This is a genomic window from Mumia spirodelae (assembly GCF_050632745.1).
Lineage (GTDB): Bacteria > Actinomycetota > Actinomycetes > Propionibacteriales > Nocardioidaceae > Mumia.
In genome coordinates this window covers 1,793,932-1,904,734 of record NZ_JBODSD010000001.1, presented here as the reverse complement: position 1 = coordinate 1,904,734, position 110,803 = coordinate 1,793,932, and the positions used below count along the sequence as shown (strand labels likewise).

Below are 110,803 nucleotides of genomic sequence, written 5' to 3'. Positions count from 1 at the left end.
CCGGACATGATCTTGACGAGGGTCGACTTGCCCGCGCCGTTGTCGCCGACGAGCGCGACGACTTCACCGGGTCGCACGTCGATCGCGACGTCGCTGAGGGCTTGCACGGCGCCGAAGCGCTTGTCGATGCCGCGCAGCGAGAGGATCGGCTGGTTGCCGTCGTTCATGGTGTCCTTCGCTGGTGGTGGGAAACGGGAACGGTCCGGGTGGTCACGCGACGAGCGCGACCACCCGGACCCGGGCTGGGTGGATCAGCTGAGGCCCGCAGCCGAGCACGCGTCGGCGTACTCGGGGGTGCAGATGTCCTCGACCGTGTAGAACCCGTCAGCCACCACGGTGTCCTTGACGTTGTCCTTCGTCACGACCACCGGGTCGAAGATGAACGACTTGACGCCCTGGAAGTCCGTCGTCTCGCCCACGTCGTCCCCGTTGACCAGCGCGACCGCGACCTCGGCGGCCTTCTCGGCCTCGGTCTTGATCGACTTGTAGATGGTCATGTACTGGTCGCCGGCGACGATCCGCTGGATGGCGGCGAGCTCGGCGTCCTGGCCGGTGACCGGCGGGAACTTCGTCAGGCCGTCGGCACGCAGGGCCGCGATGACGCCGCCCGCCTGGCCGTCGTTGGCGGCGTAGACGCCCGCGAGCGACGCAGCGTCGATGTTGTTGAGCTGCGACGACACGAACTTCTGCGCGTTGTCGGGGCTCCAGTCCGGGTTGTCGAACTCAGCGACGATGTTGAGCCCGCTGGCGTCGATCGCCGCGTGCGCGCCCTTCTTGAACTGGGCGGCGTTCGGGTCGGTCGGCGCGCCGTTCAGCATGAGGATGTCGCCGGTGCCGCCGGTCGCGTCGACCAGGGCCTGGCCCTGGAGCTCGCCGACGCGCTCGTTGTCGAAGGACATGTAGTAGTCCGCGCCCTCGATGAAGCGGTCGTAGGCGATGACCGGGACCTCGGAGGACTGGGCCGACTTCACGATGCCGACCGCGGCCTCGCTGTCGACCGGGTCGAGCACGAGGACCGCGGCGCCGTCGGTGATGGCCGACTCCGCCTGCTGCTGCTGCTTGGATGCGTCCTGGTCCGCGTTGAGGTACTTGACCTCGCAGTCGTCGCAGAGCTCCTGGACCTTCGCCTCGAAGAGCGGCTTGTCGAACGCTTCGTAACGGGTGGTCTTGGTCTCGGGGAGCAGCAGGGCGATCGTCTTGCTGTCGCTGCCGCCGCCACCCCCGTCACCGTCATCGTCTCCGCCGCAGGCGCCCAGTGCGGCCGCGAGCACCACGACCGACGCCGCCCCTACAGCGGTGCGCGCAAACTTGTTCACTATGTCCTCCCAGGATGGTGTGACGCGGACAACTCCACGTCCGTCGCGGACAGTCTTGGCAACCTCGACGAAATCGTCAAGTCATGAACGAAAGAGCGTTGCGGAATCGAAACAAACTTGTGAAATGTTCATCTCTTGACGATTCCGGAATTTTGACTAGGTTGAGGCCATGCCACCCACCGGATCGCCGTCAGCGCTGCGCTCGGCCAACCTCGAGCGCGTCGTCGGCGTCCTGCGCAGCGCGGCCGAGGTGTCCCAGGCAGAGATCGCGCGGCGCACCGACCTGGCCCCGGCGACGGTGTCCAACATCGTCCGCCAGCTCGTCTCGACGGGGCTCGTGGAGACCTCAGGCGGCGGGGGCCGGCGCGGCCTGACCGTCCGCATCGCTCGCGGCGCCGGTCTGGTCGCGGGGCTCGACTTCGGGCACTCCCACCTGGAGGTGGCCGTGGGAGACCTGGCGGGGCGTGCGCTGGTCGGCACGCGCAGGCCGCTCGACAACGACCACAGCCACACCGAGGGCCTCGCGCTGGCCGAGGCGCTGCTCGACGACCTCCTCGAGGAGCTCGGCGAGTCGCGGGAAGCGGTTCACGCCGCGGGGCTCGGGCTTCCCGCACCGATCACCCGCGACGGACGGATCACCGCCGGGTCGATCCTCCCGGGCTGGGTCGGGGTCGCCGCGGCCGACGTGGCGTCGAAGGCGCTCGGGATGCCCACGCTCGTCGACAACGACGCCAACCTGGGCGCGCTCGCGGAGCACCGGGACCACCCCGACGTGACCACGCTGGCCTACCTCAAGGTCTCTTCCGGGATCGGGTGCGGGCTGGTGCTCGATGGCCACCTCTACCGCGGCGGCCTCGGCACGGCTGGTGAGCTCGGCCACGTGACGCTCGACGAGACGGGGCCGCTGTGCCGGTGCGGGAGCCGGGGCTGCCTCGAGGCGTACGCCGGCGGCAGCGGGCTCGTCGAGCAGCTCCGTGGACGGATGCCGGACCTCGCGGTCCACGACCTCGTCGACATCGCGGTGTCCGGCGACGCGGGTGCCCGACGGCTTCTGGAGGACGCCGGCCGGGCGCTCGGACAGGGGTCGGCCATCCTTGCGAACCTGCTCAGTCCCGAGGCGATCGTCGTCGGCGGCGACCTCGCGTGCGACATCGTCGTCGATGGGATCCGCGACGGCCTCCGGCGTCACGCGGTCGACGGGCTCGGCGGCGAGATCGAGGTCCGGCTCTCGACGCTCGGCGACCAGGCGTCGGTGGTCGGGGCGCTGGTCACGGCTCTGGACGCGGTGGCGCTGCCGGGCTGACGGCCCGTTCAGACGGTCGTGGTGCCGAGCATGGCCGCGAGCTCGGTGGTCGTCGGCGTGCCCTGAAGGGTCTTGCCGTCCACGACCACGGTCGGGGTGCCCTCGATCGTCTCCATCGCCTCGTTCGTCAGCTCCGCGACGAGGTCGGCGTGCTCCTGGGCCTCGATGCACGCCTCGGCGCCGGCCGCGCCCGCGTCGTCGGCGAGCGCGACGAGGTCCTCGTCCGAGAGCCCGCTCGGGGTCTGGCCGTCGAGGAGACCGGTCACGAAGGCGTCGTACGCCGCCGGGCCGCCGGTCTCGGCCACGCACAGCGCCGCGTTGACGCTGCGGGCCGACGCGTGGCCCGTGGTGCCGTTGTCGAGGAAGGAGACCATCCGGTACTCGAGCGTGATCGCGCCGGCCGCCAGCCGTTCCTCGAGGAGGCGGCCCTGGTCTGCGGCGAAGGCCTTGCAGTGCGGGCACAGCGGCTCGACGTACACCGCGACCGCGACCGGGTCGTCCGGGAACGAGCCGCTGGGGTCGAGGTCGTTCGCGGTGACGACCACGCCACCGTCGGCGGTGAGCGCGAGCCCGGAGCCACCGCCGGGTCCGCCGGTCGCCACGTCGGCTGCGCTCACGCAGGCGACGAGCACGAGCGAGGCGAGGCAGGCGAGGAGTCCGCCGGCGATCCGGGAGCGCGTCATGGCGCCCATCCTCACAGACGCACCGCCGTACGGGAGCGGCGCCTCACAGCGGCTCCGCGTCAGCCGCCCGCGGGCTGCGCCGGTACGCCGACACGGTCGGGTCTCCGGACACCCAGAAGCGCCACGGCACGTCCGCCGCACGCGAGACGCCCACCCGCGGACCGGCGCTGACGGCGTCGTCCGGCAGCGGCTCGTGGCGCCGCAGGACGACCTGGGGTCCGGTGAGGGGCACACCGTTCTGCTCGATCGTGATGCCGAGCGCTTGCGTCAGGTTGGCGGGTCCCCGAGCGAGCCGCTCGTCGGGCACTCCCCCGCGGCGGTCCCGGGCGACCTCGATCCCCCGGACCACCTCGCCGGCGCGCACCAGGACGGCCGAGGCGTCGCCGTCGGAGCCGACGACGACGTTGGCGCAGTAGTGCATCCCGTACGAGAGGTAGACGTAGAGCACGTCGGGCGGGCCGAACATGATCGCGCTCCGCGGCGTCGGACCTCGGAACGCGTGCGACGCCGGGTCCCCGGTGCCGCCGTACGCCTCGACCTCGGTGATCCGTACCGTCACGTCGCCCCGGGTCAGCGTCGCCCCGAGCAGCCGACGTGCCTGCGTCTCGACCTCGCTCGTCACAGCGCCCAGTCTGCATGGTCCGCCTCCGCCCCCCGATTTGCGCGCTAATCCACCGGGTGGGGTGCGATTTGCGTGGACAACTGCGCAAATCGCGGACGGGAGGGGTCGGGGACGGGGGGCGGGGACGGGCGGGACGGACGCTCGCGGACGGGCGAAGCCGGGGACGGACGGCTGGTTCTCAGGCGAGGCGGGCGCGCAGCTCGGCCAGCTGCTCGGCCACGCGGGCCGGCGCCGTACCGCCCCGCGCGTCGCGCGAGCCGATCGAGCCCTCGACGCTGAGGACCTCGCGCACCGCCGGGGTGAGGTGGGGCGAGATCGCCGCGAGCTCGTCGTCGGTGAGGTCCCACAGCTCCTTGTCCTGCCCCTCCGCGACCCGCACGCAGGCGCCCGACAGCTCGTGCGCCACCCGGAACGGGACGCCCTCGCGCACCAGCCACTCGGCGATGTCGGTGGCGAGCGCGAAGCCCTGCGGAGCCAGCGACTCGAGCCGGTCGGTGTGGAACGTGAGCGTCGCGACCATGCCGGTGAACGCCGGCAGCAGGACCTCGAGCGTGTCGACCGAGTCGAAGACCGGCTCCTTGTCCTCCTGCAGGTCGCGGTTGTACGCGAGCGGGAGCGCCTTCAGGGTCGCCAGCAGACCGGTCAGGTTGCCGATCACGCGTCCGGCCTTGCCGCGGGCGAGCTCGGCGATGTCGGGGTTCTTCTTCTGCGGCATGATGCTCGACCCGGTCGAGTAGCCGTCGTCGAGCGTGACGAAGCCGAACTCCTTGGTGTTCCAGAGGATGATCTCCTCCGCGATCCGGGAGACGTCGACGCCGATCATCGCCGTGACGAACGCGAACTCGGCGACGTAGTCGCGCGACGCCGTCCCGTCGATCGAGTTCGGCGCGGACCCGGTGAACCCGAGGTCGGTCGCGACCTGCTCGGGATCCAGCCCGAGCGAGGACCCCGCGAGGGCGCCCGACCCGTACGGCGACTCGGCCGCGACCCGCGCGTCCCAGTCGGCGAGCCGGTCGAGGTCGCGCACCAGCGGCCACGCGTGGGCGAGCAGGTGGTGGCTCAGCAGCACCGGCTGCGCATGCTGGAGGTGCGTGCGGCCGGGCATCGCGACGCCCAGGTGCTTCTCTGCCTGGTCGGCCAGCGCCGCGATCAGGCCCCGCACCAGGCGGGCGATCTCCACGGCGTGGTCACGCAGGTAGATCCGGCCCAGCGTCGCGATCTGGTCGTTGCGCGAGCGCCCGGCACGCAGCCGGCCGCCCAGCTCCGGCCCGAGCCGCTCGACGAGCCCGCGCTCGAGCGCGGTGTGCACGTCCTCGTCCCCGGGGTCGGGGGTGAACGCACCGGAGGCCACGTCGGCCTCCAGCGCGTCGATGCCGGCGAGCAGCGCCGTCAGGGCGTCGTCGGTCAGCAGGCCCGCACGCCCGAGCACCCGCGCGTGGGCACGCGAGCCGGCCAGGTCGTACGGCGCCAGGCGCCAGTCGAAGTGCGTCGACCGCGACAGCGCCTCGAGCTCGGGCGACGGGCCGGTCGCGAACCGACCGCCCCAGAGCGCCGTCCGCTCCTCCGTACCGTCCCCGCCGTCGGTCCCGGGCTGCTCGCCGGTCACGGTCACTCCCCCACCAGCGCCTGGTCGCGCTTGTTGGCCAGCGTGCTCGACATGCCGAAGATCTCGATGAAGCCCTTCGCCATGCTCTGGTCGAACGTGTCGCCCTCGTCGTACGTCGCGAGGTTGAAGTCGTACAGGCTCGTCGCCGAGCGGCGCCCAGTGACGGTGGCCTTGCCGGCGTGCAGGGTCATCCGCACCTCACCGGTCACCGCCTCCTGCGACGACGTGACGAAGGCGTCGAGGGTCCGCTTCAGCGGCGAGAACCAGAGGCCGTCGTACGCGAGCTCGCCCCACCGCTGGTCGACCCCGCGCTTGAAGCGCGCGAGCTCCCGCTCGACGGTGACGTTCTCCAGCTCCATGTGTGCGGCGATCAGCGCGACCGCGCCCGGCGCCTCGTAGATCTCACGGCTCTTGATGCCCACGAGCCGGTCCTCGACCATGTCGATGCGGCCGATGCCCTGGGCGCCGGCGCGCTCGTTGAGCTGCTGGATCGCCTGCAGCATCGTGACGGGCTTGCCGTCGATCGCGACCGGGGCGCCGCCCTCGAACGCGATGACGACCTCGTCGGCGTCGCGCGGCTGGGCCGGGTCGGAGGTGTAGGAGTAGAGGTCCTCGATCGGGCCGTTCCAGATGTCCTCGAGGAAGCCCGTCTCGACGGCGCGGCCCCAGACGTTCTGGTCGATCGAGTACGGCGACTTCTTGGTGACGTCGATCGGCAGGTCGTGCTCCTCGGCGTACGCGATCGCCTTCTCCCGGGTCCACGCGTAGTCGCGGACCGGTGCGATGACCTTGAGCTCGGGGGCGAGCGCCTTCGCGCCGACCTCGAACCGCACCTGGTCGTTGCCCTTGCCCGTGCAGCCGTGCGAGATCGTCGTGGCGCCGTGGTACGTCGCCGCCTCCACGAGGTGCTTGACGATCAGCGGGCGCGAGAGCGCGGAGACCAGCGGGTAGCGGTCCTGGTAGAGCGCGTTCGCCCGCACCGCCGGGAGGCAGTAGTCCTCGGCGAACTCGTCCTTGGCGTCGACGACGATCGACTCGACGGCGCCGCACGCGAGGGCGCGCTCGCGCACCACGTCCATGTCCTCGCCGCCCTGGCCGACGTCGACCGCCACCGCGATCACCTCGGCGCCGGTCTCCTGGCCGAGCCAGCCGATGGCCACCGAGGTGTCGAGGCCGCCTGAGTACGCGAGTACGACCCGTTCGGTCATGATGTCTCCCTGTTCTTCTCCGAGCCCGGAGTCCTGTCCGAGACTGCAGTCCTGGTGTGCGTGTTGAGCGAGTCGGGGCTGGCCAGCGCGCGGAACTCCGCCGCGACCGCCGGTCCCCCGGTGGCTTCCTTGCAGATGACGAGCACCGTGTCGTCGCCCGCGATGGTGCCGAGGAGCGAGCCCAGTGCCGCGTGGTCGATCGCCGAGGCGAAGAACTGCGCCGCACCGGGCGGTGTTCGGAGGACGACCAGGTTGGCCGAGCCCTCCGCCGAGACGAGCAGCTCGTTGCACAGCCGGGCCAGTCTGGCGTGTGCCGAGACGGTCTCGACCGCCGGGCGGGGCGTACGGTCGCCGCCCTCGCCCGGGACGGCGTACACGAGACCGCCGCTGGGGTGCCGCACCCGCACCGCGTCGAGTTCGACGAGGTCGCGCGAGAGCGTCGACGGGTTGACCTGGAGACCGTCGTCGGCGAGCAGCTCGGCGAGGTCGGTCTGCGACCGCACGACGTGGGTGCGCAGCAGCTCGACGACCCGCTGCTGGCGTGCCGCCTTGGTCGCCGGGATCGCGGTCACGACGCACCGTCCGCGCGAGCCAGGAGCCACACGAGCAGCGCCTTCTGGGCGTGGAGCCGGTTCTCGGCCTCGTCCCAGACCACGCTCTGCGGGCCGTCCATCACGTCGGCGCCGATCTCCAGCCCGCGGTAGGCCGGGAGGCAGTGCAGCACGATCGCGTCGTCCGCGGCGTGCGCCAGGAGGTCGGCGGTGATGCCGTACTCGCCGAAGGTCGCGATCCGCTCCGCCTTCTCGTCCTCCTGCCCCATCGAGACCCAGGTGTCGGTCGCGAGGACGTCCGCACCCTTGGCAGCCTCGGCAGGGTCGGTGAGGACGGCGACCGAGCCACCGGTCGTCGCCGCGATGCGGGCAGCGTCGGCGACCACGTCGGCACGCGGGGCGTACGCCGCGGGAGCGCCGACGCGGACGTGCATGCCGGCCGTCGCCCCGGCCAGCAGGTAGGAGTGCGCCATGTTGTTGGCACCGTCGCCGACGTAGGTGAGCGTGAGCCCGGCCAGCGTCCCCTTGCGCTCGCGCACGGTCTGGAGGTCCGCGAGGAGCTGGCACGGGTGGAAGTCGTCGCTCAGCGCGTTGACGACCGGGACCCGGCTGACCGCGGCCATCTCCTCCAGCCCGGACTGGGCGAAGGTGCGCCACACGATCGCGGCGACCATCCGCTCGAGAACCCGCGTGGTGTCCGCGACGGTCTCGCCGCGTCCCATCTGGCTGCTGCCGGCGTCGATCACGAGCGGGTTGCCTCCGAGGGCGGCGACGCCGACGGCGAACGAGATCCGGGTCCGGGTCGAGGCCTTGTCGAAGATCACGGCGACCGTCTGCGGACCCTCGAGCGTACGCTCCGAGTACGGCGCCGCCTTGAGCACGTCGGCGAGGTCGAGGACCTCGGCCTGCTCGGCGGGCGACAGGTCGTCGTCGCGCAGGAAGTGCCTCATGCGGGGGCCTCCGTCTCCGAGGTGGTCGACGTCGTGGCTGGGACGTGCAGGTCGAGCACGTCACGGATCACCGCGACGGCCTCGTCGGCCTGGTCCGCGGTCAGGATCAGCGGCGGGACGAGGCGCAGCCGGTCCGGCGCGGCCGCGTTGATGACGACGCCCCGTGCCAGCACCGCGGCCTGGACCTGGGGCGCGACCGGCTTCCGGAGCCCGATCCCGACCAGCAGACCCGCACCGGAGGTGTCGGCGACCAGCGGATGGTCGGCCAGCCCCGCACGCAACCGCTCCCCTGTGGCGGTCGCGTGCGCGAGCAGGTCCTCGTCCTCGAGCGTGTCGAGAACGGCGTGGGCGGCTGCCGCAGCGACGGGGTTGCCGCCGAACGTCGTGCCGTGGTTGCCCGGCTGGAGCAGGTCGGCCGCGTCGCCGACGGCGATGCAGGCGCCGATCGGGATGCCGCCCCCGAGGCCCTTGGCCAGCGTCACGACGTCGGGCACGATGCCCTCCGCCGTGTGGGCGAACCAGGCGCCGGTGCGGCCGACACCGCTCTGCACCTCGTCGACCCACAGCAGCGTCCCGTGCTGCTGGGTGATCTCGCGGGCGGCGGCGAGGTAGCCCGCGCCCGGCTCCACCGCGCCGGCCTCGCCCTGGATCGGCTCGAGGACGACCGCGGCCACCGTCTCGTCGACCGCGGCACGCAGAGCCTCGACGTCGCCGTACGGGACGAACGTGACGTCGCCCGGCAGCGGCTCGAACGGCGCGCGGTAGGCCTCCTTGCTGGTGAGCGCCAGCGCGCCCATCGTCCGGCCGTGGAAGCTGCCGGTGGCAGAGACCAGGCGCGTACGACCGGTCCGCCGCGTCAGCTTGAACGCCGCCTCGTTCGCCTCGGTGCCGGAGTTGGTGAAGAACACCTTGCCGTCGACCCCGAGGAGACCGAGCAGCCGCTCCGCCAGCGTGACCTGCGGCTCGGTGGCGAAGAAGTTGGAGACGTGGCCGAGCGTGCCGAGCTGCTCGGAGACGGCCTTCACCACCGCAGGGTGCGCGTGCCCGAGGACGTTGACCGCGATGCCGGCGAGCAGGTCGAGGTAGCGGTTGCCGTCGGCGTCCCAGACGTACGCCCCCTCGCCGCGGACGAGGACGCGCTGCGGCGGTCCGAAGGTGTTCATCAGCGCGCCGGAGTAGCGCTCGAGCCACTCCTGCTGCGTCGTCGCGGCGCTCACGCCTGCCTCCTCAGTGCGGTCCTGATCTTGGTCTCGCCGGCGGGGAGCACCTGCGTCCCCACGCCTTCGTCGGTGAAGATCTCGAGCAGCACGGCGTGCGGCTCGCGGCCGTCCACCACGGTCGCGCGCGGCACCCCGCCGCGTACGGCCTTCACGCACGCGCCCATCTTGGGCACCATGCCCGAGGCGAGGCTGGGCATGAGCTCCTCGAGCGCGTCCACGCCGATCTCGCCGATGACGTCGTCGCTGTCGGGCCAGTCGCGGTAGAGACCCTCCACGTCGGTGAGGACCAGCAGCTTCTCCGCGCCGAGCGCGACCGCGAGGGCCGCCGCCGCGGTGTCGGCGTTCACGTTGTGAACCTGGCCCGACGCGTCGGGAGCGACCGACGAGACCACCGGCACGCGGCCGGCCTCGATGAGGTCGAGCACCGCCTCCGGTCGGACCTCGCTGACCTCGCCGACGAGCCCGAGGTCGACCTCCTCGCCGTCGACGACCGCGCGGGTCGGGACGGCGGTGAACAGGCCGGCGTCCTCGCCCGACAGCCCGACCGCGACCGGGCCGTGCGCGTTCAGCAGACCGACGAGCTCCCGGCCCACCTGGCCGACGAGCACCATCCGGACCACGTCCATCGCCTCGGGCGTGGTCACCCGCAGCCCGCCGCGGAACTCCGAGGTGATGTCGAGCCGGTCGAGCATGCTCGAGATCTGCGGACCGCCGCCGTGCACGACGACCGGCCGGAAGCCGGCGTACCGCAGGAACATCACGTCCTCGGCGAACGCCCGCTTGAGCTCGTCGTCGACCATCGCGTTGCCGCCGTACTTCACCACGATGACCTTGCCGTGGTACTTCATCAGCCAGGGCAGCGCGTCGGCCAGGATCGCGGCCTTCTCGGTCTTGCGCTTCCAGTGCGCGGGCACGCCCGCCGTCATGTCGAGGCCGGTCATGACGAGTACGCCGAGTTCTCGTGGACGTAGGCCTGCGTGAGGTCGTTGGTCCAGATGGTCCCCTGCGCCGGGCCGGCCTTCAGGTCGATGGTCACCGTGACGGACCGCGGCGCGAGGTCGACCTTCTCGCGCGGCTCGCCCGGCCCGCTGGTGCGGCAGACCCACACTCCGTTGATCGCGACGTCGAGGTCGGCCGGGTCGAAGGCCGCCGACGTGGTGCCGACCGAGGCGAGGATGCGCCCCCAGTTCGGGTCGCGGCCGAAGATCGCGGTCTTGAAGAGCGCACTGCGCGAGACGGCCCGCCCGACCTCGAGCGCGTCGGCCTCGGACGCCGCGTTGACCACGTCGATCGCGATGTCGTGGTCGGCGCCCTCGGCGTCGGAGAGCAGCTGGAGCGCCAGGTCGCGGCACAGCGTCGCGAGCTGGACCTGGAGCTCGTCGAGGTCGGGCTCGACGCCGGAGGCGCCGCTGGCCATCAGCAGCACGGTGTCGTTGGTGGACTGGCAGCCGTCGGAGTCGAGCCGGTCGAAGCTGCGGGCTGTCGCGTACCGCAGGGCCGCGTCGCACTCCTCCGGGGTCAGGACGGCGTCGGTGGTGACGACGACCAGCATCGTCGCGAGCGACGGGGCGAGCATGCCCGCACCCTTGGCCATCGCCCCGATCGTGTAGCCGGCGCCCTCGATCACCGCCTGCTTCGGACGGGTGTCGGTGGTCATGATCGCCCGGGCGGCGTCGGCCCCGGCCTCGGCGTCGAGCGAGGTGATGGCGGACCGGACCCCGGCGAGCAGCCCGTCACGGTCGTTGAGCAGGCCGATGAGCCCGGTCGACGCGACCTGCACCTCGATCGGGGCGATCCCGAGCAGCGCCGCCGCGGTCTCCGCGGTCGCGTGCGTGGTCGCGAAGCCGTCCGGCCCGGTGTAGCAGTTGGCGCCGCCGGAGTTGAGGACGACGGCGCGGGCGCTGCCGCCCTTGATCGCCTGCTCGCTCCAGAGCACCGGGTTGGCCTTGCAGCGGTTGGAGGTGAACACGGCGGCGGCGCTCGACCGCGGCCCGTCGTTCACGACGACGGCGACGTCGGGGTCGCCGCTGGACTTCAGCCCGGCGGCGACGCCGGCGGCCCGGAACCCCTGGGGTGCGGTCACGCTCACGGCGCCACCCCCACGACGGGGAGACCGAGCGTCTCGGGGAGCCCGAGCGCGAGGTTCATCGACTGGATCGCGGTGCCGGCGGTGCCCTTGGTCAGGTTGTCGATCGCGCCGACCGCGACGACCCGCCCGACCCGGGAGTCGACCGCGACCTGGACGTGGACGCAGTTCGAGCCGAGCACGGCCTTGGTCTGCGGCCACTGGCCCTCGGGAAGAAGGTGGACGAACGGCTCCTCGGCGTACGCCTTCTCGTACGCCGCCCGCACCGCGTCGGCGTCGACTCCGCCGGCGAGCGGGGCGCTGACGGTCGCGAGGATGCCGCGCGACATGGGCGCGAGGACCGGCGTGAAGGAGACGCGGGCGTCGGCAGCACCGGCGAGGCGGAGGTTCTGCTCGATCTCCGGCGTGTGCCGGTGGACTCCCCCGACGCCGTAGACCGACGCCTGCCCCATCACCTCCGACCCCAGGAGGTGGGGCTTGAGCGACTTGCCGGCGCCGGAGGTGCCGGTGGCGGCGACCACGACGACGTCGGGCTCGACCAGGCCCTCGGCGACGGCCGGGAGGATGCTCAGCGTCGACACGGTCGGGAAGCAGCCCGGTGCGGCGATCCGGCGGGCGCCGGCGAGGCGCGAGCGCTGACCGGGCAGCTCCGGGAGGCCGTACGGCCAGGTCCCGGCGTGCGCGCCGCCGTAGAAGGCGGTCCAGTCGGCGGCGTCGGCCAGTCGGAAGTCGGCCCCGCAGTCGACCACGAGGACCTCGCCGCCGAGCTCGGCCGCGACGGCGGCGGACGCCCCGTGCGGGAGTCCGAGGAACACCACGTCGTACCCGGCGAGCGTCTCGGGCGTGGTGTCGGCGAGGACGCGTCCGGCGAGCGGCGTCAGGTGGGGGTGGTGGGCGCCCAGGGTCGAGCCGGCGTTCGAGCCGGCCGTGAGGGCGCCGATCTCCACCTCGGGGTGCGCGAGGAGGAGCCGGAGGACCTCGCCACCGGCGTACCCGCTCGCACCTGCGACGGCGATCGTGAGGGAGGGCATGTGCACATTCTTGCAGAGCCTTGCAAGATCATGCAACGCGGGGTGGCCCGGACGAGATCCGCCCGCGGAGAACCTGATATCTCGGGGACGGCCGACCCTCCGGACCCCTACAGTCTCTCCCCATGAAGCGGATCGTGCTGACGACCCTCGCCGTCGTCGCCACCGCCGCCGGGCTGTTCTGGCCGGTGGTCCCCAGCCTCGTCAGCACCGATCCCGAGCCGGCGTCCGACCCGGTCTCGATCACCCGGTACGACGCTGCGTACGCGGTCGACGCCGACGGCACGCTCACCGCCGAGGAGACCGTGACGGCGGAGTTCCCCTACGGCCGGCACGGCATCTTCCGCTACTGGGACGTGGGCGACGCCGACGACGCGCACGTGCGCTACTTCCCCGAGGACGTCAGCGTCACGCTCGACGACGCCGCGGTCCCCTCGACGATGCTGTGGGAGGACGGGCGCCGCTACCGCGTGCTCAAGGTCGGCGACCCCGACGCGTACGTCGCCCCCGGCACCCACCGCTACCGGATCCGCTACCGGATCGACGGGGCGCTCGCCCCGCACGGCGACCGCTCCGCGTTCCGCTGGGACGTGGTCGCGCGCGGATGGGAGATGGCGATCGCCGCCAGCACGACCACCGTGGACCTTCCCGCCGCCGCGTCCGGCGTGACCTGCGCGGTGCTCGACGGCTCGCCGTGCACGGCCACGGGCGACGGCACCGGCCGCGTCACAGTCACCACCGGCGCTCTCCCGCCGCGGACCGGCGTCCACCTCGACGCCACGCTGGACCTGCCCGCACCAGCACGTACGACCCTCCCCTGGCCCGTCGCGCTGGACGCCACCTTCGGCGGGTCGGTCCCGCTGCTGGCCGGTGTCCTCGCACTGTCGGTGCTCGGTCTCCTCGCCGGTCTGCGCTGGAGCAGCCGCAGCCACGAGCCGGAGCCGGGCTTCCCCGTCCTGTACGAGCCGCCCGCCGCCCTCGGCCCGGTGCAGACGGTCTACGTCGCCGACGAGGACGTCCCGTCCCGGGCGACCGTCGCGACGCTCACCTACCTCGCAGAGCAGGGGCTCGTCCGGCTCGTCCGCGACGACGACCGGTCGTGGACGGTCGAGGGCGTCGCCTCACCGGAGCGCTGGGCGACGACCGACCCGGTGTCCCGTGCGCTCGGCGCGTCGCTCGGCGTGAGCACCCCGGGTGGCCGGTTCTCGGCCGACCGCTCGGTGGAGGCCGGCCGCACGCTCAGCCAGGCGGCGACCACCGTCGCGTCCACGACGCGCGCCTGGGCCCGCTCCGAGGGCGTGGTCCGCTCCGCGTTCGGCGAGAAGCTCGGCAAGAACCTCGTCGTCCTCGCCCTCGTCGCCGCGGGCCTCTGCTTCACGTGGCTCGCGGCGGACCTCCCGACGGTCGTCGGCCTGCCGTTCGCGGCGTTCGTCATCGGCGGCTGCGGGCTGCTGTCCACCGGGGCCGGCACCCGCCGTACGCCGGCCGGGCGCGACCTCTGGTCCCGCTCCGGCGGGTTCCGCCGCCTGCTGTCGACGCCGTCGAGCCAGGACCGCCTCGACTTCAGCGCCCGCTCGGAGCTCTACACGTCCTTCATCCCGTACGCGATCGCGTTCGGGTGCGCCGACGCCTGGGCCGACAAGTACCGTACGGCGACCGGCAACGAGCCCCCCACGCCGTCGTGGATGCCCGTCCCGGCACACAGCGGCGGGCACGCCTTCTCCTCCGGAGGCGATGCGTTCGCCGGGTTCGAGTCGTCGCTCACCTCATCCATCAGCGCCTACCAGGCCACACAGTCCTCGTCGTCCTCCTCCGGTGGCGGAGGAGGCGGAGGTGGTGGTGGCGGCGGATCCTGGTAGCCCGCGCCGCGCCGTCCCACCGTCCCGCTGACGCCTCGCGCAGCCCGTCGTACGCCCGTCCCGCCCCGCTCCCGCTCCCCTGAGAGGAACCCCATGCACTGGATCATCGTCGCCGTCGTCGTGGTGCTGATCGCCGTCCTCGCCGCCGTCGGCTTCAACAAGCTGCGCGCGGCCGACGTCCGCGCCGACGAGGCCCTCGGCGGCATCGACGTCCAGCTCACCCGCCGCGCCGACCTCGTCCCCAACCTCGTCAGCACCGTGAAGGGCTACGCCGAGCACGAGCGGTCGGTGTTCGACGAGGTCACCGCCGCCCGGACCGCAGCGGCGAGCGCTGCCCGCGACGGGTCGGTCGAGCAGAAGTCGGCGGCCGACGCCCGACTCGACAAGGCGCTCGTCGACGTGCTCGCGGTCGCCGAGGCGTACCCCGACCTCAAGGCGTCCACCAACTTCCAGCAGCTGCAGACCGAGCTCGCCGAGACCGAGGACCAGCTGGCGTTCGCCCGGCAGTACTACAACGACGCCGCAGCCCGCCTCAACACGCTGGTCCGCACGCTGCCCTGGCTGTTCTTCACGGGCGTCGCCGGCGTCGGCCAGCGCGCGTTCTACGCGGCACCGTCCAGCCAGACAGCACCACCGACGGTCCAGTTCTGAGGCGTTCCGCGGCCGTACGGGCGTACGGCCGCGGAACGCCCCCGCGTCAGGTGCGCTGGACGGCGCCGGTCACCTCGGCGGCACGCGCCACCGCGGCGTCGCGTACGGCGGCCGTCTCCGCCTCGGTCAGCGTCCGGTCGGGCGCGCGCATGCGGAGCGCGAAGGCCAGCGACTTGTGACCGGCCGGGACCTGCTCCCCGGTGTAGACGTCGAACAGGCGCACCGACTCGAGCAGCTCTCCCCCGCCGTCGACGAGCGCGTCGGCGACGGCCTGGCTGGGGACCGAGCTCGCGACGACGAGCGCCACGTCCTCCTTGGCGACCGGGTAGGTGGAGAACGCCGGGCGCGGACCGAGGTCCGGGGCCGCGGCGAGGACCGCGTCCAGGTCCACCTCCGCGGCGACCGTGCGGGCCGGGACGCCGTACGCGCGGCACACCCGCGGGTGCAGCTCGCCGGCGTGGCCGACGGTCGCGTCGCCGACGGACAGCACCGCCGTACGACCGGGGTGCCACGGGGCGGGCACTTCTCCCGGGCCCACGCGGAGCTCGACGTGCACCGCCGCCGCCACGCGGCGCACGGCCTCGATCGCGTCGCCCCACTGGACCCGGCGACCCTCGCCCCACCAGCCGGAACGCTCCCGGCGGCCGGTCGCGACCAGCACCAGGTGCAGCGGCTGCTCCGGCAGGGCCTCGTCGAAGGCGGCGTACTCGTCGGCGCTCGGGGCCTGGTCGACCCCGTAGATCGGGGCCTCGGGGGCCTCGTCCTTCGGCTGGAAGACCCGTCCCGTCTCGAAGATCGCGACGTCGTCGTGGCCGCGCCCGACGTTGAGCGCGAGCGCCTTCATGGCCCCGGTCATCAGCGTCGTCGTCAGTCCCGGCTCCTCCGCCGAGAGCGGGTTCTCGAGGAGGACCTGGTCACGGCGCGGATCGTCCTCGGGGATGCCGAGCTGGTCGAAGTCGGCCGGGCCCGCGAACGGGAACGTCTTGACCTCGACGTAGCCGGCGCCGGCCAGCACCAGCCCGACGCGCCGTCGCAGACGCTGCTGCGTCGTCAGGCCGCGCCCGGCGGGAGCGTGCGGGAGGACCGACGGGACCTTGTCGTAGCCGACGAAGCGCAGGACCTCCTCGACCATGTCGTAGGGGTCGGTGAGGTCGAGCCGCCACGTCGGCGGCACGACGTGCAGGGCGCCCGCGTCGTGCTCGACCGTGCAGCCGTTGGCCTCGAGCGCGCGCACCGCGGTCGCGGCGTCGATGTCGACGCCCGAGATGCGGGCCGGGAGGTCGTCGGCGAGCGAGATCTGCGGGGACGCCGGCGGAGCGCCGACAGCGGTGATCCCGGCGGAGATCACGCCGCCGCCGTGCTCGACGAGCAGCTCGGCCACGCGCTGCGCGGCGTACGGCGGGAGCGCGGGGTCGACCCCGCGCTCGAACCGGCGCGACGCCTCGCTCGACAGCTTCTGGAGCCGGGCGGTGCGGGCGACGGTCGGCGGGTCGAAGTGCGCCGCCTCGATGACGATGTCGGTGGTGTCCGGGCCGAGCTCGGTGGTCTGGCCGCCCATCACGCCGGCAAGCCCGATCGGACCCGACTCGTCGGTGATCAGCAGGTCGTCGACGGTGACGTCGCGGACGACGTCGTCGAGGGTGGTGACCTTCTCCCCCGGACGCCCGCGGCGCACCGTGATCGGGCCACGGAGCGCGTTGCGGTCGTAGCCGTGGATCGGCTGACCGAGCTCGAGCATCACGTAGTTGGTGACGTCGACGGCCAGCGAGATCGGACGCTGGCCCATCAGCTCGAGGCGCCGCGCCATCCACCGCGGGGTGGGACGCGTCGGGTCGAAGCCCGTCACCGTCCGGGCGACGAAGACCGGACAGGCGAGCGGGTCCTCGACGACGACCGGGTACGCCTCGGTCCCGTCGCTCGGGACCTCCAGCGCCGCCGGGTCGTGGAACGGAACCTCGTAGCCGATCGCCGCGTCACGGCCGACGCCGCGCATCGACAGCGCGTAGGCGCGGTCGGGATTGACCTCGAGGTCCAGCACGTCGTCGCGCAGCCCCAGCAGGACGATCGCGTCGTCGCCGACCTCGGCGGCGTCCGCGGGAAGCACGATGATCCCGTCGGGATCACCCGCCGTGCCCAGCTCCGCGCCGGAGCAGATCATGCCGTCCGACACGTGGCCGTAGGTCTTGCGGGAGCTGATCGGGAACGGGCCGGGCAGCACCGAGCCCGGCAGGGCCACGACGACCAGGTCGCCGGGTCCGAAGTTGTGCGCGCCGCAGACGATGCCGCGGGGCTCGTTGCCCTCGGCGTTGTGGGCGGGGCCGACGTCGACCGAGCACCAGTTGATCGTCTTCCCGTTCTTCTGCGGCTCCGGCTCGGCCGACAGCACGCGTCCGACGACGATCGGGCCGGAGAGCTCGGCACCGACGGCGTCGATCTCCTCGAGCTTGAGGTCGAGCATGGTCAGCCGGTCCGCGAGGTCGGCCGTGGTCAGGTCGGCGGGCAGGTCGACGATGTCGCGAAGCCACGACACGGGGACGCGCATCAGATCTCCACTCCGAACGGCTCGGTGAACCGGATGTCTCCGTCGAACAGGTCACGCAGGTCGGCGATGTCGTACCGGCCGGTGATGGTGCGGTCGAGACCGATCCCGAACGCGAAGCCCGAGTAGCGCTCGGGGTCCACGCCGTTGGCGATCAGGACGCGCGGGTTCACGACACCGCAGCCGCCCCACTCGACCCAGCCCTCGCCCTTGCACGTGCGGCAGTCGGCGACGGTCGCGGGATCGTTGTGGCACACGTAGCAGAGCAGGTCCATCTCGGCGCTCGGCTCGGTGAAGGGGAAGTACGACGGGCGGAACCGCGTCGTCATGCCCTCGCCGTAGATCGCCTGCGCGAAGTGGTCCAGCGTGCCCTTGAGGTGGGCCATCGAGAGGCCCTCGTCGATCGCCAGGCCCTCGACCTGGTGGAAGACCGGCGAGTGGGTGGCGTCGAGCTCGTCGGTGCGGAACACGCGACCGGGCACGACGACGTAGATCGGGGGCTTGCGGGTGAGCATCGTCCGCGCCTGGACGGGCGAGGTGTGGGTGCGCAGCACCATCGCGGCCTTCTCGGGGGTGACCCAGAAGGTGTCCTGCATGGTGCGCGCCGGGTGGTCCGGACCCAGGTTGAGCGCGTCGAAGTTGAGCCACTCGGCCTCGACCTCGGGGCCTTCGGCCACCTCCCAGCCCATCGCCACGAAGATGTCGGCGACGCGCTCCTGGATGGTGGTCAGCGGGTGCCGTGCCCCGACCGGCTCGCGGTCGGTCGGCAGCGTCACGTCGACGGTCTCGTCGGCGAGCATCCGCGCTTCGGCCTCGACCTCGAGCACGGCCGTACGCTCCGCGATCGCCTCGGAGACGGCCTTGCGGGCCTGGCCCACGCGCATCCCGGCGTCCTTGCGGGCCTGGGGCGGGAGCGCACCGATCTCGCGGTTGGCGAGCGCCAGCGGCGAGCGGTCTCCCGCGTGCTCCAGACGCACCTGCTTGAGCGCCTCCAGGGAGTCGGCGGCCGCGATCGCGGCCACGGCCGCGTCACGCATCGCCGCGACCTCCTCGGCGTGCAGCGGAGAGACCTCGACCGGGTCGTACTCGCTGTTGGGTCCGGACATGGTCACCTTTCTTCGGCCACGGGGCGCGGGCGGCGGCGCTGCGGCCACGGCGCCGATCACGTCCTCGGCTCCTGCGTCGTCCCGTCTGATCAAGTCTAGGGAGGTTGTCGAACGAGTTAGGCCCACGGGCCTCAGCGGAGGACGTCCGGGACGTTCTCCGGGAACCACACACCCACGCACGCGCCACCCTTGTCGCCGTCGCACACCTCGATCTCGCCACCGTGGGCGTCCACGACGCCCTTGACGATGTAGAGCCCGAGACCGGTGCCGCCGCGGTCGCCCGAGCGCCAGAACCGGGTGAACATCCGCGCCCGGATCTCCTCGGGGATGCCGGGCCCGAAGTCGAACACCTCGAACGCGACCCCGTTGCTGAAGCGGGTCGGGCGCCGCACCACGACGTCGCGGACGCCGAGCCCGTGACGCTGGGCGTTCTCGACGAGGTTGGTGACGACCTGCGCGAAGCGGTCGGGGTCGACCCACACCTTGGGCAGGTCCTCCTCGGCGGTGACCTCGACCTTGAGGCCGCTCCCGGCGGCGACGTTCTCGAGGATGCGCCGGGTCGCGTCGGCGAGGTCGAGCGGCTGCGGACGCAGCGTGAGCCGGCCGGAGTCGATCCGGGCCGCGTCGAGGAGATCCGTGATGAGGCGCGAGAGGCGGTCGGCGTCGGAGTCGACGGTCTCCAGCATCAGCTGGCGCTGGTCGTCGGAGAAGCGGTCCCAGTTGTTGAGCAGCGTCGCGGTGAACCCCTTCACCCCGGTCAGCGGCGAGCGCAGCTCGTGCGCCACGGTCGCGACGAGGTCGGAGCGCGCGCGGTCGCGGCGGGCGCGGGCCTTGGCCGTGCGCAGGGACACGACGAGCTGACGGACCGGCTGTCGCGGCGCGTCACGGACCAGCGTCGCCGTCACGAGGTACTCGACGCCGTCCTGGGTGTGCCAGCTGGACTCCGAGAGGCGCGTGCGCGTCGACAGCCCCGCGTAGGGGCGCAGGCAGTCGAACCAGCTGTTGCCGGCGAGGTCGTCGAGCGGGAGGGCGTCGGAGATGTGGAGCCCGATCAGCTCCTCGGGCCTGCGGTGCAGCATCCGCGAGGCGGCGGCGTTCACCCGGAAGACGGTTCCCTCGGCGTCGGCGAGCACCACGCCGTCGGGAAGCAGGTCGACGTCGATCACGTGCGGTCTCCCCCGGAAGACGGCGTACGGCGTGCGCGGGCGGAGGCGTACAGGCAGACCGCCGCCGCCGTGGCGAGGTTGAGGCTCTCGGCCCGACCGAAGATCGGCACCGCGACGACCGTGTCGGCGAGCGCGCGGGTGGTGACCGGCAGGCCCCACGCCTCGTTGCCGAACAGCCAGGCCGTCGGCCCGTCGAGGAGCCCGCTCGCCTCCGCGGCGAAGAGATCCACGTCCGCGACGCCGTCGGCCGCGAGCACCCGCAGACCGGCGGCGCGCATCGCCTCGACGGCGGCGGTCGTGTCGCGCTCGACGACGACGTCGAGGTGGAAGAGGCTGCCCACGCTCGCGCGGACGGCCTTCGGGTTGTACGGGTCGACCGAGTCGCCGAGCAGCACGACCGCGTCAGCGCCCGCGGCGTCGGCGCAGCGGATCACCGTGCCGGCGTTGCCGGGGTCACGCACCTCGGCGCAGACGGCCACCAGCCTCGGCGACCGGTCGAGGAGCGACGCCAGCGGCACGTCGACGTAGTCGCACACCGCGACCACACCCTGCGGTGAGACCGTCTCGCTGATCGCTGCGACGACCTCGTCGTCGACGACGTGCCAGCGCGGCCCGCCGAGCGCGACCAGCTCCGGGTAGCGGGTCGTCACGGCCTCCGTCGCGTACACGTCGTGCACGAGACCGGGCCGCCGCGCCGCGGTGTGGAGCGCCTCGCGGACCGCCTGCGGCCCCTCGGCCAGGAACGCCCGCTCCTTCTCCCGGAAACGCCGCGTGGCGAGCCTCCGGGCAGCCTTCACTCTCCCCGTACGGGGTGTGAGGACGTGCTCGGGACTCGCCACGTGCGTACGCAGAAGCCGCCTGGTCAGGCTGCGGCGTCCGACGCCTTCGGCTTGTTGACGTCGTCCGGAAGGCTCGCCTTCGCGGTCTCGACCAGCGCAGCGAACGCGTTCGGGTCGGTGACGGCGAGGTCGGCGAGGATCTTGCGATCGACCTCGACACCGGCCAGACGCAGGCCCTGGATGAAGCGGTTGTAGGTCAGGCCGTGCTGACGGACACCGGCGTTGATGCGGGTGATCCAGAGGCGACGGAAGTCGCCCTTCTTCGCACGGCGGTCACGGTAGCTGTAGACCAGCGAGTGCGTGACCTGCTCCTTGGCCTTGCGGTAGAGACGCGAGCGCTGTCCGCGGTAGCCGGATGCGCGCTCGAGCGTCTCGCGACGCTTCTTCGCTGCGTTGACGGAACGCTTGACGCGTGCCATGGGTTACTCCTCGTTCGGTGTGTCTCGGGTGCGGCGTGCAGGGGCTCGGCTCAGAGGCCGAGCATCTTCTTCACGCGGGGGACGTCAGCCTTCGCGATCGGCTGGTCGCCGCTCTCGAGTCGGGTACGCGCCGTGTTGGACTTCTGCATCAGGTGCGTACGACGACGGCCGTGCTTGTGCACGAGCTTGCCGGTGCCGGTCACCTTGACGCGCTTCTTCATGCCCGAGTTGCGCTTCATCTTCGGCATCTCATGCCTCCATGTCTGGGTCGATGTTCTCCGAGCGCTTGCGCGGCTTCTTGGCCGACACAGGCTGCTCGCTCGCCTCGCGCTGCGCCTTGTCGAACTCTCGGTCGGCGTTGCGCTCGGCTTCCCGCTCGGCCGCGAGGCGATCCTTCGCCTCCTTGGCCTCGACGCGGGCTTCGGACTTCTTCTTGTGGGGAGCCACGACCATCGTCATGTTGCGGCCGTCCTGGCGCGGGGCCGCCTCGATGAAGCCGAGCTCCTCGATGTCGCCCGCAAGACGCTGCAGGAGACGGAAGCCGAGCTCGGGACGGCTCTGCTCGCGACCACGGAACATGATCGTGATCTTGACCTTGTCGCCCTGCTTGAGGAACCGCTCGACGTGACCCTTCTTGGTGTCGTAGTCGTGCTGGTCGATCTTGGGGCGGAGCTTCATCTCTTTGATGATGGTGTGGGTCTGGTTGCGCCGGGACTCGCGTGCCTTCTGGGCGGCCTCGTACTTGAACTTGCCGTAGTCCATCAGGCGGCAGACCGGCGGGCGGGCCGTCGGTGCGACCTCGACGAGGTCGAGGTCGGACTCCTGGGCCAGCCGCAGCGCATCGTCGAGTCGGACGATGCCGACCTGTTCGCCGTTGGGACCGACGAGGCGCACCTCGTTGGCGCGAATGCGGTCGTTGACGCGCAGCTCTGTGGTGATGGGTCCTCCTGGGTTCGTACCGGTTCGGTCGTCGTGCGACGACCACCGTGAACGAAAAATGGCCTTCGCTTGCGAAGCGAAGGCCACGGTCTCCACGCACGAGGTGCGCTGCCCCTCGGCGACCCGGAGGACGCCTCGGTGGCAAGAACCCGACGATCCGAAGATCGCCCAGGTGGGAGTGGTCTCCACTTCGACGGTCAACAGTAGCAGACCGCCAGAAGGGACCGAAATCCCGCGGCAACCGTCACGATCTCGTGCGGTAACCCGTGCGCGCGAGGCTGGATCCTCTGCTCTACCGCGTCCGCGCCACCATCAAGGACCGTCCGGGAGTCCTCGCGTCGCTCGCCCGGTCCTGCGGCGAGGCCGGCATCAACATCCTGAGCCTGCAGGTCTTCCCGTCGCACGACGGGGTGACCGACGAGCTGGTCGTCAGCGTCGGGCAGGGCTGGACCGAGGTCCGCGTCCACGAGCTCGTCGTCGCCGTCGGCGGGGAGCAGGTCAGCGTCACCCGGTGCACGGCCCGCTCGCTGCACGACGCCCCGACCAGCTATCTGCAGGCCGCGGCCCGGGTCGCCGACGGGCGCGCCCGCCTGAGCGAGGAGCTCGCGCGCCTGCTCGAGACCGATCCGCCCGACGTCGCCGACTACGCCGGTCACGACACGATCACGTTCGGCGAGGAGTCCGTCGCCCGCGCCGTCCCCTTCAGCCCCGCCGAGCGGGCGCGGGCACGGGCGCTGATCGACCTGGTCGACACGCTCGCCACCCGCCCGGCGACGGTGACCGCGCGGGTCGGCGCGAGCCGCCGAGACGCTCCGGCGACGTCCGTCCCGCGCCCGCCGCGGGACGTGCGTGCCGGCCGCCCGGCGGAGGGCCCGCACGTCCGCCCCGCGACGCCGGAGGACGTGCCCCTGCTGGTGGACCTCCACGGCCGGTGCAGCGAGGACACGCTCTACCACCGCTACCACGCGCCGATGTCCGGTGTGATCCATCGCCGGATGGCGCGACGGCTGGCGGCACCGGTCGGCGGTACGGCGGTGGTCGCGGAGGCCGGGCGCGTGGTCGTCGGTCACGCGATGGCCGTCCCCCTCGACGACGAGAGCCCCGGGACCTGGGAGCTCGGCGTCGTCGTCGAGGACGCGTGGCAGCGGCGCGGGGTCGGCACGTCCCTCGTGCGCCACGCCGCGCGGCTCGCACGGGCGGGCGGAGCCGACGAGGTCGTCCTCGTCACCCAGCCCGGCAACGACGCCGTCCTGCGGACGATCGGACGCGCCGGCTTCCTCGCGCGGATCGCCCGCGCCGACAACACGGTCCGGATCACGGTCGACGTCGGACTTTGTTAGGCTGCCGCGCGTCCCGGCCCCCCACGGGACCACGACCGAGGAGCAGCCCTGAGGATCCCCGTCCGCATCGTGGCCGTCTGCTGCGCCGCTCCCCTGCTCGCCGCGTGCGGGAGCGAGCCGATCGACGCAGCGCGCCTCGAGCAGCGCATCAAGACCGGGTACGAGCGCCAGGTCGACGGCGCGTCCGTCCAGTCCGTCACCTGCCCGGCGTCCCTCAAGCGGGAGCCCGGCGTCACGGCGACGTGCCGTCTGACCCTCGCGACAGGCGTCTCGGGGACGGTCGAGATCCGCGTGCGCGACGACAAGAAGATCGAGTGGAAGGTCGCCGGCGCCGCCGGCTGACCCCTCGCTCAGGGCTGGCGCGTCCAGCCCCACGAGCCGCCGACCACGACCAGCGCGTCGCCGGCCGCGAGGTGCTGGAGGTCCTCGGTCTCGACGACCGCCCGCACCGGGCCGGCGAGGTCGAGCAGCAGTGCCGTCGCGCCCTCCGCGAGCGCGGCGCGCGCCGCGTCACGGGCCCACACGGGCACGGGACGGGCGTCGGGTCTCCAGCGCTGGAGCGACGCGAGCGCGCTGAACGCGAGCAGGCCCTGACGGCCGTCCGCCCCGGTCAGCATCACGGTGGCCATGTCGGCCTCCTTGTCACCCTCGGCCGCGGTCTCCCCGCGCACCGCGACGACGGGGACGAGCAGCCGCGCCCGGTCGAGCGCGACCAGCACCGGCCCGAGGTCGCCGTCGGCTGCGTACGTCGTCAGCGCCGCGGCGAGGCCGGGATCGACGGAGCCGTCGTCGCCGGGGAACGCGGGTTCAGCCAGGGATGCCACGTCCTCCACGCTAACCGGTGGCCCGAGGGGGTTCCCGAGCGAGGTCCGTGGGGCAGACTGGAGGCATGACCGCCGATGCCGTCACCTTGCTGCCCTGGGCCGCCCTCCTCTCCGCGATCGCGGGGTTCTTCGCGTGGCGCGCGTGGAAGGCCGGCGACCGTCCGGCGGTGGTCCGTCGGATCGGCTGGGCGCTGGTCCCGTGGGCCCTGTGGCTCGTCGGCGCGCTAAAGCTGGTGGTCCGCATCGGGTCGGCCGTCGCGGACTGGGCGGCGGGCTTCGTCTTCCGCCCGAGCGTCTGGCTCGGGATCGCGGTGGCCATCGTCGCGGTCGTGCTGATCGTCATCGGCTCGCGCGGGCGGACGAAGGCTCGTGCGGTCGGGTCGAAGGGCTCGCCCGCGAAGCCTGCGGTCGGCGGCGCCAAGGCCGCGCCGGCGAAGCGGGCGAAGGGCGGCGCGGAGGACGACGAGTTCGCCGACATCGAGGACATCCTGCGGCGGCACGGGATCGAGTAGCCGCCGCCGTACGACGCCGTACGACGCCGCGTTGGTCCGTCCGTGGTCACCCGACGCGCGCCGGTGACCACGGAGGAACCGACGCGCAGGGGTCAGACCCGCGTCACCGACGCGCAGGGGTCACACCCGCGTCACCGGCCGGCTTCGAGGATCCGCTCGCGCAGGTACCAGACGGCGTCGCGTGCCCGCGGACCGTCCGACGCCGGGATGCCGATCATCATGATCCGCCGGTCGTCGCGGGTCTCCAACGACGGCCACGGGGACCCCGACGAGAACGAGACGTCCACGATCTCCGACCACCGCAGATGGTGGGACCGGTAGCCGTTGCGGACGTGCACGCCGTCGTCGTCGGCGATCACGCGGCTGCGCCCGATCCCCCAGAGCACGGCGTCGGAGACCAGGAGGAACAGGACGAGGGTCCCGGTCTGGAGCCACGTGAACTGCGAACGCACCTCCGCCGGCAGCGTCAGCGCGATCGCGAAGAACAGCACCCACAGGCAGAGGATCGCCACGACGGCGACGACGCGGGGGCCGACCGGACGGAAGACCCGCCGCCCGTCGGCCGGCACGTCGCGGGGCGCGTCGGAGCTCACAGCCGGCACGCCAGGATGTCGGTGACCAGCGTCCCGCGTGCGCCCAGCGCCCACAGCTCGTCCATGACCTTCTGGGCGGCGTCGCGAGGCACCATCGAGCGGACCGCGACCCACCCTTCCCGATGAAGGGGCGACACCGTCGGCGACTCGATGCCGGGGGTCAGCGCCACCGCGGCCTCGACCTGCTCGACGCGGATGTCGTAGTCCATCATCACGTAGGTCCGCGCGACCAGGACGCCCTGCAGGCGGCGCTCGAACACCGCGAAGCCCTCCGGCGCCGGACGGTCCTTCGGACGGATCACGACCGCCTCCGAGGCGAGGATCGGCTCGCCCACGATCTCGAGGCCGGCCTGCCGCAGCGTGGACCCGGTCTCGACCACGTCCGCGATCAGGTCGGCCACGCCGAGGCGTACCGACGACTCGACGGCGCCGTCGAGGCGGATCACCTTCGCGTCGAGGCCGCGCTCGTCCAGCCACGCGCGCACCACGGTGGGGTACGAGGTGGCGATCGTGCGGCCGCGGAGGTCGTCGAGGGTGCTCAGTGCGCCGACCGGCGCGGCGAAGTGGAAGCTCGAGGCTCCGAAGCCCAGGGACAGCACCTCGTCGGCCGCGGCACCGGAGTCGAGCAGCAGGTCGCGGCCGGTGAAGCCGACGTCGAGCGTGCCCTCCCCCACGTAGATCGCGATGTCGCGCGGACGGAGGTAGAAGAACTCGACGTCGTTGTCGGCGTCGAGGGTGACGAGGTCCCGGCTGCTGCGGCGCTGGCGGTATCCCGCCTCGACGAGCATCTGGGCAGCGGACTCCGACAGCGAGCCCTTGTTGGGTACGGCGACTTTCAGCATGGCGGTCTTCCCGGTTCGGTTCTGGTGCTCGCCGGGCGACGGGGCCCGGCGGACGTCTGGGGTCGAGGGCACGGGCAAGGGCGACGGGGCGGCTTGCCCGTCACAGATGCGCGTAGACGTCGTCCAGCGTCAGTCCCTTGGCCAGCATCATCACCTGCACGTGGTAGAGCAGCTGGCTGAGCTCCTCGGCCGCCCGCTCCGGGGTCTCGTGCTCGGCCGCCATCCACGACTCGGCGGCCTCCTCGACCAGCTTCTTGCCGATCGTGTGGACACCGCCGTCGAGCTCGGCGACGGTGCGCGAGCCCTCGGGGCGGCTCACCGCCTTGTCGCTCAGCTCAGCGAAGAGCGCGTCGAAGGTCTTCATCGGGGCCTAGCGTACCGAGGCGAGGACGCGAGCCGTCGCGACGGCTGCCTGTGCCGCCTCACGCCCCTTGTCCTCACGGCTGTCGGCGAGCCCCGCCCGGTCCAGTGCCTGGTCCTCGTCGTCGCAGGTCAGCAGTCCGAAGCCGACCGGGACGCCGGTCTCGAGCGCGACCCGCGACAGTCCGTCGGTCGCGGCCTGGCACACGTACTCGAAGTGCGGCGTGCCGCCACGGATCACGACGCCGAGCGCGACGACGGCGTCGTACCCGCTGCGGGCGTACGCCTGCACGACCGGCGGCAGCTCGAACGACCCGGGCACGCGGACGAGCGTCGGCTCGGGGCAGCCCATCTCGGCGAGCGCCTTGGTCGTCCCGCCGATGAGGCCGTCCATCACGACGGTGTGCCACGACGAGGCGACGATCGCGACCTTCAGGTCACGTCCGTCGGTGCTCGCCAGGTCCGGGGACCCCTGTCCGCTCATCGTGCGCCCTCCTTGGCGTGCACCGTCGTCGTCTGCTCGGGCTTCGTCTCCACAGCCATCTCCTCGATCTCGACCAGGTCCGGCAGGTGGTGACCCATCCGCTCGGCCTTGGTCTGCAGGTAGCGCAGGTTGTCATCGGTCGGGGTGATCGCCAGCGCGACGCGCTCGGCGACCGAGATCCCGAAGCGCTCGAGCGCCTCGACCTTGTCCGGGTTGTTGGTGAGCAGGCGCACCGACGTGATGCCGAGGTCCCGCAGGATCTGCGCCCCGTCGGCGTAGTGCCGGGCGTCGATCGGCAGTCCCAGCGCGAGGTTGGCGTCGACGGTGTCGCGGCCGGCGTCCTGCAGCGCGTACGCCTGCAGCTTGGCGAGGAGCCCGATCCCGCGGCCCTCGTGCCCGCGCAGGTAGACGATGACGCCGGCACCGTGCTCGGTCACCGCGGCCATCGACGCCTGCAGCTGCGGGCCGCAGTCGCAGCGCTGCGATCCGAGCACGTCCCCGGTCAGGCACTCGGAGTGCACCCGGACCAGGACGTCCGTGCCGTCGCCGAGGTCGCCGTGCACGAGGGCGACCTGCTCGTTGCCGTCGACCACGTTGCGGTAGCCGTACGCGGTGAACGTGCCGAACTCGGTCGGCAGACGCGTCTCGACCTCGCGCGCCATCTGCGACTCGTGGCGACGTCGATAGGTGATGAGGTCCTCGATCGAGATCATCGCGAGGTCGTGCTCGTCGGCGAACTCGCGCAGGCGCGGCGCCCGCATCAGGCTGCCGTCGTCGTTGATGAGCTCGCCGATGACGCCGGCGGGCGTGAGACCCGCGAGGCGGGTCAGGTCCACCGCGGCCTCGGTGTGCCCCGGACGCGCCAGCACGCCGCCGGGCTTCGCGCGCAGCGGGAGGATGTGCCCGGGCTGCACGAGCTCGCGCGGCTCCGTCGCCGAGTCGGCGAGCACGCGGACCGTGTGGGCACGGTCGGCCGCCGAGATGCCGGTGGTCACGCCGTCGCGGGCGTCGACGGAGATCGTGTACGCCGTCTTGAGCCGGTCGCGGTTGTGCGGGGTCATCAAGGCGATGCCGAGCCGGTCGAGGATCTCCCCCGTCACGGGCGCGCAGACGTAGCCGCTGGAGTAGCGGACCATCAGCCCCATCAGCTCCGGCGTCGCCTTGCTCGCGGCGAAGATCAGGTCTCCCTCGTTCTCGCGCCCCGGGTCGTCGACGACCACGACCGCCTTGCCGGCCGCGATGTCGGCGATGGCCCGCTCCACGGTGTCCAGGCGTACGGCGCCCAGCTCGTCGTACGGGTCGGTCTCGAGCCTCTGGTCGCTCATGCCACTGCCTCCGTCTCCTGTCGGTCCACCCTCGGTGCCTCGTCGCGAGCCGCACGCAGCCACACCACAAAGCCCCAGACGACGAAGCCCGCGTAGACCGCGTACAGCGCCGCCGAGGGGTAGTACTTGAAGTAGATGAGCTCGGGGACGCCGACGAGGTCGACGGCGATCCACACGAGCCAGAAGTCGACCCACCCGCGCGCCATCGCGAAGGTCGCGAGGATGGAGCCGACGAAGATCCACGCGTCGGCGACGTAGTACCAGTCCGGAGCCGGCCATCCCGCGCCCACCTGCGTGAAGAGCCACGCGCAGAAGACGACGCCGACGAGGCCGGCGACGAGGTACGCCGCGCGCTCGCGGTGCGTCGCCCAGCGCGGGACGACGGCGGGTGCGTCCGGTGCGCTGCGCGTGCTGCGCCAGCGGTACCAGCCGTACACCGACACCGCGATGAAGAACACCTGCCGTGCCGCCTGCCCGAACAGCGGCGCACCCTGGCCGCCGAGAGCGGTGCCGACGAAGACCGTGAACAGCAGCACGTTGCCGACGATGCCGACCGGCCACGCCCACACCTTGCGCCGCATGCCGCCGATGGCGGACGCGAGCCCGAAGCCGTTGCCGACGATCTCGCGCCACGCGATCGCGTGCCCGCCGATCGTCAGATGGGCGTCGTACAGGTCGGCGAGGAGACTCATGCGCGCTCGCCTCCGCCCGAGGCGAGCATCTTCTCGACGTACTTCGCGAGCACGTCGACCTCGAGGTTCACGGGGTCGCCGGGCTGCTTCGTGCCGAGCGTGGTTGCGGCGAGCGTGGTCGGGATCAGCGAGACGGTGAAGGTCTCGTCGTCCACGTCGACGACCGTGAGCGACGTGCCGTCGACCGTGATCGAACCCTTCGCGACGAGGTAGCGTCCGAGCTCGGACGGGTACGCGACGGAGACGACCTCCCAGTGCTCGCTCGGTGTGCGGGCGGAGATCGTGCCGGTGCCGTCGACGTGGCCCTGGACCACGTGTCCGCCGAACCGGCCGTCGGCCCGCATCGCGCGCTCGAGGTTGACCGGGTCCCCGACCGCGAGTGCGCCGAGGGAGGTCTTGTCGAGCGACTCCTTCATCACGTCGACGGTGAACGTCTCCGCGTCGTGGTCGGTGACGGTCAGGCAGCAGCCGTTGACGGCGATCGAGTCGCCGTGCCCGGCGTCGGAGACGACCAGCGGGCCGCGCACCGTGAGCCGGATCGCGTCGTCCTGCTCCTCGATGCCGGCGATGCTGCCGAGCTCCTCCACGATTCCGGTGAACATCAGGAGCCTTCCTTCCTGGTGGGTACGGCCCTCCGGGGATGGGCGGTCAGCCGCACGTCGGGGCCGATCCGGGTGACGTCGACGAGGTCGAGCCGGAGGGTGTCGGCGATGGTCTCGATGCCCGTCCCGCTCAGGGCGGTGGCCCCGGCACCGAGCAGGGCCGGCGCGAGGTACGCCACGACCTCGTCGACCCGACCGGCGGCGAGGAATGCGCCCGCGAGACGCGGACCGCCCTCGAGCCAGACATGGCGGATCTCGCGCTCGGCCAGCGTGGCGAGGGCGACGTCGACGTCACGGGTCGCCAGGTGCAGGAACGGCGCCTCGTCGTCGCGTACCCGGGCGTCCGGTGCGATCGCGCGCTCCCCCATCACGACGCGGGTGGGCTGCACCTCGTACGGGAGAGGGGCGTCCTCGTCGTCGCGCAGCGTGAGCCGCGGGTCGTCGGCGACCACGGTGCCGGTGCCGACGAGGATCGCGTCGCAGGCGCTGCGCAGGCGCTGGACGTCGAGGCGTGCGTCGGGGCCGGTGATCCAGCGGCTCGACCCGTCGGCGGCGGCGCTGCGGCCGTCCAGCGTCGCCGCGAGCTTCCACGTGACGTAGGGGCGTCCGGTGCGTACGGCGTGGGTCCACGCGACGTTCACCCGCTCCGCCTCGTCGGCGAGCACGCCGCCCTCGACGTCGACCCCCGCCGTACGCAGCCGCGCGGCACCGCCCGCGGCGAGCGGGTTCGGGTCGTCGGCCGCGTACACGACCCGGGTGACCCCGGCAGCGATCAGCGCCTCCGAGCACGGACCCGTACGGCCGGTGTGGTTGCACGGCTCGAGGGTCACGACCGCGGTGGCGCCCCGCGCGGCGGCGCCTGCGCGGGTCAGCGCGTCGACCTCGGCGTGCGGCGTACCCGGGCCGCGATGGGCTCCCACCGCGACGACCGTGCCTTGCGGGTCGAGCAGCACGCAGCCGACCCGCGGGTTGGGCAGCGCGTTCGCGACCGCCTCGCGCGCGGCGTCGAGCGCGCGGCGCATCGCCGCCAGCTCGTGGTGATCGGCCACCGGACCGCCCTTCCGTCGTCATGACGCGGGCTCCGGGGTCGACGAGACGAACGCCCCCACCGCGACGGACGGCGTCGTCCCACGGCAGAGGTGTTTGCGCGATCCTCCCATCCGGACTTTCACCGTCGGTCCTGGAGTTCCACCAGGTCAACCAGTCACCCGAAGGCTTCTGGGTCGCGGACTGTCACCGCCGGCTCGGAATTGCACCGACCCCGGAGCACGCAATGCTCTTGAGCCCAGTGTACGAGCGTGGGCGAGCAGCGCGGGTCGGGGTCCGTCCTGTGGGACGACGCGGGCGTCAGGCCTCCCGGTGCGTGGCCGCCGCAGCCTGGTCGCGCAGCTGGTCCACCATGGCCGCGGGATCGTCCGCGCCGAACACCGCGGAGCCCGCGACGAAGGTGTCGGCGCCGGCCTCCGCACAGCGCTCGATCGTGCTCGCGGAGACGCCGCCGTCGACCTGCAGCCAGATGTCGCCGCCGTGCTTGTCGAGGAGCGCCCGCGTCCGGCGGATCTTCGGCAGCATGATGTCGAGGAACGCCTGCCCGCCGAAGCCCGGCTCGACCGTCATCAGCAGGACCATGTCGAGCTCGGGGAGGAGATCCTCGTACGGCTCGATCGGTGTCGCCGGCTTCAGCGCCATCGACGCGCGGGCGTCCTTCGCGCGCAGCTCGCGGGCGAGCCGCACGGGCGCCGCTGCCGCCTCGACGTGGAAGGTCACGCTGCGGGCACCGGCCTCGGCGTACGCCGGCGCCCAGCGGTCCGGGTCCTCGATCATCAGGTGGGCGTCGATCGGCGTGGCGGTGACCTTGTCGATCGCCTCGAGGACAGGGAGGCCCAGCGTGAGGTTGGGGACGAAGTGGTTGTCCATCACGTCGACGTGCAGCCAGTCGGCGTTGGCGATCCGCGTCACCTCGCGCTCGAGGTTGGCGAAGTCGGCGGAGAGGATGCTCGGCGAGATGCGCAGGCCCATGGGCGCCAGGCTAGCCGGGTACGCCGATACGCTGGTCACGTGAGTCCCACGGGTGCCGCCGTCGTGACCGGGGCCTCGCGTGGCCTCGGTGCCTTCATCGCACGTCGCCTGGCGGCCGACGGCCGGCCGGTGGCGGTCAACTACCGCTCGGGGCGGGACGCCGCCGAGGCCGTCGTCGAGGAGATCCGCGCGGCCGGAGGGGTCGCCGAGGCGTTCGGCGCCGACGTGGTCGACGAGGACGCGGTGACCGGGATGTTCGCCGCGATCGAGGACCGTCTCGGACCGGTGACCGCCGTCGTCGCCAACGCGACCGGGCCGCAGCCCCCGGCGGGCGTCGAGGAGCTCACGTGGCGGGACCACCTGGACCAGCTCGAGTTCTTCGTGAAGAGCCCGACGCTGCTCGTCCAGGCCGCGCTCCCCGCGATGCGCGCGGCGGGCGGCGGCCGCGTGGTGCTCATCGGGTCCGACATGACCGCGCGGGCGCTGCCGCGGGCGTCGGCGTACGTGGCGGCGAAGACCGCCCAGGTCGGCCTCACGAAGGTCTGGGCCAAGGAGCTCGGCCCGTACGGCGTCACCGTGAACCTCGTGCAGCCGGGATGGATCCCCGTCGAGCGGCACGCCGGCGCCGACACCGCGGCGTACGAGGCGGAGGTCCCGATGGGACGGATGGGCACCCCCGACGACGTCGCGGCGATGGTGGCGCACCTCGTCTCCGACGCCGGGGGCTTCGTGACGGGGCAGCAGATCACGGTCAACGGCGGCCACGTCCTCTGACGGCGGCTCTACCTGACGCGCCGTACCGCGGCCCTACCTGACGCGCCGCACCGCGGCCCTACCTGACGCGCCGCACCGCGGCGACGAACATCCCATCCGTCCCGTGCAGGTGCGGCCACAGCTGCACGTACGGCGCGGAGCGCTCGAGGTGGGGGACGCCCGCGAGCACCGCGGTCGCGTCCACGACCTCGACGTCGTCGCGCGACCCCACGACAGCCTCCACGACGTCACGTGTCTCCTGCAGGTGCGGCGAGCACGTCGCGTACGTCACGACTCCCCCGACCCGCGCCAGGTCGAGGGCGTGGTCGAGGAGCTCGCGCTGCAGCACGGTCAGCCCCTCCAGGTCGGACGGCTGCCGTCGCCACCGCGCCTCCGGTCGCCGGCGCAGCGCGCCGAGCCCGGTGCACGGAGCATCGACGACGACGCGGTCGTACGCGGTCCCGGTCTCGAGCGTGCGCCCGTCCTCGACCGACACGTCGGTGTTGTCGAGCAGCCGCACCGCCGAGCGGACGAGCTCGGCCCGGTGCGGCGTCACCTCGTTGGCGAGCAGCCGTGCCCCGCGCCCCTGCGCGAGCGCCCCGAGCAGCGCCGCCTTGCCTCCCGGACCGGCGCACAGGTCCAGCCAGTCCTCGTCCGGCCCGTCGAGAGCCGCCGACGCACCAGCGATCGCGACCAGCTGCGACCCCTCGTCCTGGACACCGACGCGGCCGGCCCGCACGGCAGGCACCGCACCGGGATCACCTCCGGCGAGCCGGAACGCGTACGGCGACCACTCCCCCGCCTCGCCGTCGAGCCCGTCGAGGTCGTGCGCCTCGGCCAGCCCGGGACGGGCGACCAGCGTCACCTGCGGCGGCGCGTTGTCGGCCGCCAGCAGGGCCGGCAGCTCGGCGTCCGCGGCCTCCCCCAGCGCGTCGCGGAACGCCTCCACCACCCAGCGGGGGTGGGCGTGCACGACCGCGAGGTGGCCGATCGGGTCCTCGTCGTACGCCGGGGCGACCCGTGAGACCCACGTGTCGAGGTCCGCGTCGGCGACGCGGCGCAGCACCGCGTTGACGAACGACGCGGGGCGGTGGCCGACGACGGCGCGCGTCAGGTCGACGCTGGTCGACACCGCCGCGTGGCTCGGCACCCGCATCGCGAGCAGCTGGTGCGCGCCGAGACGGAGGACGTCGCGTACCGGCGCGTCGATCCCCTTCGGCGCGAGGGTGTCCAGCACGGCGTCGTAGGTGCGCGAGCGCCGGATCGTGCCGTGGGTCAGCTCGGTCGTGAACGCCGCGTCCCGCCCGGCGATGCCGTTCTCGCGCAGCAGGCCGGGCAGCAGCAGGTTGACGTAGGCGTCCTTCTCGTCCACGGCACGCAGCACCTCCCACGCGACCCGGCGCGTGGGGTCGACGCGCTGCCGCGTCTGCGGGCGGTCGCGCCGCTCAGCCAAGGCGCTTCCCCGACTCAGGACGGACCCCACGGGCCCAGTCGGCGGCGGCCATCGGCTTCTTGCCGTGCGGCTGCACGTCGCCGAGGAGCACGTCGGCGGTGCCGGTCCCGACGCGTACCTCGTTCTTGCTCACGCCCAGCTCCCCGGGCGCGAGCCCGCCCGCGCCGTCGAGCACCGTGACCGGGCCGACCTTGAGCCGCTCCCCCTCGTACGTCGTCCACGCCCCGGGAGCCGGCGTGCAGCCGCGGATGCGGCGGTCGACGCCGAACGCCGGAGCCGTCCAGTCGATGTGGGCGTCCTCGGTGGTGAGCTTCGGCGCGAAGGAGAGCCCGTCCTCGGGCTGGGTCCGTGCCTCGATGTCACCGAGCGCGAGGTGGTCGATCACGTCGACCAGCAGGCCGGACCCCACGTCGGCGAGCCGCGCCAGCAGCGTGCCTGCCGTGTCGTCGGGCCGGATCCGCTCGGTCAGCAACCCGAACACCGGTCCCGCGTCGAGCTCGGGGACCAGCGAGAACACCGACGCGCCGGTGACCTCGTCGCCCGCGATGAGCGCGTGCTGCACCGGCGCGGCGCCGCGCCAGGCCGGCAGGACGGAGAAGTGCAGGTTGACCCAGCCGAGCCGCGGGATCGCCAGCACGTCGGCCGGGATCAGCCCGCCGTACGCGACCACCGGAGCGCAGTCCGGGGCGATCTCGCGCAGCCGCGCGACGAAGTCGGGATCGCTCGGGCGCGGGGGCCGCAGCACCTCGAGGCCGAGCTCGAGCGCCCGCTCGGCCACCGGCGAGGGGCGCAGCGCACGGCCGCGGCCGGCGCGGGCGTCCGGGCGGGTGACGACGGCGACGACCTCGTGGTCGCTGTCGACGAGGGCATCCAGTGCGGGCAGCGCGACCTCGGGGGTCCCGGCGAAGACGAGTCTCACGGCACCCAGCGTAGGGGGCGGCTCCGCGGCGAAACCCGCTCGCTCTCCCGCGCCGGGGGTGATGGGGTGGCGTCATGGACCACCCGACGCACACGATCGTCCGTCCCCCGAAGCCCCGGCAGGGTGACAAGGTCGCCGTCCTGTCCCCGTCGTGGGCGGCGCCGGCGCACTTCCCCGCGATCCACGAGCAGGCCATGGTCCGGCTGCGGGAGCTGACCGGCCTCGAGCCGGTCGAGTACCCGACCACGCGAGCCGACTCCTCTCCCGAGGCACGTGCGCACGACCTCAACGCGGCGTTCGCGGACCCGGAGATCCGTGCCGTGCTCGCGACGATCGGCGGTGACGACCAGATCACCGTCGTACGCCACCTCGACCCGGCGCTGGTCCGGGCCGACCCGAAGCCGTTCGTCGGCCACAGCGACAACACGAACGTCTTGAACTGGCTGTGGGTGAACGGGGTCGCCGGGTTCTACGGCGGATCGACCCAGGTCCATCTCGGCGCCGGACCGGGCCCGGACGCGGTGCACGCCGCCTCGCTGCGCGCAGCCCTGCTCTCCGGCGGGACGATCGAGCTCAGCGAGCCGGGCGAGTCCGAGGACACCGGGCGACCATGGGACGACCCCGCCGCCCTCACGTCGTACGGCGAGCGCGAGGCAACCGAGCCGTGGACGTGGCACGGGCCGGGGCGGACGGTGTCGGGACGCACGTGGGGCGGATGCCTCGAGGTGCTCGAGTGGATCCTCACCGCCGACCGCTTCCCGCTCTCGCCCGCCGTGCTCGACGGCGGCGTCCTGCTCGTCGAGACCTCCGAGGAGCTGCCGTCGGCCCAGGCTGTCGGACGCATCCTCCGGTCGATGGGCGAGCGCGGCCTCCTCGCCGCGGTCGACGCGGTGCTGGTGGGACGACCGCCGACGTCCGACCTCGAGGTACGCCCGCCGGCCGACGAGCGGCGTCGGCTCCGCGAGGCGCAGCGAGACGTCGCCGTCGCGACGATCGCCGCGTACAACCCGGACGCGGTCGTCGTGGTGGGCATCCCCTTCGGGCACACGCGGCCGCAGTGGATCCTCCCGTACGGCGGCACCCTGACGGTGGACGGTGTCGGCCGCCGGGTGGTCGCCGACTACGCGTGAACCGGGCGGCGCTGCCGGGCGCTCAGCCGAGCGACTGCGGATCGATCGCGACCCGGTAGGGGCGCAGCTTGCGCACGGACCGCTCCGACTGCGCCACCTGGAGCCGTCGCGCCAGGGCAGCACCCTCGGGGCGGGGCACGGCGACGATGAGGCGCCCCCACGGGTGCTCCTCGTCCTCGTCGGCAGGGCGCAGCTCGACCGGACCGAGGACCTGGGCAGGCTGCGGCCAGGGACCGTTCGCGAGCGCGCGCAGGGCGGGGAGCTCGCCCTCGATCGCGGCCAGGCGCACCGCGGGCGGCAGCCGGGTGTCGCGTCGGGCGACCAGCTCGCGCTCGGCGTGCCCGACCGGGTCGGCACGCACCAGGGCTTGCAGCACCGGCAGCCCGGGATCGCCGACCGCGACGACCTGGCCCCCGTCCGCAGCCGGCCGCACGAGCGCCGCGGCGTTGAGCCACCGGCGCAGCGACTCCTCGTGCGTGCGCAGGTCGGGTCGGGACAGCGCCACGCCAGTGTCCAGGAGCAGCGCAGCCGCGTAACCGCCCTCGGCCCGCGGCTCGGCCCCGGGCGTCGCGACGACGATCGCGGGCTCGTCCGGGACGGAGCGCAGGACCGCGTCGCCGACCGAGCTGCGCACCCGCACTCCCGGGAACGCGCGCCCGAGCTCCTCGGCCGTCCGTCGCTCCCCCGACACCGGAGCGCGCAGCCGCCGGCCCCCGCACTCCGGGCACGCCCAGTCCGCGGCTGTCCTTCCGCACCACCGGCACCGTGGATCGTCTCCGGGACGGTCCTGGCTCAGCGGCCCCGTGCAGTGCGGGCAGCGGGCGGGCGTACGGCAGTCCTGGCAGGCGAGCGCCGCACGGTAGCCGGCCCGCGGCACCTGGACGAGCACGGGCCCGACCGCGAGACCGGACCGCACCGCACCGAAGGCCGCACCCGGGATGCGCGCGGCCTGGAGCGCGCCCGCGCCGGCGTCGACGGAGATCCGGGGCCAGCGCGCGCGGCGCACGGTCATCGTCGCGGTGAGCGAACGGCACCAGCCCGAGTCGACGAGCTGCTGCGCCTCGGCCGTGCGCGCGTAGCCGCCGACCAGCACCGCGCACCCGGCGTCCCACGCCCGGGTGAGAAGGACCTCCCGGGCGTGCGGGTACGGGGCTCGAGGCTCGGCGAGCAGGTCGTCGCCGTCGTCCCACACCGCGACCAGCCCGAGGTCGTGGACCGGGGCGAACGCGGCCGCGCGCGTGCCGACGACGGCGCGGACCTGACCCCGCGCGAGCGCCAGGAAGGCGGCGTAGCGGGCGGACGGGCCGAGATCGGCGGTGAGGACCACGTGTCTGCCCTCGCCGAGGACCTCGGTGAAGACCGCGTCGGCGCGCGCCACGTCGGACACGTCGGGAAGGCACACGACGGCCCCGCGACCCGAACGCAGCGTGGCATCGACCGCCTGGGCGAGCGCCCGCTCGGGCGGCTCCGGCGGCACGGCGCTCCACACGGCGCGGGGACCACCGCCCTCGGCGATCGCGCGGACGAAGTCGACACCCCCGTCGTACGCCGTCCACGCGTCGTCGGCGGCCGGGCCGAGGGGGTCGGTGGCGACCTCTCGGGGCGGCTTCTTCTCGGTGCGGGCGTGCCGCGGCGGGACGGCGAGCCGGACGACGTCGGCGAAGACGCCCGCGTAGCGGTCGGCGACCTCGCGGCACAGCCGCACGACGTCCGGGCGCAGGACCACCTCGCGCGACAGCACACGGCCGAGCCTCCCGAGCCGGCCGGTGTGCTCGGTCGTGGCCGCCCGCTCCAGGACGAAGCCGCCGACCTGCTTGCCCGCGAAGCGCACGGTGACCCGGCACCCCGGCACGGCGTCCTCGTCGAGGTCGGCCGGCACGAGGTAGTCGAACGGGCGGTCGAGGTGCGCGAGGCTCACGTCCGCGACCACCCGAGCAATCGGCAGGCGCTCGGCCGCACCGACGAAGCGCGGGTCACCGTCGGGCGCCGGGGACGCAGACGGCGCCGGTGCAGGCTCTCCCGTCTCAGGGATGGCCACCTGCACCAGCGCCGGCTGTGCGTCGTGGGTGTCCGTCACCAGGTAGTTCTACCAAGCAGGACGGACGTCGTGCGTGCTCGTCCCCAGGCAGCGCCCGCGACCAGGTCGGGCGCCTGCGCCTGGGGACGTCGCAGCAGCGTCAGACTCCCGCGGCGGCGCGCAGGGCCTCCGCCCGCGTCGTCGCCTCCCAGGTGAACTCGGGCAGCTCGCGGCCGAAGTGCCCGTAGGCCGCGGTCTTGGCGTAGATCGGGCGCTTCAGGTCGAGGTCGCGCACGATCGCCGCCGGACGCAGGTCGAAGACCTCGTCGACGGCCGCCACGATGCGCTCGAGCCGGACGGTCTCCGTGCCGAACGTGTCGATGTAGAAGCCGACCGGGTGCGCCTTGCCGATCGCGTACGCGACCTGGCACTCGACCCGCTTGGCGAGGCCGGCGGCCACGATGTTCTTGGCGACCCAGCGCATCGCGTACGCGGCCGAGCGGTCGACCTTGCTCGGATCCTTGCCGGAGAAGGCGCCACCGCCGTGACGGGCCATGCCGCCGTAGGTGTCGATGATGATCTTGCGGCCGGTGAGTCCGGCGTCGCCCATCGGTCCGCCGATCTCGAAGCGACCCGTCGGGTTGACCAGCAGACGGTAGTCGGCGTGGTCGATGTCGAAGCCGTCGAGGACCGCGTCCACGACGTGCTTCTTGATGTCGGGCGTCAGCATCGCGTCGAGGTCGATGTCGGCGGCGTGCTGCGTCGAGACCACGACGGTGTCGACGCGGACCGGGCGGTGGTCGTCGTCGTACTCGATCGTCACCTGGGTCTTGCCGTCAGGACGCAGGTAGGGAACCGTACCGTCCTTGCGGACCGCGGTCAGGCGCTCGGCGAGGCGGTGCGCGATCGTGATCGGCAGCGGCATCAGCTCGGGCGTCTCGTCGCTCGCGTAGCCGAACATCAGGCCCTGGTCGCCGGCGCCCTGGAGGTCGAGCGGGTCGGCCGAGCCCTCGGCACGCTCCTCGTAGGCCTTGTCGACGCCCTGCGCGATGTCGGGCGACTGCTGACCGATGGTCACGGTGACGCCGCAGGACGCACCGTCGAAACCCTTGGTCGAGGAGTCGTAGCCGATCTCGAGGACGCGGTCGCGTGCGATGCGGGCGATGTCGGCGTACGCCTTCGTCGTCACCTCGCCACCGACGAGGACCAGGCCCGTCGTCACGAACGTCTCGCAGGCGACACGCGACTGCGGGTCCTGCGCGAGGAGCGCGTCGAGCACGCTGTCGCTGATCTGGTCGGCGATCTTGTCCGGGTGACCCTCGGTCACGGACTCAGAGGTGAACAGGCGGCTCACAAGGGTTCCTTTCAGCAGCCGGTTGGCGAGTCGATCAAGCCTATACCGCAGCGGGCACGCGGATCAGCCCTTGTCCGCGCGTTGGCCCACGGTGTCCCAGATGGCGTGGGCGACCGTGATCTTGGGCCCGAACGGGATCTCGGTGGCGCTCCCGTCGCGGCCGAGGACGACGACCTCGTTCTCAGGGCGATCAAAAGCCTTGCCCTCGCTGACGTCGTTGACCACGAGGTAGTCGCAGCCCTTGCGGGCGAGCTTGGCGCGGGCATGCTCGAGCACCCCGGCGGTCGCGTCGCCGGTCTCGGCGGCGAAACCGACGATCACGGGCGAGGCGGAGTCGCCGCGCTCCTGCACGAGGTCGCGGAGGATGTCGGGGTTCTGGACGAGCGTGATGTCGGGCACCGACCCTGCGTCGTCCTTCTTGATCTTGGCCGTCGCGACCGAGGCGGGACGGAAGTCGGCGGGCGCGGCGGCCATCACCACCACGTCGGCCGACCCTGCGCGCTCGAGCATCGCGTCGTGCAGCTCGGCGGTGGTCTCGACACGGACGACGTCGACGCCGGCCGGCACCGGGACCGACACGTTCGCCGCGACCAGGGTCACCTTCGCACCGCGGGCGACGGCGGCCTGCGCGATCGCCATCCCCTGGCGGCCCGAGGAGCGGTTGCCGAGGTAGCGAACAGGATCGAGGTACTCGCGGGTGCCGCCGGCGCTCACCAGCACGCGGACGTCGGCCAGGTCCGCCGGTGTCGTCTCGCCACGCTCGAGGACCGCGAGCGCCGCCTCCACGACGTCGGCGGGCTCGGGCAGACGCCCCTTGCCGCTGTCCTTGCCGGTCAGCCGGCCGACCGCGGGCTCGAGGACCACGACGCCGCGCGACCGCAGCGTCGCCACGTTGGCCTGCGTGGCCGGGTGCTCCCACATCTCGGTGTGCATCGCCGGCGCCATCACGACCGGGCAGCGCGCGGTGAGCAGCGTGTTGGTCAGCAGGTCGTCGGCCAGGCCGTGCGCGGCCTTCGCAAGGAGGTCGGCGGTGGCCGGCGCGACCACGACGAGGTCGGCACCCTGCCCGATCGCGACGTGCGGGACCTCGGGGACCGACGTGAACACGTCGGTGCTCACCGGCTGTCCGGACAGCGCCTCCCATGTGGGGGCGCCGACGAACTTCAGCGCCGCCGCGGTCGGCACCACGCGGACGCGGTGGCCGGACTCGCTGAAGCGGCGGAGGATCTCGGCGGCCTTGTAGGCGGCGATTCCGCCGCCTACGCCGAGGACGACCGTGCTCATCGGGCTCGTGACGCCGTCAGCAGGTCAGGCCTGCGCGGCGTCCTGCTCCTCGGCGTCGGCCGCAGGCTCGGGCTCGGTCTGCAGCAGCCCGCCGTCGATCTCGCGCAGCGCGATGGAGAGCGGCTTCTCCTGGACGTGGGTGTCGAGAAGGGGGCCGACGTACTCGAGGAGGCCCTCGCCGAGCTGGGCGTAGTACGCGTTGATCTGACGGGCGCGCTTGGCGCTCACCAGGACGAGCTCGTACTTCGAGCCGACCTTGCCGAGCAGGTCGTCGATGGGCGGGTAGGTGATGCCTTCAGGGGCAGCCTGGGTGCCGGACACGTGGTGGCCTCACAAAACAGTCGTGGGTGTTCCCCGAACGATGTCGGGGGGATTCTCGATCAATGCTACCAACTCGGCACACGCCTGGCGGACGTCGGCGTTGACGATCGTCACGTCGAACTCCTCCTCCGCCGCGAGCTCGACCTTCGCGGTCTCCAGCCGGCGCTCGCGCTCGGCCTCGCCCTCGGTGCCGCGGCCGACGAGCCGGTTGACGAGCTCGTCCCACGACGGGGGCTTCAGGAAGACGAACAACGCCTCGGGCATCGCCTCGCGGACCTGGCGCGCGCCCTGCAGGTCGATCTCGAGAAGCGCGGGCGTCCCGGCGGCCAGGTGCTCGTCGACCGGGCCGCGGGGCGTCCCGTAGCGGTTGGCGCCGTGCACGACCGCCCACTCGAGCATCTGCCCCTCGGTAACGAGGCGGTCGAAGTCGTCGTGGCTCACGAAGTGGTAGTGCACGCCGTCGACCTCGCCCGGGCGCGGAGCACGGGTCGTCGCCGACACCGAGATCCAGATCTCGGGGTGCTCGGCACGCACGCACGCGGCGACCGTGCCCTTGCCGACGGCGGTCGGCCCCGCGAGCACGACGAGCCGGCGAGGAGCCGGTCCGTGGGCGGGGCTCGCCGCGTCAGCCACGGTTGGCGAACTCGTGCTCCAGCGCCGCGATCTGCTTGACGCCGAGGCCGCGGACGCGCCGCGACTCCGCGATGCCGATCCGCTCCATCATCTGGCGGGCACGCACCTTGCCGAGGCCGGGCATCGACTGCAGGAGGTCGTAGACCTTCATCTTGCCCACCACGTCGTTCGTCTGGCCCTCCTCCAGGACCTCCGACAGCGACGCACCGGAGTGCTTGAGACGGTTCTTGATCTCGGCGCGCTCACGGCGCGCGGCCGCCGCCTTCTCCAGCGCGGCCTGGCGCTGCTCAGGGGTGAGCGGAGGAAGAGCCAACGTGGGTCACCTCGTACGGGTCGGGTCGATTCAGAGAACTTAGCGAGGGCTTCCGCGCAGCGGCAACACGAAGTCACCGGCTCGGCGCGGGTCGCCGACAGCCTAGTAGGCGTCCCGGCTCACGGCGCGGAGAGGTCGACGCGGCACGCGCGCCGCACCTGGGCGACCACCGTCGCGCGCGCCTCGGGGACCCGCCGCTGGCTCCGGACGGTCCTGCGCAGAGCGACGCGCTGCTCCGGGGAGAGGCTCGAGGTGACGTCCGCGTCGGCCAGGTCCTCGAGCCTCAGCCCCGCGCTCGCGACCCCTCGACGGAGGTCGACGAGGCTGGTCCGCAGCTCGTCCCACTGCGCCGAGACGCGACGCGGTGCGTGGGCGCGGGCAGCGTCGACGGCGGCCACGGTCTCCCGCAGGCCGGCGTCGGTGAGGAAGGCGTCGCGCCCGAGTGCCGCCAGCCGGTCGCGGTGGGCGACGACGGCGTCGCAGTACGGCGACGAGACCGGGGCGGGCGTCGCCGTCGGCGTCCCCGTCGGCGCGGCCGCCGTGGTGGTGGCCGTGGTGGTGGCCGAGGCGCCCGCCGCCTCCGGCATCTCCTGCTCTCGGTCACCGCCTCCGGTGCAGCCTGCGGTCAGGACGAGCAGGACGGCGGCGGGGGCGGCCGCGGCGGAACGCAGCGTACGACGGGGCATCCGGAGTCCTCCCTCAAAGACCGGACTCAGAGTGTCAATCCGAGATGCGTCTCGGATGCAGCACCTTAGCCCGGATCACCGCGAAGGAGAAGGCGGTGGGGAGGCGACGCCCAGGGCAGGGCGGCAGGACGGCCCTCCCCCGGCAGAGAGGGCCGACCCGAGGTCGCCAGGATCAGTTGCCGAGCTCGTCCATGTTGATGTCGCAGTCGTCCTTGACCTGCTTGTCGAGCGCCTTGCCGGCCTTCTCGACGGCATCGGCGTCGACGTCCTCGACGTTGCCGCTCTGCATCGACTCGAACGACGAGATCAGGGTGTCCCAGTTCTCCTTGGTCTCGCCCGAGGCCTCGTCGCGGACCTTCTTGAGGCTGTCGACCGCGGCGTCGATGTCGGACTCCGCATCCATGCTGCTGAGCTTCTTGCCGGCCGACTTCACGGCGTCGCAGTAGGAGTCGCTGCTGTTGCCGCTCCCCCCGCATCCGGCGAGGGTGGCGACGGCCAGGGTGGCTGCCGCGAGGGCGAACGTGAGACGGCGCATGGGTGCTCCTTGTCGTGCGGCCGCTCTGCGGCCAGGTAGGTCGTTCGGGATCCGCGATCGCGGAAGACGAGCGCAGCGACCGGGATGGGACGTCGCCGCACGGCGGTTGCCACCCTAGCGGTCACCAGGGTTCACGCCCAGCGGCGGTCAGGCCAGCTCGTCGCGCACCTTCCGGGCCGCCTCGCGCAGACCGGCCACGTCGGGTCCGGCGGCGAGGATCCCCCGGGAGCTGGCCGGAAGGACGTGGTCCCACACCCCGCCGAAGAGCCTGCGGAGGTCGGCGACCGTACCGCCCTGGGCGCCGAAGCCCGGGATCAGCAGCGGACCGTTGATCGCGACGTCCTCGGTCAGGTCGCCCACGGTGGCACCGACGACGGCCCCGTACGAGCCCTGCGGCGTCGCGCCGGCGTTGCGCTCGCGGAGGTGACCCAGCATGCGGCCCGCGACGGTCTGGTCCCCGGCACGGGCGTGCTGCACCTCCGGCCCCTCAGGGTTCGAGGTCAGCGCGAGCACGAAGACGCCTCCGCCGTTGCGCTCGGCCGTGCTGAGGAACGGCTCGAGCGAGCCGAAGCCGAGGTACGGGGAGACCGTGACTGCGTCGACCTGCATCGGCGAGGCGGCATCGAGGTACGCGTCGGCGTACGCCGCCGCCGTGGAGCCGATGTCACCGCGCTTGACGTCGAGGAGGACGAGCAGCCCCGCCTCCCGGGCCGCCTGCACGGTGCGCTCGAGGACCGCGACGCCGGCCGCGCCGTGGCGCTCGAAGAACGCCGACTGCGGCTTGACCACCGCAACCTCGCCGGCCATCGCCTCCACGACCGTCGACGCGAACGTCTCCAGCCCCGACACGTCGTCCGACAGTCCCCAGTCGGCCAGCAGCGACGCGTGGGGGTCGATGCCGACGCACAGCGGACCGTACTCCCCCACGGCGGCACTGAGCCGCGCTCCGAAAGGCGTCATCACGTCTCCTGTCTCAGCCATGTGCCGCTCCCCGGACCTCGTTGAGGGAACGGATGCCCCGCCGTGCGAGCTCGTCCTGCAGCTCGCGCACGACCCGCATCGGCGCGCCGGGGTCGTTGAAGATGACGGTGCCTACCTGCACCGCGAGCGCCCCGGCGAGGATGAACTCGAGGGCGTCGAAGCCGGTCCGGATGCCGCCGACGCCGATGATCGGCAGGTCCGGCAGCGCCTTGCGGATCTGCCAGACCGCGCGCACGGCGACGGGGCGCACCGCCGGGCCGCTGAGGCCGCCGGTGATCCCGCCAAGCCTCGGGCGCAGCGTGTCGGGATCCATGGTGATGCCCAGCAGCGTGTTGATCACGGTCACGCCGTCCGCGCCGGCGTCGGAGACCGCCCCGGCGATGCCGGCGATGTCGGTGACGTCCGGCGTCAGCTTCGCGAAGACCGGGATGCCGTCGGGGATGTGCGGGCGCACCTCGTCGAGCACGCGGTACGACGACTCGGGGTCGCAGGCGAAGACCAGACCGCGGTTCTCGACGTTCGGGCACGAGATGTTGACCTCGATCGCCGCCACGCCCGGTGCCTGCCCGACGCGACGCGCCAGCTCGACGTAGTCCGCCGGCTTGTCGCCCGCGATCGAGACGATCGCACGGGCCCCGCGCTGGACGAGCCACGGCAGGTCGCGGGCGAGGAAGGCATCGATCCCCGGGCCCTGCAGGCCGATGGAGTTCAGCATCCCCGACGGCGTCTCCGCCATCCGCGGGGTCGGGCGCCCCGAGCGGGGGTTGAGCATGATCGACTTCGTGACGATCGCGCCGAGCTCGGAGACGTCGAAGAACTGGTCCAGCTCGCGTCCGGCCGCCGCGCACCCCGACGCGGTCATCACCGGGTTCGGGAGGGAGACGCCGCACAGGTCGACGCCGAGGTCGACCTCCTCGGGGGCGATCGCCGCTGCGCTCGTCGCTGCGGTCGTCGTCATCGCGGACCTCCCAACGTGCCCGGCGGGACGGTCCCGACGGCGTCCCACAGCACCCGGTCGCCCCGGAAGACCGGACCCTCGACACAGCTGCGGACCATGCGGACGATGCCGTCCTCTCCCTCGACGGGCAGGACGCAGGTCATGCAGACGCCGATCCCGCACGCCATCGACTCCTCGACGGCGCACTGGCTCCAGGCGCCGTTCTCCTCGGCGACGTCGGAGACGGCACGCAGCATCCCCATCGGACCGCACGCGTAGACGACCGCTGCGTCGGTGTCGTCGACGAGGTCCGCGAGCAGGTCGGTGACCCGGCCGCGGGTCCCGGTGGACCCGTCCTCGGTCGTGACGTGGACGCTGGTCGCGACCTTGTTGGCCTCGAGCAGGCCGAACAGCCGAGGGGTCGTCGCCGCGCCGAGCACCAGGTGCGCCGCGCAGCCGCGGTCGCGCAGCGTCGTCGCGAGGGAGAACATCGGCGCCGACCCGTAGCCGCCGCCGACGAGCACGCAGGACACCGGCTCCTTCGGCAGCGCGAAGGGCCTCCCGACCGGCCCGACCACGTCGATCGGGTCACCCGGGGCCAGGTCGGCCATCCAGCGCGTGCCCTTGCCGTGCGCGGCGAAGACGATCTCGACCGTCTCGCCGTGCCGTCCTGTCGTCGAGGTGCGGTAGATCGAGAACGCGCGGCGCAGGAGCATCCCGCTGTCGGGTCCGCCGATGGCGAGCGCGACGAAGTGCCCGGGCCGCGCATGCTCGGCGATGCCCTCCGCCGCGATCACGAGGTGGTGGTAGTCGCCGACCGGCGTCCGGGACACCACGGTGCCCGCGGCCTGGGTGGCGCTCACGCCCCCGCCCCCGTGCGTACGGCGTCAGCCCCCGCGCGTACGGCCTCGGCCCACGACTGCAGCGACCGGACCCCGACGCCGCCCTCACGCGCGGCCTCGATGCCCTGGACCGCGGCCGCGAGCCCCTGGACGGTGGTGATGCACGGGACGCCCGCGCTGATCGCCGCGGTACGGATCTCGTACCCGTCGACTCGCGGGCTGCCGCCTGAGGTCGCTCCGTGCGGCGTGTTGACCACGAGCCCGATCTCACCGGAGGAGATCAGGTCGTTCAGCCGCACGCCGTCAGTGGTGGCCGGGGACTCGCTGAGCTTGCGGACCACGGTCGCCTGCACGCCGTTGCGGCGCAGCACCTCGGCCGTGCCCGCGGTGGCGACGATCTCGAACCCGAGGTCGGCGAGGCGCTTGATCGGGAAGATCATGTGGCGCTTGTCGCGATTGGCCACCGAGACGAAGACCTTGCCGGAGGTCGGCAGGCCCTCCTGGGCCCCCGCCTGCGCCTTCGCGAACGCGGTGCCGAACAGCGCGTCGATGCCCATCACCTCGCCGGTGGAGCGCATCTCCGGGCCGAGCAGCGTGTCGACGGTCTTGCCCTCGAGCGTCCGGAAGCGGTTGAACGGCATCACGGCCTCCTTGACCGCGACCGGCGCGTTCGGCCCGACGTCGGCGCCGTCGCCCGTGGCCGGCAGCACGCCCGCCGCCCGCAGCTCGGCGATCGACTCCCCCAGCATCAGCCGGGCCGCCGCCTTCGCCAGCGGGACGCCGGTCGCCTTCGAGACGAACGGGACGGTCCGCGACGCCCGCGGGTTGGCCTCGAGCACGTAGAGCACGTCGGAGCTCAGCGCGAACTGGATGTTGATCAGCCCGCGCACGCCGACGCCCTCGGCGATCGCGTGCGTGGAGGTGCGGATCTTGGCGAGGTCCTCGGCGCCGAGCGTGATCGGCGGGAGCGCGCACGAGGAGTCGCCGGAGTGGATGCCGGCCTCCTCGATGTGCTCCATCACGCCGCCGAGGTAGAGCTCCGTGCCGTCGTAGAGCGCGTCGACGTCGATCTCGACCGCGTCGTCGAGGAACCGGTCGACCAGCACCGGGTGCTCGGGCGAGATCTCGGTGGCCCGCTCGATGTAGTCGGCCAGCGTCGGCTCGTCGTACACGATCTCCATGCCGCGCCCGCCCAGGACGTACGACGGACGGACGAGCACCGGGTAGCCGATCTCGTCGGCGACCTTCTTGGCGCCGGGGAACGACGTCGCGGTCCCGTGCTTCGGAGCGGGCAGCCCGGCGTCGGCGAGGACCCGCCCGAACGCGCCCCGGTGCTCCGCGAGGTCGATGGCCGCGGGCGACGTGCCGACGATCGGGACGCCCTCACGCTCCAGCGCCGCGGCGAGCCCGAGCGGGGTCTGGCCGCCGAGCTGCACGACGACGCCGACGACGGGTCCGGCCTGGCGCTCGGCGTGGATGACCTCGAGCACGTCCTCGAGCGACAGCGGCTCGAAGTAGAGCCGGTCGGAGGTGTCGTAGTCGGTCGAGACCGTCTCCGGGTTGCAGTTGACCATCACGGTCTCGTAGCCGGCCTCCGACAGCGCGAGCGAGGCGTGCACGCACGAGTAGTCGAACTCGATGCCCTGCCCGATGCGGTTGGGACCGGAGCCGAGGATCAGCACCGCGGGCCGCTCGCGCGGCTCCACCTCGGTCTCCTCGTCGTACGAGGAGTAGTGGTACGGCGTGCGGGCCGCGAACTCGGCGGCGCAGGTGTCGACGGTCTTGTAGACCGGACGGATGCCGAGCGCGTGCCGGACCCCACGGACGACGTCGGCGGTCATGCCGCGGATCTTGCCGATCTGCTCGTCGGAGAACCCGTGGCGCTTGGCCTTGCGCAGCAGCCCCGGCGTCAGCTCGTCGGCCGCGGTGACCTCGGCGGCGATCTCGTTGATCAGCACCAGCTGGTCGAGGAACCACGGGTCGATCTTGGTCGACGCGAACAGCTCCTCCATGCTCGCTCCCGCGCGGATCGCGTCCATGACCTTCTTGAGGCGGCCGTCGTGCGGGACCGCGATCTCCTCGAGCAGCGCATCCTTGTCGAGGTCGACCCACTCGCGGCGCCAGTCGAAGGCGGCGTCGGGGCGCTCGAGCGAGCGCAGCGCCTTCTGGAGCGCCTCGGTGAAGCTGCGGCCGATCGCCATCGCCTCGCCGACGGACTTCATGTGGGTGGTGAGCCGCTCGTCGGCGGAGGGGAACTTCTCGAACGCGAAGCGAGGGACCTTCACGACCACGTAGTCGAGCGTCGGCTCGAAGCTCGCCGGCGTCTCGCGGGTGATGTCGTTCGGGATCTCGTCGAGCGTGTAGCCGATCGCGAGCTTGGCGGCGATCTTGGCGATCGGGAAGCCCGTCGCCTTGGACGCCAGCGCGCTCGAGCGCGAGACCCGCGGGTTCATCTCGATGACGACGATGCGGCCGTCCTCGGGGTTGACCGCGAACTGGATGTTGCAGCCGCCGGTGTCGACGCCGACCTCACGGATCACGCCGATCGCGATGTCGCGCAGCCGCTGGTACTCGCGGTCGGTGAGCGTCATCGCGGGCGCCACGGTGATCGAGTCTCCGGTGTGGACGCCCATCGGGTCGAGGTTCTCGATCGAGCAGACGATGACGACGTTGTCGGCCTTGTCGCGCATCACCTCCAGCTCGTACTCCTTCCAGCCGAGGATCGACTCCTCCAGGAGGACCTCGGTGGTCGGGCTCGCGGCGAGGCCCGCCCCGGCGATGCGGTAGAGCTCGTCCTCGTCGCGGGCGATGCCGGAGCCGACGCCGCCCATCGTGTACGACGGGCGGACCACGACCGGGTAGCCGAGGGACTTCACCGCGTCGAGGCAGTCCGGCATCGAGTGGCAGATCGAGGAGCGTGCGACCTCGGCGCCCCAGGCGCTCGGGAGGCCCTCCACGATCGCCTTGAACGACTCGCGGTTCTCGCCCTTCTCGATCGCCTCGACGGAGGCGCCGATCAGCTCGACGCCGTACTTCTCGAGCACGCCGGCCGCGTCGAGCGCCATCGCGGTGTTGAGGGCGGTCTGCCCGCCGAGCGTCGCCAGCAGCGCGTCAGGGCGCTCCTTGGCGATCACGCGCTCGACGAACTCCGGCGTGATCGGCTCGACGTACGTCGCGTCGGCGAACTCCGGGTCGGTCATGATCGTGGCCGGGTTGGAGTTGACCAGCACGACCCGCAGGCCCTCGCTGCGCAGCACGCGGCACGCCTGGGTGCCGGAGTAGTCGAACTCGCACGCCTGGCCGATCACGATCGGGCCGGACCCGATGACCAGGACGGAGGAGATGTCGTCGCGGCGGGGCATCAGCGCACCGTCCCTTCGGTCGTCTCGGAGCGGGGTGTTCGTGCCGCGTCGCCGCGCCGCGCGAGCATCAGGTCGGCGAACCGGTCGAAGAGGTACTCGGCGTCGTGCGGGCCCGCCGCGGCCTCCGGGTGGTACTGGACGCTGAACGCCAGCAGCTCTCCGCTCGCGTCGTGCACCTCCAGCCCCTCGACGACGTCGTCGTTGAGGCACACGTGGCTCACCGCGGCGTCGCCGAAGGGCGTCTTGACCGCGGTGTCGAGGTCGGTGGGCCACGCGACGGCGAACCCGTGGTTGTGGGCGGTGATCTCGACCTTGCCGGTCGTACGGTCCATCACCGGCTGGTTGATGCCGCGGTGGCCGTACTTGAGCTTGAACGTCTCCAGCCCGAGCGCGCGCCCGAGCATCTGGTTGCCGAAGCAGATCCCGAAGAACGGCGTCCGGTCGCGCAGGACGTCCTGCAGCAGCTCCACCGCGTCGGTGGTCGCCGCCGGGTCGCCCGGGCCGTTGGAGAAGAACACGCCGTCGGCGCCGGTCGCGCGGACCTGCTCGAGCGTCGCGTCGGCCGGCAGCACGTGCACCTCGATGCCGCGCTCGGCCATCCGGTGCGGCGTCATCGCCTTGATGCCGAGGTCCACGGCGGCGACGGTGAGGCGCTTCTCGCCGATCGCGGGCACGACGTACGGCTCGGTGGTCGTCACCTCGCCGGCGAGGTCGGCGCCGGCCATCGACGGCGCCGCCTGCACGGTCGCGAGCAGCGCGTCGACGTCGTCGGTGACCGAGCTGATCCCGACGCGCATCGCGCCGCGCTCGCGCAGGTGCCGGGTCAGCGCGCGGGTGTCGATGCCGCTGATCCCGACGACCCCCTGCTCGACGAGGTCGTCCTCGAGCGTGCGGGTCGCGCGCCAGCTGCTGGCGACGCGGGCGGGGTCGCGCACGACGTACCCCGCCACCCAGATGCGCCCGGACTCCGGGTCCTCGGCGTTGACGCCGGTGTTGCCGACGTGCGGGGCGGTCATGACCACGACCTGGCGCCGGTACGACGGGTCGGTGAGCGTCTCCTGGTAGCCGGTCATGCCGGTGGAGAACACGGCCTCGCCGACGGTCTCGCCGATCGCGCCGTAGGACTCGCCGTGGAAGGTGCGGCCGTCCTCGAGGACGAGGATCGCGGGCGTCCGGCTCATGCCGCCACCTCCTCGACCACGGTGCCGTCGAGGACGGTGGGTCGGCCTCGTAGGAACGTCGCGACCACCCGGCCCGGCAGCTCGATGCCGCGGTACGGGGTGTTGCGCGAGCGCGACACCGAGTCCGAGGGCTCGACGACGCGGGTCGCCTTCGGGTCGTACAGCACGACGTGGGCGGGCTCCCCCACCGCGAGCGGACGCCCGTGGGCGGTGACGCGACCGATCTGCGCCGGTGCTGCGGACATCCGCGCGGCGACGCCGGCCCAGTCGAGCAGACCGGTGTCGACCATCGTGTGCTGGACGACCGACAGCGCGGTCTCGAGGCCGGTCATGCCGAACGCGGCCGCCGCCCACTCGCAGTCCTTGTCCTCGCTCGGGTGCGGGGCGTGGTCGGTGGCGACGATGTCGATGACGCCCTCGGCGAGCGCCTCGCGCAGCGCGGCGACGTCGTCGGCGGTGCGCAGCGGCGGGTTGACCTTGTAGATCGGGTCGTACGTCGCGGCGAGCTCGTCGGTCAGCAGCAGGTGGTGAGGGGTGACCTCGGCGGTGACGTCGATGCCCCGCGACTTGGCCCAGCGGACGATCTCCACCGAGCCGCGGGTCGACAGGTGGCAGACGTGCAGGCGCGACCCGACGTGCTCGGCGAGCAGGACGTCGCGGGCGATGATCGCCTCCTCGGCGACGGCCGGCCAGCCGGTGAGCCCGAGGACGCCGGACAGCTCGCCCTCGTTCATCTGCGCGCCCTCGGTGAGGCGGGGCTCCTGCGCGTGCTGGGCGATGACGCCGTCGAAGGCCTTCACGTACTCCAGGGCCCTGCGCATCAGGACGGCGTCGGAGACGCACTTGCCGTCGTCGGAGAAGACCCGGACGCGGGCAGCGGAGTCGGCCATCGCGCCGAGCTCGGCGAGCTGGTCACCGCCGAGGCCGACCGTGACCGCGCCGACCGGCGCCACGTCGCAGTAGCCGTGCTCGCGGCCGAGCCGCCAGACCTGCTCGACGACACCGGCGGTGTCGGCGACCGGGTCGGTGTTGGCCATCGCGTGGACGAGCGTGAAGCCTCCAGCGGCCGCGGCACGCGTCCCGGTCTCCACGGTCTCGGCGTCCTCGCGGCCGGGCTCGCGCAGGTGCGTGTGGAGGTCGACGAGCCCGGGGAGGGCGATCAGACCGTCGGCGTCGATGACCTCGGCGTCCGCAGGGGCCGTGAGGCCGGGACCGATGTCCGCGATCACGCCGTCGACGATCAGCAGGTCTGCCGCCTGCTCGCCGAGGATCGATGCGTTGCGGATGACGTACGCGGTCATGCCTGCCCTTCTGTCGTGTCGTCGGACGTGCTCGTGGAGGTGGTCTCGGCGTCGCGGGCGCCGCTGAGGAGGAGGTAGAGAGCGGCCATGCGGACGGCGACCCCGTTGGTCACCTGCTCGACGATCACCGAGCGCGTCGAGTCCGCGACGTCGGCGGTGATCTCCATGCCGCGGTTCATCGGACCGGGGTGCATGACGATGGCGTGGTCGGGGAGCTTCGCCATCCGCTTGGCGTCGAGGCCGTAGCGGCGGCTGTACTCGCGCGCGCTCGGGAAGAACGCCGCGTTCATCCGCTCGCGCTGCACGCGCAGCATCATCACGGCGTCGGTCTTGGCGAGCACCGGGTCGAGGTCGTACGAGGTCTCCACCGGCCACGACCCCACGCCGTACGGCATCAGCGTCGGCGGGGCGACCAGCGTGACCTCGGCGCCGAGCGTCGTGAGCAGCAGCGCGTTGGAGCGCGCGACACGGCTGTGCAGCACGTCGCCGACGATCGCGACCCGGCGCCCCTCGAGGCTCCGGTCGCCGCTCGGGGCGAGGTGGCGGCGCATGGTGAACGCGTCGAGCAGCGCCTGGGTCGGGTGCTCGTGCGACCCGTCGCCGGCATTGAGGATCGCGGAGTCGATCCAGCCCGCGCGGGCGAGCCGCGCCGGGGCGCCCGAGGCACCGTGACGGATGACGACCGCGTCGGCCCCCATCGCCTGCAGCGTGAGCGCGGTGTCCTTGAGGCTCTCGCCCTTGGAGACGCTCGAGCCCTTGGCCGCGAAGTTGATGACGTCGGCGGACAGGCGCTTGGCCGCGGCCTCGAACGAGATGCGGGTCCGGGTCGAGTCCTCGAAGAAGAGGTTGACCACCGTCCGGCCGCGCAGCGTCGGCAGCTTCTTGATCGGCCGCTCGGCGACGCTGCGCATCTCCTCGGCGGTGTCGAGGAGGAGGACGGCGTCGTCGCGGCTCAGGTCGCCGGCGGAGAGCAGGTGCCTCATCGTCCGTCCTCCCTCGGCGCCGCGGCGGGCTTGGGCGCGGAGACGATCCGGACCTCGTCGCGCTCGTCGGTGCCGGAGACGGCGACCTTCACCTGCTCCGCGAGCGAGGTCGGGAGGTTCTTGCCGACGAAGTCCGCGCGGATCGGCAGCTGGCGGTGACCGCGGTCGACGAGGACCGCGAGCTGCACCGCGCTGGGGCGGCCGAGGTCGTTGAGGGCGTCGAGGGCGGCCCGGATCGTCCGGCCGGAGAAGAGGACGTCGTCGACGAGGACCACGACGCGGTCGTCGAGGTCCACAGGGATGTCGGTCTTCTCCAGCGCGCGGGCCGGCTTGAGCCGCAGGTCGTCGCGGTACATCGTGATGTCGAGGGACCCGTACGGCACGGGGTGGCCGTCGACCTCGCTCATCCGCTCGGCGATCCGGCGGCCGAGCTCGACGCCGCGCGTCGGGATGCCGAGCACGACGACCTGGGAGGAGCCGCGGTTCTTCTCGATGATCTCGTGGGTGATCCGCGTCAGTGCGCGGGAGATGTCGCCTGCGTCGAGGACGACGGTGGACGCTGTGCCCGGGGATGTTGGGGCCGCGGAATCAGGGGTGTGCGCAGACACCGACTGACCTCCTTCTCCGCCTCACGGGACGGTGGTTAAAGGATGTCTTTCGCCGCTCAGCCTACACGTGTGAGGCAGGTCTCCCGGGGTCGCGGGGGCTCGCCGGGCTGCTTCGGGGTCGGCGCCCGCGCACGCCGCACCGGCGTGATTGCGTCTTGACTTATATAAGTGACTGCTTCAGGATGGCGTCCATGGGAGCGTTCGACGTCCTCGGAGACCCGGTCCGCCGCCGCATCGTCGAGCTCCTCGCCCACGGGGAGCTGCCCGCCGGGGAGGTCGCGGCGAAGGTCGGCGAGGAGTTCTCGATCAGCCAGCCCGCGGTGTCCCAGCACCTGCGGGTGCTGCGCGAGAGCGGCTTCGCCACCGTGCGCGTCGACGGGACGCGTCGCCTCTACGCGCTCGACCCGACCCCGCTCGCGGAGGTCGAGGACTGGGCGGCGGGACTGCGGCAGTTCTGGGACCAGCGGCTCGACGCCCTCGGCACCGAGCTGGCACGAGGCGCCCGCGAGCGTCGCCGCGCGCAGCAGCCGGCTCCCCTCAGCGACACCACCACGCACACCCGCACGGACCAGAGGAGAACGTCATGAAGGACCTCATCACCGAGATGGACGCCGTACGCCGCAGCGTCAGGGAGGGCAAGCTCCCGGCCGGCGACGCGCACGTGGTCGCCCTCAGCCGCACCTACCCCGCCCCGCCCGAGGAGGTGTGGGACGCGGTGACCAACCCCGAGCGCATCCCCCGGTGGTTCCTGCCGGTCAGCGGCGACCTGCGCCTCGGCGGCACCTATCAGCTCGAAGGCAACGCCGGCGGCGAGATCCGCGTCTGCGAGCCGCCGCGCCGTCTGCTCGTCACGTGGGTCATGGGCGAGCCCGAGGGGCCCGAGGACGCCTCGATCGTGGAGGTGCGGCTCGAGCCCGACGGCGAGGACGGCACGCGCCTCGACCTCGAGCACACCGCCGTCGTGCCGCCCGAGATGTGGGACCAGTTCGGCCCTGGGGCGGTCGGCGTCGGGTGGGACCTCGCACTGCTCGGGCTGTGGGCCAACCTCACCGGCCTCGAGCTCGGCTCGCCCGAGCAGCTCGACAAGGATCCGACGATCCGGGAGTGCATGACGACGAGCAGCCGGGCCTGGGGCGAGGCGCTGGCGACGACCGGCGCGTCCGCCGACGACGTCGCGGCCAAGGTCGCCGCCACGACGGCGTTCTACGTGCCGCCGTTGGACTGACCGGCATCCGGCCGCCACACGCGAACGGGCGGTGAGCCTGGTCCCACCGCGCACACGCGTCGTGGGACCGGGCTCACCGCCCGGCGGTCTTCGTGAGGACGTCGGCACTCAGGCCGACAGGGTCGGCTTGACCTCCACCAGCCGGCTCAGCAGCCCGCGCACGAACGTCGGCGAGTCGTCGGTCGACAGCTCTGCCGCGAGGTTCACGGCCTCGGATACCGCGACGGCGTCCGGCACGTCCTCGCGGTAGAGCACCTCGTACGCGCCGATCCGCAGCAGGTTGCGGTCGACGGCCGGCATCCGCTCGAGCGACCAGCCCTGGGCGTACTCCTCGAGCAGCACGTCGATGCGGTCGCGGTGCTCGCGCACGCCCTCGACGAGCTCGATCGTGTACGGGTTGACCGGAGGGTCGCCGGCGGCGACGCGCCCGTCGAGGGTCGCGCCGACCTCACGGCTCTGCAGCTCGCTCTCGAACAGGACGTCGAGAGCGCGCTTGCGGGCCTTGGTGCGGGAACCGGCCATCAGGAGCTGACGCGGCCCAGGTAGGAGCCGTCGCGCGTGTCCACCTTGACCTTCTCGCCGGTGGTGATGAACAGCGGGACCTGGATCTCGCGACCGGTCTCGAGACGTGCCGGCTTGGTGCCGCCAGACGAGCGGTCGCCCTGCAGACCCGGCTCGGTGTACTCGATGCTCAGCTCGACCGACGCCGGGAGCTCGATGTAGAGCGGGTTGCCGTCGTTCATCGCGACGACGGCCTCCTGGTTGTCGAGGAGGAAGCCCGAGGCGTCACCGACGGTGGCCTCCGGCAGCTCGTACTGGTCGTACGTCGCGGTGTCCATGAACACGTACGAGGTGCCGTCGTGGTACAGGAACTGCATCGTGCGCTTGTCGACGTTGGCCACGTCGACCTTGACGTCGGCGTTGAAGGTGCGGTCGACGACCTTGCCCGAGAGCACGCTCTTGAGCTTGGTGCGGACCACGGCACCGCCCTTGCCGGGCTTGTGGTGCTGGAACCACACGACGGACCACAGCTGCCCGTCGAGGTTGAGCACCATGCCGTTCTTCAGGTCGTTCGTCGTTGCCATCAGGCGAGCTCCAGGAGGTCTTTGGTCGCGACCGTGAGCAGCTCGGCTGCGCCGTCGGTCACGACGAGGGTGTCTTCGATCCGCACGCCGCCACGCCCCGGCACGTACACGCCGGGCTCCACGGTCAAAGGGGTGCGACGTTCCAGTCTAACGGGCTCGGTCGGACGCAGGAACGGGTCCTCGTGGATCTGCAGCCCGACGCCGTGCCCGAGGCCGGTCGTGAAGTGCTCGAGCCATCCCGCGTCGTCGAGCACCTGACGCACGGTCGCGTCGACGTCGGAGCCGAGCGCTCCCTCGCGGACGGTGTCGACGCCCGCCTGCTGCGCCGCGCGCACGACCTCGTACGCCTCGCGCTGCCACGCGTCCGCGCGGCCCACGACCACCGTGCGGGTGCAGTCGGCGTGGTAGCCGTCGACGCGCGCGCCGAAGTCGATCTTGAGCAGCTCGTCGCGCCCCACGGGACGGTCGGTCGGGTCGTGGTGCGGGATCGCGGCGTTCTCCCCCGCGGCCACGATCGTCTCGAACCCGATCGCCTCGGCACCCTTCGCGTACATGGTCCACTCGAGGTCGCGCGCGATCTCCCGCTCGGTCCGGCCGAGCAGCGGTCCGGCGAGGACCTCGTCCAGCGCCTGGACGGAGATGTCGCACGCCCGGCGCAGCGCGTCGAGCTCGCTCTCGTCCTTCACCACGCGGAGCTGCTCCACCGCGCGGTCCAACGAGACGAGCGCGACCTCGCCGTACGCCTCACGGGCGCGGGCGTGGTCGTCGACGGTGAGCACGTGGGTCTCGACGCCGACCCGTGCCGCGCCCGCGGCACCGGCCGCGAGGGCGCCGATCAGATCGCGGTTGATCGTGACCGCGACGTCAGGAGACTCCTCGGCGGCCTGGTCGCGGTAGCGTCCGTCGGTCACGAGCTCGGCGGAGCCGTCCTCCGCGACGCGGACGGCCCCGTTGGACCCCGTGAACCCGGTCAGGTAGCGGACGTTGACGAGGTCAGTGATCATCGCCGCGGCCAGGCCGCGCTCGCGCAGGAGCGTGGCCAGGCGCTGACGGCGGGCGAGGTGCTCGGCAGGCATGCGGTCAGCCTACGCGGGCGGGTCAGCCCGAGATCTCGGCGTACGCAGCCGTCAGCAGGCCCTGGTCCGGGCCGGGGAAGATCACCGGCTCGGCCAAGCCGTCGAGCACCACGAACCGGAGCTGGGCCCCGCGGGACTTCTTGTCGAGGCGCATCCCGGCGAGCAGCTCGTCCCAGACGCCGGGGCGGTAGCCGGTCGGCAGGCCGAGCGAGCCGAGGACGGCGCGGTGCCGGTACGCGAGGTCGGCGTCGATGCGCCCGTCGAGCCGCGCGAGCTCGGCGGCGTACACCATGCCGATGGCGATCGCCGCGCCGTGACGGAAGGAGTACGACTCGTACCGCTCGATCGCGTGCCCGAGGGTATGGCCGTAGTTGAGCGCCTCGCGCCCGATCGTGCCGTCGGCGCCGGTCTCGGTCAGGTCCCCCGCCACGACGGAGGCCTTCACGCGGATGCCGCGCTCGACGATCTCGCGGAGCACGTCGCCGCGGACGTCGAGGGCCGCGCCCGGATCGGCCTCGACCCGCTCGAGGATCACCGGGTCGGCGATGAACCCGCACTTCACGACCTCGGCCAGCCCGGACCGTACCTCGTTGAGCGGGAGGGTCGCGAGCAGCGACAGGTCGCAGATGACGCCGGTCGGCTCGTGGAAGGCGCCGACGAGGTTCTTGCCCTCGGGGGTGTCGATCGCGGTCTTGCCGCCGACCGCCGCGTCGACCATGCCGAGCACCGTGGTGGGGATCAGGACGTGGCGCACCCCGCGCAGCCAGGTGGCCGCGACGAAACCGGCGAGGTCGGTCGCCGCCCCTCCGCCGACGCCGATCACGACGTCAGACCGGGTGAAGCCGGCGCGCCCGAGGACGCCCCAGCAGAACGCTGCCACGTCGGACGTCTTCGCAGCCTCCCCGTCCGGGATCTCGACCGCGTGCACCTCGCGCCCGCCGGCGGCCAGAGACGACCGGATCGCCTCCCCCAGGCCGCGCAGCGACCCGGGGTGCAGCACCGCGACGCGGGCGGCGTCCTCCGGGATCAGCCCCGGGAGCTCGCCACTCAGACCGGTGCCGACGACGACGTCGTACGGCGCATCGGTGGCGACATTGATGCGGGTCGGTTCTGCCACGACGGACTCCTCGGTGAGCGGCGTGCGGTGCACGCGCGGCGGCTGGTGGGCGTACGGGCTGGGGTCACCCGAGCAGGGTCAGGATCTCCTCGGCGATCGCGGCGGGCGTACGGCCGTCGGTGAGCACCACGTGCGTCGCCACCGCCTCGTACGTCGGACGTCGGGCGTCGAGCAGACTCTTCATCTGCGAGCGTACGTTGCCGAGCAGAAGCGGCCGGGTGCTCGTCAGACCGACCCGCGACGCCGCCTCGGCGAGGCCGACGTCGAGGAACACCACCGTGTGCCCGGCCAGCGCGTCGCGGTTCTCGGCCCGCATGACCGCGCCGCCTCCGAGGGCGAGGACGCCGCGGTGCTCGGCGAGCGCGGCCGCCACGGCGACGGCCTCGAGCTCGCGGAAGTGCTCCTCGCCGCTGGTGACGAAGAGCTCGCCGATCGTCGTGCCCTGCGCTTCCTCGATGTCGGTGTCGGTGTCGCGGACGGCGACCCCGAGCGACTCGGCGAGCAGCGCGGCGACGGTCGACTTGCCGGCACCGGGCGGGCCGACGAGGACCACGACCGGGCGCGGCACGATGTCCTGGGGCGCCACGTCGCCGGGGCCGCTCACGGCTGCCGTGCTCACGCGGGCGTCATCGCGGCGAGGTACGACGCGACGTTGCGGGCGGTCTCGGTGACGGAGTCGCCGCCGAACTTCTCGAGGAGGACGTCCGCGAGAGTCAGCGCCACCATCGCCTCGGCGACGATGCCCGCAGCGGGGACCGCAGCGACGTCCGAGCGCTGGTGGTGCGCCTGCGCCGGCTCGCCGGTCGTGACGTCGATGGTGCGCAGCGCGCGCGGGACGGTGGCGATCGGCTTCATCGCCGCGCGCACGCGCAGGACCTCACCGGTCGACATGCCTCCCTCGGTGCCGCCGGAACGGCCCGACGAGCGACGGATGCCGTCGTCGGTGCCGACGATCTCGTCGTGCGCGAGCGACCCGCGGGTGCGCGCGAGGTCGAACCCGTCGCCGAGCTCGACGCCCTTGATCGCCTGGATGCCCATGAGCGCCGCCGCGAGCCGGGCGTCGAGCCGCCGGTCCCAGTGGACGTGGCTGCCGAGCCCCGGCGGGAGCCCGTGCACGACCACCTCGACGACGCCGCCGAGGGTGTCGCCGTCCTTGCGGGCCGCGTCGACCTCCTCGACCATCGCGGCCGACGTGGCCGGGTCGAGCGTGCGGACGGGGTCGGCGTCGAGGCGCTCGACGTCGTCGATCGTCGGGATCAGCCCGGCCGGGGCCTTGACCGAGCCGAACTCCACCACGTGGCTCACGACCGTCGCGCCGCACGCCTCCCGGAGGAAGGCCGTCGCCACGGAGCCGAGCGCGACGCGGGCCGCCGTCTCGCGGGCGCTCGCGCGCTCGAGGACGGGTCGGGCCTCGTCGAAGCCGTACTTCTGCATCCCGACCAGGTCCGCGTGGCCGGGGCGGGGGCGTGTGAGCGGCGCGTTGCGGGCGACGCCGGCGAGCTCCTCGGCGTCGACCGGGTCGGCGGCCATGACCTGCTGCCACTTCGGCCACTCGCTGTTGCCGATCCGCAGGGCGATGGGGCTGCCGAGGGTGAGGCCGTGGCGGATGCCGCCGACGATCTCGAGCTCGTCGGCCTCGAAGTTCATGCGGGCCCCGCGGCCGTAGCCGAGGCGCCGCCGCGCCAGCGCGTCCGAGATCGTCGCGCTCGTCACGGAGACGCCGGCAGGCATCCCCTCCATGACAGCGACCAGTGCAGGACCGTGGGACTCCCCGGCCGTCAACCAACGAAGCATGGGCCAAGTCTGTCATGCAGCTGCGCGACGGCCGTCACGGTCTCGCGCCGCGGATCAGCCCCACGGGCGCAGGAGGACACTCCCCCAGAGGGCGCCGGCCCAGGCGCCGAGCATCATGAACGGCCCGAACGGGAAGGCCTTGCGGTCGACCAGACCCAGCGCGGCCAGCGCCACTCCCCCGACCGCCCCCAGGACGAAGCCGGCGTATCCCCCGACGATCAGCTCCGCCCAGCCCAGCGTCGCGAGCGCGATCGCAAGGATGCCCGACAGGCGGACGTCGCCGTAGCCGATCCCGCGCGGCGACACGATCCAGAGCAGCGCGTAAGCCCCGGACAGGACCAGCCAGCCGACCCCCACCCGGAGGAGCACGTCGGTGTCGCGGCCGAGCAGCGCGGCGAGGAGTGCCAACGCGAGGACGACGGGGTACGCCGGGAGCACGAGCCGCTTCGGCAGCAGGCGCGTGTGCCAGTCGACGTAGGAGAGCGTGACCCCGAGGACCGTCACGGCCACCCACAGCGGGAGGGCGGGATCCAGACCGAGGCGCCCACCGACGGCACCCGCGAAGGCGGCGGAGGCCACGGCCAGCGCCGCGGGAAGGTGCGGTCGCGCGGCCAGCTCGGCGTACGGGACCTTCGCGGGGACGGGCGGCGCGACGGCGTCGGCATCAGGGACAGGGGAATCGTCCTCGCCGCGGGCGCGCTCCCCCGTGTCGTCCGGCGCGCGTCCCTCCTCAGGCTCCGGCAGGCGCGCGATCATGCGGGGCGCGAGCAGACCGCCGAGCGCCGCGACGACGGCGGCGAGGAGGGCGGCGACCAGGGGCTCGGACACGCAGGAACGATAGCCGGAGAGGGCGGTCGAGAGCGGCCGTCGTCCCCAACCTCCGCTGGAGCGAGGGTTGTCCCCAGGCACTGGGAGGATGCCGCCGTGACCCTGGACCCTCGCGCTCAGCTGCCTCTCGACGAGCAGGCCGCGGCACTTCGCGCTGCGCTCTCCGAGAACGCCACCCTCCTCGCCGTGCTCGAACGCGCGGCGTCGCTCGAGCTGTCGGGCCTGTATGTCACCGCGGGAGCCGTCTTCCAGACCGTGTGGAACGTCGTGTCGGGGCGACCGGCGGAGGCTGGGATCAAGGACTACGACGTCTTCTACCACGACGGGACCGACCTCTCGTGGGACGCCGAGGACGAGGTGATCCGTCGTGCCGGCGAGGTCTTCGGCGACCTCGGCGTCGCGGTGGAGGTGCGCAACGAGGCGCGCGTGCACCTCTGGTACGAGGCCCGGTTCGGCATCCCCTGCCCGCCGTTCCGTTCCTCCGAGGACGCGATCGACCACTTCGCCGCGACCACGTGCTGTGTCGGCGTGCGCGCGGAGCGGAGCGGTGCCTGGCGCGTCTACGCTCCGCACGGCCTCGGCGACGTCTTCGGGATGGTCGTGCGGCCGAACCCGCTGCTCGCCCCACGGGCGGTCTACGAGGCGAAGGCCGAACGCTGGTCGCGGGAGTGGCCCCGCCTGCGGGTGCTGCCCTGGCCAGAGCACGGGTGACTCGTCCACAGTCTCCCGTCGGACGAGGCTGCTGTGGACAGCAGCGCTAGGAAGCCACCATGTCTTCGCCGACCGCTAGAGTCGAACACATGTTCGACCACCTGACCGAGGGCGACCTCCCACCGATCGACCGCCTCACTGAGCGGCTGCTCGCGCGCGTCGGGGCGGCCCTCGATGCGGCGCGCGTGCGAGCGCGCGAGCACGACGCCGATGCCCTCGCGCTGGGTGCCGCGGAGATCGACCTCGTCACCGCGTGCGAGGTGGTCGTTCGCGTCGCGCAGAGCATCCAGATCGAGGCGATCCAGGCGCTGGACGTGCGCCGCCGGGAGGTGATGGGAGACCGGGTCCACGAGTCCGTGCTGACACGGTCCCTGTTCGCGGAGATCGCGCTGGCGCGGCAGGTGTCGACGCCGGCCGGCGAGACGAGCTACGGGCTCGCACGCGCCCTCGAGCACCACCCGCGCACGCACGACCTGCTGCGCTACGGAGCGATCTCGCAGGGCGTCGCGGCCGCGGTCTGCCGTGAGACGACCTATGCGTCCCCCGAGGACCGCCTGGCGATCGACGCCGAGCTGGCGCCCGCGCTCGCCGAGCTCTCACCACGGCGCGCAGCGAAGGAGGCCCGCCGGCTCGTCCTCGCCGCCGATCCGCACGCGGCGTACGAGCGTGTGGTCCGCGCCCGTGCGGAGCGCTCCGTGTCGCTGCGCCCGGAGCTGGACGCGATGGCGACCCTGACGGTGTACGCGCCTGCCGAGCAGCTCGTGAGCGCCTTCGAGCGCCTCGACCGCGAGGCGTCGGCGCGACGCTCGGACGGCGATCCGCGCACGATCCGGCAGATCGTCACCGACCTTGCGGTCGAGTCGTTGACCGGGCTGCGGGTGAGGGTGGACGGGACGGCTGACCTCGGCGTCGAGGTCGGCGTCGTGATGTCCCCGGAGACGCTGTTCAGCGCGCAGGGCTCTCCCGCGACCCTCGCCGACTACGGGCCGATCCCGGCCGAGCTCGCACGGCGGCTCGCGTCGTCCGAGCACGCATGGGTGCGGCGGTTCTTCACCTCACCCGACGGCCGGGAGCTGGTGGCGTCAGATCCGCGAGCACGTCGGTTCAGCGCCGCCGTCCGGCGACTGGTGAGCATGGTCGACGGGCAGTGCCGAAGACCGTGGTGCGACTGCCGCATCCGCGATGTCGACCATGCGCAGCCGTACGCGCGTGGCGGTCTGAGCGTGGCGGCCAACGCGCAGGGCGTGTGCCAGGCCGACAACCTCGCAAAGGAGGCGCCGGGGTGGCAGGTCGCCACGGTCGAAGGAGCAGCCGGCGCCCTCGCGAGCGAGGTTCACTGGCGCACACCGACGGGGCACCTCCACATCGCGCGGCTCGCCGGCGAGGACGGGGCGGCGGCGGGGAGCGTCGCCGAGGCGCCCAGCGCCGGATCGGTCATGGAGCACCGCTTCGCCGAGCTCCTGTGCGCGTGAGCGAATCCGCGATCGCACGCAGGAGCGAATCCGCGATCGCACGCAGGAGCGAATCCGCGATCGCACGCAGGAGTGGCTGAGCCGCGTCTCAGCGCCCCGCGTCAGTGCGACGCAAGGGCGCCGAGTGCGGCGTCGTGCAGCAGCGCCGGCGACACGTCCTGCCCGGTCATCAGCCGGACCTGCTCGACGGCCTGGTGGGTCAGGAGGTCGAGACCGGACACGACCGGCACCGCTGCGTCGTGCGCTGCCCGCGCAAGCGGCGTGGGCCAGGGTTCGTAGATCACGTCGAACACCGCGTCGCACCGCGTGACGAGCATCTGCGCGTACGGCGCGATCGCGTCGGCGGGCACGGTCGAGACCACGACCTGCGCCGACCGCGCGAGATCCGGCCCGATCCCGGTCACCTCGACCGCCATCGCGTCGGCGCCACCGGCCGCCGCGACGATCCGTTCCGCGAGCAGCGCACCACGGTCGAGCGAGCGGACCGCCAGCGTCACCCGGCGCAGCCCGAGACGACGCAACGACGCCACCATCGACTCGGCCGTGGCACCGGCGCCGATGACGACCGCGTCCTCCACCTCGACGACCCCGCGTTCACGGAGCGCGGCCACACCGCCCGGCACGTCGGTGTTGAACCCGTGCCGCCCCTCGACATCCACGATCACGGTGTTGACACCGCCGACCTCGCGCGCGGTCTCGGAGACGGTGTCGAGGTACGGGATGACGGCACGCTTCAGCGGCATCGTCAGGGACAGTCCCCGCCAGCTCTCGTCGAGCCCGGAGAGGAACGGTCCGATCCCGTCCTCGTCCACGTCGAACACGTCGTAGGTCCAGTCGACGAGGCCCAGCTCCGCGTACGCCGCCCGGTGCATCACCGGAGACAGCGAGTGCGCGATGGGGCTCCCCAGGACAGCGCAGCGCGGCATCAGCACTTCTCGGACGTCTCGCAGAACTCCCTGAGCTCTGCGACGTTGCCGTTGTGCTCGTCGAGCGTCGCCGCGAACTTCGTCTCGCCGGTGTCGAGGTCGACCGCCACGAAGTAGCGCCAGTCACCGTCGGCAGGGTTCAGTGCTGCCTCGAGCGCCGCCTCCCCGGGATTGCCGATCGGGCCTGGGGGCAGCCCCACGACCTTGTAGGTGTTGTACGGCGAGTCGGACTCACGGTCGAGCTCGTTGGTCCACACGGAGCCGTTCTTGCCGACGACGAAGTGGACGGTCGAGTCCATCTGCAGCGCCATGCCGTCGTCCAGGCGGTTGTAGATCACGCGGGCGACCTTGGGTGCGTCCTTCTCACGGCCAGACTCGGCCTCGACGATGCTCGCCACCGTCACGGCCTCGTGCGGGGTGATCCCGAGCGCCTTCGCACGCTCCTCGAGCCCGAGCTCGGAGTGGACCTGCTTCGCCTTCGTCACCATCTGCTGGAGCAGCGAGAGCGCGGTGTCGTCCGGCGCGACGGTGTACGTCGCGGGGAACAGGTAGCCCTCCGGGTTGCCCTCAGCCGCGTCCGGCAGGCCGAGCTCAGGGTTCTCCAGGGCGGCCTCGACGTCCTTCTTCGTGAACTCGGTCTTCTTGACGATCTGGTCCACGACCTGGTCGACCCGCGCGCCCTCCGGGACCGAGATCGACGCGTCGACCCTGCTCTCGGGGTTGATCAGCGCCGACACCGCGTCCCGAGCCGGCATCTCCTTCTGGAGCTGGTAGAAGCCGGGCTGAACCTGGTTCATCTCCGGCGCTCCGGACGCAGCGTCGAGGAACGCGTCGACGCTCGCGACGACGCCCTGCGACTTCAGCTCGCGCCCGATCGCCGCGACCGTGTCGCCCTGGCTGACCTCGACCACGACGCTCCCCGTGCCGGGGCCCGGGTAGTCCTCAGGCCCTCCGAAGAAGTCGCCCGCGGCGCCGACGAGCTTCGACACGCCGAGGTAGCCGGCGACGCAGACAGCCGCGACGATCAGCAGGATCAGGAAGCACCCTGGTCCGCGTCGCTTCTTCTTCTCCCGCCGAGCCGCACGGTGACCGGCGGGACGGCGCTCACGTTCAGGCATCAGTCCGAGGTCGCTCACCGGCCCACCTCGACCAGCTGGCCGGGCACGCTGCCGCTCGTCCGCTCGATGTCGAGAGCGGACTGGAGGATCACGACCGCCGCGGCCTGGTCCACGACGGAGCGCTGCTGCTTCGCCTTCCGGCCGGCCTGGCGCAGGCTGTGCTGTGCGGTCACGGTCGACATCCTCTCGTCCACGAGCCTGACGGGGGTCGGAGCGGACGCCACCGCCAGCTCCTCGGCGTATGCACGCACCTTGCGCGCCGCCGGCCCCATGTCCCCCGAGAGCGACCGTGGCAAGCCAACCACAATTTCGATGGCTTGACGATCATTCGCGATCGTCAGGATGTCGCGGATGGAGTCCGGGCCCGCAGCGACGGTCTCGACCGGGGTCGCGAGGATCCCGGACGGATCGCAGGTGCTCACCCCGATCCGTACGTCGCCGACGTCGACGCCGATGCGGGTCCCGTGACGCACGTCAGACCGCGTCCTGGATGGCACGGCGGACTGCGTCGAGCGCCGCCGGAGCCGCGCTCACGTCGTTGCCACCGCCCTGGGCCACGTCGGCCTTGCCGCCCCCGCGACCGCCGAGCGCGTCCATCGCCGGCTTGATGAGGTCGCCCGCGGCGAGACCCGCCGCACGCCCGGCGTCGTTGACGGCGACGACGCACGCTGCCTTGCCGTCGGCGGTCCCGATCATCGCGACCACCGACGGGCGCGCAGCGTCGAGCCGTCCGCGCACGTCGAGCGCGAGAGTCCGGACGTCCTTCGCGGCGAGGCCGTCGGCGACGTGGCCGACGTACGCCACCCCGTCGACGTCCGCGGCACCGGCCGCGAGGTCGGAGACGGACGAGAGCAGCTGCGCCGAGCGGAGCTTCTCGACCTCCTTCTCGACCGCGCGGAGGCGCCCGACCAGGTCGGCAACTCGGCCGGGGACGTCGGCGTGCTGGACCTTGAGGAGGTCGCCGAGCTGTGCGACCAGGTCGCGCTCGCGCGCCAGGTACGAGAAGCCCTCGAGACCGACGACGGCCTCCACGCGGCGGTTGCCCGCACCGACCGACGAGTCGGACGTCAGCACGACCGTCCCGATCTGCGACGAGCGCGCGACGTGGGTGCCACCGCACAGCTCGCGCGACCAGGGACCGCCGATCTCGATCACCCGGACGTCCTCGCCGTACGTCTCTCCGAAGAGGGCGAGCGCGCCGATCTCCTTGGCACGCGCCAGCGACATCACCGAGGCGCTGACGGGAAGGTCCTCGCGCAGCGCGACGTTGGCCGCCTGCTCGACGTCGCGGAGCTGCTCCGGCGACAGCGGGCTGTTCCAGCCGAAGTCGAGGCGGAGGTAGCCGGGACGGTTGTACGAGCCGCTCTGCAGCGCCGTCGGGCCGAGCACCTCGCGCAGCGCCGCGTGCACGACGTGGGTGCCGGAGTGCGCCTGGCACGCACCGACGCGCCACTGCGGATCGACGTCGGCCTGCAGCGCCGTACCCTCGGTCAGCTCGCCCTCGAGGACGCGGACCTGGTGCACGACGAGGCCGCGCACCGGGCGCTGGACGTCCAGGACCTCCGCGCGGCCGCCGTCCCACACGAGGACACCGGCGTCCGCGTTCTGGCCGCCGGACTCGGCGTAGAACGGGGTGCGGTCGAGGACGACCTCCGCGACCTGCGACTCCCCCACCGCCGGGGTGCGCCCCGCCTCCTGGATCAGCGAGCGGACCGACGACTCGGTGCTCAGCGTCTCGTAGGCGAGCCACTCGGTCGGTCCGTACGTGTCCAGCGCGTCGCGGTAGATCGTCGTGTCGGCGTGGCGGCCCTTCTTGGACTTCGCGTCCGCCTTCGCCCGCGCCCGCTGCTCGGACATCAGCGCGCGGAAGCCCGCCTCGTCGACGGCCAGGCCCTGCTCCGCGGCCATCTCGAGCGTGAGGTCGATCGGGAACCCGTACGTGTCGTGCAGCTGGAACGCCTTGTCGCCCGTCAGCGTCGTGGCGCCCTCCTGCTTGGCGCTGTCCGCGGCGAGGTCGAAGATCTGCGTCCCCTTCGCCAGCGTCTGGCGGAACGTCTCCTCCTCCGCGTACGCGACCTGCGAGATGCGCGCGAAGTCCGAGGCGATCTCCGGGTACGACCGGGACATCTCGTCGCGGCTCACCGGGAGCAGCTCGGGCAGCGCCGGGTCGTCGTAGCCGAGCAGCCGCATCGACCGGACCGCGCGGCGCAGCAGGCGGCGCAGCACGTAGCCGCGCCCCTCGTTGCCCGGCGTGACGCCGTCGCCGATGAGCATGAGGCCGCTGCGGACGTGGTCGGCGATCACGCGGAAGCGCACGTCGTCCGCGACGTCGGCGCCGTACCGACGGCCCGACAGCGCCGAGGCGCGCTCGATCACCGGGAAGACCTGGTCGATCTCGTACATGTTCTGCTTGCCCTGCAGCAGGTACGCGACGCGCTCGAGGCCCATGCCGGTGTCGATGTTCTTGTTCGGCAGCGGGCCGACGACGTCGAAGTCGGCCTTGCTGCGGACCTGGCTCAGCTCCTCCTGCATGAACACGAGGTTCCAGATCTCGAGGAAGCGGTCCTCGTCGACCACCGGGCCGCCGTCAGGGCCGTACTCGGGCCCGCGGTCGATGTAGATCTCCGAGCACGGGCCGCCGGGACCCGGGACGCCCATGTGCCAGTAGTTGTCCTCCAGCCCGCGGTCCTGGATGCGCTCGTCAGGCAGTCCCGCGATCTGCTTCCAGGCGTTGCGTGCCTCGGCGTCGGTCGGCAGCACCGTGACCCAGACCTTGTCGGGGTCGAAGCCGAGGCCGCCGTCGTCGACGGAGCCCGTCACGAGCTTCCAGGCCAGCTCGATGGCGCCTTCCTTGAAGTAGTCGCCGAACGAGAAGTTGCCGTTCATCTGGAAGAACGTGCCGTGGCGGGTGGTCTTGCCGACCTCCTCGATGTCCTGCGTGCGGACGCACTTCTGGACGCTGGTGGCCCGCTTGTACGCCGGGGTCTCCTGGCCGAGGAAGTACGGCTTGAACTGGACCATGCCGGCGTTGACGAACAGCAGGTTGGGATCGTCGAGGATCAGCGATGCCGACGGCACCACCGTGTGCCCGTTCTTCTCGAAGTGATCGAGGAACCGGCGGCGGATCTCGGCTGTGTCCATGGAGGGTTGCTGTCCTTACTCGTCGTACGGGGAGAGCGGGAGGGGGGTGTGCGGCAGCGGGGGCCGGGCGGCGTCGAGGCTAGCTCGCCGCGGCTCCGGCAGGGCGGGCAGCCCCAGCTGGGCGGCGATCTCGGTCTCGCGCTCGGCCATGCCGGTGCGGACCTCGTCGGCGAACGCCCGGGCGCCGAGCTGCCAGGCGGCGACCTGGTCGGCGAGCCCCGTCGGGGTGAACCGGTACGCGAGGCGGCGGGCCTTGAAGGTCCCGTACACGCCGGCGGTGGTGCCCGCGACGAACCACAGCACGCGGCCCTTCATCGTGCGTCCTCCTGCGTAGGTGTCGTGGTCCCGCCACCGATCCACGACGTCGCTGCGTCGTGGGAGACCGGGGCCGAACGAGCGGCCGTCCGCGCCGCGCGCCGCCGGATCTTGCGCCGGCGGCGGAACTCGCGACGGACGATCCCTCGGATCCGGTCCCGGCTCTCGGGCCGCAGCGCGTACATCAGTCCGTGGCTCAGCACGGCGCCGCGGACCAGCGGACGTCCCATGGTAGCCGCCACCACCTGCTCCTCCGAAGGAAGCACGATGACGGTCCCCTCCTGCGTCACGACCGCCCGCCCGCTCGGGAGCACCTGCCGGGTCCGCCCGTCGGCGTGCTCGAGCGGGGTCGGGGCGTAGACGACCTCAGCCTCCGCGAGGGTCGAGGAGCCCCCACCACCGCTGGTCGAGGAGCCCCCACCACCGTTGGTCGAGTAGCCCGAGCCGCCCCCACCACTGCTGGTCGAGTAGCCCGAGCCGCCCCCACCACCGCTGGTCGAGTAGCCCGAGCCGCCCCCACCACCGTTGGTCGAGTAGTCCGAGCCGCTGGGCGAGGGCGTATCGAGACCCCCCTCACCACCGAGACCGGCGGCCAGGCGCCTGACCTCGGCCCGCAGCCGCACGAGCGCACGCACGGCCAGCAGCGCGGCGACCAGCGCGACGAGCGCGACGCCGCACGCGAGAACGGTTATCCACGTCTCGTTCGGCATGAGGCGACCCTACCGAGGGACGGCAGGTCAGTCACCGGAGCGTGCGGCGGGATCGCGCAGGATCTCGCGCAGTCGCGCGACCCGCTCGGCGTACGCCGCCTCCTGTCCGCGGCCGCTCGGCCGGTAGTAGTCCTGCCCGTCGATCTCGTCCGGGGCGTACTGCTGGGCCGACACACCCCGCGGGTCGTCGTGGGCGTACTTGTAGTCGTGGCCGTGCCCCAGCTTCTTGGCCCCGGCGTAGTGGGCGTCGCGGAGCGCGGGGGGTACGGCACCCGCCTTGCCGGCGCGTACGTCGGCGCTGGCGGCCGCGATCGCCTTGTAGGCCGCGTTCGACTTCGGGGCGAGCGCGAGGGTGATCACGACCTGCGACAACGTCAACGCCGCCTCAGGGAACCCGATCATCTGGACCGCCTGCGCCCCCGCGACAGCGGTCTGGAGCGCGGTCGGGTCCGCGAGTCCGATGTCCTCGCTCGCCAGGATCATCAGGCGCCGTGCGATGAACCGGGGATCCTCGCCCGCCTCCACCATCCGCGCCAGGTAGTGCAGCGACGCGTCGACGTCGGACCCCCGGATCGACTTGATGAGGGCGCTGGTCACGTCGTAGTGCTGGTCACCCTGCCGGTCGTAGCGCACAGCCGCGCGGTCGACCGCGCTCGCGGCGTCCTCCACCGTGATGCGGTCGCGCTCCTGGGCCTGCGCGGCACCGGCGGCCGCCTCGAGATAGGTGAGCGCCCGCCGCGCGTCGCCTCCGGCGAGCCGGACGATGTGGTCGCGGGCCTCGTCCTCGAGCACCACGCCGTCACCCAGCCCGCGCTCGTCGTGGACGGCCCGCTCGACGAGCGTCGCGACGTCGCCGTCGGTGAGCGGCTCGAGGGTCAGCAGCAGCGACCGCGAGAGCAGCGGCGAGATCACCGAGAAGTGCGGGTTCTCCGTCGTCGCGGCGATGAGCGACACCCAGCGGTTCTCGACGCCGGGCAGCAGGGCGTCCTGCTGGGCCTTGGAGAAGCGGTGGACCTCGTCGACGAACAGGACCGTCTCCCGGCCACCCTGCGCGAGCTGGCGGCGCGCGGCGCCGAGGGTCTCACGGACCTCCTTGACGCCGGCCGACACCGCGGACACCTCGACGAAACGCCGGTTGGTCTGCTGGCTCACCAGCGACGCCAGCGTCGTCTTGCCCGTACCGGGCGGGCCCCAGAGGATCAGCGACATCGACTGGTCGCCGTGGATCATGCGCCGCAGCGGCGAGCCCGGGCCGAGGAGCGACTCCTGCCCGACCAGCTCGTCGAGCGTGCGCGGACGCATCCGGACCGCGAGCGGTGCGGCGCGGTGCTGGGCGTCGCTCAGGCTGCCGCCGCCCGACGGCGCAGGGGCGACCTCGGGGACGTCGAACAGGCCGTCGGGGTAAGGGCCGTCGGTCTCCACCGGACCAGCCTACGCGGCGCCTCAGGTGCCTTGGTCGACGTACATGTCGGCGAAGATCGGCATGCCCAGCATCTCGTTGACGGCCATGCCGCCGACCCGGCTTCCGTGCGCCAGCACCACTCCCCCGTGGCCGAGCACCACCGCCGGGTAGTAGCGCTTGCCGATCCGCTCGTCGAGCGCTCCCCATGCCTTGGCGGCAGGGCCTCCGGTCAGCGTGTCGAGGATCCGGTCGATCTCGCGCTGCACCCGGGGCTCGTCGAGCATCGACGGGTTGGGGCGGGCCGGGTCGTCGACCGAGTCGGCCGCCCACTGCGCCGGGAACCAGGACGACCCGGTCGGCCAGTCCGAGCACCAGCCGGAGTCGACCACGTCGTGCGGGCCGTCCGGGTCGAACTGCATGGCGCGGATCTGCTTCGCCGTGGTCGCGATCGGCTGCGGCTCGAAGCCCGCGCTGCGCAGACCGGTCACCACCGCGTCCTTGACCGCGACCTTCTCGGGCACGTCGCTCGCGTAGTACCAGCGGATCGGGAATCCGGTCGCCCCCGCCTCCTTCAGGAGCCGGCGCGCCATCGCGGCGTCCGTGCGTCGACCCCCGTTGCCCAGCGGGTCGTACGTGCGCCGGCCGGTGGTCCCCGGGGGCAGGATCGTCGTCCCGGGCACGCGGGTGGTGCCGATGATCTCGCGTCCGGCCTTCCACGCCGCCTCGTACGGATAGGCCCACCCGAGCGCACGGCGGACCCGCACGTCGGAGATCTTGCGGGTGTCGAGATACCACAGGTACGTGCAGGGCGTCGCCGCCATCGTCATCCGCGACGTGGCATCCTGCGCCATCTCGTCCACCGTGTCAGGGCCGAGCGAGTCGTACGACAAGGCGTACTTCGCGTCGCCCGCGTCGTCGAGCAGCAGGCCGTCGATGCGGTCGGGGTCCTGACCCCACAGGAACGTCCAGCCGTCGGCGTACTGGTGGCGTCCCGGGTCGGTCGCCGGGTCCCAGCGGGTGTTGCGCGCGAGCACGAGCGTGGTGCCGTCGCGGAACGACTCGACCTGGTAGGGGCCGGTCGCCACAGGACGGTTGCCGTACGCCGTCGGGTCGGCGTCGGCGGCCCGCGGAACAGGCGCGAACTGCGGGAACGAGGCCAGGTAGGGCATGTCGGCGAACGGACGCCGCAGCCGGAAGATGATGGTCTGCCCCCGCACCTCGATGCCGCGGAAGTCGTCGCCGGCGTACCAGCCGGGCTGGTGTCCCGGACGCGACCGCAGCGCGGCCGTGGACGCGTACGGGCCTTGGTAGAGGTCGCCGTCGAGGAAGAACGTGCGCAGGTACGCGGGGGCGCCCGGGAGCACGTCCGAGGCGAACGCCCGCTTGATGCCGTACGCGACGTCCTCCGCGGTCACCGGTGTGCCGTCCTCGAACCGGACGCCCGAGCGGATCGTGAACGTCCAGCGCGTGCCGTCGTCGTTCGGGACCCCCAGGTCGGTCGCCAGGTCCGGAACCAGCTCCATGCCGCCCGTGACGGGATCACGACGGAACTGCGTCAGCGAGCGGGTGACGAGCCCGGACAGGATGCCGCGCGTGTCGACGAACGACGACCGGGCCGGGTCCAGGGAGTTGGGCACGGTCGAGCTCAGGACCGTGAGCAGCCCGCCGCGTGTCGCGCCCGGGACCTCGGGCGCGGGCGCCTGGGCGTCCGGGTCCTTCAGGCTCCCGGCACGTCCGGCCGCGGTGTGGTCGGGGGTGGTGCTGCTCGCCGGGTCGTCCGGGCCGCCAGGCGAGGTGCAGGCAGCGAGCACCACACCTGCGCAGACGAGGGCGAGCACGCGCCCGAGCCGGCGTCCCACCCGTCCCCTCCGTCCTTGCCCTGCGTCAGGGCATGCTCACAGGAGCGTAGGCGAGGCCACCGACAGCGCGCGACCACGCCGCGGTAACGATCCGGCCTGCTACGCCTCGGTGCCCGGCGGGGGCGCGTCGATGCCCGCCTCCTTTCGCTGCGCGGCCGTGATCGGCGTCGGTGCACCGGTCAGCGGGTCTGCGCCGGAGGCGGTCTTCGGGAAGGCGATCACGTCGCGGATCGACTCCGCACCCGTCAGCAGCGCCACGACGCGGTCGATGCCGAGCGCGATGCCGCCGTGCGGCGGCGGGCCGTACTGGAACGCCTCGAGCAGCCAGCCGAACTGGACCTTCGCCTGCTCCTCGGTCAGCCCCAGCACCTCGAAGACGCGCTCCTGCACGTCCGAGCGGTGGATACGGATCGAGCCGCCGCCCAGCTCGTTGCCGTTCAGCGTGATGTCGTACGCCTGGCTGAGCGCGGAGTCCGGATCGGTGTCGAAGGTGTCGACGAACGCCGGCGCGGGAGCGGTGAACGGGTGGTGGATCGACGTCCAGGCGTCGTGTCCCTCCTCACCGACGTACTCGAACATCGGGGCGTCGTTGACCCAGAGGAACTCCCACCGGTCGTGGTCGATCAGCCCGCAGCGCTCGCCGATCTCCACGCGCACGGCGGCCAGCAGCGCCTTGGCGTCGTTGTACTGGTCGGCCGCGAAGAAGATGCAGTCGCCCGGCTTGGCACCGGCGTGCGCGACCAGGCCCTCGCGCTCGGACTCCGACAGGTTCTTGGCGACAGGGCCGCCGAGCGTGCCGTCCTCCTGCACCAGCACGTACGCGAGACCCTTGGCGCCGCGCGCCTTCGCGAACTCCTGCCAGGCGTCGAGCGTGCGACGGGGCTGGTCGGCGCCACCGGGCATCACGACCGCGCCGACGTGCCACTGACGTCCCTTGGGTGCGAACACCCGGAACGGCGTGTCCTTGAAGTAGTCGGTGAAGTCCACCAGCTCGCAGCCGAACCGCATGTCCGGACGGTCGATGCCGAAGCGCTCCACCGCCTCGCGGAACGACATCCGCGGGATCGGGAGCGCGACCTCGTATCCGAGGACCTCCCGCCAGATGCGGACGAGGATCTTCTCGGTGAGCGCGTAGACGTCCTCCTCCTCGAGGAAGCTCATCTCGATGTCGAGCTGGGTGAACTCCGGCTGCCGGTCGGCGCGGCTGTCCTCGTCGCGGAAGCAGCGTGCGATCTGGTAGTAGCGCTCCATGCCGGCCACCATCAGCAGCTGCTTGAACAGCTGCGGCGACTGCGGCAGCGCGTACCAGGTGCCGGGACGCGTCCGCGCCGGGACGAGGAAGTCGCGGGCACCCTCCGGCGTCGACGCCGTGAGGTTCGGGGTCTCGAACTCCATGAAGCCGTTCTCGGCCATCACCTCGCGGATGATCCGCGTGACGGCGGCCCGCGTACGCAGGTTCTTGGCCATCTCGGCACGCCGCAGGTCGAGGTACCGGTACTTCAGGCGCACCTCCTCGCTGACCGAGCTCGTGTGGAACTCCTCGACCGGGAACGGCAACGGGGCCGACTCGCTCAGGATCTCCACGGTGTCGGCGATGACCTCGATCTCACCCGTCGGGAGGTTCGGGTTCTCGTTGCCCTCCGGACGGCGCTCGACGGTGCCGACGACCTTGAGGCAGAACTCGCTGCGCAGCGGGCGCGCGACCTCCTCCTCGCGGATCACGACCTGGGCCACGCCCGACCCGTCACGCAGGTCGATGAAGGCCACACCCCCATGGTCGCGACGCCGGGCCACCCAGCCGGCCAGCGTGACGGTGCTGCCGGCATCGGCGGCGCGCAGGCTTCCTGCCTCGTGGGTGCGGATCACGGTGTTGCTCCTCGGGTGTCGGTGGGGGTGAGCATGGTGGGACGGAGGTCGGACTCCGGTGGGGTCCAGGCGTCGGGGTCGGCGTCGACCTGGTCTCCGCTGCGGATGTCCTTCACCTGGTCGGTGCCGTCCTCTGTCGCGGGGAACCAGACGTACGGGATGCCGCGCCGCTCCGCGTACCGGATCTGCTTGCCGAACTTCTGCGGCGCGGCGGCGACCTCGGTGGGGATGCCCCTGGCGCGCAGGCGCTGCGCGACCGCGTTGCTCGCCGGGCGCGACTCCTCGTCGACCAGCGCCACGAGGACCGCCGACGGGACGGCGCGCGAGCTCGTCAGGTGGCCGCGCGAGATCAGGGGCACGAGCAGGCGCGTGACGCCGAGCGAGATGCCGACGCCCGGGTAGACGTTGCGGCCGTCGTCGGCGAGCTTCTCGTAGCGGCCGCCGGAGCAGATCGAGCCGAGGCTCTCGAAGCCCTCGAGCTCGGTCTCGAAGACCGTGCCGGTGTAGTAGTCGAGGCCGCGTGCGATGCGCAGGTCGGCGGTCACCGTCACGCCGTCGAGGTCCACGGCCGCGAGCGCGTCGACGAGCTGGGCCAGCTCGTCCAGGCCCTCGTCGAGCAGCGGGTCGCTGACGCCCAGGGCGCGGACCTGGTCGACGAACGACGCGTCAGGAGTACGGATGGCGGCGAGCGCCAGGCACTGGCCGGCCTGGGCCTCGTCGAGGTCCTCCTTGGCGAGAAGCTCGCGGATGCCGTCCTCGGGCAGCTTGTCGATCTTGTCCATCACCCGCATGACGGCGGCAGGGTCGGCGGCACCGATGCCGCGGTAGAAGCCCTCGAGCAGCTTGCGGTTGTTGACCTGGATCCGCAGCGGCGGCACCGGCAGTCCGGACAGCGCCTCGGCCATCACGGTCGCGATCTCGACGTCGAAGTGGAAGGGCAGCTCGTCCTTCGCGACCACGTCGATGTCGGCCTGGGTGAACTCGCGGAAGCGGCCCTCCTGCGGGCGCTCGCCCCGCCACACCTTCTGGATCTGGTAGCGGCGGAACGGGAACTCGAGCTTGCCGGCGTGCTCGAGGACGTACCGCGCGAACGGGACCGTCAGGTCGAAGTGCAGGCCGACGCCGGCGTCGCCCTCTCCCTCGGCGGCCTGCAGGCGCCGGAGGACGTAGACCTCCTTGTCGATCTCGCCCTTGCGCAGCAGCTGGTCCATCGGCTCCACGGCGCGGGTCTCGACGGAGGCGAAACCGTGCAGCTCGAACGTACGACGGAGGTGGTCGAGGACGTGCTGCTCGGCGAAGCGGTCGGCGGGCAGCAACTCGGGGAACCCCGAGAGGGGCGTGGGACGTGCCATCGTCAGACGTCCCCTCCCCCGGACGGAGCCGAGGAGCCGACGTACTGCTGGACGAACGGGTTGGTCGCGCGCTCGCGTCCGACGGAGCTCTGGCCGCCGTGACCCGGGAGCACCGCGACGTCGTCGGGCAGCTCCATGAACCGGCGCAGGCTCGCCGCCATCTGCTCCATGTCGCCACCGACGAGGTCGGTGCGCCCGATGGAGCCGGCGAACAGGAAGTCACCGGTGAAGGCCACCTGCGAGACGGGCTCGTCGCCGGTGTGGTCGACGCGGTAGACCACGGTGCCCGGGGTGTGGCCGGGCACGTGGTCGACGGTGAAGCGCAGGCCGGCGACCTCGATCACGGCACCGTCGGTCGCGTCGCGCACGTCGGCGGGCTCACGGAACTCCGGCGCGTCGTCCAGACCGAACTGCGTCCGCAGCATCGCGGCGGACTCGCCGGAGATCGCTGCCATCGGGTCGGCGAGGAGGTGCCGGTCGGCAGGGTGGACGTACACGGGGACGTCGTACTCCGCGGCGACGTCGGCGGCCTGCCACATGTGGTCGAAGTGCCCGTGGGTCACGAAGACCGCGACGGGCGTCAGGTTCTGCTCGGTCACGATCGTGCGGATGCCGGTCAGGGAGTCCATCCCCGGGTCGACGATCACGCACTCCGCACCGGGTCCGCGACCCACGAAGTAGCAGTTTGCCGCCAGCGGGCCGGCGGGAAAAGCGGCGATCAGCACACGGAACAGCGTACGCGAGCGCCTTCGACGGCGGCGACTCGCTTCGGGGCCGCGCCGGGCGCCGGACGCGGCACGGACTCCCAACCGTCGGACGTGAGCGCCAACAGGCCTTCCTCCTTCTAGACTGTGCGCGACACAAGCGACAAGGTGGAGACGTGAGCGAGAATCTCTCTAACCCTGCTGAGGCATGGGGACGCATCGACGACCAGGGCACCGTGTACGTCCGCACCCGCGACGGCGAGCGCGTGGTGGGCCAGTGGCCCGACGGCGACCCCGCGGAGGCGATGGCGCTCTTCTCGCGCCGGTACGAGGGTCTCGCCGTCGAGGTCGAGCTGCTGGAGAAGCGGATCGCGTCCGACAGCCTGTCGCCCGAGGACGCCAAGCGCGCCGTCGACCAGGTCCGCGAGGCGGTCGACAACGCCGCCGCCGTCGGCGACCTCGACTCGCTGAAGGACCGCCTCGACGCCCTCGGTCCGCGCATCGAGTCCCAGCGCGAGCGCCGCAAGGCGGCACGCGCGGAGCGGGCCGCCGAGGCGCAGGTGCAGAAGGAGGAGATCGCCCGCACCGCCGAGGAGATCGCCGCCGGCGAGGACTGGCGACGCGGCGCCGACCGACTGCGCGACATGCTCGAGCAGTGGAAGTCGCTCCCCCGCCTGGACAAGAGCATCGACGACGAGCTCTGGCACCGGTTCTCCACCGCGCGGACGGCGTACACGCGGCGACGCAAGGCCCACTTCGCGGAGCAGAACGAGCGTCGCGGCCAGGCGCAGCAGATCAAGGAGCGCCTCGTCGTCGAGGCGGAGGCGCTCGCCGACTCCACCGACTGGGGTCCGACTGCGGGCAAGTTCCGCGACCTCATGGCGCAGTGGAAGGCGGCCGGCCCCGCCCCGCGCGGCATCGACGACCGGCTCTGGAAGCGGTTCCGCGGCGCTCAGGACACGTTCTTCGGAGCGCGCGACGAGGCCAACGCGCGTCTCGACGAGGAGTACGCCGCCAACGCGGAGGTCAAGCTCCAGATCCTGACCGAGGCCGAGGCGCTCGTCCCGGTCGACGACCTCGACGCGGCCCGGGCGGCGTGGCGTGACATCGCCGACCGCTGGGAGGCGGCAGGCAAGGTCCCGCGCGGCCAGATCAAGGAGCTCGAGGGTCGCCTGCGCGCCGTCGAGAAGGCGATCGCCGCGGCGGCCGACGACGAGTGGCGCCGTACCAACCCGGAGACGCGCGCCCGTGTCGACGACACCGTGAGCAAGCTCGAGAAGTCGGTGGCCGACATCGAGGCGCAGCTCGAGGCCGCGAAGTCGTCCGGCAACGACCGCAAGGTGCGCGAGCTGCAGGAGTCGCTCGAGGCGCGGCAGGCGTGGCTCGACCAGGCCCGGAAGTCCGCCGAAGACCTCACCTGACCCCACGGGTCACTCCCTGGCGTCACCGGGTCACTCTCTGGTGACCCGGCGGGGCTACTGGTTGACGCGGTAGACGTCGAACACGCCCTCGACCGTGCGAACGGCCTTGAGCACGTGACCGAGGTGCGCGGGGTCGCCCATCTCGAAGGTGAACGTCGACTTCGCCACGCGGTCGCGTCCGGTCGACAGCGTCGCCGACAGGATGTTGACGTGCTGGTCGGACAGCACCCGCGTCAGGTCCGAGAGCAGCCTCGCCCGGTCGAGCGCCTCGACCTGGATCGCGACCAGGAACATGCTCGACGCGCTCGGTGCCCACTCGACGTCGACCAGGCGCTCCTGCTCCTTGAGCAGGCTCTCGGCGTTGGTGCACGAGCGCCGGTGGACCGAGACCCCCTGGGTCCGGGTCACGAAACCGATGATCTCGTCGCCCGGCACCGGGGTGCAGCAGCGCGCGAGCTTGATCGCGAACGACCCGTCCATGCCCTTGACGAGCACCCCCGGGTCGCCCCGGCGTACCCTGCGGCGCCGCGTCGACTCGTCCGGGACGAGCACCGCCTCGGCGAGGTCCTCGCTCGCACCCTCCTCACCGCCGAGCAGCGCGAGGACGCGCTCGACGACGTTCTGGGCACCGACGCGGCCCTCCCCCAGCGCCGCGTAGAGCGACGTCACATCTGCAAGGTGGAGGTCCTTGGCGACGGTGGCGAGCGTGTCGTGCTTGAGGAGACGCTGCAGCGGCAGGCCCTCCTTGCGCATCTGCCGCGTGAGGGCGTCCTTGCCCTGCTCGACCGCCTCGTCGCGCCGCTCCTTGGTGAACCACTGCTTGATCTTGTTGCGTGCGCGGGGGCTCTTGACGAAGTCGAGCCAGTCGCGGCTCGGCCCCGCCCCGGGCGCCTTGGACGTGAAGATCTCGACGACGTCGCCGTTCTCGAGCTTGGACTCCAGCGACACCAGCCGGCCGTTGACCCGGGCCCCGATCGTGGTGTGCCCGACCTCGGTGTGGACCGAGTAGGCGAAGTCGATCGGCGTCGACCCGGCGGGCAGGCCGATCACGTCGCCGCGCGGCGTGTAGACGTAGACCTGGTCGGACAGGTCGAACCGGAGGCTCTCGAGGAAGTCCTGCGACTCCTCGTTCTCCTGCTGCCACTCCAGCAGCTGACGCAGCCAGGCGAGGTCGTCGGTGCCGCCGGACTTGCCGGAACCACCGGGGGCGCCCTTGACGCCGTCCTCCTTGTACTTCCAGTGGGCGGCGACGCCGTACTCGGCGCGTCGGTGCATCTGCTTGGTGCGGATCTGCAGCTCGACCGCCTTGCCCTGCGGACCGATGACCGTCGTGTGGAGCGACTGGTACATGTTGAACTTCGGCATCGCGATGTAGTCCTTGAACCGGCCGGGCACAGGGTTCCAGCGGGCGTGGACCACACCGAGGACCGCGTAGCACTCCGACAACGACTCGACGAGCACGCGGATGCCCACCAGGTCGTAGATGTCGGCGAAGTCGCGACCGCGGACGATCATCTTCTGGTAGATCGAGTAGTAGTGCTTCGGCCGACCGGTCACGGTCGCCTTGATCTTGGCGCTCTTGAGGTCGTCGTTGACCTGGCTGATCACGGTCGACATGAAGTCCTCGCGCGACGGGGCGCGGTCGGCGACCAGCCGCACGATCTCGTCGTACACCTTCGGGTGGAGCGTCGCGAACGACAGGTCCTCGAGCTCCCACTTGATGGTGTTCATGCCGAGACGGTGCGCGAGCGGCGCGTAGATCTCGATCGTCTCGCGGGCCTTGCGCTCCTGCTTGTCCTGGCGCAGGTAGCGCAGGGTGCGCATGTTGTGGAGACGGTCGGCGAGCTTGATGATGAGCACCCGGATGTCGCGGCTCATCGCGACGATCATCTTGCGGATCGTCTCGGCCTCGGCGTTCTCGCCGTAGCGGACCTTGTCGAGCTTGGTCACGCCGTCGACGAGCCGCGCGACCTCCTCGCCGAAGTCCTTGGTCAGCTGGTCGAGGGTGTAGGGCGTGTCCTCGACGGTGTCGTGGAGCAGGGCAGCCACGATCGTCGGCGACGTCATGCCGAGCTCGGCCAGGATCGTCGAGACCGCGAGCGGGTGCGTGATGTAGGGGTCGCCGCTCTTGCGCTTCTGGCCGCGGTGCATCTTGGCCGCGATCCGGTAGGCGCGGACGATGGCGGCGGTGTCGGCCTTGGGGTGGTTGGTGCGGACGATGCGCAGCAGCGGGTCGAGGACGACCGGGTTGTCCGAGGACGACCGTCCTCCGCCGAGCCTGGCCAGGCGGGAGCGCACCCGCGCGGGAGTCGGGACGGACTCCTTGCGGGCCTCAGACTCGGTACGAGCGCGATCTGCCACGTGCACCTCCCCCTTCATCGTAGGCCGCCATCCTAGGGGGCGAAGACCAGGGCCGTGGGGCTTCGGGGCGCGATCTGGGGATCAGCCGAAGAGGACCCCGACAGCGGTGGCCGCGCCGGCCAGGACGAGCGCGATCACGACGACGACGGCGACCAGCTTGGTGCTCTCAGGACTCACGCGACGCATCGTACCGGGCGGCTCCCCCGGCGCTCGAGCGCGGCGTCAGTACGTCCGGAGCGCGCCGAAGCGCTCCGGGTCGAGCCGTGCCCGACCGCCCAGCGCGCCGATCTCGAGGACGACGACGTTGGCCGCCGCCTTGGCACCGGCCTGCGTGATCAGCGCGTCGACCGCGGCCATGGTGCCGCCGGTCGCGAGCACGTCGTCGACGACGAGGACCCGGTCGCCGGGCGCGATGGCGTCGGTGTGGATCTCGACGGTGGCCGAGCCGTACTCGAGCTCGTAGTCGACCGCGTACGTCGCCGAGGGCAGCTTGCCCGCCTTGCGCGCGGGGACGAAGCCGGCGTCGAGGGCGACGGCGACCGGGGTGCCGAAGATGAAGCCGCGCGCCTCGATCCCGACGACCTTGTCGATGTCGGTCCCGGCGAGCTCACGGCCCAGCGAGGCCAGGGCGTCGACCGTGGTCCGCAGGCCCTCGGGATCGGCCAGGAGGGGCGTCACGTCACGGAACGTGACGCCCGCGTCCGGCCAGTCGGGGATGTCCCGGACCAGCGTGTCGAGCACCTGCTCGAGGCCGAGAGGCATCAGGCCTTGCCGTCCTCGTCCTCGGCCGGGCGCTGCTCCACGACGTCGGGGGTGGTGGTGTCGGCCGCGCCGTCGAGGATCTTCGCGACCACGTTGCGGTGCACCTCGATGTCGACGCCCGGGGCGATCTCGAGCGTCATCGTCTCGTCGCCCAGCGCCTTCACGGTGCCGAAGACGCCGCTGGTGATCATCACGCGCGAGCCGACCGTCACCTTCTGCTGCATGTCGACGAACTCGCGGCGACGCTTGCCCTGCGGTCGGATGATGAAGAGGTAGAAGATGGCGACGAGCAGGATGATCGGCAGCAGGGCTGCGATGTCGTTCACGGGTGGCTCCAGGCAGTAGGTGTCGGGGGCTTCGTGGTGCGAGGAGAGTCTAGCGGGCGCCCGTCAGTCCAGGGGCAGCGTGGGATCGCCGGCCGTCGGCGCCGGCGGCGTCAGCCCGAGGTGCGTCCACGCCGCTGCGGTCGCGACGCGGCCCCGGGGCGTCCGCGCCAGGAACCCCTGGCGTACGAGGAACGGCTCGGCGACCTCCTCGACCGTCTCCCGCTCCTCGCCCACCGCGACGGCGAGCGTCGACACGCCCACCGGCCCCCCGCTGAAGCTGCGGCAGAGCGCGTCGAGGACGGCGCGGTCGAGCCGGTCGAGCCCGATGCGGTCGACCTCGTACAGGTCGAGCGCCCGGTGCGCGATGTCGAGGTCCACGACTCCGCTCCCCCGCACCTCGGCGTAGTCGCGGACGCGCCGCAGCAGGCGGTTGGCGATGCGCGGCGTGCCCCGCGATCGCGAGGCGATCTCCAGGCCGCCCTTGGGCGTGGTCTGGACGCCGAGCAGCGCAGCCGACCGGTCCACGATCCGGTGGAGCTCCCCTGGCTCGTAGTACTCCAGCTGGGCGGTGAAGCCGAACCGGTCGCGCAGCGGACCCGGCAGCAGGCCGGCACGCGTGGTCGCGCCGACGAGCGTGAACTGCGGGATCTGCAGCGGGATGGCCGTCGCGCCCGGCCCCTTGCCGATCACGACGTCGACCCGGAAGTCCTCCATCGCCATGTAGAGGAGCTCCTCGGCCGGCCGCGACATCCGGTGGATCTCGTCGACGAAGAGCACGTCGCCCTCGTTGATGCCGGACAGGATCGCCGCGAGGTCGCCGGCGTGCTGGATGGCGGGCCCGCTGGTCAGGCGCAGCGACGTGCCGAGCTCGGCGGCGATGATCATCGCGAGGGTCGTCTTGCCGAGCCCGGGCGGCCCGGAGAGGAGGACGTGGTCGGGGGTACGACCGCGGGCGCGCGCCGCCGTCAGCATCAGGGCGAGCTGCTCGCGCACGCGTTCCTGACCGATGAGCTCGTCCAGCGAGCGCGGCCGCAGCGCCGCCTCGTACGCCTGCTCGTCGGTGATCGGGTCGGGCCCGACCAGTCGCGACTCGAGCTCGGCGCGCTCGGCCGCCTCGAGCCGGCTGGTGTCCTGGTCCTCCATCCCGCGGCTCCCCTCGCTCATGCCTTCGAGAGCGTACGCAGGGCCGCGCGCAGCAGCTCGGACACGTCGACGGAGCCCCTGCCCTCAGCCTGCTCGGCGGCGATCGGGACCACGGCGACGACGGCCGACTCCGCCTCACGGGCGCTCCACCCGAGACCGACGAGCGCGCCGTGCACCTGGGGACGCCAGTCGGCGTCGGCGGGCGCGGCGGCAGCCGGGGCAGCCTCCGGGGCGCGGGAGGTGAGCGCGGCCGCGCCGAGCCGGTCCTTGAGCTCGAGCACGATCCGCTGCGCCCCCTTGCGGCCGATCCCGGGCACCTTCGTCAGCGCGACGAGGTTCTCGTCGGCGACGGCCCGGCGCAGCCCCTCGGGACCGAGGACGGCGATAATCGCCTGGGCGACCTTCGGCCCCACGCCGCTCGCGGTCTGCGCGAGCTCGAAGGTGTCGCGCTCGTCCTCGTCGGCGAAGCCGTAGAGGGTCATCGAGTCCTCGCGGACGACCAGGCTCGTCGCCACCTGTGCCTGCTCGCCGTGACGGAGGTCGGCCAGGGTGCCGGGCGTGCACTGCACGAGCATCCCCACCCCGCCGACGTCGAGGACGGCGGAGTCCAGGGCGGTGGAGGCGACGGTGCCGCGGACGAAGGCAATCATCGTGCCTTCCTTTCAGGGGATGGGGTGTCGGGAGATCGGCGTGCAGAGGACGTCCGGCCGGGGAGCCCAGGCTGGACCCGCGGGGCTCCCGGGATGCGGGAACGGATCGGCTCGGCGGCCGTACGGAGCGTGGCCGACGGTCGGCGGGCAGCGGCGAGGGCGTCGTCGAGCCGACTCACCGACGTCCCGCGCCAGACGTGGCAGATGGCGAGCGCGAGCGCGTCGGCGGCGTCCGCCGGTCGCGGGGCCTTCTCGAGACCGAGGATGCGGGTCACCATCGCCGTGACCTGCGCCTTGTCGGCGCGGCCGTTGCCGGTGACGGCAGCCTTGACCTCGCTCGGAGTGTGGAGGACGACCGGCAGCCCGTGCCGGGCGGCGACGACCATCGCGACGCCGCTGGCCTGCGCCGTGCCCATCACGGTGGAGACGTTGTTCTGGCTGAAGACGCGCTCGACCGCGACCACGTCCGGCCGGTGGGTCGCGATCGCCTCCGTCAGCGCCTGCTCGATCGCGAGGAGCCGGTGCGCGACGTCGTCGCCTGCAGGCGTCCGGATCACGTCGACGGCGACCGCGCGGAGCGTACGACCGACGCGGCCGTCGACGACCCCGACACCGCACCGGGTCAGGCCGGGGTCGACCCCGAGGACGCGGGTGGTGCCGGTGCTCATGCCACCTCGTCCGTGGCCGCCAGCGAACACATGTTCGACACCCTAGCCGCGCGGCGACCGATCGACGGGACGACGCGCCGGGGACGAGAAGACCCCTCCGCGGGGGCGGCGCGGAGGGGTCTCTCGTCGGGGGTGGACTACTTCTTGAAGGCGTCCTTGACGTTCTCGCCGGCCTGCTTGAGGTCGGACTTGCTCTGGTCGGCCTTGCCCTCGGCCTCCTGGGACTCGTCGCCCCGCGCCTTGCCGGCGGCCTCCTTGGCCTTGCCCTTGAGGTCCTCGCCCGTGTTCTTGAGCTTGTCGTCCAGACCCATCGCAGTCATCTCCTCGAGATCGGTGGAACTTCGCGACAGGCCTGTACCCAGCTGGTCGCCGGTCTAACCGACGAAGTCTCAGGGAGTGCCGCCACCGAGCGGGGCGCCCCCGGCGCCCTGGCCGGGTGCTCCCCAGCCACCGGTCGTGCCAGGACCTGGCTCCGGCTGGTACGGCCTGTGGTCGCGGCCCTGCTCGTCGGAGAACGCCGCGGCACGGATCGCCGCGGCGAGCGCCTCGATCCGCTCCGCCACCGCCTCGCGGCCGTGCGGGGCGGGCTCTGCGTGGATGACCGTGCTGTCGCGCCAGACGACGATCGGTCGTCGACCGAGATCGCCGGTCGGGCTCGGAGTCGTGCCGGCGAGCTCGGGCGCCCACGGGGCGGAGTCGGAGTGGGTCCGCCGCCACGGACGTGCGACCCTCCAGCGGCTGCCACCGGGCGTGACGAGGTCCATACCGCATCCTGGCAGGACCCGGGGTCACACCGGAAGGGGCGACCGCTGCCGGATCAGAAGGCCGGTCACACCCCTCCGAGCGGGCCGAGGCCGCGTCCCAGCGCCTCCCACTCGCTCCTCGCCCGTCCCCAGACACGCGGGTCGCGAGGCGAGCGCGGAGGGTCGTCCACGGTGCCCGCCGCCCACGGAAGGGCGTACAGGCCTTCGGCCAGCTCCTTGATGCGGCGCTCCGTCTCGCGGCGGCCGGCAGGCGCCGGCTCGACGTGCATCACGACGCCGTCGCAGGTGACGACGATCGGGCGGTGTCCGAGGTGGTCGGGCGGAGACTCGGCTCCGTCGACGAGCGCCGGCATCCACGGGACCACCAGATCGTCGTACGGCGGCCGCCGGCGCCGCGAGATCCTCCAGAACGTGCCCCCTGCACGCAGGATGTCCATACGGCGAATCCTGGCACCGCGGAGCGTCAGGCGGAAGGGTCTTTGGCCTGCTGCCAGTCGGGGCCGAGCTGGTAGGGGTCGCCGGTGGTGTCGACCAGCGTGGTCGCCGGACGCTGCCGGATCTCCTCGGCGACGGCCCGGATGCGGGCTCGCGACGCCCGCCACCCCTTCACCCGCTCGGTGCCGACGACGGTGCCTCCGCGGCGGACGACGATCGTCCAACCGACGAACAGCGCACGGGCGAGGACGATGACGGGCAGGAGCAGCAGCAGGATCGCCAGCTCGAGTCCGACGAGGACGAACAGCACGCCGCCGACGACGACCACCGGCAGCACGAAGACGAGCCAGAGCGTCAGCAGGATCGGGTCGTCGGGGACGTAGGAGCCCCCGCCGCCCGGGCTGGGCACGTAGTCGAGCAGGCTCTTGCTGCGCATCCTCCACGGCAGCCACCGCCGCCGCACACGCCAGGTGACGCCGTCGGCGTCGCGTACCTTCACCAGGTTGCTCCGTTCTGCTGGGCGGGGAGACTACCCGAGAGCCGACGGGCCTCGGCGACCTCGTCGGGCGCTCCCGCGTCGCTCGGTGGGCGTCGGCTGGGGTCGGTGGGCGCCGTCAGCCGACCTGCGCCATGACCTCGTCGGAGGCGTCGAAGTTGGCGAAGACGTTCTGGACGTCGTCGCAGTCCTCGAGCGCGTCGATGAGGCGCAGCACCTTGCCGGCGGCGTCCGCGTCGACCTCGACCGTCATCGACGGGACGAACGACGACTCCGCGGAGTCGTAGTCGATCCCGGAGTCCTGGAGCGCCGTACGGACCGCGACGACGTCGCCGGCCTCGCTGATCACCTCGAACGAGCCGTCGAGATCGTTGACCTCCTCGGCGCCGGCGTCGAGGACGACCTCGAGGACGTCGTCCTCGGTGAGCGTCCGCTCGCCCTGCTCCGCCGGCAGGATCACGACACCCTTGCGGGAGAACATGTAGGACACCGAGCCCGGGTCGGCCATGTTGCCGCCGTTGCGGCTCATCGCCGTGCGGACCTCCATGGCGGCGCGGTTCTTGTTGTCGGTAAGGCACTCGACCAGGAGCGCCACGCCGCCCGGGGCGTAGCCCTCGTACATGATCGTCGTGTAGTCGACCCCGGCACCGTCGAGACCACCCCCGCGCTTGACCGCGCGGTCGATGTTGTCGTTGGGGACCGACGACTTCTTGGCCTTCTGGATCGCGTCGTAGAGGGTGGGGTTGCCCGCGGGGTCGGGACCGCCGGTGCGCGCGGCGACCTCGATGTTCTTGATCAGCTTGGCGAACATCTTGCCGCGCTTGGCGTCGATGACCGCCTTCTTGTGCTTGGTGGTCGCCCACTTGGAGTGGCCGGACACGGGCACTCACCTTCCCTCGCTGTACGACGGCGCTGTGCTTGTACGACGGCGCTGTGCTTGCTGCCTGTGGGCCGCGGCTCGCGACCGTCCTCGATCCTAGCGGCTGCGCGCTCAGGCCCCGGAGCGCACCGACTGGACGAGCATCCGGTGGAGGCGGTGGTCCTTGCCCAGCTCGGGGTGGAACGAGGCCGCGATCAGCGGGCCCTGCCGGACCACCACCGGGTGCACGCCCGCCGCGCCCCGGTCGACGGTGGCCAGCACCTCGACCTGCGGCTCGCACCGCTCGACCCACGGGCCGCGGATGAACACGGCGTGCAGCGGCCCGTCGAGACCCTTGACCGAGAGGTCGGTCTCGAACGAGTCGACCTGCCGCCCGAACGCGTTGCGGCGCACCGTCATCGCGATCCCGCCGAACGTCTCCTGGCCCTCGATCCCGCCCTCGATCCGGTCGGCCAGCATGATCATCCCGGCGCAGGTCCCGAGGACCGGCATGCCGTCGGCGATGCGGGCGCGGATCGGGTCACGCAGGTCGAACGCCCGCGAGAGCTTGTCGATCGTCGACGACTCCCCGCCCGGGACGACCAAGGCGTCGACGGCGTCGAGCTCCCGCGGACGCCGGACGGTCGTCGGCTCGGCACCGCACTCGGCGAGCATCCGCACGTGCTCGCGCACGTCCCCCTGCAGGGCGAGGACGCCGACGCGCACCGCGCTCACGCGTCACCCGCGCCGGCGTCGCCCCGCCGGTGCCAGAAGGCGCGGACCTCGATGCGCCCTTCGTCGAAGTGCGCCGCCAGTCCCTGGGCGTCGAGCGCGGCGAGAACCTCGGTGCACAACGGGTCGCCGTCGGCGATGTTGGCGGAGTCGGGGTGCCAGACGTTGATCTCGAGCATGCCGTGGTCGACGGCGTGCCAGACGTCGGACGGGGTGAACCACACGACGCCCCGCAGTCCCGTGCGAGGCAGCTCCGTGCCGGGCAGTCCCGTGCCAGGCAGTCCCGTGCCGCCGGCTGCGCGGATCTCCGCCGCCGCCTGCCAGTGGTCCTCGACGCCCTGCAGGACCGAGAACCCTGCCCCCGTCAGGACGGCGAACGCGTCCTGGAGCGCGTCGTAGTCCGTGCGGGTCGGCCAGGACTCCCGGTCGACGGCGAGCGCCGCGCGCTCCTCCTCGACGAGGCGGCGCGCCTCCGCCTCGGCGTCGGCCCCCGCACGACCCGCGTCCTCGCGGGCCGCGACGGCGACCTCCTGGACGCACGTCGCGGTGTCGACGAGCCCCGCACGGACCAGCACCCGCGCGTAGCCGCGCAGCGCGTCGGCGTCGCTCAGCCGCGGCGCCGAGAAGAACGGCACCGGGTCACCAGCCTCGCTCGGCCAGACGGTGGGGCTCCGGGACGTCCTCGACGTTGATGCCGACCATCGCCTCGCCGAGGCCGCGCGAGACCTTCGCGATGACGTCGGGGTCGTCGTAGAACGTCGTCGCCTTGACGATCGCCGCCGCGCGCTCAGCCGGGTTGCCGGACTTGAAGATGCCCGAGCCGACGAAGACGCCCTCCGCGCCCAGCTGCATCATCATCGCGGCGTCCGCCGGCGTCGCGATGCCGCCGGCGGTGAACAGCACGACCGGGAGCTTGCCGTTCTCGGCGACCTCCTTGACCAGGTCGTACGGCGCCTGCAGCTCCTTGGCCGCGACGTAGAGCTCGTCGGCGGGGAGCGTCTGCAGGCGACGGATCTCGTCGCGAAGCGCCCGCATGTGGGTGGTCGCGTTGGACACGTCGCCGGTGCCGGCCTCGCCCTTGGAGCGGATCATCGCGGCGCCCTCGGTGATCCGCCGCAGCGCCTCGCCGAGGTTGGTCGCGCCGCACACGAACGGCACGGTGAACGCCCACTTGTCGATGTGGTGCGCGTAGTCGGCCGGCGTCAGCACCTCGGACTCGTCGACGTAGTCGACGCCGAGCGACTGCAGCACCTGCGCCTCGACGAAGTGCCCGATGCGCGCCTTGGCCATCACCGGGATCGAGACCGCCTCGATGATCCCGTCGATGAGGTCCGGGTCGCTCATCCGCGCCACCCCGCCCTGAGCCCGGATGTCGGCGGGGACCCGCTCGAGCGCCATCACGGCGACCGCGCCGGCGTCCTCGGCGATCTTGGCCTGCTCCGCCGTGACGACGTCCATGATGACGCCGCCCTTCAGCATCTCCGCCATGCCGCGCTTCACACGGGCGGTGCCGGTGCCCTGGTCGGGCGCGGAAGGCACGGTCGTGGACGCGGTCGAGTTGTCGGACATCGTTCACCTCTGGTCGTGGGGCGCGGGTGCGCTCCGTCGTACGAATGGCCACATCGTACGTCCGGGGTCCGACCGGCGGACCAGCCCCGGCGTCCGACCCCGGCAGCGGGGCTCCGCGGACCCGTCCGGTCAGGCCGCGTGGCCGACCTCGGGGCCCAGCGTCGGGCGTTCGCGCGCCACCAGGTGCGGAGGCGGCGTGTCGTCGAAGACGATGCGGTAGGGCCACGGGGCGTGCCCGGCCAGGCGTGCCCAGCGGACGATCCGGCGCCGCCGCATCCGCTCGGTCCGCGCGACGAGGTCGTCGTGGAACCGGTGGGCCAGCTGGACCCGCTCGCACGCGTCACCGAGGTCGGTCAACAGGTCCGCACGCGTCTCGTCGGCCTGGGCCCAGAGGGCGTCGACGTCCTCGGCGTCCCCGAAGACGGTCCGCATGACCTCGCTCAGCGCCGTCTCGCGCTCGGCCTGGTCCGCCTTGCCGATCGACGCCCGCGCCGCGTCGGCGGCCTCGACCGCGACCAGGGCGCTGGCAGGGTCGAGGACGCCGCCGGTCGCGACGTTGCGCAGGCAGGTGGAGCGGTCCAGCAGCTGACGGTCCAGGGAGGCCTGGGCGGTGGCCAGCCGGATGTGCAGCCGGTCGAGCCGGCCCGCGGTCGTGGACAGGGCGACCGTGATCGCCGCGACGACGGCTCCGACGACGAGGATCCACTCGAGCGTGCTCATGCTCCGTTTCCTCCTCCCAGCACCGTCTCGTACACGCGCACGACCTGCGGTGCGACCACACTCCAGTCGTACCTCCGGACCTCGCTGCGCGCCAGGTCGGCACGGGCCTCGCGGCCGGGGTCGTCGAGCACGGTCAGGAGGGTCTTCGCCAGCGACGAGGCGTCCTCGTTGGCGAAGAGCGCTCCGAGCCGGCCGTCCTCCAGCACGTCGGCGAACGCGCGGATGTCGCTCGCGACCACCGGAGCTCCCGCGGCCATCGCCTCGATGAGGACGATCCCGAAGCTCTCTCCCCCGGTGTTGGGGGCGACGTAGACGTCCGCCTCGGACAGCAGGCGTGCCCGCTCGTCGTCCGAGACCCGCCCGACGACGTCCACGTGGGCGCGCAGGCGCTCCGGCACCATCGCAGTGCCGACCTTCGGGTCGCCCGCGCCGGCGACGACGAGGTGGGTGTCGGGGTAGCGGTCGAGGATCGTCGGCAGCGCGTCCAGGAGCACCGGGAGACCCTTGCGCGTCTCCTCGAAGCGGCCCAGGAACAGCAGCTGCCGCTGCTCGCCGGCGGTCGCCCGGCGCGGGATGCCGGTGAAGTCGTCGACGTGGAGGCCGTTGGGGATGATCACCGAGTCGCCGCCCTGGTACTGCGCGACGACCCGCTGCGCCTCGCGCGAGACCGTGATGCGGGCGCTCAGCTTCTCCATCGCCGGTCGCAGCAGCGGCTCGGTCGCCGCCAGCGCGCGCGAGCGCCCGATCGAGGTGTGGATCGTCGCGACGGAGACGCCCGACGCGAGGCTGAGCGCGATCAGCGAGACGCTCGGCGTGGCGGGGTCGTGCACGTGCAGGACGTCGAAGTTGCCGTCGCGCAGCCAACGGCGCGTGCGCGCCATCGCGATCGGGCCGAACGACACGCGCGCGACCGCACCGTTGTAGCGGACCGGCAGGGCGCGACCGGCAGGCGTCACGAACGACGGGAGGTCGTCGTCGTCGGCCGCCGGCGCGAGGACGGACACGTCGACGCCCAGCTCCTGCAGCGTCCCGCAGAGGTCGAGCACGTGGTTCTGCACGCCGCCCGGCACGTCGAAGGAGTACGGGCAGACCATCCCGATCCTCATCGCCCTGCCTCCGACGGTCGGCGGTCGACCTCGAAGACGCGCTGCAGCATGTGCCAGTCGGCGGGGCTGCGGCGGATCTCGGTGGTGAAGACGTCGGCGAGGTCCTGCGTCATCGCGGCGAGCCCGTCCTCGCCCTCACGCGTGGGGACCGCCTCGTGCACTGTCATGCGCAGACGGCCACCGTCGTACCGCGACGTCGCCGCGAACAGCGTCGCGCCGGTCTGCTGGGCGAGCAGCGCCGGCCCGACCGGCATGCGTGCCTTCTCCCCGAGGAGGTCGACGCCGATGCCGCTGCGGGACATGTCGCGATCGGCCAGCAGGCACACGAACCCGCCCGCGCGCAGGTGCTCCGCGAGCCGGGGCATGGTCGGCCCGTCGCCGGTCAGCGGGAGCACCGTCATGCCGATCTTCTCGCGGAACGCGACGAACTCGTCGTACAGGCGCTCGGGCTTGAGCCGCTCCATCACGGTCATCAGCGGCAGCCCGCTGCTGCACGCCCACGCGCCCATCAGGTCCCAGTTGCCCATGTGGGGCAGCGCCGCGATCATCCCGCGACCGGCCGCCTTCAGGGCGAACGCCCGCTCGGGATGGTCGACCGCGATCCACTCGTCGACGGCGTCGGCGGAGAAGCGCGGGAGCCGGAAGACCTCGCCCCAGTAGCGCAGGTACGACCGCATGGCGTCGCGCGTCAGGTCGTCGAGCTCGGCCGGGGTCGCGTCGGGGACCGCTCGGGAGAGGTTCGACCGGAGCCGGGCGATGCCGCTGCCGCCACGCTTGTAGAGCTGGTCGGCGGTGGTCCGCAGCGCCCGGTCGACCAGCGGCTGCGGGACGTGGACGGCGATGTTCCACCCCGCGCGGTACGCCGCCGCCTCGACCTGCGAGCGCGCCGCAGCCAGCGAGCCGCGGCTGGAGCGCCTCATGCCTCCGCCAACGACTGCCTCCGCACCATCAGGATGCGTTGCACGACCGTGATCGTGCTCGCGACCGCGAGGGCCCACAAGACGATCGTCCTCAGGACCGGGAGATCGAACAAGCCCGAGAGCCCGGTCATCACGAGGACCGCGACCAGCCGGTCCGACCGCTCGGCGATGCCACCCTTGGCCTCCATGCCGAGCGCCTCGGCACGGGCCCGGGCATACGAGGTGAGCTGTCCGCCGACGAGGCACCACAGCGCGACCGACGTCATCAGCAGGTCGTCGCCCTCCCCCGCGTACCAGAGGACGAGCCCGCCGAAGACGGCCGCGTCGCCGATCCGGTCGAGGGTGGAGTCGAGGAAGGCGCCCCACGCGCTCGACCGGCCGGACTTGCGGGCCATCAGGCCGTCGACCATGTCGGAGAACACGAACGCCGTGACCACGAGCACACCGACGAAGAACTCGCCGCGCGGGAAGAACCACAGCGCCCCGGCGGTCACGCCGAGCGTGCCCACGAAGGTGACGGCGTCGGGGCTCACCCCGAGCCGGAGCAGGAGGTCGGCGATCGGGGTCATGATCTTGGCCCACGTCTCGCGGAACCGCTCGAGCATCAGCGCCCCACCTCGCCCCATGCCTTCGCCAGCAGGTCGCGCGTCTCGGCGAGGAGCTGCGGGACGACCTTGGTGTGTCCGGTGACGGTGATGTAGTTGGAGTCGCCCATCCAGCGTGGCACCACGTGCTGGTGCAGGTGCTGCGACAGGGACCCTCCGGCCACCGCGCCGAGGTTGAGTCCCACGTTGAACGCCGCAGGACCGCTCACGTGCTTGAGCACGCGCACGGCCTGCTGCGTCATCGCGGTCAGCTCGTGCGCCTCAGCGTCGGTGAGCTCGTCGAGCTCGCCGACGTGGCGGTTGGTGACCAGCATCAGGTGTCCCGGGTTGTAGGGGTGGAGGTTGAGGACGGCGTACACGTCGGCACCGCGCGCGACGATCAGCGTCTCCTCGTCGGGCTTGCCCTGCATGACGCAGAACGGGCATCCCTCCTCGCGCGGCGCGTCGGTGATGTAGGCCATGCGGTGGGGCGTCCACAACCGGTCGAACGCCTCGAAACCTGTCTCGGGACGCCCCCACGGACCGTCCGGCGCCGCGGAGCGCCCGCCCTCGTCCCCCGTCGTCATACCTGGACCCGGTCCGTCACCGCCGCGACGATCCGCGAGACCGCCTCCTCGACGGCCACCCCGTTGTCCTGCCGGCCGTCGCGGTAGCGGAACGACACCGCCCCCGCCTCGACGTCGTCGTCGCCGGCGATCAGCATGAAGGGGACCTTCTGCGTCTGGGCGTTGCGGATCTTCTTCTGCATCCGGTCGTCCGCCTCGTCGACCTCGACCCGGATCCCGCGCTCCTTCAGCCGGCCGGCCACCTCGTACAGGTAGTCGACGTGGCGCTCGGCGACCGGGATCGCCACGACCTGCACGGGCGCGAGCCACGGAGGGAAGGCGCCGGCGTAGTGCTCGACGAGCAGGCCGAGGAACCGCTCGATCGAGCCGAACTTCGCCGAGTGGATCATCACCGGCTGCTGGCGTGACCCGTCGGCGGAGGCGTACTGCAGCTCGAAGCGCGCCGGCTGGTTGAAGTCGTACTGGATGGTGCCGAGCTGCCAGGTGCGGCCGATGGCGTCCTTGGCCTGCACCGAGATCTTGGGACCGTAGAACGCCGCGCCTCCGGGGTCGGGCACGAGCTCGAGCCCCGTCTCGGTGGCGACGCTGCGCAGCACCTCCGTCGCGGTCTCCCACTCCTCGTCGGAGCCGATGAACTTGTCCGACTGCGGGTCGCGGGTGGACAGCTCGAGGTAGAAGTCGTCGAGACCGAAGTCGCGCAGCAGCCCGAGGATGAACCCGAGCAGGTGCTTGACCTCGCCCGGCGCCTGCTCGGCCGTGACGTAGGAGTGCGAGTCGTCCTGGGTGAGGCCGCGCACGCGGGTGAGGCCGTGCACGACACCCGACTTCTCGTAGCGGTAGACGGTGCCGAACTCGAAGAAGCGCAGCGGCAGCTCGCGGTAGGACCGCCCGCGCGACCTGAAGATCAGGTTGTGCATCGGGCAGTTCATCGCCTTGAGGTAGTACTGCGAGTTCTCGAGGTCCATCGGCGGGAACATCGTGTCGGCGTAGTACGGGAGGTGGCCGGAGGTCTCGAAGACCTGCGCCTTCGTGATGTGCGGGGTGCCGACGTAGTCGAACCCCTCCTCGATGTGCCGGCGGCGGACGTAGTCCTCCATCTCCCTCTTGACCACGCCGCCCTTGGGGTGGAACACCGGCAGGCCGGAGCCGATCTCGTCGGGGAAGCTGTAGAGGTCGAGCTCGTTGCCGAGCCGCCGGTGGTCGCGCCGCTGTGCCTCCTCGAGGCGGTGGAGGTAGTCGGCGAGCGCCTCCTTGGACTCCCAGGCGGTGCCGTAGATGCGCTGGAGCTGCTTGTTCTTCTCGTTGCCGCGCCAGTAGGCGGCGGCGCTGCGCATCAGCTTGAACGCGGGGATGCGCTTGGTGGTCGGCAGGTGCGGGCCGCGGCACAGGTCGGTCCAGGCGACCTCGCCGCTGCGGTTGAGGTTGTCGTACATCGTCAGGCCGCCGGCGCCGACCTCGACGCTCGCACCCTCGGCCTCCCCCTCGAGGTCGCCGCCGGCCGAGCTCTTGAGGCCGATGAGCTCGAGCTTGTAGGGCTCACCGGCGAGCTCGACGCGCGCGTCGTCGTCGTCGATCGGTCGCCGGGAGAAGCGCTGGTTCTCCTTGATGATCTTGCGCATCCGCGACTCGATCTTGTCGAGGTCCTCGGGCGTGAACGGGGTCTCGACGTCGAAGTCGTAGTAGAACCCGTCCTGGACCGGCGGGCCGATGCCGAGCTTGGCGTCCGGGAACAGGTCCTGCACCGCCTGCGCCATCACGTGCGCGGTCGAGTGGCGGAGGATGTCGCGGCCGTCCTTGGAGCCGATGGCGACCGGCTCCACGACGTCACCGGTCTGGAGCTCGTACGCGAGGTCCTTGAGCGCACCGGCGACCTTCGCCGCGATGACTGCGGGATCCTCGCCGAAGAGCTCCCACGCCCTCGTCCCCGTCGTCACGGTCCGCTCCTGACGATGCTCGTCGGGACCGATGACGGTGACGTTGAGCTCGGACACGATGCTCCTTCGGGACGTTCCAGACAGATTGGCTCGATGCTATCCGCCCCGGCCGTCACGCCGCGCACCGTATTCGCCGCGGCGGCGCCACAATCAGATCCATGGACCGAGAACACCGCCCCGCACCACCTCCGCCCGCGTACTTCGCCGCCGCGTTCGCCGTCGGTGCGGGTCTGCTGGACCGTGCGCTCCCCCGCCGTCCCCGACCCGGTCCGGTCGGCCGGACCGTGGGCAGCACGCTGATCGCCCTCGGCGCGACCGCGATCACCGGCAGCCTTCGGGAGATGCACCGCTACCACACGACGCCGCTGCCCTTCCGCGAGCCTTCGGCGCTGGTGCGCACCGGCCCGTTCGCCTACACGCGCCACCCGATCTACGTCGGGATGGCCGCGGTCTACGCCGGTGCCGCGGCGCTGCGCGGCTCGTACGGGCCGTGGCTCACGCTGCCGCTCGCCCTCGGGCTGCTCGACCGGACGGTGGTCCAGCGCGAGGAGGACGTGCTCGACGCGCGGTTCGGCGGCACCTTCACCGCGTACCGCTGGCGCACGCCCCGCTGGGTCGGCCTCCCGCACTGAGGCGCGTCAGCGCTTGCCTCCCCCGAGGAGCCCGCCGAGGAGGTCGCCGAGCCCGCCACCGCCGCCACCTCCGGCACCCCCGAGGACGCTGCCGAGGAGGTCGCCGATGTCGGGAGCCCCGCCACCCTGGGGCGCGGCAGACCCTGACGTCCCGCCCTGGCCACCTCGCTGCTTGCTGAGGTAGCCGAGCACGATCGGCGCGATGATCGGCAGCAGCTTCTGGACAACTCCCCCGGCACCGCCACCGGAGAGGGCCTGCGCGACGCCGTCGGTCTGGTCGCCGAACACGTTGCGGACGATCTTCTCGCCGTCCGTGGTGTCGATCGCTGCGGCGTCCACGCCGCCCTCGACCTCCCCGCCGTGCTGGTCGAGCGCCTTCTGCAGCGACGCGGCCCCGGCGGGGTCCTGGGCGTTGGCCTGCATGCCTTCGACGAGCGCCGGCACCGCCTTCCCGGTCGCCTGCTTCACCTGCTCGGGATCGACGCCGAGCATGCCCGCGATCTGGTCGATCGGGATCTGCGCGTACAGGTCGTCGATGCTCGCCATGTGCGGTCTCCTCCCCCGGTGGCACCCCGATGGCGCCGGTCCCCTGAACGTGGCACAGAACGAGACGCCCCGCACGCCACCTCACGCCTGCGGTGCACGCACGCCCGGCGCCGCTCTCGGCAGCCGAAGTGCGAAGACGGCGCCGCCGTCTGACCCGTCCTCCAGCCGTACGTCTCCCCCGTGGCGCCGCGCGAGTGTCCGCGCGATCGCCAGCCCGAGCCCCGTCCCGCGGCTCGTCACCGCCCGTGCCGGGTCGGCACGGTAGAAGCGGTTGAACACCGCGTCGCCGACCCCGGGCGGGACGCCGGGGCCGTCGTCGACGACGCGCACGACCACGTCGGGTCCCGCCACGCCCGCCTCGATCAGCACGGCGGTGCGCGCGTGGTGGACCGCATTCTCCACGAGGTTACGGACGACGCGGACGAGGTCGTCGGTCCGCGCGGTGACGTACAGGTCGGGTTCGTCGCGTCGCTCCACCGCGACCAGCCGTCCGGCCAGGTCGACGACGGCCAACGCCTCGGTCACCACGTCAGCGACCGCCACGAGCGACCGCCCCGTCGACGGTGCCTCTCCAGCGGCGAGCACCAGCAGGTCCCGGACCAGCACCTCCATCCGGCCGGTGTCCTCGAGGAGGTTCGCGACGAGCGCGTCCTCGTCCACGCGCTCGGGATGCGCCTGCGCGACCTCGAGCTGGGTCCGCAGCGCGGTCAGCGGGCTCTGCAGCTCGTGCGAGGCGTCCGCGACGAAGTCCTGCTGCTCGTGGCGTGCGCGCGCGAGCCGCTCGAGGAGCCCGTTGAGCGTCTCGACCAGCCGGCCGACCTCGTCCGGGCTCCCGAGCTCGAGGCGGCGGGACAGGTCGGCTCCCCCGATGTCGTCGAGCTCGCGGCGCACCTGCTCGACGCGGGCGAGCGCGCGTCCCACCACGAGCCACGTCCCGGCGGCCACCAGCGCGAGCATCAGCGGCACCCCGAGGTACAGCGCCGTGCGGAGCGTGCGCGTCGCCTCCCCGACCACCTCGAGGCTGGTCCCCACCAGGACGGTGACGACGTCGCCGTCGGTGTCCTCGACCGCGGTGCTCCACACCCGGTAGCGCTCCGGCTCTCCGTCATCCTGCGCGGTGAGGGTCGCGACCGCCAGGTCGTGCGGCTCGCGTGCCGGCGCGGCGACGGCCCGGCCCGGTGCCAGGTTCGACGAGGCGGCGAGCACCTCCCCGGACGACGCGACGACCTGGACGAAACCGTCGTCGGTCGCAGGCTCGATCACCGTCGCCGCACCCGCCGTCCCGTCTGGGGCGTCCCCTGCCGCCGCCGCACGCGCGAGCTCGGTCGCCCGCGCCCGCGCCGCGCCGTCCCCCTGGTTCGCGAGCTGCGCGTCGAGCGTCGCGACCAGCGCGGCTGCGGCGATCGCCAGCACGACCGCGGAGACGCCCGTCGACAGGACGGTGATCCGGCCGCGGACAGTACGCATCAGTCGCCGTCCGCCGCGATCCGGTAGCCGACGCCGCGCACGGTGATGAGAGTTTCGCGGCCGAACGGCTCGTCGATGCGCTGGCGGAGCTGGCGGACGTAGACCTCGACGATGTTGAGGTCCCCCTCGTACGCGAAGTCCCACACGTGGTCTCGCAGGCGTGCCTTCGAGAGCGCCTCGCCCGGGTGGCGCATCAAGCACTCGAGGACGGCGAACTGCCGTGGGGTCAGGTCGATCTCGACCTCCCCGCGACGAACACGGTGAGCCGCCGGGTCGAGGGTCAGGTCGCCGACGGCGAGGACGCTCGGGCGCTCGGATCCCCCACGGCGTACGAGCGCGCGGATCCTCGCGAGCAGGACCTGGTACGAGAAGGGCTTGGCGAGGAAGTCGTCGGCGCCCGAGTCCAGCGCGGTGACCTCGACGTCGGTCCCGACCCGGGCGGTGAGCATCACGACCGGCGTCCAGTCCTCCCGCTCGCGAAGCGTGCGGCAGAGGTCCTCCCCGCTGAGCAGCGGCAGCATCGAGTCGAGGACGACCACGTCGTACTCGTTCTCGGTCGCCAGCCAGAGGCCGTCCCGTCCGTCGCCGGCCACGTCGACTGCATAGCCCTCGGCCTCGAGGCCACGCTTGACGGCGCCTGCGACGTGCGCGTCGTCCTCGACCACCAGGATGCGCACAACTCAGCCTCTCTCCGACGGGCGCCGTACGCACGCATCTGTCGCCGCCGGGACGACGCGGTCAGTCCGCCGAGCCGTCCAGCTCCTCGGAGTCGCTCTCGACGACCACGACGCGATAGGCCTCGTCGAGGCGTACGTCGACGGTGCTGCCGTCAGGCTTGGTGACCTCGACCTCCCACGTGGCACCGTCCTCGTCGTCCCGCTCGACCGCGTTGGCGCTGCCGCCACCGGTCGCCCGCAGGGCGGCGGACGTGGCCTGGGCCGCCTGCTGGGGCGTGTAGCCGCCGCCGTCGTCCGCCGGGTGGTCCTGACCGGCCAGGGCCGCGCCGGCGACCGCGACCACGGACGCCGACACCGCCGCCACGACGAGCGCGACACGCTTCCTGCTCATGGTGGTTCGCCTCCTCGCCGAGGATCCCCTCGTCCCCGGCGCTCTCTTCCGACACTGCCAGACGGGCGCTGAAGGAACGCTGAACGTGCACGTCACGCGACCGCGTGCACCGGGGCGTCCTCGAGGCGGGCCGGAGCGGTGGCCCGCATGCGGCGGAGCAGGTGGCGGGCGTCGCGGTCGACGCCCTGGATCATCGCCGAGGAGACCGCGTACTGGAGCTCGAGCCCCAGGAAGAACAGTCCGGGCACCGGTGAGACGCCCCGGTCGTGGACCGGGTCGCCGTCCTCGTCGAACGCCTCCGGCACGTCGAGGAAGCGGTGGTCCGGCCGCGACCCCGTGCACCACACCACCGTGGAGACGTCCGGCGCGTCGTCGTCCGACGGGACCGCCCGCCCCTCAACGACCGAGGCGATCCGTCCGATCTGCACGACACCGGCGTCCTCGAGGTCCGCGAGCTTGTTGCGGACGAGCATGACGCCGTGGCCCTCGGCCTTCGCCATGAACCGGCGCCCCATCGGGGTCCGCCGGGTGAGCACGTGCCGGAAGACGAACATCACGACCGGCGTCATCACGCGGCCGGCGGTGGCGTCGATGTCGAACGGCACCTGACCGGGGTGCCGACCGGCGATCCACGTCGGGTGGCCGGCCGCAGCGGCCTCGAGCGCGACGTCGGTCCCGGAGTTGCCGGCTCCGACGACGAGGACTCCTCCCGCGGCGAGCTGCTCCGGTCCTCGGTAGTCGAGCGAGTGGATCTGCCGGATCGCCGGGTCGAGGTCGGCCGCGAGTGCCGGGACGACCGGTCGCACGTGCGAGCCGCTGCTCACGACGAGCCGGTCCGCGAGGTACGTCCCCGCGCCGGTCTCCACGCGGAAGCGTGCGCCGTCACGGGCGATCCGGAGGACGGGTGCCCCGGTCCGGACCGGGAGGTCGAACCGGGCGGCGTACGCCTCGAGGTAGTCCGCCATCTCGTCGCGCGTCGGGAACCGCCGGACCGGGATCCGCCACCCCGGGAGGCTCGCGTACCGCGGCAGGCTGAAGAGCCGCAGCGAGTCGTACCGACGCCGCCACGCGTCGCCGACGCGCGGCGCGGCCTCCAGGATCACGAAGTCCTCGCCGGCCCGCCGGAGGTGGTAGCCCATCGCCAACCCGGCCTGCCCGGCCCCGACCACCACCGTGCCGACATGCGCTGCGTTGCTCGTGTGCGTGCTCATGGCTCCCCCTCGTCGTCGCTCACGACGCTAGGAGCGCTCACGGGTACGCCGCTTCGGGCGGACGACCCATTCGTGTCCGCGGCCGATGGGTGGTTCTGCGTACGCGGCCTCAGACGAGGTGGTGCTCGAACGCGTAGGCCGTCGCGGCAGCGCGGTTGGGAAGCGCGAGCTTGCCGAAGATGTTGCTCACGTGCCGCGCGCCGTCTTTTCCGAGAGGACGAGCTCGGCCGCGATGGCACGGTTCGTCGCGCCGGTGGCGACGAGCCGCAGGACCTCCAGCTCGCGGGGTGAGAGCGGGCCGTCGCCCGCGCCGCTCCCCACGACGCCGAAGGGCTCACCGACGGCACCGAGCCGCTCCAGCGCCGCACGGGCGGCGTCGGCCTCCATCACCGCGGCGTCGGTGTCGCCGAGGGCGTCGCAAGCCCGGGCGACCAGACTTCGCGCGCGGGCCGCCTCGTACGGGGCGTCGACGTCGCGCCACAGGGTCCAGGCGCGTCGCAACCGGGGCAGGGCCGCACGTGGGTCGCCGCGCGCGAGGAGCACCGCCCCCGTCGCGTGCTCGACCAGCGCGCGGAGGAACGGCGGGGCGTCGGTCCCGCTGAGCGACGCGAGAGACGCGGCGGCGTCCTCGGCCTCGGCGACCTTCCCTGCGGCCAGGCAGATCTCCACCCGTGCCGCGAGCTGCAGCGGTCGCGCGCGGGGGTCGTCGGACGGCTCGCCGAGCACGCGGTCGAGACCGGCCAGCGCAGCGTCGGGCCTGCCCTGCGCGAGCCGGAGGAGGGCGAGTCCGGGCTGCACCTCGAGACCGAGCCGTGACGCCCGGGCGTACGCCGCCTCGGCGTCGTCGAGCCGCCCGCGCAGCCGTGCCAGCTCGCCCACGCGGTAGTGCGCCGCGGCGACCGCCGGCTCCGGCCGCGCGTCGAGGATCGCGCACGCCTCGACGGCCCGCTCGGCAGCCTCCTTCCACGCGCCGCGGAGCTGCAGGATCTCGGCGCGGTGGACCAGGCAGGTCCCGCGGTAGGCGACGCTGCCGCCGTGGTCGTCCACCCACGCGCTCAGGGCACGCGTCCACTCCTGCGCCCGCGCGAGGTCGAAGTGGCCCATGCACATGTCGATGACCGCGCAGTAGAGGAGCCCGGCCACCTGCGGCTGGACGCGGCCGGCGGAGACGTACGTCATCGCCTCGTCCATCACGACCGTGCACTCGTCGTCGCGCCCGAGCAGCTGCAGGCACCTCCCGCGCCCGAGGAGCGCCAGGACGAGCACGTCGGTCTCGGCGTCACGGTCGGCGATCTCGAACGACCGCTCGAACTCCGGGAGCGCGCCTGCGGGGTCGCCGCCCCACATCCGGGCCACCGCGGCCTGCTGGGCCAGCATCCCCTGCAGTCGGGGGTCGTCGGCATCGGCGAGCCGCTGCAGGCGTGCCGTCCAGCCCTGGGCCTGCGCCACGTCGCCGCGCATCATCAGGTGCCAGCCGATCCAGAAGCCGCAGGCGACGCCGTCGGCCCGGCGACCGCTCGCGACGTACTCGTGGATCGCCCGCTCCCGCAGCGGGACCACCTCGTCGTCGCGGCCGAGCATGAAGGCGGCCACGGCGAGGCGCTCGAGGTCCTCGGCCGAGAGGCGGTGCTCGCGGTCGGCCTCGCGCAACGTCTCGTACTCCGCGGGCCACTCAGGCACGCCCTCAGCGTACGACCGTGGCGGGGTCGGGGAGCGCGCTCTGCACGCACGGGTGACCGCACCGCGCGGGGGCCCCTCCCGGAAACGCCGAACGGCCCCAGCCGGGGTGCGGCTGGGGCCGTTCGAGCCCGGGATCCCGGGCATCAGCGGTGGGCGATACTGGGTTCGAACCAGTGACCTCTTCGGTGTGAACGAAGCGCGCTACCACTGCGCCAATCGCCCGTGTGCGTCCCACCCTCGGCGGAACGACACAGACACTAGCGTACGCGCCCGACGTCGCCGAAACCCGGGTCCTGATCCTCCCGCGCGAGCCGGTGGCCGGGCGACGGGCACGTCACGGGTCGACGGTCTCCGCGGCCCGCTCGGCGAAGATCTTCGCCGCCAGCCGGGTGACGGGTCCCGGGGCCGGCAGCTCGCGGTCGTCGACGCGGGAGATGCCCTGGACGTCGCGCGTGGTGCCGGCGAGGAAGATCTCGTCGGCACGCCGGAGCACGTCGATCGGCTCGTCGCGCTCGACGACGTCGATCTCGTCGCGGCACCACTCGAGCACGAGCGCACGGGTGACACCGGCCAGGCAGCCCGACTCCAGCGTCGGCGTGACGAGCTGGCCGTCGAGCACGTAGAAGATGCAGGAGCCGGTCCCCTCGCACAGGAGGCCGGCCGTGTTGGCCATCACGGCCTCGGAGGCACCGTGGCGGATCGCGTGCTCGACCATGAGCGCGTTCTCGGCGTACGACGTGGTCTTGAGGCCGCTCAGGGCGCCGCGCTCGTTGCGGGCCCACGGGACGGTCGCGATCGCGGTCGTCGCGTCGGGGCGCGCGGCGGGCTCGGTCACGACGACCACGGTCTGCCCCTCGTGGCCGCGCGGAGAGCCGAGCGGACCCCGGCCCGAGGTCACCGTGATGCGGATCCGGCCGAAGGGCAGGTCCTGGCCCTCGACCGTGGCCTCCACCCCACGGCGTACGAGGTCGAGGTCGGGCTCGCCGATGCCGAGCCCGGCGGCGGAGCGTGCCAGCCGCTCGAGATGCCGTGTGAGGGCGAACGGGATGCCGTCGACGACCTTCACGGTCTCGAAGACTCCGTCGCCGACGACGAGTCCGTGGTCGAGGACCCCGAGGGCGGGTTCGTCCGGGGATTCCAGGGTTCTTCCGTTGATCCAGGCGCGCATGGGGCCACGTTAACGCGCCGAGGGGGACCCCCGGTTTGGACGCCCAGAAGGCATCCGCTAATGTTTCTTTCGCGCCGGGGAAGCCCGGAAAGCGCGCGGACGTGGCTCAGTGGTAGAGCATCACCTTGCCAAGGTGAGGGTCGCGGGTTCGAATCCCGTCGTCCGCTCGGAGTGGGTCCCAGGGCCCCTTCTCAGACATCGCAGATGTCCGGTGGAGTGGCCGAGAGGCGAGGCAACGGACTGCAAATCCGTTTACACGGGTTCAAATCCCGTCTCCACCTCGATGGGACCGCAAGGCTCCTCATCGGGTCCGCAAGGATCCACGGGCGATTGGCGCAGCGGTAGCGCGCTTCCCTGACACGGAAGAGGTCACTGGTTCAAACCCAGTATCGCCCACCAGCACGAAGGCTCCCGGCACCCGCCGGGAGCCTTCGTCGTTCTCGGGGCACCGTTTCGCGCGCGCAGCCCACGCGTCGGTCGCTGCGTGGTCACCCGTCGCGCGCTGGTGACCACAGGCGCACCAACGCTGCGGGGATTGCCCCTCGCCGCAGGCGCTACGGCAGGACCCGACCGCCGAGCGACTGGACGAGACGCTGGACGGCCCGGCGACCCCGTCCCCAGTCGGTGATCGCGAACGACTCGCTGGTCGTGAACCGGAAGACCGTCTCCGTGGGCGAGGCGCCCGGCACGACCTGCACGGTCATGGTGGCACCCCACGAGAACGCGCTCGCGCCCTTGCGGAACGCCTCGAGCCACGGTTCGCTGCGAGCCAGGTCGTACGCCCAGCCCTGCCTCGCCGCCGCCATCCGGAGCGCCTCCACGGCCGCCGCGGGCGGCTGGTTCACGACTGCCTGCACCTGTGCCATGGCAGGAGGTTACGGCCCGCGCCGGGTCAGCCCGCAACCTCGATGGTGTGCGCCGCGCGACGCACCTTCGCCTGGAGGTAGCGCACGTTGGCCTCCCGGCGGTGCACGCCGGTCGGGACGCGGGCGACGACGTCGATGCCGAGGCGTGCCAGCTGCTCCGCCTTGTCGGGGTTGTTGGTGAGCAGGCGCACGGACGTTCGGCCCAGTGCGACGAGCATCTGCGCCGCCACGGTGTAGTCGCGCTCGTCCGCGCCGAACCCGAGCGCCACGTTGGCGTCGTACGTGTCCAGACCGGTGTCCTGCAGGAGGTACGCGTCGAGCTTCGCGTACAGCCCGATCCCGCGCCCCTCCTGCCGCAGGTAGAGCAGCACTCCCCCGGCTGCCGCGATCCGGGCGAGCCCCTCCGCGAGCTGCGGGCCGCAGTCGCACCGCTCGCTGCCGAGCACGTCGCCGGTGAGGCACTCGCTGTGCAGGCGCACGAGCGGGGGCCCGTGCACGGGCTCCCCCAGCTCGACGGCCACGTGCTCGCGCCCGTCGACCAGGCCGTCGAAGGTCGTCAGGTGCCCCAGCACGGTCGAGCCGTCGGGCAGCGCGATCGGGACCGGGACACGTGCCCGAACCGTGGCGCGCGGCGCTGCGGCGCTCACGCTGCCTCGCACCGTTCAGACAGCGCGTAGCGGACGAGGACGACGTCGTCGAGCGCCCTCGTCTCCACCAGGCGCGCGTGGTGCGCGGTGCACCAGCGGTAGTCGCCGCCGTCGACCCAGCGTCGCGCGCGCGGGTCGCCGAGGAAGAACGGAGCGACGACCAGCTGGAGCTCGTCCGCGAGCCGCTCCGTGAGGAACTGCGTGTGCACGCTCGCGCCGCCCTCCACCATGAGCCGGCGCACGCCGCGTGCGTACAGGTCCTCGGCGACGTGCCGCATCGTGACGGGGTCACCTCCGTCGACCACGGTGGCGAGGTCGCCGAACGCCTGGAGTCCTTCGTCGACCCGGGCGGTCGGGCAGTACACGAGCTTCTCGACGTCCCCGGTGGTGAAGAACGCCCGGTCGCGGTCGAGCTTCACGTGCTCGCTCACCGTGACCTTGACCGGTGAGTCCGTCGTCCCCCGGCGCCGTCGTGCGGCGACGCGGGCCGGCGCACGGACGAGCAGACGCGGGTCGTCGTTGCGGACGGTGGCTGCGCCGACGAGGATCGCGTCGCTCTCGGACCGCACCCCGTCGACGCGGTCGAGGTCCGCCGGTCCGGACAGGTGCAGGGGCGTGTCGCCGGTGTCGTCGAGGTAGCCGTCGAGCGTGATCGCGCAGGACAGGATCGTGTACGGGACGTCAGGCATCGGCTGCTCCTGTCAGCTGAGGGGTGCTCGCGCGGATCCGACCGCGCGCGTCGAGCAGGAGGACGACGACTCCCGGCGCGGTCGCGAGCAGCGCCAGCAGGCCGTACACCACGGAGATCTCCACGCCCTGGCTCGCGCTGAGCCCACCGGCCCCGAACGCCCAGGCGGCTGCGCCCTCGCGCGGTCCCCAGCCCGCGAGGCTCGTCGGGACGGACGCGGCGAGCAGGACGAAGAGGGCGGCGGGCAGCACCGTCGTGACCGAGACCTCGGGCGCCGCCAGCCGGACAGCCACGAGGAGGACGGCGACGTGGCCGCAGAACGCGAGGACCGATGCCACCACCACCTGGACGGTGCGCGACGGGCGACGGACCACGTCGCGTACGTCGGTGGCGAGGATGGTGCGCCAATGTCCGGGCAGCAGGGCGACGACCGCGAGGGCGGCCACCAGCACCACGCCGAGGACGACGGCGGTGACGCCGAGGGCGGATCCGGCTGCCTCCCTCAACGGCGACGGCGCCGCGACGAGCACCGCGGCGGCCACCACGGCACACACCGCCTGCCCGGCCAGGCGCTCCCAGGCGACCGTGCGCAGCCCTCGGACCGTGTCGTCGGTCTCGCGTCCGTGGACGACGCCGCGGTGGACGTCCCCGGCGATCCCGAACGGGAGGGTCGCGTTGAGAAGCTGCGAGCGGTAGTACGCCGCCACGGCATCACGGAGTCTGATCGACGCGCCCAGCTCGCGCGACACCACCTGCCAGCGCCACGCCGCGCACAGCGTGCTCAGCGCGGTGAGCAGCAGCGCGGCCGCGGCAGCGGCGAGCGCAGCCGAGGACAGCGCGGCGGTTCGGACGCCGTCGAGGAACGGGTCGGTGCCGAATCGCACGAGGACCACGCCGAGGACCGCCACCGGCACCAGCACCTTGAGGAGACCCGTCGCGACCCTCACGTCGCCACCGCCTCACGCCGGAGCGCGCCGAGGACGCCGGCGACGACCGCCGCGGTCGTGCCCCAGCCGGTGAGCGTGGCCCGCCTCTCCCGGGCGTGCTGCCGCAGGCGGGTCCGGAGACCGGGATCGGTGAGCCAGCGCCGCAGCGCACGGCCCAGGGCCTGCGGGTCGGCGGCGTCGACGAGCATGCCGGGCTCAGCGCCGGTAGGGGTGTGCCCGAGCGCCTCGGCGACTCCGCCGACGGCCGATGCGACGACGGGTACGCCCTGCGCCAGAGCCTCGGTGATGACCATCCCGTACGTCTCGGCCCGGGACGGCACGACGAGCAGGTCGGCGGCGGCGTACGCACCGGCCAGGACGTCGCCGACGAGCGGGCCGGTCCAGGTCACGCGACCGTCCAGCCCCAGGTCGTGGGTACGACGCGCCACCTCGCGGGCGTACGACGGCTCCACCTGCGGCGACCCGACGATCCGACACTCCCACGCCAGGTCGGTCAGGGTGCCGAGCGTCTCGACGAGCTCGCGCTGCCCCTTGCCTTCGGTGATGGCGCCGACGCACAGGAGCCGCCCACCGCCGTCGGTTCCCGCGTGCGCCGGCCAGGTGTCGACGCCCGGCCGGGCCACGTGGAGGCGGCGCGGGTCCAGGCCGTACGCCCCGGCGACGCGGTCCGCGGTCCACCGGCTCGTCGCCACCACCGCCGCGGCGGACTCGAGCACGAGGCCCTCGTCACGATCGGGCCCGACCGGCTCGTGCAGCAGCACGACCAGGTGGAGGCGCCGGGCGTGCTCGGCGACCACGGCGGAACGCCCGCGCGTGACGATGCCGTCGGCGAGCACGACGCTCTCGTCCGGGAGCGACGCGAGGGCCGCGGCGAGCGAGCCACCCCCACGCTCGCGCACCGCCTGCTCGCGCACCGTCCAGCCGGCGAGCACGAGCGCGTCCGCCAGCCGCCGGTCGTACACGTTGCCGCCGCTGGGCCGCCGGGGGTCGTCGACGCCCTCGGGGACGAGCAGGTGCACGGGCGTCATGGCGCACCGAGCCCGCGTTCGTAGCTGGCCCACGCCACGGGCGACTCCCGGAGCGTGACGACGATCCCGTCGAGCGCGGCGGCGGGCCGCCCGAGCGCGCCCTCGGCGACCCGCGACGCGAGCCGGTCCGCGACCAGGCGGGCCAGCACCTCCGTCGTGGAGTTCATCCCCGCGAGCGCCGGGTCGTCGTCAAGGTTGCGGTAGCGCAGCGGCTCAAGCTCGGCGTGCAGCACGTCCGCCGCACGACCGAGATCGACGACCACCCCGTCGTCGTCGAGCTCGGCCGCGCGGAACGTCGCCTCGACGACGTAGGTCGCCCCGTGCAGCCGTTGCGCCGGACCGAAGACGGTCCCGCGCAGGCTGTGGGCGACCATGACGTGGTCGCGGACGGTCACGGAGAACATGCCGCGCCGTCCGCGTGCTCCACGCCGGCGTACTCCACCACGTGGCACAACGGCGCGCCCGCCCCGGAGACCAGGCGCGCCATCGTCACCGGCAGGTCCTCGAACCTCGACGCGCCGGTCAGCAGCGAGTCGAACGCGTCGTCGTGCAGCAGCTCGAGGGCGAGACGGAGACGGTCCCGCGTCGAGCGCCGGGGGGCGCGCGCGGGTGAGACGGTCCCGACCTGGCTGGAGCGGATGCTCAGCCGCCGGGAGTGGAAGGCGCCGCCGAGGCGGAGCTCGACGGCGGCGTCGCCGTACCAGCTCAGGTCGACGACGGTGCCGTCCGTGGCAAGGAGGTCCAACGAGCGCTGGAGGCCGGCCGCGGTCGCGCTCGCGTGGACGACGAGGTCACGCTCGCCGTCCACCGCCTCCGGGGAGGCGAACGCGACCCCCAGCGCTGCGGCGGTCGCCGCGCGGTCGGCGACGGTGTCGACGAGCGTGACCTCGACCCCCGGGATCTGCGCGAGCAGGCGCGCGACGCAGCACCCGACCATCCCCGCCCCGACGACGGCCACCCGGTCACCGACCAGCGGGCGGGCGTCCCAGAGCGCGTTCACCGCCGTCTCGACGGTGCCGGCCAGCACGGCGCGCCGGGGCGGGACGCCGTCGGGGACCGCGACGACGGCGTGCGTCGGCGCGACGTACGCGGTCTGGTGCGGGTAGAGGCAGAAGACGGTCCGGCCCTGCAGCTCCCCCGGCCCGCGCTCGACCACCCCGACGTTCAAGTAGCCGTACTTGACCGGCCCCGGCAGCTCGCCCTCCTGGAAGGGCGCGCGCATCGTCGCGTACTGGTCGGGCGGGACCCGGCCGCTGAAGACCAGCGTCTCGGTCCCTCGGCTGATGCCGGAGCGGAGCGTGCGGACGAGGACCTCGTCAGCGCGAGGCGCGCTCAGGCGGACGTCGCGCAGCTCGCCCACGCCGGGCTCGCGCACCCAGAACGCCTGCGCCTGACTCCGCACCTGTCGCGACCTCCCTGTCCGGGTTTGAACCGATCCGTCTCCACGCCCGTTTCTGGTCTCGTACCGAGGAACACGGAGGAGCCGTGCCGAAGGTTCAACGCTGGCCGTGCGCCGGCCTGATCGCGTCGCTGCTGGCGCTCGTGCTGCTCGACCTGCGGGTCGGGATCGCCGGGGCCGGCCTGGTCGTCGGCGTCGTCCTGGCGATCGGCGTCGCGGTGCTCCTGGGCGCCGGGCTCGCGCGCTCGGGCACGTCGCGGTTCGGGCCGGCCAACGCGGTCACGCTGGGACGGTCGGTCCTCACCGTGGCGGTCGCGGCGCTCGCTTTCGGTACCGACCTCGCCGCCACCGCCCTCGTGGTCCTGGTCGGACTCGCCTCGCTGGCGCTCGTGCTGGACCTCGTCGACGGCCGGGTGGCGCGACGTACCGGCACCGTGAGCGCGCTCGGCGCCAGGTTCGACATGGAGGTCGACGCCCTCCTGGTCCTGGTGATGAGCGTGGTCGTCGTCCGCTCGCTCGGGTGGTCCGCCGCGTGGGTCCTCCTGATCGGGTCCGCGCGCTACCTGCTGCTGCTCGCGACGGCGGTCGTCCCCTGGCTGCGCGAACCGACCCCCGTACGGCGGTGGGCGAAGGTGGTCGCCGCCGTACAGGGAGTCGTCCTCACCGTCGTCGCCGCCGGCGTCCTCCCCCGACCGGTCGCCCTCACCTCCCTGGTCGTGGCGCTGGCGCTGCTCGTCGAGTCGTTCGCGTGGCAGGTGCGGTGGCTGGCGCGGCACCGCAGCGACCGCCGTACGGTCCGCCCGCGTCACGCCGTCGCCCTGGCACCCGCCGCGACCGCCGTGGCCGCCGTCCTCGTGTGGGTGGCGCTCGTCCTCCCCGACCGGGTCGGCGACCTGTCTGGGGCAGGGCTGCTGCGCGTCCCGCTGGAAGGCGCCCTGCTGCTCGGTCTGGTCGTCCTGGTCTCGTCACGCGCGAGCACCGTCGTCGCCGTCGGCGCCGGACTGGTCATCGCGGTGGTGGTCCTGCTCAAGGTCCTCGACGCGGTCTTCTTCAGCGTCTTCGACCGGCCGTTCGACCTGCTCAACGACGGCTACTATCTCGGCCCCGGCTTCGGCGTGGTGGTGGACTCGATCGGGAGGACGGCAGCCGTGGTCGCCGTCGTCGGGCTCGCGCTCGGGGTCGTCGCGATCCTGGTGGCGCTCCCGTGGAGCCTCGTCCGGCTGACCCGGGCGGCCCGCGGGCGCCGCGGGCTCGCGCTCGGGGTCGCCGCCGGCATGGCGCTGCTCTGGGCCGGCGCCGCCCTCACCGGTGCACGGGTCCCCGGAGGCCCGGAGGTCGCCACCGCGTCCACGGCCACGCTCGCGTACGGCCAGGTGACCCGCCTGCGCGCGGACCTGGCCGACCGCAAGGAGTTCGCGCGCGAGCTCGCCCGCGACGCGTACGCGGACGTCGCACCCGAGCGGCTGCTCAGCGCGCTGCGCGGAAAGGACGTGCTGCTCGTGTTCGTCGAGAGCTACGGTCGCGTCGCCGTCGAGGGGTCGACCTTCTCTCCCGCAGTCGGCGCGGCCCTCGACAACGGGACGCGGTCCCTCGCGGACGCGGGGTACGCGACCCGCAGCGCGTACCTGACCTCGCCGACTTTCGGAGGTGCGAGCTGGCTCGCTCACTCGACGCTGCAGTCCGGGCTGTGGGTCGACAGCCAGCAGCGCTACGACCAGCTGCTCAGCGCTCGCCGCCTCACGCTCAGCTCGTCGTTCGCACGTGCGGGGTGGCGCACCGTGCTGGACGTCCCGGCGGTGACGAAGCCGTGGCCCCAGGGGACGCGCTTCTACGGCGTGGACCGCCTGTACGGCGCCCACGACGTCGGCTACCGGGGGCCGGAGTTCAGCTACGCGACGATGCCCGACCAGTACGTCCTCGCCGCGCTGCACCGCCGGGAGCTCGCCCGCACCGACCGCCGTCCGGTGATGGCGGAGGTCGACCTCGTCTCCAGCCACCACCCCTGGACGCCGCTGCCGCGCCTCGTCGACTGGGACGCGGTCGGCGACGGCTCGGTCTTCGACCCGATGCCGGCCGAAGGGCTCTCCCCCGAGGACGCGTTCCGCGATCCCGACCAGGTCCGGTCGCTGTACGGCCGCTCGATCGTCTACTCCTGGCAGGCGCTCGTGTCGTACCTGCAGCACTTCCCCGACCCGGACCTGGTCGTCGTCGCGCTCGGTGACCACCAGCCGCACCGCTACGTCAGCGGTCCTGACGCCGGTCGCGAGGTCCCGGTCTCCGTCATCGCGCAGGACCCGGCGGTGGTCCGCGCGGTCACGCGCTGGGGCTGGCGACCCGGCCTGCGTCCCGCCGCGGGCACGCCGGTCTGGCGGATGGACCGCTTCCGCGACACGTTCCTCGAGACCTTCAGCACACCCATCGACGAGGGAAGGAACCCGTCATGAACATTCGCATCGCCGCAGCACTCGCCGTGCTCGTCTCCGCGGTCGTCCACCTGTGGTTGTGGTTCGACGGCGTCAAGGACCAAGGCACGGTCGGTGCCCTGTTCGTCGTGAACGTCGTCGCCGGCGTCGTGATCGCCGTCCTGCTGGTGAGGTGGATCCACTGGATCCCGCTGTTCCTGGCGGCCGGATTCGGCGTCGCGACGCTCGGGGCGTTCTTGATCTCCGCGTCGGTCGGCCTGTTCGGCGTGGAGACCGGCTGGAGCTGGTACGCCTGGGTGGCCGCGGTCAGCGAGGTGCTCGCCGTGGTCCTGGCCGTCGTGGCCGCCGCACGCGAGGGCTACCTCTCACGCGGGGGTACGCAGCACGGGGGTTCCGTCGGCACCGCGCACCTCCACTGACGCGATGTCCGCGCGGGGCGTGGCGGTGGCTGCCGTGAGATGCATCGTCTTGCCCGGCAGCCCTCGCCACGTCGCCACCTGCTCCTCCTGCCCGTCGCGCGTGCGGACGACCAGCGCGTACGTCGCCGCGCCGCCGCCGTACTCGCCCGCGTGCGGTCCTCCCACCTCCGGATAGCTGCAGGCGAGCTCCAGCTTCGTCCCCCAGGGCACGGTGCTCATCGCGAGGTTCGCGGTCATCGCGGTCTCCCCCGCAGCCGGCACCATCGCGGTCCCCGCGGTCGGCCGGCTGGTCGCCGGGGGCTGCGCCGTGGGCTCGTCGCCGGCGCCCCACCGGGCGCCGACCGCGAACCCGCCGGCCAGCACGGCGACCGCCGCGGCCGCGGCGATGCCGACGCTCGCCCACCGGCGCCGACGGCGCTGTCGCGTCGCGAGGGCGACGACGTTGGGCCGCAGGCTCTCGGGCAGCGGCTCCTCCCGCTCGGGCGGGTCCCAGACGTCCGCCGGCACCTTGGCGAGGAGACCGGGCAGCCCCGCGAGCTCCTGGACCGCACGACGGCACTCCGCGCACCCGGCGAGATGGCGCTCGAACTCGAGCCGCT

The 110,803-nt window shown here is 72.6% G+C and carries 116 protein-coding genes, 4 tRNA genes and 1 riboswitch (2 of these 121 running past the window's edge); of the genes, 19 read left to right on the top strand and 101 right to left on the bottom strand.

What is annotated here, in order from left to right:
- Positions 1-167, bottom strand: partial view of an ATP-binding cassette domain-containing protein gene (locus ACQSSQ_RS09305; RefSeq protein WP_431326749.1) — the start only. Its footprint begins 715 nt before the window's first position; 167 of the gene's 882 nt are visible here — the first part of the coding sequence; its start codon is at positions 165-167; the stop codon falls past the left edge of the window.
- 84 nt (positions 168-251) lie between these two features.
- Positions 252-1,316, bottom strand: a complete 1,065-nt coding sequence (locus ACQSSQ_RS09300; RefSeq protein ID WP_431326748.1) for a substrate-binding domain-containing protein — start codon at positions 1,314-1,316, stop codon at positions 252-254.
- 169 nt (positions 1,317-1,485) lie between these two features.
- Here ACQSSQ_RS09300 and ACQSSQ_RS09295 point away from each other — a divergent pair, with 169 nt between their 5' ends.
- Positions 1,486-2,619 (top strand): ROK family protein, encoded by a 1,134-nt coding sequence (locus tag ACQSSQ_RS09295; protein ID WP_431326747.1) that lies wholly within the window; start codon positions 1,486-1,488, stop codon positions 2,617-2,619.
- A gap of 8 nt (positions 2,620-2,627) precedes the next feature.
- Here the strand turns inward: ACQSSQ_RS09295 and ACQSSQ_RS09290 are convergent, their stop codons facing one another.
- The 10 genes from ACQSSQ_RS09290 to argC all read right to left on the bottom strand — a co-directional run bounded on the left by ACQSSQ_RS09290 (position 2,628) and on the right by argC (position 12,576).
- Positions 2,628-3,302: a DsbA family protein gene (locus ACQSSQ_RS09290; RefSeq protein WP_431326746.1), complete on the bottom strand. Its 675-nt coding sequence runs from the start codon at positions 3,300-3,302 to the stop codon at positions 2,628-2,630.
- A gap of 43 nt (positions 3,303-3,345) precedes the next feature.
- Positions 3,346-3,933, bottom strand: coding sequence for a DNA-3-methyladenine glycosylase (locus ACQSSQ_RS09285; protein WP_431326796.1), 588 nt, complete (start codon positions 3,931-3,933; stop codon positions 3,346-3,348).
- Between the two features lie 169 nt (positions 3,934-4,102).
- Positions 4,103-5,530 carry an argininosuccinate lyase gene (gene argH / locus ACQSSQ_RS09280; protein ID WP_431326745.1) on the bottom strand — a complete coding sequence of 476 codons (1,428 nt, stop codon included), beginning with the start codon at positions 5,528-5,530 and terminating at the stop codon, positions 4,103-4,105.
- Positions 5,531-5,532: 2 nt separating this feature from the next.
- Complete coding sequence (locus tag ACQSSQ_RS09275) at positions 5,533-6,738, bottom strand: argininosuccinate synthase (protein ID WP_431326744.1); 1,206 nt, start codon at positions 6,736-6,738, stop codon at positions 5,533-5,535.
- Positions 6,735-7,310: an arginine repressor gene (locus ACQSSQ_RS09270; protein WP_431326743.1), complete on the bottom strand. Its 576-nt coding sequence runs from the start codon at positions 7,308-7,310 to the stop codon at positions 6,735-6,737. Before ACQSSQ_RS09270 ends, ACQSSQ_RS09275 begins: the two co-directional genes overlap by 4 nt.
- Positions 7,307-8,239 carry an ornithine carbamoyltransferase gene (gene argF, locus ACQSSQ_RS09265; protein ID WP_431326742.1) on the bottom strand — a complete coding sequence of 311 codons (933 nt, stop codon included), beginning with the start codon at positions 8,237-8,239 and terminating at the stop codon, positions 7,307-7,309. Before argF ends, ACQSSQ_RS09270 begins: the two co-directional genes overlap by 4 nt.
- Positions 8,236-9,456 (bottom strand): acetylornithine transaminase, encoded by a 1,221-nt coding sequence (locus ACQSSQ_RS09260; protein ID WP_431326741.1) that lies wholly within the window; start codon positions 9,454-9,456, stop codon positions 8,236-8,238. Before ACQSSQ_RS09260 ends, argF begins: the two co-directional genes overlap by 4 nt.
- Complete coding sequence (argB, locus tag ACQSSQ_RS09255; RefSeq protein WP_431326740.1) at positions 9,453-10,400, bottom strand: acetylglutamate kinase; 948 nt, start codon at positions 10,398-10,400, stop codon at positions 9,453-9,455. Before argB ends, ACQSSQ_RS09260 begins: the two co-directional genes overlap by 4 nt.
- Positions 10,397-11,548, bottom strand: coding sequence for a bifunctional glutamate N-acetyltransferase/amino-acid acetyltransferase ArgJ (gene argJ / locus ACQSSQ_RS09250; RefSeq protein WP_431326739.1), 1,152 nt, complete (start codon positions 11,546-11,548; stop codon positions 10,397-10,399). Before argJ ends, argB begins: the two co-directional genes overlap by 4 nt.
- Positions 11,545-12,576 (bottom strand): N-acetyl-gamma-glutamyl-phosphate reductase, encoded by a 1,032-nt coding sequence (argC, locus tag ACQSSQ_RS09245; protein WP_431326738.1) that lies wholly within the window; start codon positions 12,574-12,576, stop codon positions 11,545-11,547. Before argC ends, argJ begins: the two co-directional genes overlap by 4 nt.
- A 122-nt stretch (positions 12,577-12,698) precedes the next feature.
- Here argC and ACQSSQ_RS09240 point away from each other — a divergent pair, with 122 nt between their 5' ends.
- A complete protein-coding gene (locus ACQSSQ_RS09240; protein ID WP_431326737.1) occupies positions 12,699-14,432 on the top strand; it encodes a DUF2207 domain-containing protein in 1,734 nt (577 codons plus the stop codon).
- A 93-nt stretch (positions 14,433-14,525) separates the two neighbouring features.
- Positions 14,526-15,083, top strand: a complete 558-nt coding sequence (locus ACQSSQ_RS09235; RefSeq protein WP_431326736.1) for a LemA family protein — start codon at positions 14,526-14,528, stop codon at positions 15,081-15,083.
- Between the two features lie 46 nt (positions 15,084-15,129).
- Here ACQSSQ_RS09235 and pheT read toward each other — a convergent pair whose 3' ends face one another.
- From pheT to infC, 7 genes are all read right to left on the bottom strand, one after another.
- The gene (gene pheT, locus ACQSSQ_RS09230) at positions 15,130-17,625 is read right to left on the bottom strand and encodes a phenylalanine--tRNA ligase subunit beta (protein WP_431326735.1); all 2,496 of its coding nucleotides are present in this window, start codon (positions 17,623-17,625) and stop codon (positions 15,130-15,132) included.
- A complete protein-coding gene (gene pheS, locus ACQSSQ_RS09225) occupies positions 17,625-18,728 on the bottom strand; it encodes a phenylalanine--tRNA ligase subunit alpha (RefSeq protein ID WP_431326734.1) in 1,104 nt (367 codons plus the stop codon). Before pheS ends, pheT begins: the two co-directional genes overlap by 1 nt.
- A gap of 131 nt (positions 18,729-18,859) precedes the next feature.
- Complete coding sequence (locus tag ACQSSQ_RS09220; RefSeq protein ID WP_431326733.1) at positions 18,860-19,894, bottom strand: sensor histidine kinase; 1,035 nt, start codon at positions 19,892-19,894, stop codon at positions 18,860-18,862.
- Positions 19,891-20,733, bottom strand: coding sequence for a TrmH family RNA methyltransferase (locus ACQSSQ_RS09215; RefSeq protein ID WP_431326732.1), 843 nt, complete (start codon positions 20,731-20,733; stop codon positions 19,891-19,893). Before ACQSSQ_RS09215 ends, ACQSSQ_RS09220 begins: the two co-directional genes overlap by 4 nt.
- A 23-nt stretch (positions 20,734-20,756) precedes the next feature.
- Entirely contained in the window at positions 20,757-21,152 is a 396-nt protein-coding gene (gene rplT, locus ACQSSQ_RS09210) for a 50S ribosomal protein L20 (RefSeq protein WP_431326731.1), read from the bottom strand.
- Positions 21,153-21,202: 50 nt separating this feature from the next.
- Positions 21,203-21,400: a large ribosomal subunit protein bL35 gene (locus ACQSSQ_RS09205; protein ID WP_220344670.1), complete on the bottom strand. Its 198-nt coding sequence runs from the start codon at positions 21,398-21,400 to the stop codon at positions 21,203-21,205.
- 1 nt (position 21,401) lies between these two features.
- Positions 21,402-22,187 carry a translation initiation factor IF-3 gene (gene infC, locus ACQSSQ_RS09200; protein WP_431326730.1) on the bottom strand — a complete coding sequence of 262 codons (786 nt, stop codon included), beginning with the start codon at positions 22,185-22,187 and terminating at the stop codon, positions 21,402-21,404.
- Between the two features lie 170 nt (positions 22,188-22,357).
- Between infC and ACQSSQ_RS09195 the strand changes: the two genes are divergently transcribed.
- Together ACQSSQ_RS09195 and ACQSSQ_RS09190 are read left to right on the top strand one after the other, a co-directional pair.
- On the top strand, positions 22,358-23,431 hold the full coding sequence (locus ACQSSQ_RS09195; protein ID WP_431326729.1) for a GNAT family N-acetyltransferase: 1,074 nt from the start codon (positions 22,358-22,360) through the stop codon (positions 23,429-23,431).
- A gap of 69 nt (positions 23,432-23,500) precedes the next feature.
- Complete coding sequence (locus tag ACQSSQ_RS09190; RefSeq protein WP_431326728.1) at positions 23,501-23,773, top strand: DUF4333 domain-containing protein; 273 nt, start codon at positions 23,501-23,503, stop codon at positions 23,771-23,773.
- Between the two features lie 8 nt (positions 23,774-23,781).
- On the opposite strand, the gene ACQSSQ_RS09185 is transcribed toward ACQSSQ_RS09190, so the two are convergent.
- Positions 23,782-24,255: an SseB family protein gene (locus ACQSSQ_RS09185; protein WP_431326727.1), complete on the bottom strand. Its 474-nt coding sequence runs from the start codon at positions 24,253-24,255 to the stop codon at positions 23,782-23,784.
- Positions 24,256-24,320: 65 nt separating this feature from the next.
- Here ACQSSQ_RS09185 and ACQSSQ_RS09180 point away from each other — a divergent pair, with 65 nt between their 5' ends.
- Positions 24,321-24,767: a hypothetical protein gene (locus tag ACQSSQ_RS09180; RefSeq protein WP_431326726.1), complete on the top strand. Its 447-nt coding sequence runs from the start codon at positions 24,321-24,323 to the stop codon at positions 24,765-24,767.
- A gap of 131 nt (positions 24,768-24,898) precedes the next feature.
- Here ACQSSQ_RS09180 and ACQSSQ_RS09175 read toward each other — a convergent pair whose 3' ends face one another.
- From ACQSSQ_RS09175 to rpe, 9 genes are all read right to left on the bottom strand, one after another.
- Positions 24,899-25,360, bottom strand: a complete 462-nt coding sequence (locus tag ACQSSQ_RS09175) for a PH domain-containing protein (RefSeq protein ID WP_431326725.1) — start codon at positions 25,358-25,360, stop codon at positions 24,899-24,901.
- Positions 25,357-26,202 (bottom strand): ATP phosphoribosyltransferase, encoded by an 846-nt coding sequence (gene hisG / locus ACQSSQ_RS09170; RefSeq protein ID WP_431326724.1) that lies wholly within the window; start codon positions 26,200-26,202, stop codon positions 25,357-25,359. The genes ACQSSQ_RS09175 and hisG overlap by 4 nt, the downstream gene beginning before the upstream one ends.
- A 100-nt stretch (positions 26,203-26,302) precedes the next feature.
- Positions 26,303-26,566, bottom strand: a complete 264-nt coding sequence (locus ACQSSQ_RS09165) for a phosphoribosyl-ATP diphosphatase (protein ID WP_431326723.1) — start codon at positions 26,564-26,566, stop codon at positions 26,303-26,305.
- A 6-nt stretch (positions 26,567-26,572) separates the two neighbouring features.
- Positions 26,573-27,046 (bottom strand): 6,7-dimethyl-8-ribityllumazine synthase, encoded by a 474-nt coding sequence (gene ribH, locus ACQSSQ_RS09160; RefSeq protein ID WP_431326722.1) that lies wholly within the window; start codon positions 27,044-27,046, stop codon positions 26,573-26,575.
- Complete coding sequence (locus tag ACQSSQ_RS09155; RefSeq protein WP_431326721.1) at positions 27,043-28,371, bottom strand: bifunctional 3,4-dihydroxy-2-butanone-4-phosphate synthase/GTP cyclohydrolase II; 1,329 nt, start codon at positions 28,369-28,371, stop codon at positions 27,043-27,045. The genes ribH and ACQSSQ_RS09155 overlap by 4 nt, the downstream gene beginning before the upstream one ends.
- Positions 28,368-29,063 carry a nicotinamide riboside transporter PnuC gene (gene pnuC, locus ACQSSQ_RS09150; protein WP_431326720.1) on the bottom strand — a complete coding sequence of 232 codons (696 nt, stop codon included), beginning with the start codon at positions 29,061-29,063 and terminating at the stop codon, positions 28,368-28,370. The genes ACQSSQ_RS09155 and pnuC overlap by 4 nt, the downstream gene beginning before the upstream one ends.
- A complete protein-coding gene (locus ACQSSQ_RS09145; protein WP_431326719.1) occupies positions 29,060-29,665 on the bottom strand; it encodes a riboflavin synthase in 606 nt (201 codons plus the stop codon). The genes pnuC and ACQSSQ_RS09145 overlap by 4 nt, the downstream gene beginning before the upstream one ends.
- Positions 29,665-30,687, bottom strand: a complete 1,023-nt coding sequence (ribD, locus tag ACQSSQ_RS09140) for a bifunctional diaminohydroxyphosphoribosylaminopyrimidine deaminase/5-amino-6-(5-phosphoribosylamino)uracil reductase RibD (protein WP_431326795.1) — start codon at positions 30,685-30,687, stop codon at positions 29,665-29,667. The genes ACQSSQ_RS09145 and ribD overlap by 1 nt, the downstream gene beginning before the upstream one ends.
- A 122-nt stretch (positions 30,688-30,809) precedes the next feature.
- Positions 30,810-30,938, bottom strand: a riboswitch (FMN riboswitch).
- A 74-nt stretch (positions 30,939-31,012) separates the two neighbouring features.
- The gene (rpe, locus tag ACQSSQ_RS09135; RefSeq protein WP_431326718.1) at positions 31,013-31,684 is read right to left on the bottom strand and encodes a ribulose-phosphate 3-epimerase; all 672 of its coding nucleotides are present in this window, start codon (positions 31,682-31,684) and stop codon (positions 31,013-31,015) included.
- A 39-nt stretch (positions 31,685-31,723) separates the two neighbouring features.
- On the opposite strand from rpe, the gene ACQSSQ_RS09130 reads away from it, so the two are divergent.
- Positions 31,724-32,458 carry an SDR family oxidoreductase gene (locus ACQSSQ_RS09130; protein WP_431326717.1) on the top strand — a complete coding sequence of 245 codons (735 nt, stop codon included), beginning with the start codon at positions 31,724-31,726 and terminating at the stop codon, positions 32,456-32,458.
- A gap of 58 nt (positions 32,459-32,516) precedes the next feature.
- On the opposite strand, the gene ACQSSQ_RS09125 is transcribed toward ACQSSQ_RS09130, so the two are convergent.
- Both ACQSSQ_RS09125 and fmt read right to left on the bottom strand, forming a co-directional pair.
- On the bottom strand, positions 32,517-33,890 hold the full coding sequence (locus ACQSSQ_RS09125; RefSeq protein ID WP_431326716.1) for an RsmB/NOP family class I SAM-dependent RNA methyltransferase: 1,374 nt from the start codon (positions 33,888-33,890) through the stop codon (positions 32,517-32,519).
- Positions 33,883-34,809 carry a methionyl-tRNA formyltransferase gene (fmt, locus tag ACQSSQ_RS09120; protein WP_431326715.1) on the bottom strand — a complete coding sequence of 309 codons (927 nt, stop codon included), beginning with the start codon at positions 34,807-34,809 and terminating at the stop codon, positions 33,883-33,885. Before fmt ends, ACQSSQ_RS09125 begins: the two co-directional genes overlap by 8 nt.
- A gap of 74 nt (positions 34,810-34,883) precedes the next feature.
- Between fmt and ACQSSQ_RS09115 the strand changes: the two genes are divergently transcribed.
- Entirely contained in the window at positions 34,884-35,939 is a 1,056-nt protein-coding gene (locus tag ACQSSQ_RS09115; protein ID WP_431326714.1) for a S66 family peptidase, read from the top strand.
- A 22-nt stretch (positions 35,940-35,961) separates the two neighbouring features.
- On the opposite strand, the gene ACQSSQ_RS09110 is transcribed toward ACQSSQ_RS09115, so the two are convergent.
- From ACQSSQ_RS09110 to pyrR, 16 genes are all read right to left on the bottom strand, one after another.
- Complete coding sequence (locus ACQSSQ_RS09110; protein ID WP_431326713.1) at positions 35,962-38,016, bottom strand: primosomal protein N'; 2,055 nt, start codon at positions 38,014-38,016, stop codon at positions 35,962-35,964.
- A gap of 100 nt (positions 38,017-38,116) precedes the next feature.
- Positions 38,117-39,310: a methionine adenosyltransferase gene (gene metK / locus ACQSSQ_RS09105; protein WP_431326712.1), complete on the bottom strand. Its 1,194-nt coding sequence runs from the start codon at positions 39,308-39,310 to the stop codon at positions 38,117-38,119.
- 63 nt (positions 39,311-39,373) lie between these two features.
- Complete coding sequence (coaBC, locus tag ACQSSQ_RS09100) at positions 39,374-40,594, bottom strand: bifunctional phosphopantothenoylcysteine decarboxylase/phosphopantothenate--cysteine ligase CoaBC (RefSeq protein WP_431326711.1); 1,221 nt, start codon at positions 40,592-40,594, stop codon at positions 39,374-39,376.
- A gap of 24 nt (positions 40,595-40,618) precedes the next feature.
- Positions 40,619-40,915 carry a DNA-directed RNA polymerase subunit omega gene (gene rpoZ / locus ACQSSQ_RS09095; RefSeq protein ID WP_431326710.1) on the bottom strand — a complete coding sequence of 99 codons (297 nt, stop codon included), beginning with the start codon at positions 40,913-40,915 and terminating at the stop codon, positions 40,619-40,621.
- A gap of 9 nt (positions 40,916-40,924) precedes the next feature.
- The gene (gene gmk / locus ACQSSQ_RS09090) at positions 40,925-41,548 is read right to left on the bottom strand and encodes a guanylate kinase (protein WP_431326709.1); all 624 of its coding nucleotides are present in this window, start codon (positions 41,546-41,548) and stop codon (positions 40,925-40,927) included.
- Entirely contained in the window at positions 41,541-41,861 is a 321-nt protein-coding gene (mihF, locus tag ACQSSQ_RS09085) for an integration host factor, actinobacterial type (RefSeq protein WP_431326708.1), read from the bottom strand. Before mihF ends, gmk begins: the two co-directional genes overlap by 8 nt.
- Positions 41,862-41,980: 119 nt before the next feature.
- The gene (locus tag ACQSSQ_RS09080) at positions 41,981-42,547 is read right to left on the bottom strand and encodes a hypothetical protein (protein ID WP_431326707.1); all 567 of its coding nucleotides are present in this window, start codon (positions 42,545-42,547) and stop codon (positions 41,981-41,983) included.
- A 172-nt stretch (positions 42,548-42,719) separates the two neighbouring features.
- A complete protein-coding gene (locus ACQSSQ_RS09075; RefSeq protein WP_431326706.1) occupies positions 42,720-43,082 on the bottom strand; it encodes a hypothetical protein in 363 nt (120 codons plus the stop codon).
- A 147-nt stretch (positions 43,083-43,229) separates the two neighbouring features.
- Positions 43,230-44,063, bottom strand: a complete 834-nt coding sequence (gene pyrF / locus ACQSSQ_RS09070) for an orotidine-5'-phosphate decarboxylase (RefSeq protein WP_431326705.1) — start codon at positions 44,061-44,063, stop codon at positions 43,230-43,232.
- On the bottom strand, positions 44,056-45,021 hold the full coding sequence (locus ACQSSQ_RS09065; RefSeq protein ID WP_431326704.1) for a dihydroorotate dehydrogenase: 966 nt from the start codon (positions 45,019-45,021) through the stop codon (positions 44,056-44,058). Before ACQSSQ_RS09065 ends, pyrF begins: the two co-directional genes overlap by 8 nt.
- Positions 45,018-45,863: a dihydroorotate dehydrogenase electron transfer subunit gene (locus ACQSSQ_RS09060; protein ID WP_431326703.1), complete on the bottom strand. Its 846-nt coding sequence runs from the start codon at positions 45,861-45,863 to the stop codon at positions 45,018-45,020. Before ACQSSQ_RS09060 ends, ACQSSQ_RS09065 begins: the two co-directional genes overlap by 4 nt.
- Positions 45,860-49,204: a carbamoyl-phosphate synthase large subunit gene (gene carB, locus ACQSSQ_RS09055; RefSeq protein ID WP_431326702.1), complete on the bottom strand. Its 3,345-nt coding sequence runs from the start codon at positions 49,202-49,204 to the stop codon at positions 45,860-45,862. The genes ACQSSQ_RS09060 and carB overlap by 4 nt, the downstream gene beginning before the upstream one ends.
- On the bottom strand, positions 49,204-50,385 hold the full coding sequence (gene carA, locus ACQSSQ_RS09050) for a glutamine-hydrolyzing carbamoyl-phosphate synthase small subunit (protein ID WP_431326701.1): 1,182 nt from the start codon (positions 50,383-50,385) through the stop codon (positions 49,204-49,206). Before carA ends, carB begins: the two co-directional genes overlap by 1 nt.
- Complete coding sequence (locus ACQSSQ_RS09045) at positions 50,382-51,686, bottom strand: dihydroorotase (protein WP_431326700.1); 1,305 nt, start codon at positions 51,684-51,686, stop codon at positions 50,382-50,384. Before ACQSSQ_RS09045 ends, carA begins: the two co-directional genes overlap by 4 nt.
- A complete protein-coding gene (locus ACQSSQ_RS09040) occupies positions 51,683-52,669 on the bottom strand; it encodes an aspartate carbamoyltransferase catalytic subunit (RefSeq protein WP_431326699.1) in 987 nt (328 codons plus the stop codon). The genes ACQSSQ_RS09045 and ACQSSQ_RS09040 overlap by 4 nt, the downstream gene beginning before the upstream one ends.
- Positions 52,666-53,277 carry a bifunctional pyr operon transcriptional regulator/uracil phosphoribosyltransferase PyrR gene (gene pyrR / locus ACQSSQ_RS09035; RefSeq protein ID WP_431326698.1) on the bottom strand — a complete coding sequence of 204 codons (612 nt, stop codon included), beginning with the start codon at positions 53,275-53,277 and terminating at the stop codon, positions 52,666-52,668. The genes ACQSSQ_RS09040 and pyrR overlap by 4 nt, the downstream gene beginning before the upstream one ends.
- Positions 53,278-53,468: 191 nt before the next feature.
- Here pyrR and ACQSSQ_RS09030 point away from each other — a divergent pair, with 191 nt between their 5' ends.
- Positions 53,469-53,864 (top strand): ArsR/SmtB family transcription factor, encoded by a 396-nt coding sequence (locus ACQSSQ_RS09030; protein ID WP_431326697.1) that lies wholly within the window; start codon positions 53,469-53,471, stop codon positions 53,862-53,864.
- Positions 53,861-54,502: an SRPBCC family protein gene (locus ACQSSQ_RS09025; protein WP_431326696.1), complete on the top strand. Its 642-nt coding sequence runs from the start codon at positions 53,861-53,863 to the stop codon at positions 54,500-54,502. The genes ACQSSQ_RS09030 and ACQSSQ_RS09025 overlap by 4 nt, the downstream gene beginning before the upstream one ends.
- 108 nt (positions 54,503-54,610) lie before the next feature.
- Here the strand turns inward: ACQSSQ_RS09025 and nusB are convergent, their stop codons facing one another.
- The 7 genes from nusB to ACQSSQ_RS08990 all read right to left on the bottom strand — a co-directional run bounded on the left by nusB (position 54,611) and on the right by ACQSSQ_RS08990 (position 60,402).
- A complete protein-coding gene (gene nusB / locus ACQSSQ_RS09020; RefSeq protein WP_431326695.1) occupies positions 54,611-55,024 on the bottom strand; it encodes a transcription antitermination factor NusB in 414 nt (137 codons plus the stop codon).
- On the bottom strand, positions 55,024-55,590 hold the full coding sequence (gene efp, locus ACQSSQ_RS09015; RefSeq protein WP_431326794.1) for an elongation factor P: 567 nt from the start codon (positions 55,588-55,590) through the stop codon (positions 55,024-55,026). Before efp ends, nusB begins: the two co-directional genes overlap by 1 nt.
- Entirely contained in the window at positions 55,587-56,663 is a 1,077-nt protein-coding gene (locus tag ACQSSQ_RS09010) for a M24 family metallopeptidase (RefSeq protein ID WP_431326694.1), read from the bottom strand. Before ACQSSQ_RS09010 ends, efp begins: the two co-directional genes overlap by 4 nt.
- A gap of 22 nt (positions 56,664-56,685) precedes the next feature.
- Entirely contained in the window at positions 56,686-57,780 is a 1,095-nt protein-coding gene (aroB, locus tag ACQSSQ_RS09005) for a 3-dehydroquinate synthase (protein ID WP_431326693.1), read from the bottom strand.
- Between the two features lie 64 nt (positions 57,781-57,844).
- Positions 57,845-58,399, bottom strand: a complete 555-nt coding sequence (locus tag ACQSSQ_RS09000; RefSeq protein ID WP_431326692.1) for a shikimate kinase — start codon at positions 58,397-58,399, stop codon at positions 57,845-57,847.
- A complete protein-coding gene (gene aroC, locus ACQSSQ_RS08995; protein ID WP_431326691.1) occupies positions 58,396-59,574 on the bottom strand; it encodes a chorismate synthase in 1,179 nt (392 codons plus the stop codon). Before aroC ends, ACQSSQ_RS09000 begins: the two co-directional genes overlap by 4 nt.
- A gap of 54 nt (positions 59,575-59,628) precedes the next feature.
- Positions 59,629-60,402 (bottom strand): prepilin peptidase, encoded by a 774-nt coding sequence (locus tag ACQSSQ_RS08990; RefSeq protein WP_431326690.1) that lies wholly within the window; start codon positions 60,400-60,402, stop codon positions 59,629-59,631.
- Between the two features lie 96 nt (positions 60,403-60,498).
- Between ACQSSQ_RS08990 and ACQSSQ_RS08985 the strand changes: the two genes are divergently transcribed.
- Together ACQSSQ_RS08985 and ACQSSQ_RS08980 are read left to right on the top strand one after the other, a co-directional pair.
- Positions 60,499-61,113 carry a nucleotidyltransferase family protein gene (locus tag ACQSSQ_RS08985; protein WP_431326689.1) on the top strand — a complete coding sequence of 205 codons (615 nt, stop codon included), beginning with the start codon at positions 60,499-60,501 and terminating at the stop codon, positions 61,111-61,113.
- Between the two features lie 89 nt (positions 61,114-61,202).
- The gene (locus tag ACQSSQ_RS08980) at positions 61,203-62,585 is read left to right on the top strand and encodes a 13E12 repeat family protein (RefSeq protein ID WP_431326688.1); all 1,383 of its coding nucleotides are present in this window, start codon (positions 61,203-61,205) and stop codon (positions 62,583-62,585) included.
- 101 nt (positions 62,586-62,686) lie between these two features.
- Here the strand turns inward: ACQSSQ_RS08980 and ACQSSQ_RS08975 are convergent, their stop codons facing one another.
- The 11 genes from ACQSSQ_RS08975 to ACQSSQ_RS08925 all read right to left on the bottom strand — a co-directional run bounded on the left by ACQSSQ_RS08975 (position 62,687) and on the right by ACQSSQ_RS08925 (position 75,999).
- Positions 62,687-63,511 carry a shikimate dehydrogenase gene (locus ACQSSQ_RS08975; RefSeq protein WP_431326687.1) on the bottom strand — a complete coding sequence of 275 codons (825 nt, stop codon included), beginning with the start codon at positions 63,509-63,511 and terminating at the stop codon, positions 62,687-62,689.
- Positions 63,511-64,647, bottom strand: coding sequence for an endolytic transglycosylase MltG (gene mltG, locus ACQSSQ_RS08970; RefSeq protein ID WP_431326686.1), 1,137 nt, complete (start codon positions 64,645-64,647; stop codon positions 63,511-63,513). Before mltG ends, ACQSSQ_RS08975 begins: the two co-directional genes overlap by 1 nt.
- Complete coding sequence (gene ruvX / locus ACQSSQ_RS08965) at positions 64,644-65,051, bottom strand: Holliday junction resolvase RuvX (RefSeq protein ID WP_431326793.1); 408 nt, start codon at positions 65,049-65,051, stop codon at positions 64,644-64,646. Before ruvX ends, mltG begins: the two co-directional genes overlap by 4 nt.
- Before the next feature lie 52 nt (positions 65,052-65,103).
- On the bottom strand, positions 65,104-67,770 hold the full coding sequence (gene alaS / locus ACQSSQ_RS08960) for an alanine--tRNA ligase (protein WP_431326685.1): 2,667 nt from the start codon (positions 67,768-67,770) through the stop codon (positions 65,104-65,106).
- Between the two features lie 15 nt (positions 67,771-67,785).
- The gene (locus tag ACQSSQ_RS08955; protein WP_431326684.1) at positions 67,786-68,085 is read right to left on the bottom strand and encodes a DUF6167 family protein; all 300 of its coding nucleotides are present in this window, start codon (positions 68,083-68,085) and stop codon (positions 67,786-67,788) included.
- Positions 68,082-68,795: a hypothetical protein gene (locus ACQSSQ_RS08950; protein ID WP_431326683.1), complete on the bottom strand. Its 714-nt coding sequence runs from the start codon at positions 68,793-68,795 to the stop codon at positions 68,082-68,084. The genes ACQSSQ_RS08955 and ACQSSQ_RS08950 overlap by 4 nt, the downstream gene beginning before the upstream one ends.
- Before the next feature lie 27 nt (positions 68,796-68,822).
- Complete coding sequence (locus ACQSSQ_RS08945) at positions 68,823-70,217, bottom strand: replication-associated recombination protein A (RefSeq protein ID WP_431326682.1); 1,395 nt, start codon at positions 70,215-70,217, stop codon at positions 68,823-68,825.
- A gap of 21 nt (positions 70,218-70,238) precedes the next feature.
- The gene (locus tag ACQSSQ_RS08940) at positions 70,239-72,056 is read right to left on the bottom strand and encodes an ABC transporter substrate-binding protein (RefSeq protein WP_431326681.1); all 1,818 of its coding nucleotides are present in this window, start codon (positions 72,054-72,056) and stop codon (positions 70,239-70,241) included.
- Positions 72,057-72,155: 99 nt separating this feature from the next.
- The gene (gene aspS / locus ACQSSQ_RS08935) at positions 72,156-73,922 is read right to left on the bottom strand and encodes an aspartate--tRNA ligase (protein ID WP_431326680.1); all 1,767 of its coding nucleotides are present in this window, start codon (positions 73,920-73,922) and stop codon (positions 72,156-72,158) included.
- Positions 73,919-75,274: a histidine--tRNA ligase gene (gene hisS, locus ACQSSQ_RS08930; protein ID WP_431326679.1), complete on the bottom strand. Its 1,356-nt coding sequence runs from the start codon at positions 75,272-75,274 to the stop codon at positions 73,919-73,921. The genes aspS and hisS overlap by 4 nt, the downstream gene beginning before the upstream one ends.
- Positions 75,275-75,276: 2 nt before the next feature.
- On the bottom strand, positions 75,277-75,999 hold the full coding sequence (locus ACQSSQ_RS08925) for an MBL fold metallo-hydrolase (RefSeq protein ID WP_431326678.1): 723 nt from the start codon (positions 75,997-75,999) through the stop codon (positions 75,277-75,279).
- A gap of 155 nt (positions 76,000-76,154) precedes the next feature.
- On the opposite strand from ACQSSQ_RS08925, the gene ACQSSQ_RS08920 reads away from it, so the two are divergent.
- On the top strand, positions 76,155-77,399 hold the full coding sequence (locus ACQSSQ_RS08920; protein WP_431326677.1) for a DUF349 domain-containing protein: 1,245 nt from the start codon (positions 76,155-76,157) through the stop codon (positions 77,397-77,399).
- 54 nt (positions 77,400-77,453) lie between these two features.
- Here ACQSSQ_RS08920 and ACQSSQ_RS08915 read toward each other — a convergent pair whose 3' ends face one another.
- From ACQSSQ_RS08915 to thrS, 20 genes are all read right to left on the bottom strand, one after another.
- On the bottom strand, positions 77,454-79,760 hold the full coding sequence (locus ACQSSQ_RS08915; protein ID WP_431326676.1) for a RelA/SpoT family protein: 2,307 nt from the start codon (positions 79,758-79,760) through the stop codon (positions 77,454-77,456).
- A gap of 222 nt (positions 79,761-79,982) precedes the next feature.
- A complete protein-coding gene (locus tag ACQSSQ_RS08910; RefSeq protein WP_431326675.1) occupies positions 79,983-80,522 on the bottom strand; it encodes an adenine phosphoribosyltransferase in 540 nt (179 codons plus the stop codon).
- On the bottom strand, positions 80,522-80,848 hold the full coding sequence (gene yajC / locus ACQSSQ_RS08905) for a preprotein translocase subunit YajC (protein ID WP_431326674.1): 327 nt from the start codon (positions 80,846-80,848) through the stop codon (positions 80,522-80,524). The genes ACQSSQ_RS08910 and yajC overlap by 1 nt, the downstream gene beginning before the upstream one ends.
- 63 nt (positions 80,849-80,911) lie before the next feature.
- Positions 80,912-82,012, bottom strand: a complete 1,101-nt coding sequence (gene ruvB, locus ACQSSQ_RS08900) for a Holliday junction branch migration DNA helicase RuvB (protein WP_431326673.1) — start codon at positions 82,010-82,012, stop codon at positions 80,912-80,914.
- Positions 82,009-82,641, bottom strand: coding sequence for a Holliday junction branch migration protein RuvA (ruvA, locus tag ACQSSQ_RS08895; RefSeq protein WP_431326672.1), 633 nt, complete (start codon positions 82,639-82,641; stop codon positions 82,009-82,011). Before ruvA ends, ruvB begins: the two co-directional genes overlap by 4 nt.
- Positions 82,638-83,309, bottom strand: a complete 672-nt coding sequence (gene ruvC / locus ACQSSQ_RS08890) for a crossover junction endodeoxyribonuclease RuvC (protein ID WP_431326671.1) — start codon at positions 83,307-83,309, stop codon at positions 82,638-82,640. Before ruvC ends, ruvA begins: the two co-directional genes overlap by 4 nt.
- A 137-nt stretch (positions 83,310-83,446) precedes the next feature.
- A complete protein-coding gene (locus ACQSSQ_RS08885; protein ID WP_431326670.1) occupies positions 83,447-83,620 on the bottom strand; it encodes a CsbD family protein in 174 nt (57 codons plus the stop codon).
- Positions 83,621-83,698: 78 nt separating this feature from the next.
- Positions 83,699-84,073 carry a hypothetical protein gene (locus ACQSSQ_RS08880; RefSeq protein WP_431326669.1) on the bottom strand — a complete coding sequence of 125 codons (375 nt, stop codon included), beginning with the start codon at positions 84,071-84,073 and terminating at the stop codon, positions 83,699-83,701.
- A gap of 65 nt (positions 84,074-84,138) precedes the next feature.
- Positions 84,139-84,510: a hypothetical protein gene (locus tag ACQSSQ_RS08875; RefSeq protein WP_431326668.1), complete on the bottom strand. Its 372-nt coding sequence runs from the start codon at positions 84,508-84,510 to the stop codon at positions 84,139-84,141.
- A gap of 26 nt (positions 84,511-84,536) precedes the next feature.
- Positions 84,537-85,007: a hypothetical protein gene (locus ACQSSQ_RS08870; protein ID WP_431326667.1), complete on the bottom strand. Its 471-nt coding sequence runs from the start codon at positions 85,005-85,007 to the stop codon at positions 84,537-84,539.
- A 115-nt stretch (positions 85,008-85,122) separates the two neighbouring features.
- Positions 85,123-85,884: a YebC/PmpR family DNA-binding transcriptional regulator gene (locus tag ACQSSQ_RS08865; RefSeq protein ID WP_431326666.1), complete on the bottom strand. Its 762-nt coding sequence runs from the start codon at positions 85,882-85,884 to the stop codon at positions 85,123-85,125.
- A 111-nt stretch (positions 85,885-85,995) separates the two neighbouring features.
- On the bottom strand, positions 85,996-86,598 hold the full coding sequence (pdxT, locus tag ACQSSQ_RS08860; protein WP_431326665.1) for a pyridoxal 5'-phosphate synthase glutaminase subunit PdxT: 603 nt from the start codon (positions 86,596-86,598) through the stop codon (positions 85,996-85,998).
- Entirely contained in the window at positions 86,595-87,230 is a 636-nt protein-coding gene (locus tag ACQSSQ_RS08855) for a DUF6891 domain-containing protein (protein WP_431326664.1), read from the bottom strand. The genes pdxT and ACQSSQ_RS08855 overlap by 4 nt, the downstream gene beginning before the upstream one ends.
- 4 nt (positions 87,231-87,234) lie before the next feature.
- Positions 87,235-88,164 (bottom strand): pyridoxal 5'-phosphate synthase lyase subunit PdxS, encoded by a 930-nt coding sequence (gene pdxS, locus ACQSSQ_RS08850; protein WP_431326663.1) that lies wholly within the window; start codon positions 88,162-88,164, stop codon positions 87,235-87,237.
- 129 nt (positions 88,165-88,293) lie between these two features.
- Entirely contained in the window at positions 88,294-88,884 is a 591-nt protein-coding gene (locus ACQSSQ_RS08845) for a hypothetical protein (protein ID WP_431326662.1), read from the bottom strand.
- On the bottom strand, positions 88,881-89,990 hold the full coding sequence (locus tag ACQSSQ_RS08840) for a glycosyltransferase family 4 protein (protein WP_431326661.1): 1,110 nt from the start codon (positions 89,988-89,990) through the stop codon (positions 88,881-88,883). The genes ACQSSQ_RS08845 and ACQSSQ_RS08840 overlap by 4 nt, the downstream gene beginning before the upstream one ends.
- Positions 89,987-90,910 carry a phosphatidylinositol mannoside acyltransferase gene (locus ACQSSQ_RS08835; protein WP_431326660.1) on the bottom strand — a complete coding sequence of 308 codons (924 nt, stop codon included), beginning with the start codon at positions 90,908-90,910 and terminating at the stop codon, positions 89,987-89,989. The genes ACQSSQ_RS08840 and ACQSSQ_RS08835 overlap by 4 nt, the downstream gene beginning before the upstream one ends.
- Positions 90,907-91,515, bottom strand: coding sequence for a phosphatidylinositol phosphate synthase (pgsA, locus tag ACQSSQ_RS08830; RefSeq protein ID WP_431326659.1), 609 nt, complete (start codon positions 91,513-91,515; stop codon positions 90,907-90,909). Before pgsA ends, ACQSSQ_RS08835 begins: the two co-directional genes overlap by 4 nt.
- Positions 91,515-92,081 (bottom strand): HIT family protein, encoded by a 567-nt coding sequence (locus tag ACQSSQ_RS08825; RefSeq protein WP_431326658.1) that lies wholly within the window; start codon positions 92,079-92,081, stop codon positions 91,515-91,517. The genes pgsA and ACQSSQ_RS08825 overlap by 1 nt, the downstream gene beginning before the upstream one ends.
- On the bottom strand, positions 92,078-94,072 hold the full coding sequence (gene thrS, locus ACQSSQ_RS08820) for a threonine--tRNA ligase (RefSeq protein ID WP_431326657.1): 1,995 nt from the start codon (positions 94,070-94,072) through the stop codon (positions 92,078-92,080). The genes ACQSSQ_RS08825 and thrS overlap by 4 nt, the downstream gene beginning before the upstream one ends.
- 101 nt (positions 94,073-94,173) lie before the next feature.
- Between thrS and ACQSSQ_RS08815 the strand changes: the two genes are divergently transcribed.
- Positions 94,174-94,647 (top strand): methyltransferase family protein, encoded by a 474-nt coding sequence (locus ACQSSQ_RS08815; protein WP_431326656.1) that lies wholly within the window; start codon positions 94,174-94,176, stop codon positions 94,645-94,647.
- Positions 94,648-94,653: 6 nt separating this feature from the next.
- On the opposite strand, the gene ACQSSQ_RS08810 is transcribed toward ACQSSQ_RS08815, so the two are convergent.
- The 8 genes from ACQSSQ_RS08810 to ACQSSQ_RS08775 form a co-directional block, all read right to left on the bottom strand.
- Positions 94,654-95,193 carry a DUF937 domain-containing protein gene (locus ACQSSQ_RS08810; RefSeq protein WP_431326655.1) on the bottom strand — a complete coding sequence of 180 codons (540 nt, stop codon included), beginning with the start codon at positions 95,191-95,193 and terminating at the stop codon, positions 94,654-94,656.
- Between the two features lie 81 nt (positions 95,194-95,274).
- Positions 95,275-96,660 carry a sensor histidine kinase gene (locus ACQSSQ_RS08805; protein WP_431326654.1) on the bottom strand — a complete coding sequence of 462 codons (1,386 nt, stop codon included), beginning with the start codon at positions 96,658-96,660 and terminating at the stop codon, positions 95,275-95,277.
- Positions 96,660-97,337: a response regulator transcription factor gene (locus ACQSSQ_RS08800; protein ID WP_431326653.1), complete on the bottom strand. Its 678-nt coding sequence runs from the start codon at positions 97,335-97,337 to the stop codon at positions 96,660-96,662. The genes ACQSSQ_RS08805 and ACQSSQ_RS08800 overlap by 1 nt, the downstream gene beginning before the upstream one ends.
- Before the next feature lie 61 nt (positions 97,338-97,398).
- Positions 97,399-97,728: a PepSY domain-containing protein gene (locus ACQSSQ_RS08795; protein ID WP_431326652.1), complete on the bottom strand. Its 330-nt coding sequence runs from the start codon at positions 97,726-97,728 to the stop codon at positions 97,399-97,401.
- Positions 97,729-97,820: 92 nt separating this feature from the next.
- Positions 97,821-98,939, bottom strand: a complete 1,119-nt coding sequence (locus ACQSSQ_RS08790) for a flavin-containing monooxygenase (protein WP_431326651.1) — start codon at positions 98,937-98,939, stop codon at positions 97,821-97,823.
- A gap of 186 nt (positions 98,940-99,125) precedes the next feature.
- A complete protein-coding gene (locus tag ACQSSQ_RS08785) occupies positions 99,126-100,619 on the bottom strand; it encodes a LuxR C-terminal-related transcriptional regulator (RefSeq protein WP_431326650.1) in 1,494 nt (497 codons plus the stop codon).
- Between the two features lie 150 nt (positions 100,620-100,769).
- Positions 100,770-100,841 (bottom strand) — tRNA-Val (locus ACQSSQ_RS08780).
- A gap of 112 nt (positions 100,842-100,953) precedes the next feature.
- Positions 100,954-101,787, bottom strand: a complete 834-nt coding sequence (locus ACQSSQ_RS08775) for an aminotransferase class IV (RefSeq protein WP_431326649.1) — start codon at positions 101,785-101,787, stop codon at positions 100,954-100,956.
- 95 nt (positions 101,788-101,882) lie between these two features.
- Here ACQSSQ_RS08775 and ACQSSQ_RS08770 point away from each other — a divergent pair.
- The 3 genes from ACQSSQ_RS08770 to ACQSSQ_RS08760 all read left to right on the top strand — a co-directional run bounded on the left by ACQSSQ_RS08770 (position 101,883) and on the right by ACQSSQ_RS08760 (position 102,186).
- Positions 101,883-101,954: transfer RNA gene (locus ACQSSQ_RS08770), tRNA-Gly, on the top strand.
- 43 nt (positions 101,955-101,997) lie between these two features.
- Positions 101,998-102,068 (top strand) — tRNA-Cys (locus ACQSSQ_RS08765).
- 43 nt (positions 102,069-102,111) lie between these two features.
- Positions 102,112-102,186: transfer RNA gene (locus ACQSSQ_RS08760), tRNA-Val, on the top strand.
- 155 nt (positions 102,187-102,341) lie between these two features.
- Here ACQSSQ_RS08760 and ACQSSQ_RS08755 read toward each other — a convergent pair.
- The 7 genes from ACQSSQ_RS08755 to ACQSSQ_RS08725 are packed head-to-tail and all read right to left on the bottom strand — an operon-like array spanning position 102,342 to position 107,365.
- Positions 102,342-102,653: a hypothetical protein gene (locus ACQSSQ_RS08755; RefSeq protein ID WP_431326648.1), complete on the bottom strand. Its 312-nt coding sequence runs from the start codon at positions 102,651-102,653 to the stop codon at positions 102,342-102,344.
- A 26-nt stretch (positions 102,654-102,679) separates the two neighbouring features.
- Positions 102,680-103,300: a GTP cyclohydrolase II gene (locus ACQSSQ_RS08750; RefSeq protein WP_431326647.1), complete on the bottom strand. Its 621-nt coding sequence runs from the start codon at positions 103,298-103,300 to the stop codon at positions 102,680-102,682.
- Entirely contained in the window at positions 103,297-103,989 is a 693-nt protein-coding gene (locus tag ACQSSQ_RS08745) for a RibD family protein (protein WP_431326646.1), read from the bottom strand. Before ACQSSQ_RS08745 ends, ACQSSQ_RS08750 begins: the two co-directional genes overlap by 4 nt.
- Complete coding sequence (locus tag ACQSSQ_RS08740) at positions 103,982-104,935, bottom strand: lysylphosphatidylglycerol synthase transmembrane domain-containing protein (protein ID WP_431326645.1); 954 nt, start codon at positions 104,933-104,935, stop codon at positions 103,982-103,984. Before ACQSSQ_RS08740 ends, ACQSSQ_RS08745 begins: the two co-directional genes overlap by 8 nt.
- Positions 104,932-105,963, bottom strand: a complete 1,032-nt coding sequence (locus tag ACQSSQ_RS08735) for a glycosyltransferase family 4 protein (RefSeq protein ID WP_431326644.1) — start codon at positions 105,961-105,963, stop codon at positions 104,932-104,934. Before ACQSSQ_RS08735 ends, ACQSSQ_RS08740 begins: the two co-directional genes overlap by 4 nt.
- The gene (locus ACQSSQ_RS08730) at positions 105,960-106,367 is read right to left on the bottom strand and encodes a 6-pyruvoyl trahydropterin synthase family protein (protein WP_431326643.1); all 408 of its coding nucleotides are present in this window, start codon (positions 106,365-106,367) and stop codon (positions 105,960-105,962) included. The genes ACQSSQ_RS08735 and ACQSSQ_RS08730 overlap by 4 nt, the downstream gene beginning before the upstream one ends.
- Positions 106,355-107,365: a zinc-dependent alcohol dehydrogenase gene (locus ACQSSQ_RS08725; RefSeq protein WP_431326642.1), complete on the bottom strand. Its 1,011-nt coding sequence runs from the start codon at positions 107,363-107,365 to the stop codon at positions 106,355-106,357. Before ACQSSQ_RS08725 ends, ACQSSQ_RS08730 begins: the two co-directional genes overlap by 13 nt.
- Positions 107,366-107,448: 83 nt before the next feature.
- Between ACQSSQ_RS08725 and ACQSSQ_RS08720 the strand changes: the two genes are divergently transcribed.
- A complete protein-coding gene (locus ACQSSQ_RS08720; protein WP_431326641.1) occupies positions 107,449-109,806 on the top strand; it encodes a CDP-alcohol phosphatidyltransferase family protein in 2,358 nt (785 codons plus the stop codon).
- Positions 109,803-110,204, top strand: coding sequence for a hypothetical protein (locus ACQSSQ_RS08715; RefSeq protein ID WP_431326640.1), 402 nt, complete (start codon positions 109,803-109,805; stop codon positions 110,202-110,204). Before ACQSSQ_RS08720 ends, ACQSSQ_RS08715 begins: the two co-directional genes overlap by 4 nt.
- Here ACQSSQ_RS08715 and ACQSSQ_RS08710 read toward each other — a convergent pair.
- Positions 110,151-110,803: the 3' portion of an anti-sigma factor family protein gene (locus ACQSSQ_RS08710; protein WP_431326639.1), read on the bottom strand. Its footprint extends 61 nt past the window's final position; 653 of the gene's 714 nt are visible here — the last part of the coding sequence; the start codon falls outside the window, past its right edge — the gene reads right to left on this strand; its stop codon occupies positions 110,151-110,153. The genes ACQSSQ_RS08715 and ACQSSQ_RS08710 overlap by 54 nt on opposite strands.

Excerpts from the sequence above, each read along its gene's own strand:
- ACQSSQ_RS09275 (WP_431326744.1), bottom strand. The coding sequence starts at position 6,738 with ATGACCGAACGGGTCGTACTCGCGTACTCAGGCGGCCTCGACACCTCG.
- ACQSSQ_RS09115 (WP_431326714.1), top strand. The coding sequence starts at position 34,884 with ATGGACCACCCGACGCACACGATCGTCCGTCCCCCGAAGCCCCGGCAG.
- ACQSSQ_RS08910 (WP_431326675.1), bottom strand. The coding sequence starts at position 80,522 with ATGCCTCTCGGCCTCGAGCAGGTGCTCGACACGCTGGTCCGGGACATC.
- ribH (WP_431326722.1), bottom strand. The coding sequence starts at position 27,046 with ATGAGCGGACAGGGGTCCCCGGACCTGGCGAGCACCGACGGACGTGAC.
- ACQSSQ_RS08730 (WP_431326643.1), bottom strand. The coding sequence starts at position 106,367 with ATGTTCTCCGTGACCGTCCGCGACCACGTCATGGTCGCCCACAGCCTG.
- ACQSSQ_RS08775 (WP_431326649.1), bottom strand. The coding sequence starts at position 101,787 with ATGCGCGCCTGGATCAACGGAAGAACCCTGGAATCCCCGGACGAACCC.
- pnuC (WP_431326720.1), bottom strand. The coding sequence starts at position 29,063 with ATGAGTCTCCTCGCCGACCTGTACGACGCCCATCTGACGATCGGCGGG.
- alaS (WP_431326685.1), bottom strand. The coding sequence starts at position 67,770 with ATGGACACAGCCGAGATCCGCCGCCGGTTCCTCGATCACTTCGAGAAG.
- carA (WP_431326701.1), bottom strand. The coding sequence starts at position 50,385 with ATGAGCCGGACGCCCGCGATCCTCGTCCTCGAGGACGGCCGCACCTTC.
- ACQSSQ_RS09155 (WP_431326721.1), bottom strand. The coding sequence starts at position 28,371 with ATGAGCGACCAGAGGCTCGAGACCGACCCGTACGACGAGCTGGGCGCC.
- ACQSSQ_RS09145 (WP_431326719.1), bottom strand. The coding sequence starts at position 29,665 with ATGTTCACCGGAATCGTGGAGGAGCTCGGCAGCATCGCCGGCATCGAG.
- ACQSSQ_RS08875 (WP_431326668.1), bottom strand. The coding sequence starts at position 84,510 with ATGGACATCCTGCGTGCAGGGGGCACGTTCTGGAGGATCTCGCGGCGC.
- ACQSSQ_RS08880 (WP_431326669.1), bottom strand. The coding sequence starts at position 84,073 with ATGGACCTCGTCACGCCCGGTGGCAGCCGCTGGAGGGTCGCACGTCCG.
- ACQSSQ_RS08840 (WP_431326661.1), bottom strand. The coding sequence starts at position 89,990 with ATGAGGATCGGGATGGTCTGCCCGTACTCCTTCGACGTGCCGGGCGGC.
- ACQSSQ_RS08810 (WP_431326655.1), bottom strand. The coding sequence starts at position 95,193 with ATGGCGAGCATCGACGACCTGTACGCGCAGATCCCGATCGACCAGATC.
- ACQSSQ_RS09165 (WP_431326723.1), bottom strand. The coding sequence starts at position 26,566 with ATGAAGACCTTCGACGCGCTCTTCGCTGAGCTGAGCGACAAGGCGGTG.
- ruvB (WP_431326673.1), bottom strand. The coding sequence starts at position 82,012 with ATGAGCGAGGGGAGCCGCGGGATGGAGGACCAGGACACCAGCCGGCTC.
- ACQSSQ_RS09290 (WP_431326746.1), bottom strand. The coding sequence starts at position 3,302 with ATGACGCGCTCCCGGATCGCCGGCGGACTCCTCGCCTGCCTCGCCTCG.
- pheT (WP_431326735.1), bottom strand. The coding sequence starts at position 17,625 with ATGCGCGTCCCCGTGTCGTGGCTTCGCGACATCGTCGACCTGCCCGCC.
- carB (WP_431326702.1), bottom strand. The coding sequence starts at position 49,204 with ATGCCCCGCCGCGACGACATCTCCTCCGTCCTGGTCATCGGGTCCGGC.
- ACQSSQ_RS09045 (WP_431326700.1), bottom strand. The coding sequence starts at position 51,686 with ATGACCGCGTACGTCATCCGCAACGCATCGATCCTCGGCGAGCAGGCG.
- ACQSSQ_RS09075 (WP_431326706.1), bottom strand. The coding sequence starts at position 43,082 with ATGCGCCGTCTCACGTTCGCCCTCGCGGCAGCCACCCTGGCCGTCGCC.
- ACQSSQ_RS08805 (WP_431326654.1), bottom strand. The coding sequence starts at position 96,660 with ATGCGTACTGTCCGCGGCCGGATCACCGTCCTGTCGACGGGCGTCTCC.
- pyrF (WP_431326705.1), bottom strand. The coding sequence starts at position 44,063 with ATGGCTGAGACAGGAGACGTGATGACGCCTTTCGGAGCGCGGCTCAGT.
- rpe (WP_431326718.1), bottom strand. The coding sequence starts at position 31,684 with ATGGGCCTGCGCATCTCGCCGAGCATCCTCTCCGCCGACTTCGCCAAC.
- rplT (WP_431326731.1), bottom strand. The coding sequence starts at position 21,152 with ATGGCACGCGTCAAGCGTTCCGTCAACGCAGCGAAGAAGCGTCGCGAG.
- ACQSSQ_RS09065 (WP_431326704.1), bottom strand. The coding sequence starts at position 45,021 with ATGACGACGACCGCAGCGACGAGCGCAGCGGCGATCGCCCCCGAGGAG.
- hisG (WP_431326724.1), bottom strand. The coding sequence starts at position 26,202 with ATGCTGAAAGTCGCCGTACCCAACAAGGGCTCGCTGTCGGAGTCCGCT.
- ACQSSQ_RS09025 (WP_431326696.1), top strand. The coding sequence starts at position 53,861 with ATGAAGGACCTCATCACCGAGATGGACGCCGTACGCCGCAGCGTCAGG.
- ribD (WP_431326795.1), bottom strand. The coding sequence starts at position 30,687 with ATGCGCCGCGCGCTCGACGCCGCGCGCGAGGCGGTCGCGAACGCGCTG.
- ACQSSQ_RS08950 (WP_431326683.1), bottom strand. The coding sequence starts at position 68,795 with ATGCCGAACGAGACGTGGATAACCGTTCTCGCGTGCGGCGTCGCGCTC.
- coaBC (WP_431326711.1), bottom strand. The coding sequence starts at position 40,594 with ATGAGCACGGTCGTCCTCGGCGTAGGCGGCGGAATCGCCGCCTACAAG.
- ACQSSQ_RS08980 (WP_431326688.1), top strand. The coding sequence starts at position 61,203 with ATGTTCGACCACCTGACCGAGGGCGACCTCCCACCGATCGACCGCCTC.
- pdxS (WP_431326663.1), bottom strand. The coding sequence starts at position 88,164 with ATGTCCGACAACTCGACCGCGTCCACGACCGTGCCTTCCGCGCCCGAC.
- argB (WP_431326740.1), bottom strand. The coding sequence starts at position 10,400 with ATGACCGGCCTCGACATGACGGCGGGCGTGCCCGCGCACTGGAAGCGC.
- argF (WP_431326742.1), bottom strand. The coding sequence starts at position 8,239 with ATGAGGCACTTCCTGCGCGACGACGACCTGTCGCCCGCCGAGCAGGCC.
- ACQSSQ_RS08885 (WP_431326670.1), bottom strand. The coding sequence starts at position 83,620 with ATGGGTCTGGACGACAAGCTCAAGAACACGGGCGAGGACCTCAAGGGC.
- ACQSSQ_RS08955 (WP_431326684.1), bottom strand. The coding sequence starts at position 68,085 with ATGAAGGGCCGCGTGCTGTGGTTCGTCGCGGGCACCACCGCCGGCGTG.
- ACQSSQ_RS08815 (WP_431326656.1), top strand. The coding sequence starts at position 94,174 with ATGGACCGAGAACACCGCCCCGCACCACCTCCGCCCGCGTACTTCGCC.
- ACQSSQ_RS09240 (WP_431326737.1), top strand. The coding sequence starts at position 12,699 with ATGAAGCGGATCGTGCTGACGACCCTCGCCGTCGTCGCCACCGCCGCC.
- argC (WP_431326738.1), bottom strand. The coding sequence starts at position 12,576 with ATGCCCTCCCTCACGATCGCCGTCGCAGGTGCGAGCGGGTACGCCGGT.
- ACQSSQ_RS09295 (WP_431326747.1), top strand. The coding sequence starts at position 1,486 with ATGCCACCCACCGGATCGCCGTCAGCGCTGCGCTCGGCCAACCTCGAG.
- ACQSSQ_RS08745 (WP_431326646.1), bottom strand. The coding sequence starts at position 103,989 with ATGCCTGACGTCCCGTACACGATCCTGTCCTGCGCGATCACGCTCGAC.
- ACQSSQ_RS08755 (WP_431326648.1), bottom strand. The coding sequence starts at position 102,653 with ATGGCACAGGTGCAGGCAGTCGTGAACCAGCCGCCCGCGGCGGCCGTG.
- ACQSSQ_RS08845 (WP_431326662.1), bottom strand. The coding sequence starts at position 88,884 with ATGAGCACGCTCGAGTGGATCCTCGTCGTCGGAGCCGTCGTCGCGGCG.
- ruvA (WP_431326672.1), bottom strand. The coding sequence starts at position 82,641 with ATGATTGCCTTCGTCCGCGGCACCGTCGCCTCCACCGCCCTGGACTCC.
- ACQSSQ_RS09040 (WP_431326699.1), bottom strand. The coding sequence starts at position 52,669 with ATGAGGCACCTGCTCTCCGCCGGCGACCTGAGCCGCGACGACGCCGTC.
- ACQSSQ_RS09030 (WP_431326697.1), top strand. The coding sequence starts at position 53,469 with ATGGGAGCGTTCGACGTCCTCGGAGACCCGGTCCGCCGCCGCATCGTC.
- ACQSSQ_RS09180 (WP_431326726.1), top strand. The coding sequence starts at position 24,321 with ATGACCGCCGATGCCGTCACCTTGCTGCCCTGGGCCGCCCTCCTCTCC.
- ACQSSQ_RS09205 (WP_220344670.1), bottom strand. The coding sequence starts at position 21,400 with ATGCCGAAGATGAAGCGCAACTCGGGCATGAAGAAGCGCGTCAAGGTG.
- pheS (WP_431326734.1), bottom strand. The coding sequence starts at position 18,728 with ATGTCCGGACCCAACAGCGAGTACGACCCGGTCGAGGTCTCTCCGCTG.
- aroC (WP_431326691.1), bottom strand. The coding sequence starts at position 59,574 with ATGCTTCGTTGGTTGACGGCCGGGGAGTCCCACGGTCCTGCACTGGTC.
- ACQSSQ_RS08735 (WP_431326644.1), bottom strand. The coding sequence starts at position 105,963 with ATGACGCCCGTGCACCTGCTCGTCCCCGAGGGCGTCGACGACCCCCGG.
- hisS (WP_431326679.1), bottom strand. The coding sequence starts at position 75,274 with ATGGCACGTCCCACGCCCCTCTCGGGGTTCCCCGAGTTGCTGCCCGCC.
- ACQSSQ_RS09080 (WP_431326707.1), bottom strand. The coding sequence starts at position 42,547 with ATGCCCCGTCGTACGCTGCGTTCCGCCGCGGCCGCCCCCGCCGCCGTC.
- ACQSSQ_RS08795 (WP_431326652.1), bottom strand. The coding sequence starts at position 97,728 with ATGAGCAGGAAGCGTGTCGCGCTCGTCGTGGCGGCGGTGTCGGCGTCC.
- ACQSSQ_RS08715 (WP_431326640.1), top strand. The coding sequence starts at position 109,803 with ATGAACATTCGCATCGCCGCAGCACTCGCCGTGCTCGTCTCCGCGGTC.
- ACQSSQ_RS08975 (WP_431326687.1), bottom strand. The coding sequence starts at position 63,511 with ATGCCGCGCTGCGCTGTCCTGGGGAGCCCCATCGCGCACTCGCTGTCT.
- pgsA (WP_431326659.1), bottom strand. The coding sequence starts at position 91,515 with ATGCTCGAGCGGTTCCGCGAGACGTGGGCCAAGATCATGACCCCGATC.
- ACQSSQ_RS09235 (WP_431326736.1), top strand. The coding sequence starts at position 14,526 with ATGCACTGGATCATCGTCGCCGTCGTCGTGGTGCTGATCGCCGTCCTC.
- ACQSSQ_RS08835 (WP_431326660.1), bottom strand. The coding sequence starts at position 90,910 with ATGAGGCGCTCCAGCCGCGGCTCGCTGGCTGCGGCGCGCTCGCAGGTC.
- ruvC (WP_431326671.1), bottom strand. The coding sequence starts at position 83,309 with ATGAGCACCGGCACCACCCGCGTCCTCGGGGTCGACCCCGGCCTGACC.
- nusB (WP_431326695.1), bottom strand. The coding sequence starts at position 55,024 with ATGGCCGGTTCCCGCACCAAGGCCCGCAAGCGCGCTCTCGACGTCCTG.
- ACQSSQ_RS08790 (WP_431326651.1), bottom strand. The coding sequence starts at position 98,939 with ATGAGCACGCACACGAGCAACGCAGCGCATGTCGGCACGGTGGTGGTC.
- ACQSSQ_RS08825 (WP_431326658.1), bottom strand. The coding sequence starts at position 92,081 with ATGACGACGGGGGACGAGGGCGGGCGCTCCGCGGCGCCGGACGGTCCG.
- ACQSSQ_RS09010 (WP_431326694.1), bottom strand. The coding sequence starts at position 56,663 with ATGCCTGCCGAGCACCTCGCCCGCCGTCAGCGCCTGGCCACGCTCCTG.